The sequence below is a fragment of the Streptomyces sp. NBC_00461 genome (genome assembly GCF_036013935.1).
Classification (GTDB): domain Bacteria; phylum Actinomycetota; class Actinomycetes; order Streptomycetales; family Streptomycetaceae; genus Streptomyces.
Window position 1 is genome coordinate 9,762,387 of the sequence record NZ_CP107902.1, and the last position, 115,343, is coordinate 9,877,729.

Sequence of the window (115,343 nt, forward strand, 5' to 3'; positions counted from 1 at the left end):
CCAGCCGAACCGAGAGGTCGGGGCGATGGCCCGTCTCGTCGGTCAGCGCCTCCACCGTGGCCCGAGTCCGCTCCACGGCCTCCTCCGGCTCACCCCGCAGCACGGCGGCCTCGGTCAGCGCGATACCCGCGACCATGGTGGCCATCCAGTCGAACGGGCCCTCCAGCAGAACCCGGGCCCGCTCCATCGCGCCCAGGTCACCGCGGGCCAGCGCCACATACAGCGCGGGACCCATGGCGTACGCGCCCGCCGAAGGCAGCACGGCCACATCGTCCGCCGCCGTCCGCAGGCACTCGTCCCAGCGGCCCAGCGTGTACAGCACCAGCAGCTGCAGATAGCGCATCTCCAGCGGATACGGCGACGACAGCAGCCCGGCCCGGCGGGCGCGGTCCAGGCCCTCGGCAACCCACGGCAGACAGCCGTCGAGGTCACCGGACTCGAAGCAGCCGACGGCGAGATTGAACAGGGCACGCATCTCCACCGGTGCGTTCCCCGCCTGCCGGGCCAGCTCGCGGGCCTCCTTCAGCCGCTCACGGCCCTCGGCGGTGCGCCGCCCGCCGCCCTCCAGGATGGCCAGCGAGACCAGGAGGTCGGCCTGCGCGTCCGCGACCCGCAGCTGCTCGGCGACGCGCAGGGCCTGGCGGGCGACCCGCAGCGCCGTCTCGTTCTCCCCGATGTGGCGGGCGGCGATCACGTGCGTGGCGGCCGCCCACACCCAGGTCCGGGTCGGCGGCTCGGCAGGGATCAGGTCGAGCGCCTCGCTGCTGTAGCCGAACGCGGCCGTCAGACTGTCGACGCTCATCAGATTGCCGGCCAGGGTGTAGCGGACCCGGGCGGCGAGCTCGGAGTCGGCGTCCTGGCCGATGCTCGCGAGCGCGGCCCTGGTGAGGGACACCGCACGGTGCGAGTCACCGGCGTGCGCGGCCGCCGCCGAGGCGCGCAGGGTGAGCGTCACCCGGTCGACGCCTTCCCCCGAGGGCCGGGCCGCCGGGTCCACCGACTCCCACAGGTCGAGGGCGGTCTCCAGATGCCGCAGCTCCTCGGCGGGCGCGCCCACCCGGCCGGCGTACCCGGCCGCCTCCAGCGAGGCGGCGAGCGCCTCGGCCAGGTCGTGGCTCTCGCGGTAGTGGTGGGCGCGCTCGGCCGCGCTCTCGGCCGGGTGCCCGCGTCCCGCGAGCAGGCGGGCGAACGCGCCGTGCAGCCGCGCCCGTTCCCCCGGCAGCAGGTCCGCGTAGACCGCCTCCCGGGCCAGGGCGTGCCGGAAGGCATACGTGTCCGCGTGCCCGGGGATCAGCAGCTGCCGGCCGATCGCCTCGCGCAGCGCCGCCTCCAGCTCGTCCTCGGGGAGCCCGACCGCCTCGCGCAGCACGTCGTGCTCGACGCGCCGGCCGGCGACGGCGGCCGTGCGCAGTACCTGCTGGGCGGTGTCGGACAGCTGCTCGATGCGAATGAGGAGGACGTCGGCAAGGCCGCTGGGCAGACCCCCCGCCTCCGTGTCCGTGGCCGCCAGCAGTTCCTCCGCGTAGAAGGCGTTGCCCTCGGCGCGCGCGACGATTCCGCGGACCGTGGCCTCCGGCAGCGGACGGTCCTGCAGCGCGCGCACCAGCCGGGTCACCTCCGCGTCGGCCATGGGCCGCAGCTCCAGCCGCTCCACCGCGGGGAGCCGCACCAGCTCGGCCAGGAGGGGGCGCAGCGGATGGCGGCGGTGCAGATCGTCCGCGCGGTAGGAGGCGAACACCGCGAGCCGGTGGGTGGGCGCACCGCCCGCGGGCCGCTGCAGGATGCCGCGGCTGAGCAGGAACCGCAGCAGATCCCGTGAGGACTGGTCGGCCCAGTGCAGATCCTCCAGGACCAGGAGCAGCGGAGCGATCTCCGCCAGATCGGCCAGCAGCCCCGCCACGCCCTCGAACAGCCGCAGCCGCCCGCCCCCACTGTCCCGGTGCGGGGCGGGGCCCCCGTCGTCCCGCGTGGCGTCGGAACCCGCGCCCAGCAGCCGGTCCACCACCGGGTGCCGTGCCAGGACGTCCGCGAACCGCTCGTCTGCGGCCAGCACACCCAGCACCTCGGTGAAGGGCAGATACGGCAGCCCCACGTCACCGAGGTCCACGCAGTGACCGGTGAGGACCGTCATCCCGGCCCGGGCGGCCCGTCCGGCGACCTCGTCCAGCACCCGGGTCTTGCCCACGCCGGCGTCCCCGGCGAGCAGCACGGCCCGGGCCTCGCCGCCGCGGGCGCGCTCCAGCAGCGTGGCGAGCCGGGCGATCTCGTCGTCCCGGCCGATGAGCGGCGTGGTGAACAGCGTCTGCGGCACGGATCCATCCTGGCACGCGGCACTGACAGCGCGGCCGGGGCCAGCGGAGGTCAGGGCCTCAGCGCAGCGTCTCCGTCCAGTTCGCCGGCACTCGTCCCGCCGGCCCCGGTGCGGGCTGGTCCGCGGGATGGCTCTCCGGCGGAGCGAGGCCGGGCCCGGATTCGTAGAGCTCACTGGTGTCGAAGTTCCAGAACCAGCGCTCGCCCGGCTCGTAACTGCGGATCACCGGGTGGCCGGTGGCCCGGTAGTGCGCGGTGGCGTGCTTGGCGGGGGAGTCGTCGCAGCAGCCGATGTGACCGCACTGCGCACAGCGCCGCAGATGGAACCACCAGCCGCCGACCGCGTCGCACTCGACGCAACCGCTGCCGCTCGGCGGGACGCTGGTGTCGATTCCGTTGTCGCTGGTCATGCAGGCTCCTCAGGCGGGTCGTCGTCCGTGGCGGTGAGCGGAAGAAGGACCTGGAAACGGGTGTTCCCGGGCTCGGACTCGACCTGGAGGGTGCCGTGGTGCTTGTTGACGACGATCCGCCAGGAGATGTCCAGGCCGAGCCCGGTGCCCTCGCCCACCGGCTTGGTGGTGAAGAAGGGGTCGAAGATGCGGTCCCGGATGTCCTTGGGCACACCGGGCCCGGTGTCACGGAACTCCACCAGCAGCCGGTCGGGCTCCAGCGCCGTCCGCACCGTCAACGTGCCTTTCTCACCGGTGCTGTTGATCGCCGAGACGGCGTTGTCGATCAGGTTGGTCCACACCTGGTTGAGCTCCGCCGGGTAGGCGGGGATCTTCGGGAGCGTACGGTCGTAGTCCTTGACGACCTCGATCCGCGGGCCGATCTTGGCTCCCAGCATCAGCAGGGTGCTGTCGAGGAGTTCGTGGACGTCGGAGTGCTGGTACGGGGCGCGGTCGAGCTGTGAGTACTGCTTGGCGGCGTCGACCAGATGCGAGATACGGTTGGTCGAGTCGTTGATCTCGTCCATCAACAGCTCGGTCTCGACGGTGTAGTTGAGCCAGCCGATCGCGTTCGGCAGGATCTCCGCGTCCACGGCCGCCGCGATCTGGTCCAGCCAGTCCACGTCGAGACCGGCCTGCACGAAGGTGGGCGCGATCCGCCAGCCCTCCTGGATGTCGTGGTCGTCCAGCCAGTCGGTGACCGTGTCCTCCCGGTCCGACGCCTCCAGGGGGCTCAACGTGGGCGCTTTGGCGACGCGTTCGGCCGTGCGCTCCTGGATGTCGATGAGGTTGGCCATGACTTCGGGGGGATAGGAGCCCTGGGCGATGACCGCGAGCTTGTGCCGCATCTTGCCGACCCGCTCCCGCAGCGTGGAGGTGGCCCGTACGGCCGCCGCGGCCGGGTTGTTGAGCTCGTGCGTGAGCCCGGCGGACAACGAGCCGAGCGCCAGCAGTCGTTCACGCTGGCCGACGGCCCGCTGGGTGCTCTTCGAACCGAAGAACAGCCCCTCCAGGAGATGGACCGCCATCGGGAACCACTCCTGCATGATGGCCGCGAACGTGTCGGCGGGCAGCACGAAGAACCGCGTCGGCTCCGTGACACGCATGGAGTTGTTGTAGACCTGCCTTACCCGGTCCTCCGCGATGTAGGCCTGCATGGCCCCCGCGTACACCCCGCGCTGTGAGGTGCGGGTCACCTCCACGTCGTCGCCGCCGACCCGCCGGGACAGCACGACGGTGCCCTCGATCATCACGTAGAAGCAGGTGGCGGGCTCGCCCTCGGTGTACACGGGCCCCGCCTCGTACCGCTCCACCCTCCCCTCGCTGCACAGCCGCCCCTTCTGCTCAGGGGTCAGTTTCTCGAACAGGAACAGCGATCCGATCTCCTGCGGGCTGCAGGGCGCCGGCTCCCCGCTCACGACTGCTCCAGATACCGGTGGACGAGCATCACGGCCATGGCTCCCTCTCCGACGGCGGACGCGACGCGTTTGGCGGACTCGGCGCGTGCGTCGCCCGCCACGAACACGCCGGGAATGTTGGTCTCCAGGTGGTACGGCGGCCGGTCCAGTTCCCACTCCGCCGGCGGCCGCCCGTCCGGCGTGAGGTCGGGTCCGGCCAGGATGAACCCGTGGTCGTCCCGCAGCACCGTCCCGTCCAGCCAGTGGGTCAGCGGGGCCGCGCCGATGAACACGAACATCCACTGCGCGTCGACGAGTTCGGTCCGCCCGCTGTCCACATCGCGCAGGGTGAGCTGCTCCAGGTGGTCGGAGCCGTGCGCGGACTCGACGACCGTGCGGGCACGCACGGAGATGTTGGGCGTCTCGTTGATCTGCTGGATCAGGTAGTGCGACATCGACGCGGACAGGTCCGCCCCGCGCACCAGCAGCGTGACCGACTTGGCGCCCCGGGCCAGGTACATCGCCGCCTGCCCGGCCGAGTTGGCGCCGCCCACGATGTACACGTCCTGCCCCTGGCAGGAGGCCGCCTCCGTGAGGGCCGAGCCGTAGAACACCCCGCAGCCGGTCAGGTCGTTGCAGCCGGGCGCCTCCAACTGCCGGTACGACACCCCGGTCGCGAGGATCACACTGTGCGCGGCGACCGCCGAGCCGTCCGAGAACCGCACCGTCCGCGCGGCCCCGTTGGCCTCCAGTCCCGTCACCTCCCGTGCGGAGAGGATCTCGGCGCCGAACCTCGCCGCCTGCCGCCGCGCACGGTCGGTGAGCTGGGCGCCCGACACCCCGTCCGGGAAGCCCAGGTAGTTCTCGATCCGCGAGCTCTGGCCCGCCTGCCCGCCGGTCGCCGAGCGCTCCACGAGCACGGTCCGCAACCCCTCCGACGCCCCGTACACCGCGGCACCGAGCCCGGCCGGCCCGCCGCCGATGACGACGAGGTCGTAGAAGTCCGCGGCCGGAGTCGTCGCCAGGCCCACCCGCGAGGCCAGCTCGGGCGCCTCCGGCTCGACCAGGGGCGTCCCGTCCGGGGTGATCACGAGCGGCAGCCGCTGCCCGTCCTGCCCGGCCGCCGCCAGCAGCCGCCTGCCCTCCGGCTCGTCCGCCGAGTACCAGCGGTACGGCACCTGGTTGCGCGCGAGGAACTCCCGTACGTCCGAGGAGCGCGCCGACCAGCGGTGTCCGACGACCTTGGTGCTGGGCACCGGCCGGAAGTCGCTGCAGCGCCAGGCTTCCAGCAGATCGTCCAGGACGGGGTAGAGCTTCTCCTCCGGCGGGTCCCAGGGCTTGAGCAGGTAGTGGTCCAGGTCGACGACGTTTATCGCGTCGATCGCCGCACTGGTGTCGGCGTACGCGGTCAGAAGCACGCGCCGGGCCCCCGGATACACGTCCAGGGCCTGTTCCAGGAACTCGATGCCGTTCATCTGCGGCATGCGGTAGTCGGCGAGGATCACGGCCACGAGATCACCGCGCAGCTTCAGCTCCCGCAGCGCGTCCAGCGCGGACTCGCCGGACTCCGCGCGCACGATCCGGTACGACTCGCCGTAGCGGCGTCGCAGGTCCCGGGCGACCGCACGGGACACTCCCGGGTCGTCGTCCACGGTCATGATCACGGTCCGCGCTGCGTCGGACGCCTGTGCCATACGTCTCCCACCCCGAGTGGTCGGGCCGACGGCACGGCGAGTCCTGTCGCAAGGGCAGCCACCGCGCCGGCTCCCGCCCATCGTATGTTCGATCGTCCCGCTTCGCTCCGGTATACGGCGGGCCGCCGGTCGGTGGCTCGTCCTTGCTCCCCTTGCGAGGTCGCGGGGACGGGGTGGTGAAGACTGGCTGCGATGGACGTGGCCACGACACTGGAGGCAGCCGCATGACGCGCCCGATCACCGCAGGGGTCGACGGAACCGAGGAGAGCATCGCCGCACTGGACTGGGCAGCCAGGGAGGCGGTGCGCCTGGGGCTGGCGCTGAGGGTGGTGCAGGCCTGGAGCTTCCAGCCGTACGAGGGGATCGACGCGGCCGACCCGGACACGCAGGCCGGGTGGGTGCGGGACGGGCTGGACGAGGTGGTCCGCGGCGTCACCGGGCGGCATCCGGACCTCGACGTCACCACCGATGTCGTGACGGGTGAGCCGGTCGGGACACTGCTGGCCGCGGCCGCGGAGGCGGAGCTGCTGGTGCTCGGCTCGCGCGGGCACGGGCCCGTCGTCGGTTTCCTGCTCGGTTCCGTCGGCCAGCAGGTGATCGCCGAGGCGGCACGGCCGGTGGTGCTCGTGCGCGCCGGCGACCAGCCCGCGGCCGAGGCCGGCGGCCGTGAGGTCGTCGTCGGCCAGCAGGGCGAGCCGGATGACAGCGCCGAGACCTTGCGGTTCGCGTTCGAGACGGCGGCCGCCCGGGGCGCCACCGTGCGGGCGGTGCGGGCCTGGACGCTGCCGCCGGTGTTCGCCTACAGCCCCGGTTCGATGCGCCTCCTCGACGAGGCCGGAGGACTGGAGCCCTTCGAGAGGAAGGCACTCGCCGCGGCCCTGCAGCCGTGGCGGGAGCGGTTCCCCGACGTGCCCGTGGTCGAGCACGTGGAGATCGGCAGCGCGGGTCAGGTGCTGCTGTCGATGACCGGGCGGGCCCAGCTGATGGTCGTCGGCCGACGCGCGCGCCGTACGGCGGTGGGCGCGCGCATCGGCTCGGTGGCGCACGGGGTCCTGCACCACGCGACTTGCCCCGTGGCCGTGGTCCCGCACACCTGAGTCACTCGCCGGTCATGGGCAGCAGCGTGTCGCGAGCCGTCGGGAGGATGCTGTTGATGTAGTCCTCGACGGCCGTGTCCAGCCCGATGTCGTGCTGCGCCCGCTCCGACAGGTACCAACGGTGCTCCAGCAGCTCGTGGTAGATCTCCGCCGCGTCCATCGTGCCGCGCAGTTCCAGGGGGACGGCCCTCACGGTGGGCCGGAAGACGTCCCGCACCCATCGGTGGGCCAGCACCTCGGGGCGGGCGGCGAGGGGGTCGCCGGGCGCGTAGTCGTCCTGGGTGGCCATCCAGCTCTCCAGGTCGTTGAGGAGCCGCCGGGCCTGGTTCTCCTCGGTGTCCAGGCCGGTCAGGCGCAGCAGTTGACGCTGGTGGTGGCCGGCGTCGACGACCTTGGGCACGAAGGTGACGGTGTCGCCGTTGGAGGAGTGCTGGATCTGCATCTCGGCCACGTCGAATCCGAGTTCGTTGAGGCGGCGGATCCGGCGCTCTATGTAGTGGTGCTTGCCGGCCGGGTACACGGAGGTGCGGGTCAGCTCCTCCCACAGGCCGCCGTAGCGTGCGCAGATCTCCATGCCGAACTCGACCGGATCCACGGACGGGTGCAGTGCTCCGGACGCCTCCAGGTCGAGGAGTTCGCCGCTGATGTTCACCCGGGCGAGGTCGAGGTCGTACTCGCGCTGTCCGCCGCTGAGCCGGGGGTGCAGGTCGCCTGTCTCGGCGTCCACGAGGTAGGCGGCGTAGGCGCCCGCGTCGCGTCGGAAGAGGGTGTTGGACAGCGAGCAGTCGCCCCAGGCGAATCCGGCGAGGTGCAGGCGCACCAGCAGCACGGCCAGCGCGTCCATGAGACGGTGCATGGTGGCCGGGCGCATGGTCGTCTCGAACATCGAGCGGTACGGCTGCGACCCGCGCAGATGCCGGGTGATCAGCACCGGTTCCAGCGGGGCGCCCTCCTCGTCGGCCCGCCCGGTGACCACGGCCAGCGGATCCACTGCGGGTATGCCGAGCCGGTCCAGGTCGCGCAGCAGCTCGTACTCGCGCAGCGCGGGCCGCTCGGCGAGTTCCTTGACGGCGATGACCTCGTCCCCGGCGCGGGCGTAGCGCACGACGTGGCGGGATATACCGCGCGGCAGGGGGACCAGGTATTCGTCGGGCCACTCCTCCAGCGGGAGCTGCCAGGGCAGGGCCAGCAGGAGCGCGGGATGCTCCGGGTTCGTCGCGCTGATCTGCAGTGCCATGGCTCGCGTTTCCTTGCCTCGCCGGTGATCGTCACCTCACCTTAGAGGGCGCGCTCCTTGGCCTGAAGTGCCGCTTCACCCACTGGACCGCGGTGTGCGGGGCCGTGTCCGGGAAGCAGCAGGTCGCCGTCCAGGGCGGCCAGTACGTCCAGTGAGGCAACGGCACGTTCGCGCTGGTGGTGGAACATGTCGGGCAGCAGCTGCGGCCCCTTGACCCGCGAGGTGGGGTGGGCGCTGGCCAGGGCGTCGCCCGAGATCAGCACCCCGGCGTGCGGAAGGTGGAAGGCGGCGTGCCCGTCGGTGTGGCCGGGCGTGTGCACCGGCACCGGCCGGCCCGGCAGATCCAGCGGGCCCGTCGTCGGGAATACCTCCGGGGCCGCGACCGGCACATGGGCCGTGCCGCCGGAGCGGAGGGCGTGCACCGACCAGGGCAGCACACCGGGCCGCCAGCTGTTCCGCATTACCTGCCCGACGGTCACCTGGTGCAGGAACTCCCGGCGCGCGTGCGGCACTTCGGCCTCGTGGAGGTACACGGGCGTGCCGTAGGTGCTGCGCAGGTACTCGGCTGAGCCCAGGTGGTCGTTGTGCGCGTGCGTGATCAGCACCGCCGCGACCGCCTCCGGTGAACCGCCCACCGTCGCCAGGGACGCGAGCACCTGCTCCCGGTCCCCGAGGTAGCCGGTGTCGATCAGGGTGATCTCGTCACCCTCGGTGAGGATCACCCAGTTGGTGTTGCTGCCGTGCACCAGATGAATGCCGTCGGCGACTTGCCGCACGTCTGCCCGCATGATTGCCCCGTGTGGTGAGGTCCCTGCCCGACCGCACCAGCAAAGCAGACCCGGCCCGCACCGGAACCGGCGGGTCCGCGCCAATCTGCGGGCGGTCCCGACCTGCGGTAGGGCTGCCTCCGGCACCGTCCGCCGGAGGCAGCCCCCTGCGTGCAGCCGAAGCGGCCGCCTCTCCGCCTCACTGCACGCCGTGCGGGCGGAACTGGATGCTGATGCGCGGCCCCGCGGCGCGTGCGGTCTTCGGTACGCAGTGCTCCCAGGTCCGCTGGCAGGAGCCCCCCATCACGATGAGGTCGCCGTGCCCCAGCGGGCGTCGCACACTGTCGCCGCCCCGCGCGGGACGCAACAGCAGATCGCGTGGCGCGCCCACCGAGAGGATGGCGACCATCGTGTCCTCGCGGGCGCCCCGTCCGGTCCGGTCCCCGTGCCAGGCGACACTGTCCCGTCCGTCGCGGTAGTAGCAGAGCCCGGCCGTGGTGAACGGCTCGCCCAGCTCCTCGGTGTAGTGCGCGGACAGCGCGCGGCGGGCCTCGTCCAGCGCCGGGTGCGGGAGCGCGTCGCCCGCTCGGTAGTACGCGAGCAGCCGCGGTACGTCGATGACCTGGTCGTACATCGTGCGTCGTTCGGCGTGCCACGGAACCTCGGCGGCCAGCTGTTCGAACAGGCTGTCCGAGCCGGCGAGCCATCCGGGCAGCACGTCGATCCAGGCGCCGAGGCCGAGCGGGGTCCGGCGGATCCCGTCGAGGGAGCCGAGACGCAGCTGGTCGGTCTGGTCGAAGAGCGAGCCCTGGAGGTGCGTGGTCATGGATCCAGCGTACTCCTTATTCGAAAGTGTGTTCCTATTAATGTCGGAGAGCTTTCGATACATCGATGTATCGGATACATTCCCGTATCGAACGGAGGGCTCATGGTTGCTGGAGAGACGGTGCGGCGGGTCACCCGGCGCCGGGTCCGCACGCGCGCCAATCTCCTCGACGCCGCCTTCGCCGTGTTCGCGGCCAAGGGCTTCGGGCGGGTCTCGATCGAGGAGGTCTGCGAGGCCGCCGGCTACAGCAGGGGCGCCTTCTACTCCAACTTCGACAGCCTGGACGAGCTGTTCTTCGCCCTCTACCGGCAGCGCGCCGACCTGATCGCGGACCAGGTGGCCGGAGCGCTCGCCCAGGACGGGCCGGACCTCGACGTGCCGGCCGCGGTCGACCGCGTCACCGAGGTGCTGCTCCTCGATCTGGACTGGCTCCTGGTGAAGACGGACTTCCTGGTGCACGCCGCCCGCGATCCACAGGTCGCCGAGACGCTGCTGGAGCACCGGGCGCGACTGCGCGGGGCGATCGCGGACCGGCTCGCCCGCGCGGGGGGCTTCGCCGAACCGCCCGCCGTGCTCGGTGACATGGACGGCGCGGCCCACGCCGTGGTCGCCGCGTACGACGGTGTCACCACCCAACTGCTGCTGGACAGGGACGTCGACGGCGCGCGCGCCTGGCTCAAACAACTGCTCACCGCGCTGCTGACCGACGGCAGCGGCAACCTCCGATAGAGCCCGACCAGACCCCGAACGACCCCGGCAAGACCCCGACAAGAAAAGGAATCCTCGACATGGACGCGGACGTCATCGTCGTCGGAGCGGGCCTCGCGGGCCTGGTCGCCGCCCACGAGCTCACCAGCCAGGGCCGGAGGGTCGCGCTGGTCGACCAGGAGAACGCCGCCAACCTCGGCGGGCAGGCGTTCTGGTCCTTCGGCGGCCTGTTCCTCGTCGACTCCCCGGAGCAGCGCCGCCTCGGCATCAAGGACTCCTTCGACCTGGCCTGGAGCGACTGGCAGGGCAGCGCACAGTTCGACCGGATCGACGACGAGGACTCCTGGGCGGTGCGCTGGGCGCGTGCCTACGTCGAGTTCGCGGCGGGGGAGAAGCGTGCCTGGCTGGAGAGCCACGGCATCAAGTTCCTGCCCACCGTCGGCTGGGCCGAGCGCGGCGACCTGCGCGCGGACGGACACGGCAACTCCGTTCCCCGCTTCCATGTCACCTGGGGCACCGGCACGGGTGTCGTGGAGCCGTTCGTCGACCACGCCAAGCAGGCCGCACGCGACGGGCTGCTCACCTTCTACCACCGCCACCAGGTCGACGAGCTGGTCATCGAGGAGGGCGCGGCGCGCGGGGTGCACGGCACGGTCCTCGCCCAGGACAACGCCCCCCGAGGCATCTCCTCCAACCGCGACCGGATCGGCGAGTTCGAACTCACCGCGCAGGCCGTCGTCGTGACCACCGGCGGCATCGGCGCCAACCACGACATCGTCCGCCGCTACTGGCCGGCGCGCCTGGGCACCCCGCCCGCCGAGATGGTCACGGGCGTGCCCGCGTACGTCGACGGCCGCATGCTCGACATCAGCGCCGAGGCGGGCGTACGGCTGGTCAACCGCGACCGCATGTGGCACTACACCGAGGGTGTGCAGAACTGGGACCCGATCTGGCCCGGCCACGGCATCCGCATCCTTCCCGGACCGTCCTCACTGTGGTTCGACGCCCTCGGCCGCCGCCTGCCCGACCCGTGCCTGCCCGGCTACGACACCCTCAGCACCCTCAAGCACCTGCGCACCACCGAGGACATCGCCGGCCACGACCACTCCTGGTTCATCCTCACCCAGAAGATCATCGAGAAGGAGTTCGCGCTGTCGGGCTCCGAGCAGAACCCCGACATCACCGCCAAGGACAAGGGCGCGGTCCTGCGCGACCGTCTGCTCGGCAAGGGCGCCCCGGGCCCGGTCGACGCGTTCCTGCGCAAGGGCGCCGACTTCGTGACCGCGCCCACCCTGGAGCAACTCGTCACGAAGATGAACGAGTTGACGGACAAGCCCCTGCTCGACGCGGCCGAGCTGCGCCGCCAGATCGAGGCCCGCGACCTGCAGATCGCCAACCCGTACAGCAAGGACTCCCAGGTCCAGGGCATCCGCAACGCCCGCCGCTACATCGGCGACCGCCTCGGCCGCGTCGCCACCCCGCACCGCATCCTCGACCCCGCGGCGGGTCCGCTCATCGGCGTCAAACTCCACGTCCTCACCCGCAAGACCCTCGGCGGCATCCAGACCGACCTCGACTCGCGCGCCCTGAACGCCGACGGTGACCCGATCGAGGGGCTCTACGCGGCGGGCGAGGTCGCCGGCTTCGGCGGCGGAGGCGTCCACGGCTACAACGCCCTGGAGGGCACCTTCCTCGGCGGCTGCCTCTTCTCCGGCCGGGCGGCCGGACGGGCGGCGGCGAAGCAGACCGCCTGACCGATTCCGCACGTGCGCGCCGCAGGGGCGGTCGGGGAAGGCGACCCGACCGCCCCTGCGGCGCAGGTGTGTGAACAACCGGTCGCAGCAAGGGGATTGACCGGTGCCGCCGCGCACTGGTTCAGTGGCTCAGCCACTCATCCACCCCTTTCCGTGCGAGGTGACATCCGTGGAGGCACTGCCCCGCGAGACGATCGTGGACGTCCTGGAGACCCGGCTGCGCGAGGACATCCTGGACGGACGCCATCCGGCGGGCAGCTATCTGCCCCCGGAACGCCAACTGGCCGACGGATACGGCGTCACCCGCACCACCCTCAAGCACGCCTTCGGCCGGCTGGTGCAGGCCGGCCTCCTTGAGACCCGGCACGGCGTCGGCACCAAGGTGCGCGACTACGCACGGCTGGGCGGCGCGGACCTGCTGCCGATGCTCGTGCGGCACGACGCGACATGGGTGCGCGAGATCTTCGAAGTACGCCGGTCCGTGGGCGCGTTGATCGCCGAACGGGCCGCGGCGCGGGCCAACCGCAAGCAGTACACCGAACTGCGCCGCCTCCTTGCGGCCGTACGGGAGGCGGACGGAGGGGACGCCGTGCAGCTCGCCGACGTGGAGGTGCACCGCGCCCTCGCCCGGGCGACCGGCAACCGTGTCTACGTCCTGCTCACCAACACCCTCTTCAACGCCTACCTCCCCGTCCGCGCAGCCCTGCGCGGGCCGTTCACCGACCCGGAGGCAGCGCACCGGCGGCTCGCTCCGGTGGTGGAGGCGGTGACCTCGGGCGACGGCCGACGGGCACACTCCGCCGCGGACACCTATCTGCGCGACACCGAGCGGATCATGCTGGAGGGACTCGCGTGAGGGGCACGTCGTTCACGGAGACCATGGTCGGGACGGTCCGGCTCGACGCCGGGGACCCGGTCCGCCGTATCCGACTCGACCTGCGGGCCGAGGCCGACCAGGTCCTGCGGCCGCACCGCACGACCGAGGCCCGGATCGGCGGCCGGGTACGCATCACCGGACTGACCGACGACCCGGACGCCACCGGCGAGTTGGAGATCTCGCCCCTGGCCCGCCGGCGCATCCGCTACCGGCTGACGTTCACCGCCGCCGGCCGCCGGCTCACCCTGGACGGCTGGAAGTCACTCACCCCGCGTCACCCGGTGAAGTCGATGACCGTACTGCCCTTCACGCTGTACGAGGACGGCGCGCGGATCGGAACGGGCAGCCTCCGCTTCCCCCTCACCACAGGCCTGGCGCCCTTCCTCCTCAGCTTCCGCTTCCCCCGCCGGGAGGACCCAGCCCGGTACACCGCACCGCGCTGGGACGGCAGCCCCGGCCGCACCGAGGTCTGGTACACCACCCTCACCGACCCCGCCACGGGCACCGGCATCTGGCTGCACCACGAACTGGTCGCGCCCGCCGACGGATCCGCGCCGCAGGCTCACGGCTGGGCGGCCGCCTTCCCACCCGACGCGGAGGTCCGGCACGTGCGCTTCGGGCCCACCACCTGGGACAACCCCACGAACGGATTCACCGCCGAAGGCGTCGCCGCGATCCCGGGGCGACTGACCGGAAGCGCCGGCGGCTTCCGCTGGGATCTCACCGAACAGCCGCTGGCACAGCCCCTGTTCACCTTTCCCCGCTGGTCCTGGCGGCGCCCCCTGCTCCCCGCCGCCCACATGCTCCCCGCGGCCCGCGCCACGTACGACGGAACGTTCAGCGACGGGAAACGGACGCTGGCCCTGCGCGGCGCCCCCGGTGCCTCCGCCCGCATCCACGGCCACGGCAACGCACAACGGTGGGCCTGGCTGCACGCGGAGCTGGGCGGCTCGGACGTACTCGAGGTGATCGCCGCGGTGTCGACGCGGCCTGTGCTGCGGCGGCTGCCACCGCTCGTCTTCCTGCGCCTGCGGCACCGCGACCGCACCTGGCCGCGCCGGGCGGAGCGCTCCGCGGTGGGCCTGCTCGGCATCGGCCGGTTTCACGCCCGTATCGGACTGCCCGACTGGACGGCCACCGGCCGCACCCTGCTGCGCCGGGTCCGCGTCGAGGTCACCCAGCCCGCCGAGCGCACGCTCGCCCTGGAGTACCGCGACCCGGACGGCGCCCCCGCGGTGTGCCGCAACAGTGAGAGCGCCGACGCGAAGATCCTGCTGGAGCGCTGGTGGGGACACTGGCGCACCGAGGCCTCCTGGACGCTGCGCGGCACCGCGCACGCCGAGGTGGGGGAGCGGTGAGCGCGCAGGGACTGGTCGCCGCCCTGCTCGCCGACACCGGACACCCCTCGGAGGAGGAGTGGCTCGCACGCGTGCCCGGCAGACTCGACGGTTTCCTGTCCGCGCTGCCCGCGCCCGTACGCACCGGCGTGCGTGTCGCCGCCACCGCCGTGGACGCCTACGCCGTCCTGCACAGCGGTCGCCGCCTGGCCGCGCTCACGCCGGACGAGCGGGAGAGCGTGCTCGTCTCGCTCGCCGCGCGCCCCGGACTCGTACCGGCCCTCGACCTTCTCAAGGTGCCCGTGCTGCTCGCCGCGGCCACCGAGCGGACACCGGCCGCGCGGACACCCGCAGTGCCCGACGATCCGCCCCTGGACTGCACCCCGGCCGAGGAGTGGCCCGCGCGTGCCACCGCCGACGCCGTGGTCGTGGGGTCCGGCGCCGGCGGAGCCGTGGCGGCCCGCACCCTCGCGCGCGCCGGGCTCGCCGTCGTGGTGCTGGAGGAGGGCGAGCACCACACCACGGCGTCCTTCGGCCGCCGCGCACCGCTGGAGCGCTTCACCGACCTGTACCGGAACGGCGGAGCGACGGCGGCCCTGGGCGTCCCGCCCCTGCTGCTGCCGGTCGGACGGGCCGTCGGCGGCACCACCGTCGTCAACTCCGGCACCTGCTACCGCACTCCGGACCATGTCCTCGACCGCTGGAGCAGCCGCAACGGCTTCCACCTCGCCGACGGATTCCCCGCACACCTCGACGAGATCGAACGCACCCTGCGCGTCGCCACCCAACCGCTCGACGTGCTCGGCGCCAACGGCCTGCTCGCGCTGGCCGGTGCCGGGCACCTCGGCTGGCGGGCCGGCCCGCTGCGCCGCAACGCACCAGGCTGCAAGGGCTCCTGCCAGTGCGTGGTGGGCTGTCCCACCGGTGCCAAGCAGAGCGTCCAGCTGTCCGTCCTGCCCGACGCGTGCGCTCACGGCGCCCGCATCGTCACCGGCGCACGAGTCCTGCGGATCCTGACCGACCACGACCGCCTGGGCCGGCCACGGGCCGCGGGCATCCGGGCGCGCCGGGCGGACGGCAGCGAGCTGGAGATCCTCAGCCCCCTCGTCGTCACGGCCGCGGGGGCGCTGCAGACCCCGCCGCTGCTGCGCCGCTCAGGCCTTGGCACCCACCCCCGCCTGGGCCGCAACCTCAGCGTCCACCCGGCCACCAGCGTCGCAGGCCGCTTCACCGAACCGGTCACGTCCTGGGAAGGCGTCCTGCAGAGCGTCGGCGTCGAGGAACTGCACGACCGCGGGATCCTGATCGAGGCGACCGCGAGCCCGCCCGGCATGAGCAGCTTCGTCCTGCCCGGCCTCGGACGCTCCCTGCGCCGGGAACTGGAGGGAGGCGACCGGCTCGCGATCCTCGGCGCCATGATCGCCGACCGGCCCGCGGGCCGGGTCCTCGGCCGCGACCGCACGCTCGTCCGCTACAGCCTGGACCCCCGGGACGGCGAGCTGCTGATGACGGCCGTACGGGCCATGGGCCGGATCCTGTTCGCCGCCGGGGCCCACGAGGTCCTCACCGGCGTCCCACGGGCACCACGTGCCCGCACCCTCGCCGAACTCGACGCGCTGCTCGCCGGGATCACCCCACGCGATCTGCACCTGTCGGCCTTCCACCCGGCCGGCACCGTCGCCGCGGGCGGCGACCCGGGGCGGGCGCCGTCCGATGCCCGCGGTCGGCTGCGGGGCGCCGAAGGAGTCCTCGTCGTCGACGCCTCCGTCCTGCCCGGCTGCCCGGAGGTGAACCCCCAACTCAGCATCATGGCAGCCGCGTCGGCCGTCACCGCAAGCTACCTGGAAGGCGAATCCAGCAGTCGGATCGGCACGGCGGTGTGACTCTGCTCGGGGGCCTTGGCGGCGGTCAGCAGCGTCACAGGCCCCTTGGCGGCCAAGTCCCGTACATGGAGCAGGAGTTCGGCCGTCTCGGGAGTGTCCAGCTCGGCCTCGTAACGGTCGGCGAACTCCTCGTAGGATCCCTCGCCCGCGTGATACCAGCGGCGCAACTCGGTCGACGGAGTGAGGGCCTTGGGCCATTCCTCCACGCGCGCCGCCTCCTTGGACAGGCCGCGCGGCCACAGCCGGTCGACCAGGACGCGGACGCCGTCCTCCGGCTCGGGCGGTTCGTATACGCGACGCACGCGAACGCTCATGGCCGGGCCTTTCTGCGATGGAGGATGACATCGAGCGTAGTGCCGGGGCGTCCGGTGACGCTGTGTGACTTGACCCGAATGAGGAGGAACCCGCGCCGGGCGGGCCCATAGCCTGGCGTGATTGATCATCGACGATTCCAGGAGCGCAGATGAGGCAGTCCCGCCGGCAGAGCGTCAGATCCACCACGGTCCTCCGTCGCGAGGCGCTGACCGCAACGGTCCCCGTCGCCCTCGCGGCGCTGCTGGCCGCCGCCGGGCCCGCCTCCGCGGGCACCGGTGGCGCACCCGGCGCCGGAGACCCGTACTTCCCGCTCGCCGGCAACGGCGGCTACCACGTCGACCACTACGGCCTGACCCTCCGTTACGACCCGGCGAGCCGCCACCTCGACGGCACCGCCGTCCTCACCGCCCGCGCCACCCAGCACCTGACCCGCTTCGACCTCGACTTCACGGGCCTGAAGATCACCGGCCTGACCGTCGGCCGGGCGACGGCGCAGTACCGCCGTGACGGCCAGGAACTCGTCGTCACCCCGTCCCGGCCCCTGCATCCGGGCGAGGAGTTCCGCGTCACCGTCACCTACAGCGGCACCCCGAAGCCGGTCACCGACCCCGACGGGTCGCTCGACGGCTGGATACCCACCGACGACGGGGCGTTCGTCGCCGGAGAGCCACAGGGCGCCATGACCTGGTTCCCGGCGAACAACCACCCGAGGGACAAGTCGTCGTACGACATCACGGTCACCGTGCCCGCCGGACGCACGGCGGTCTCCAACGGCGTCCTGGTGGGACAGCGGACCAGGCACGGACACACCACGTTCCACTGGCGCCAGCGCGAACCGATGGCCGCCTACCTCGCCACCGCGACGGTCGGCAGGTTCAAGGTCGAGCAGTACACCACCCGCGACGGCATCCGCGTCTACAACGCCGTCGACCCGCGCGAGGCGTCCCAAGCGGCGCCCGTCCTCAAGAAGCTGCCGTCCGTCCTGGAATGGGAGAGCAAGCTCTTCGGGCCCTACCCGTTCCGCGCCGCGGGATCGATCGTGGACCGCGCGCCGAACGTCGGGTACGCGCTGGAGACCCAGTCCCGTCCGGTCTACGACTCGGCCCCCGACCTGAGCACCCTCGTCCACGAGAACGCCCACCAGTGGTTCGGCGACTCGGTGTCGCTGACCTCGTGGAAGGACATCTGGCTCAACGAGGGCTTCGCGACCTACGCCGAGTGGCTCTACAGCGAGCAGCATGGCGGCGACAGCGCCCAGAAGTCCTTCGACGCGCTCTACGCCCGCCCGGCGAGCGACCGCCTGTGGGCATTCCCGCCCGGCGACCCCGGCAGTGGCGCGAACATCTTCGACACCCCCGTCTACGCCCGCGGGGCGATGACCCTGCACGAACTCCGCAGGGCAGTCGGCGACCGGACGTTCTTCCGCATCCTGCGGACCTGGGCGGCCGTGCACCGCGAAGGACACGGGACGACCGCGCAGTTCGTACGCCTCGCGGAGCGTGAGTCCGGTAAGAACCTTGACCCGCTGTTCACCACCTGGCTGTACGGTCGGGGAAAGCCGAACCACGCCTGAATCCTGACGAGTTCCTCACATGTGTCGGTCACAGTCGATCCGTGATCATGAATAGACCCCGTGTCGCCCTGCTCGCCGCCTCCCTGTTGCTGACGGGATGCGGCGGCGGGGCGATGGCCTCACCCGGCCACCCGTCCGGCGCCGCCAACGCCCAGGCGAGCACACCTGGCATCAGCCCCCTGGCCTCGCCCTCGCCCCAGATGTCCATCGCCGCCGCCCCGCTGCACCTGCCCGGCCTCGGACCGAGGACCCTGGCCCGGATCCCCTCCGCCGCCCGCCAAGCCGTGGTCGTCACCGGTCGCGCCAGGAACTCCGCGCTGTCCACCGTGGTCGTGTACGAGCGCACGACCGCGGGCTGGCAGGCCGGCGCGACCTGGCCCGCACACAACGCGCTGAAGGGCTGGTCCGACCACCACATGGGCGGTGACCTGCGCTCACCCATCGGCGTGTTCGGCCTCACCGACGGCGGCGGGCTGCTCGGCAACCCCGGCACCCGGCTGCCGTACCACCACGCCGGCGGATTCACCTCACCCGGCACGGGATTCAAGGGCGAACCGCTCGCGGGCTCCTTCGACTACGTGATCGCCATCAACTACAACCGCCGGCCGGGCACTTCACCCCTCGACTGGACCCGCCCCCTCGGCGCGAACCGCGGCGGCGGCATCTGGTTCCACGTCGACCACGGCGGCCCCACCCACGGCTGCGTCAGCATCGCCGAGAACCACATGAAGGAACTGCTCCGCGTGCTCGACCCAGGCCTCCACCCCGTCGTCGTCATGGGCGACGCGACGTCCCTCGACCGCTGAACGCCTAGGATCCGCCGCGTGTGCGCACATGTGCTGGTCGCCGAGGACGACGAGATGCAGGCCGAACTCATACGCCGCTCCCTGCTGGCGGAGGGACACACGGCCACGGTGGTCCACGACGGCGCGGCCGCGCTGGACGCGGCCCGCAGGCTGAGACCCGACCTGGTGGTGCTCGACCTCATGCTGCCCGTTGTCGACGGCTTCGGGGTGTGCCGGGTCCTGCGCGGCGGTGACCCGTCCAGCGCCGACATCCCCGTACTGATGCTGACCGCGCGCTCGCAGGAGGACGACGTCCTGCTCGGCCTCGAACTCGGCGCCGACGACTACATGACCAAGCCGTACAGCCCGCGCGAGCTGATGGCCCGCATCCGCACGGTGCTCCGGCGCAGCGGCAGGACCACCGGCGTACGGGAGGACCCCGTCGTCCGGGCGGCCGGACTCACCGTCGATCCGGAGCGGCACGAGGTGCGCTGCGACGGCGCGCCGGTGGAGTGCACACCCGCCGAGTTCCAGATCCTGCTGGCCATGGCGGCGGAGCCCGAACGGGTCTTCTCCCGGCGGCAGTTGCTGCAGTGCACCCGAGGATTCGACCGGGCCTCCACCGAACGGGCCGTCGACGTCCACATCATGAACCTGCGCCGCAAGATCGAGGCCGACCCCCGTCGCCCGGCACGGCTGCTGACGGTGTTCGGGTTCGGCTACAAGCTCAGCGGCAGCCGCCCGTGAAGCGCCGCATCCCGCTGCGCAAGCGGATGCTGGTCAGGCTGCTGATCGCGTCGGTGCTCATCGCGGTGTGCTCCGTGGCGGCGACGGCCTGGCTGGCGGTGGAGACCACCACCCGCGCGCTGCGTGAGGAACAGGGACAGGACCTCGCCGACGACATGCGGATCCTGGCCCGGCTCAGCGGTTACGCCGCAACCCACCCCGACTGGAAGGGCGTCGACGCCACCGTCCGCACCCTGGCCGCGAGCACGGGCCGGCGCATCGCCCTGACCACCGCCGACCGCACCCTCATCGCCGACTCGGCACGGAAGGGAACCTCCCTGCCCCTGGGCGCGGCCGCCACCGTCGATCCCCTGCACACCGACACCTACACCGAGTCCGGCGCGCAGCTCGACGGAATCGACCCCCGTGCCGTCGGTCCTTACCGGCTCACGGCGAAGGAGCGCACCCGGACGGATGCGATCGCCGCCGAACAGCAGAAGTGCTACCACCGCTACGGCGTCGAGACCAGGATCGAGCGAAGCCCCAGCGGCCGGCCCGTGATCCTCACCCCGGACGGGACCTCGGCCTCCGACCATCCGTCCTTGGACTGCGGCTACGGGGACCTCGGAGTGCCGACCACCACCGAGCAGAAGGCCCTGGACGCACTGACCCAGGGTGCCGACACCTGCCTGCAGCAGCACGGACTCCACCTCGACGGGCCGCTCTACCTCATGCTCAACCCCAGCGGGAGGTCGCCCCAGAGCCGGTACGTCATCGCCAAGTTCGCCGAGGCGGACGACGCGAAGGCGCTGAAGACGGCGCAGACCTGCGCGGACGACGCACTCCGCGCTCAACTCGACCCGTATGTCGCCCCCGTGGCCGAGCTGTACCTCGGCGGTGACGACACCACCCCGCCCCGCTTCGACATGTCACCGGCCAACAAGGCCAAGATCGTCGGCGCCGCCGGTCTCGTGCTCGCGGTCACCGTCGCCGTCACGGCCGTCGTCGCCACCCGGCTCGTACGTCCCCTGCGGGCGCTGACCGCCGCTGCTCAACAGCCGCCGGACATGCATGTACGGGTGCCGGTGACCACGCGGGACGAGACCGGCATCCTGGCCGAGGCGTTCAACGACCTCACGGAGCGGCGCGAACGCCTGGAGGCCCAGCGCAAGGCGATGGTCAGCGACATCGCGCACGAACTGCGCAGCCCCCTCACCAACATCCGCGGCTGGCTGGAGGTCACCCGGGACGGCGTCGTCGACCCGGATCCCGCGCTGCTCGCCTCCCTGCACGAGGAGGCACTGGTGCTCCAGCGCATCATCGACGACCTCCAGGACCTCGCGGCGGCCGACGCGGGCACCCTGCGGCTGCACCGCGAACCGGTCCGCGCCGGCGACCTGCTGGACCAGGTCGCCGCCGCCCACCGCGTCGCCGCCGACGCGTCCGGCGTCACCGTGCGCACCGACGCCGACGGCGCCCCGTGGCTGGACGCCGACCCGGTGCGCATGCGGCAGGCGCTGGGGAACCTGGTCTCCAACGCACTGCGGCACACGCCCGCCGACGGCACCGTCACACTGACGGCCCGCCGCTCCGGCGACGAGGTCGTGTTCACCGTCACCGACAACGGCGCAGGCATCGCACCGGAGGACCTGCCGCACGTCTTCGACCGGTTCTGGCGTGCCGAGAAGTCCCGCAGCCGCCGAACCGGCGGCAGCGGACTCGGCCTGCCGATCGTGCGTCACCTGGTCGCCGCGCACGGAGGTACGGCCGTCGCGGCGAGCGAACCGGGCGCCGGCGCCACATTCACCCTGCGACTGCCGGCGGTCCCGGCGCCGCGGGGTTCAGAGGTCTAGGACCGCCCTCGTACTGGGTGTACTCGGGTGTTCGGGCGGTGCGGCGAGTGGGGGCGCCTGCCACGCGCTTGAGGCAGTGGGGGAGCGTGCCCGGTGTCGCGCGGCAGACGCCGCTTGCGCAACAGGCCCTACGCGCCGCCCCGGCGGGCCGCGGCGCGTCGCCGGCGCTGCAGGGCGCGCCGTTCCGTCTCGCCGGTGCCGCCCCACACACCGAGGATCTCCCCGTGGTCCAGCGCCCATTCAAGGCACTGCTCCCGCACCGGGCAGCGTGCGCACACCGCCTTGGCCTGTTCCGTCTGCAGCAACGCGGGGCCCGAGGTGCCGATCGGGAAGAACAGCTCGGGGTCCTCGTAGCGGCACGTGGCCTGGTCTCGCCAGTAGTCCATCAAAAGTCACCTGCGATCGAAGTCGTACGTGCCCTCGCGAATGGCTTACTCGATTCCGGGTCACCTGTCGATGCGCGAGTGAAACAACGTAAGTCGCGAAGATCCCGTGTTCATTCTTCGCGCATGCCCCACGGGGAGCCGTACGCGGTCAGCAGGTCCAGGAACGGGTGGGCCGGGAACGCCTCCGGACCGAGGACGCCCGAGCCCGACCAGGCGCCGGTGGAGAGGAGTTCGAGGGCGACGACCGGATTGACGGCCGTCTGCCACACCACCGCCTGGCTGCCGTACTCCGCCATGGACCACTGGTTGTCGACCACGTGGTACAGGTACACCTCGCGCGGCTTCCCGTCCTTGGTGCCGCGCACCCAGGTGCCCGCGCAGGTCTTGCCGTGCATCCGCTCGCCCAGCGTCGCCGGGTCGGGCAGGCACGCGGCGACCACGTCCCGGGGCGAGACCGCGACCGGCCCCGCGGCGCTCGGCACGGTCACCGGTCCGGTGCGGTCCAGGCCGAGCAGATGCAGCGTCTTCAGCGTCTCGATGAACTCCCGGCCCAGGCCGTACTTGAAGGTGACCCGGCGCGCTTGAACCCAGCGCGGCACGAGCAGCACCTCCTCGTGCTCCACGTTCACGCACTCCACGGGACCGATCCCCTCGGGGAAGTCGAACACCTCGGGCTCGCTGAACGGCTCGGTGGTGAACCAGCCTCGGTCGGCTTCGTAGACGACGGGCGGGTTGAGGCACTCCTCGATGGTGGTCCAGATGCTGAAGGAGGGAGCGAAGTCGTAGCCGTCGACGGTGAGGTTCGCGCCGTCACGGATGCCGATCTCCTCGATCTCGTCGAAGAGTTCGTCGGCCGCGAACCGCGCGAACACGTCCGACAAGCCGGGCTCCACGCCCATGCCGACGAGAGCCAGTGCGCCCGCCTTCTCCCACTCCTCGGCCTGCGCGAACTGGTCGTCGCCGAGCTTCACGCCGCACTCCTCGTAGGGCCGCTCGGCGTGCGGGTGCGACAGCGACATCGCCATGTCGAGATAGGTGGCGCCGGCCCTGCGCGCGGCTCGGAACAGCGGCATCACGAAGCGCGGGTCGGTGGCGTTGAGGAGCACGTCGCAGTCGTGCCGGCCCAGCAACTCCGCCACCGCCTCCTCGTCGCCGGCGTCGACGCGCTCGGCACGGAAGCGGGCCCCCTCGCCGCCGAGGGCGGCGACCGCGGCCTCGGCCCGCGCCGGGTCGTAGTCGGCCACGACCATCGCGTCGAAGAACGACCGCCTGGCGGCGATCCGGGTAACGGCGGTGCCGACCCCGCCGGCGCCCACGAGCAGTACACGCATGACAGATCTCCCTGTCCTTAAGGACCGATGGGTCCTGAAGACCGATGAGTGTCCTGAGGACCGATGACTGTCCTGAGGATCGATGACGAGGGGCCCCTGCCGGAGATACAACGCGGCCGACTCACGTAAGGTCAATGGCGTTGGCATAAGGCGAAAGGTCGTGTCGTGCCCAAACCGGTCGTGCCCGAGGAGAAGCGGCGCAGGCGCCGGCCCACGAAGAGCGGCACCGTGCTGTCCGAGCGGCTGATCGTCGAGACCGCGCTGCGGATGCTGCGCGAACACGGCAGCGCGGGCCTCACCGCCCGCCGCCTCGGTCTGGCCCTGGACGCCGACCCGAGCACCCTCTACCGCTACTTCAGCGGCATGGATGACCTGACCCTCGCCATCGGTGACGCGCTCATCGGCGAGGCGCTCGACGGCTGGCGGCCGACGGGGGAGTGGCGGGCGGACCTGCGCGCCGTCGGCCTGCGTATCCACGCCGCCTACGTCGCCCACCCGCAGGCGGCGGTGCTGACCACGAGCCGGGTCACCGGCCGCACCAACGAACTGGCCGCCGACGAGGCCGTCCTGGACATCCTGCGCACGGCCGGCTTCCCGCTCCCGGACACCGTCCGCATCTACCACGCCTTCATCGACCAGACGCTGGCCTTCGCCGCTCTCGACGCCGCCTCCCTGGCCCTGCCGAGCGACGCCCTGCGGGCCGACGAGACCATGTGGCGCTCGACCTATGCCCACCTGCCCCGCACCACCCACCCGCGCATCGCCGAGGCAGCGCCCCTGCTGGCGGCCCGCATGGTCGACAGCGCGTATCCGACGGCACTGGAGATGCTGCTCGACAACGCGGCGGCACAGCTGGAGTCCCTCGGGGCTCGCGGGACGGACCGGTCGACGGACCGGTCGCCGCGACGATGATCACGCCCGGTGCCCTGCTCGTCGCAGGGCCTGAGATCCACGACCTGAGCATGCGCGTCCCGAACTCCCGGACGGTGCTGGGATAGTGAACCCCCGACCCGAAAGATGTATCGAGCAACCAGGAAGCCCGTGGACACCAGCGAGAGCAGCACCGAACCGCAGACACCGGACCCGGTCGCGGCCGACCCACCCCGGCGCGGCTGGCGCCGCTGGGCCATGGACACCCGCCCCCTGCGCATCCCGGCCTACCGCCGCCTCTGGTCCTCCACGATCGTCACCGCCGTCGGCAGCCAGCTCACCGCGGTCGCCGTACCCAAGCAGATCTACGACATCACCGGGTCCTCGGCGTGGGTCGGTGCCGCGAGCCTCGCCGGCCTGCTCCCGCTGATCGTGTTCGCACTGTGGGGCGGCGCGGTCGCCGACAGCATGGACCGCCGAAAGCTGCTGCTGATCACCAACAGCGGCATCGCCGTCACCTCGCTGCTGTTCTGGCTCCAGGCCTTCGCCGGGCTGGAGTCCGTGGTCGCGCTCATGGTCCTGCTCGCCGTGCAGCAGGCGTTCTGGGGCCTGAACGCCCCCGCGCGCAACGCCTCCATCGCCCGTCTGGTGCCGGAGGGACAGTTGCCCGCCGCCAACGCCCTCGGCTCCACCGTCATGCAGACCGGACAGGTCGTCGGACCGTTGCTCGCCGGCGCCCTCATACCCGTCATCGGCCTGCCCGAGCTGTACCTGATCGACGCCGTCGCACTCTGCGTGACGGTGTGGGCGGTGTACAAGCTGCCCACCTTGCCGCCCCGGGCGGGATCCACGACGCGTCGCGCCGGCGTGCGGGAGATCGCGGAGGGGTTCCGCTACATCTCCATGCACAAGGTGCTGCTGCTGTCCTTCCTCGCCGACATCATCGCGATGGTCTTCGGCATGCCACGCGCCCTGTTCCCGCAACTCGCCGCGCAGACCTTCGGTTCCTACGGCGAAGGGCTCGCGCTGGGCCTGCTCTTCGCGGCGATCCCCATCGGCGCCGTGCTGGGCGGACTGTTCTCCGGCACCTTCTCCCGGGCCCGCAGGCACGGCTGGATGGTGATCGGCGCGGTCGTCGCCTGGGGCGCAGCGATCACCGGCTTCGGACTCAGCGGCAACCTGTGGCTCGCCGCGGCGTTCCTCGCCCTGGCCGGGGTCGCCGACATGGTCTCGATGGTCTTCCGCGGGGCGATCCTGCTGTCCGCCGCCACCGACGAGATGCGCGGCCGTATGCAGGGCGTCTTCACGGTCGTCGTCGCGGGCGGACCGCGTCTGGCCGATGTCCTGCACGGCACCGCGGGCTCGGCCCTCGGTCCGCGCACAGCGGTCGCCGGCGGCGGCCTCCTCGTCGTCGCCGTGATGCTGTCCCTGGCCGCCGCGGTCCCGGCACTGCGCCGCTACCGAATCTGACCCCCATGCCCCCCAGTGCCCGAACTCCGGCCCCGAGGCGGCCCAGTGCCCCGCCAGGGCCCAGAGGGGCCTAGAAGGCGCTGCGCCGGCTGATCGAGTGCTGCTCCATGAGCTTGCCGCGGGTCGTCTCCAGCCGGTGCGCGAGGATCTCGGCGACGTTGCGCACGAGCGCGAGCCCGAGGTGCGTGTCCTCCTCGCACAGGCGCAGCACCGCCGCCGCCTCGAACTCGTAGGCGCGCACAGGGCTGAAGGCCTCCGCGCCGAAGTCCCACTCGTGCGGCGGGAACAGCCAGGACCAGCCGAGCAGATCGCCCGCGCCGAGGCTCGCGACCGTCACCCGCTGCAGCGAGTTGACCCGCTGGTCGAGGGAGACGGCGCCCGAGCGGATGACCCAGAAGCGGTCGGCCCTGCCGCCCGCCTCGAAGATCCGGGTGTCCTCCGGGAAGGAGACCTCCCGCGCGAGCGCCATCAGGCTCTGGCGCTGCGGCGGGGGAAGAGCGGTCAGCAGTTTTATCGCTTTGGTCATGACGCGGGGCTCCTCGCCGAGGATCGGTTCCGGTGCTTTCCCTACGCCCATTTCAGCCGCTGCGGACGCCCCGGGCACCTCGGCGGACGGCAGTTCTCGCACAGCACCCCGAAGACAGGAAAAAGCCCTGGCTGGACGGGGGAGACCAGCCAGGGCCGTAAGCGGTGGCGTCGGAGGACAGTACGGTCGACTCCGTCACCACGTATGAATGAACCGTAAACCATCTACCGGGGTTTTCGCGCCCCCAGAACGGGCCAAGTGACCGGTTTCACTCCGGGGCCCTTCGCCGGCCGCCCCCGCGCGCTCGGTTCGGTGCCCACCCGGCGGCTCCCCACCCGCAGGTCAGGTCCCATCGGCACGCTTGCCCGGGGTCAGGATCTCGTCCAGTACGCACAGGACCGCCTCGTAGGTCAGAGTCCTTACGGCGGCCTCGTGCGCCGCCTCCGGATCGGTCGCCCGCAGGCCTTCACCCCGCGTCCGCCACGCCCGCTCCTCTCGCTGCGCGCAGTCCCGCGCACGCCGGATGCGGCGCAGCAGCTCGTCTGAGTCCACGACATCGGTCATGGCATCCGCCTACCCACGTTTCTCACTCCGATGGCCTGGATCCCGCATCCGGCCGGGAGGTTTGGCAAGGCCCGTCCCGGTGAGCCGATGAGAAGAGACCTGTGGTGCTCGCGCAGCTGGAGTCGGAATCGCTGCGCGAGCGGGAAACTGCTGTGCCCATCAGGCATCGGCCCGGACACGGCGGCCGCAGGTGTCGCCGGGGCCCGCTTTCCTCCCCCGCACACGGAGGCCGGGTTCTTCACCGATCAGGGGAGCCAGGCGATGTGCGAGGAGCACCGGACCGAACCCGCCCTCGAACGACCGGGCGCGCAGCAGACACGGCCCTCACGGTGGTGCAAACCCGCCGAGGCGCGAAGGGCGGTCGAGCGCGCTGTCACCGAACGCTGCCGGCTCACACACACCACCTGTGATCCGGAGGCCCTGTGTGACGCCCTGCTCGTCGCCACGGAGCTGACGACCAACGCCATCCTGCACGGCGGAGGCGTCACCGACTTCAGCGTCGACGTCCTCGGCACGGGCGTACGCGTCTCGGTGTGCGACCGCAGCGACCGGCTGCCCGTGTCGAGGCAGCCCGCCGACCCCCTGCGACGACAGCACCCCGGCGGCCACGGCTGGCCCATCGTCTGCCGCCTGGCCCGGGACGTACGGGTGTCCGAGCTGCCCGCCGGCGGCAAGTGCATCACCGCCGTGGTCGCCCTGGACTGAACGCTTTTTCGCAGGTGCGGTTTGTTCCCACGTGGGCAGGGCATACGGACGTTCGTGCTTCGGACCGGAGGCGCCCCAGCGGGAGTGGTATCGCTACCCCGGGCCCCTTCAGTCGGTCCGGACGGCGATCCTCCCGCGGTATGTCCCTGAAACCCTCGTTCAGGAGCGAATCCGCATGCTCATCGACACGTCGACAAGCCGTCCCGGCACCCAGACCCGGCCGACCGCCCCCAGCGGGCGGCGGCACGACGACGCACCCGACACGGCCGAATACTTCGCCCGTCTCGCCACGCTGGAGGACGGCCCCGAGCGGGACCTGCTCCGCGACGAACTCGTCACCGCGTGGCTGCCCATGGCCCATCGGATCGCCGGCCGGTTCCGCGACCGCGGCGAGTCCGTGGAGGACCTGCGCCAGGTCGCGGCCCTCGGCCTCGTCAAGGCGATCGACCGCTTCGACCCGGAGCGTGGCGCCTTCGAAAGCTACGCGGTGCCCACCATCACCGGTGAGGTCAAGCGGCACTTCCGGGACCGGATGTGGGCCCTGAGGGTGCCCCGCCGGGTGCAGGAACTGCGCAACAAGGTCCGGGTGGCCCGCCGGGAACTCACCCAGACTCCCGGCACCCCGGAACCCACGGTGGCCGACCTCGCCGCGCACACCGGACTCACCGAGGACGAGGTGAGCGCCGGAATCGAAGCCCTCGAAAGCTTCAGCACCCTCTCCCTGGACGCCGAACTCTCGGGCGACGAGGACGGCTACAGCCTCGCCGACACGCTCGGTGCCTCCGACACCTCGTACGACGTCGTGATCGACCGCGAGTCCGCCAAGGAAGGACTGCGCCGGCTGCCCGAACGCGAGCGCGCCATCCTCTACATGCGCTACTTCGAGGACATGACGCAGAGCCGGATCGCGGACCAGCTCGGTATCTCCCAGATGCATGTCTCCCGCCTCATCAGCCGCAGCTGCGCCCGTGTGCGTGCCGAGGCGCTGGGCGGCCGCAAGGGTGCCGACGACCGGCCGTCCGTCGCATGAACCGGTCCGAGCGGACGAGGAGTGAACGAACGATGCTGATCCCCCATCCTGCCGTCCTGAGAAGGCTCGTGGAGGAGTACGAGAACGTGCAGGCCGAGGAGGCGGAGCAGAACGGTGGCCGGATGAGCCCGCGGGCGCAGGACCTGGCGTACACCCTCTGCGTGTCGACCGGCACGCGGGATGTGAGAAGGGCCCTGGACGCGGCACACCGGCTGCTCGCGACCACGACGACACCGCAGGCACCGCCCGAAACCACTGAGATCGGAGTTGGATGACAGCGCCAGGACCAGGGCCAGGACCCGGGGCGACGGGCGACGAGCCGGAGCGCGAAGAGCTGGAACGGCTGCGGGCACAGGTGCGGGACCTCAGGGCCAAGGCCCGCGCCTACCCGCAGATATCGCATGCGCAGGGCATCCTCCAGGAGCGCTACGGGCTGCCCGACGCGGACAGCGCGTTCGCACTCCTGCAGCAGACCTCGCAGCGGCTCAACGTCAAGATGCGGATCCTGTCCGGGGCCGTGGCGACCGTCCCGCGCCCGGACCCGGGGGAACAGCTGTGGTTCCCCCAGCGCGTCCGCCTCCCGGAGCCCGCGCTGCGCTTCGAGGCCGACCGCCCGCCGGAACCCGGCAACCGCGGTGCCGTCCTGGGCGCCGTACTGAGCCAGACGCTGGCGGTCGTCGGCACCGACATGGGAAACGTCCAGGTGGCCGACCGGGCCAGGCGCGGTCTGGTCATCGAGAAGCACACGGGGCTGACCGCGGACTTCGTCGACTTCTTCGCCTACGTCGGGCCGACCGGCACCGCCTGTGCGAAGGCCGCCCGCGACGGCACCCAGGTCACCGTGCGGGACGTGGAGAGCGACCCGGTCTTCGACGAGCCGTCGAGGGCGGCGATCCTCGCGGCCGGCAGCAGGGCCTGTCACAGCGTGCCGCTCACGACCGCGGCGGGTCTGTGCGTGGGCATGGTCTCCGCCCACTCCGAACACACCCTCCAAGGGCTGACCAGGGCCCAGCTGAAGGTCCTGGACGTGGTGGGCGGCGACGGCGGCCGATGGCTCGCATGGCACGACCGCACCGTGGTCCTGGACGCCCTGGAGTATCTGCACGCCCTGGGCCGTCGCATGCGGGGCACGCGGATGCGAAGGGCATGAACACACGACGGTGTGCCCGTCCGGCGTCGGGGCATTCGGATTCGGGGAGGTCCTCATGAACACGAGTGCCATGGCGCGGACAGGCCGGCTGGAGGCCGAGCGGGCAGCGCGCGGTTCGGTGACCGGGGGCGCCGCCCGGGCGGGGCTCGCCGCACGCGGCGCCATCTACCTGCTGGTCGGCGCCCTGGCCCTGCAGATCGCCTTCGGAGACGGCAACCGGCAGGCGGACCGCGGCGGCGCCCTGGCCACCCTCGCCGGGCAGCCGTTCGGCGCCGTACTGCTGTGGGCGCTCGGCCTCGGACTGGCCGGCATGGCGTTGTGGCGGCTGTCGGAGGCCCTGTTCGGCTCGGTCGGACCGGACGGCCGTACACCGCGAAAGCGGCTGCTCGCGGCGGTCCGGTGCGTCTTCTACGTGTTCGTCGCCTACTCCGTGCTGAGGTTCGCGGCCGGCCCCCACGGCGGCGGCGGTGGATCGAGCGACAAGCAGTCCCGCGATGTCACGGCCAGGGTCCTGGACCTGCCCGCCGGGCAGTGGCTGGTGGGCGCGGCCGGAGTCGGCGTGGTCGTGGGCGGCGTGTGGATCGCCGCACGGGCCCTGCGGCGCGACTACCGCGACGAGCTCAGGCTCGGCCGGATGTCCCGATGGTCCCGACGGTTCGTGGACGTCACCGGAGTGGGCGGCGGCGCGGCACGCGGTGTGGTGTTCGCCGCCGCCGGCGCCTTCGCGGTGCGTGCCGCGGTCGACTACCGGCCGGACCGGGCCAAGGGACTCGACGACACCCTGCGCTCGTTCGCCCACACCCCGCTCGGCCCGTCGCTGCTCGTCTGCGTCGCGGCCGGTTTCGTACTGTTCGGTCTGTTCTCTTTCGCCCTGGCTCGCTGGCGCAGGGTCTGACGCGCGGCACACGGGGAACACGGGGGGCATGAACGAATCCGAGTTTCCACCGGAGCACCGACCCGTCGATGTCTACCTCGGTCTTCTGCGTACCCGGATGGACACGGAGGACTACAGCCGGCTCCTCGGCGTGGTCGAACCGATCCTGGAGGCGATCGAGGAGGAACGCCTTCCCGGCATGGACTTCGCGCTGGACGGGGACCATGGGGACGGCCTGTCCCAGGAGGTGCGCGACGAGGCGGCCCTGGTCATCGCCGCCGCGGTCACCGGCAGACTGGACAACGAGGTGGTCGAGATCGACCTCGAAGGAACGGGTCCTGTCAGGGTGATCACCGACGCGGACACCGCCTCCGACCCGGCACGGCTGGGCGAGATCGCCGACTACATCCGCGACCGGCACCGGCAGAACGAGGAACTGCGCGGCATCGCCGAGGTGAGCGGCCTGCCCACCGACTTCTGAAGGACGGTCACCGTTTGGGCGCCGCCACCGGCACCTCCAGCGGCCGGGCCAGGCCCACCACCGCCTCGTCGAGGCGCTGCAGATGCCTGAGCACCCGGTCGGTGATGCGCCCGTATCGCGAGGTGCCGGGCAGCTCGGACTCCAGGAGCGCCGCGATGCTCGCCCCGGTCCCGACCTCGACGGCGGCCCGGTCGTCCGCGACCCGCGCGGCGATCGCCCCGATGTTGCGCAGAATGCGCTGCCCGGCCCGCCGCAGACGGGGATCCGCCGCGATGGAGGGATGCGTGGGCAGCAGCTCGGCCATCGCGGCCAGCGAGCGCGCGTGGTACGCGCAGGTCTCCAGGAGCGCCACGACATAGCGGGCGGTGTTGCGCCGCGCCCGCATCGGGGTGACCGGGTGGGTGAGCGGCTGGGTGGCGGCCCGCAGGTCGGCCAACGCCTGGTCCAGGTCGCGCGCCCTGTCGAGCAGCTCGGCCGGGTCACCGCCGCTGAGCTGCTCGACCGCTGCCTCGGTGACCTCCGCGAGCCGGTCCAGCACGGTGACGAGCAGGTCGTTGGTACGGCGGTCCGTGTGCACCGGCAGGACGAACGCCGCCGCGATGATCCCGCAGGCCGCGCCGAGCGCCGTCTCCTCCACCCGCAGCACCAGCACCGACAGGCTGTAGGTGTGCAGCAGCGTGTACAGCACACCCAGCGCGGCGGTCACGAAGAAGGACATCAGCGTGTACGACAGCGGCGCCGTGTAGAACATCGCGAACACGCACAGCAGCACCAGCCCGAACGCCGTCCAGGTGTGGTGTCCGACGAGCCCCGCGAGCAGCAGACCGGCAACGACGCCCAGAACGGTGCCCAGCAGCCGCCGGTAGCCCTTGACGAGGATCTCGCCGGTCGAGGCGGTGTTGATGAACACGATCCAGCAGGTCAGCACCGCCCAGTACCAGCGCTGGCCGGAGAGGAACTCACCGCCCACGATGGCCAGCGACGACCCCACCGCGACCTGCACGGCGGCACGCGTGGTGGGCCTGTCCAGCCCCCTCGCCGTCTCCTCCGCGGCCTCCTCTCCCGCGTCGATCGCCGCGTCCTCGGCGTCCAGCTCCTCGCGTGAACGGGCCGTCGACGGGGTGTCTTCCGAGTCGTCCTGCGGCCCGCCGAGCGCGATCCGCAGCCCGAGCACCGCGCGGGCGGCCTCGCCGATGCCGCGGAACACGTCCTGCACGGCGGGCGAGGCCTTCGGGAGGTTCTCCTCGTCGCGGTAGCCGAGGAGCCGGTTGCGCAGATGGGCCAGGCCGGTCCCGGTGCCCACGGACACGGGCCGCAGCACCAGCAGGCGCAGCGCCTCCAGGTCGCGGTACAACGTGGCGGTCGCCTCGTCGGGCACCGGCAGATGCCCGCCCGGCGGGACGGGCGCGCCCGGCAGATGCAGGGTCAGCGTGTCCGCCCGCTCGGCACTGCGGGCGGTGAGCAACAGCAGGCCCAGACGTTCGGCGGCGATCTCGGCGTCCGCGATCCGGCGCTGCACGAGCCGCGCCGCCGCCTCGTCGGAGGTTCCCTCCTCCAGCCTGCCCTGGATCATCATGGCCGTGTCGTGCAGACGCGCGGTGCCGTCGCGCACGTCCTGCAGCGCCTTGTCGATGTCGTCCGGCCCGGCGTCCAGCAGGCCGAGCTGCGCGGTCACCAGCTGTGCCAGCCGGGCGCGGAAGGCGTCGCGCAGCCGTTCCAGGATCCCCGCGGGCGTCTCGGGTACGAGCGCGAAGCGCACCACGGCGCTGGACGCGACCGCGATGGCGACCACGCCCCACAGCTTCGGCAGCGCCGACAGGCTCACGCCGACGAACAGGGACATGAAGTAGACCTGGAAGCCGATCAGCCCGAGCGCGGTGCCCCGGTCGCCGAACCGCCGGATGTAGACGGCAAAGAAGATGAGGACGACGAAGAACAGGTCACCGCCCACGACCCGGGAGTGCAGGACCGCGGCCAGCGACACCGAGGCGAGCGCCACCGCGAGGCCCAGCGCCAGCGTGACGGCCTGCGCGGCGCGCTGCTTCTCCCGGATGGCGAAGGTGGAGACCATGGCCGCGATGGCACCCGCCACCAGCAGGCGCACGTCGGCACCCAGCAGGGAGAGCACGGCCAGCGTGAGAGCGATGGCGCCCACCGTCCGCAGGCCCGCGGCCAACCGCAGCAACCCGGGATCGTTGGCCGCGACGAGATCGCGCAGCCGTCCCCGGACCGACCCACCCGCTGCCCTCACGCCGCCGTACTCACTCCCGCTTCACGTCATGATCCGGATCTCAGCATGTCACGGCGCGACCGGACGGCCCGCCCGCTTCACGCGTCCTTACGGTCCGTCCCCTCGACGTGGGCCCGCACCTGTTCCGGTGTCATATAGGCGTCGGTGAACTCGAAGTCCTTCAGCCTGGCGGCCTTGCGGGCCTGGAAGCCGGTGCGGACGAAGTCGTCGCCGGCGAGCGCGTTGAGGACCCAGTTCGTCAGTACGCGCGTCTTGGCGACGTTCGTGCGCAGGGCCGACCAGTGGTAGCCGCGGGCGACGGCCTGCGCGGGCAGGCCGCGCAGTTCGATGCCGAGCGGCTTGGAGACGGCGTCCTTGCCGCCGAGGTCGACGACGAGGCCGAGGTCCTTGTGGACGTACGGGGCCAGTGGCCGGTTGCGCAGGGTCGCGACCACGTTGTCGGCGACGTGCTTGCCCTGCCGCATCGCGTGCTGGGCGGTGGGCGGGCAGACGGCGCTCTCGTCGTCCTTGGCCTTGTCGGGCACGGCCGCGGCGTCGCCGAGCGCGAACACACCGTCCTGGCCAGGCAGGTTCATCTCGGCGTTCACCGCGAGCCGGCCCCGCACGGTCTCCGCGCCGAGCGTCGCGATGAGCGGGCTGGCGACGACACCCGCGGTCCAGATCAGGGTGCGGGTGGGCACCACACGGCCGTCGGTGAAGGTGACCTCCTCGGGTCCCGCCTTCGCGATGGAGACGCCCAACGACACGTCGATGCCGCGCCGTCCCAGGATCTCCTGCGCGCTGCGGCCGAGCTTGTCGCCCAGCTCCGGCATCAGCTTCGGGGCGATGTCGATGAGATGCCACTTGATCGATCCGGGAGCGATGCGGGGGTAGCGCTTGACCGCGTTGTGCGTCAGCTTCTGCAGACAGGCCGCGGTCTCGGTGCCGGCGTACCCGCCGCCGACCACGACGAACTGCAGGCGCGAGGCGCGCTCCGCCGGGTCGTCGCTCGCGTCGGCCAGGTCGAGCTGGGAGATGACGTGGTCGCGGATGTAGGCGGCCTCGGCAAGGGTCTTCATGCCGTACGCGTGCTCGGTGAGCCCCGGGATGTCGAAGGTACGGGTGATGCTGCCGGGGGCCAGCACGATGTAGTCGTAGGGCTCGTTGACGATCTGGTCGGTGATGGTGCGGATGACGCAGACCTTGGCCTTCAGGTCGACGCCGATGGCTCCGCCCGGAATGATCCGGGTGCGGTACTTCTTGCTGCGCCGCAGCGAGACGGCGACCGACTGGGGCGTCAGCACCCCGGAGGCCACCTGGGGCAGCAGGGGCAGGTAGAGCTGGTAGGAGAACGGCGTCACCAGCGTGACGTCCGCTTCGTCGGGCGCGAGTTTCCGCTCCAGCCGGCGGACGCATCCCACACCGGCGAAGCCTGCCCCAACCACCAGGATCCTGGGTCGTGTCACGGTGTTCATCCCTCTCTGCGGCTCCAGGCGGTCTGCAACCGACGCCCTTCGACTGCCCTGGATCTCTGTGCGCACCACATCGATCCCACCGTCACCTCAGCCGTTCCGCCAGCTGGGCGCGGCAGGCAGACGAACGCGTCGATCACAACCATGCCCGTCCGAGTATCGAAACGCACCGGGGACGGGAAAGAATATCGATCGAGCTTCCGGAACCGCGCGGGTGACCCCTTGTCACCCCTGGGCCTGGATGATGCGGGCGAGTGCCTCCTCGGCGCTTTCCGACACCGGCACCGTGATGCTGACGCCCGTGAGGTCGAGAATCCGTTGCACCGCGGGCGTGGGGGAGATGATGTGGACGCTCCCGGGAAGATCGCGGGCCTCCTGGTAGACGCGCACGATGATGCTCATGCCCGAGGAGTCCATGAACGGCACGTTCGAGAGGTCCAGCAGAAAGTGCCGTCGGCCGTGATGCAGCTGGTTGGCCAGATGGTGCTGGAACTCCGTCGCGGTGTCGACGTCCAAGTAGCCCTCGACCGTGATCAGGGCCACGTCCTGGGCGGGCAGGCTGACCTCCACGGACAACGGGTTCTGGGCAACGGACACGTCTACCTCCAACAACGACGACTACGGACGACCACTGACGACAACTGCGGCAGCCATGCGCGATTACCCGTGATCGCGCGCGGCATGCACCGAGCCGTGTGCCGCGTCCTGTGACACGTCGTACCGAATGCGAACGGTCGGACCGGGTAACAGGTGCTGTGGGACAGGTAGCCGGTGTCGCCGCGTGCGGCGGGACCGGTCGACCGAGGCATGGAGGGCTGTTTGTGGTGAAGGAGCGGTGAGCCGGCCCGGCATGACACGGGCCACGGTCCACGTGACGACCGCGGCGGCGGCACGCGCACATGCGCGGTCGGTCGTCCAGGAGCAGTGGGAGTCGGCCATCGGCACGGCATGCGAGGAAGACGTCATCGACCTGCTTCTCGTCGTGTCCGAACTCGTGACCAACGCGATCCGGCACGGCGACGGACTCGCGGGGTTCGACGTCACCCCCACCTCCGACGGAGTCAGGATCTCCGTCCAGGACAACAGCGACGTGGTCCCGGACATGGCGTACGGATCCGGCGCCCTGCCGGTGGTGCACCACGGCAACGGCTACGGCTGGCCGCTGATCCTCCGTCTGGCACGCGAGATCACCATCGAGAAGCGGCGTGGCGGCGGAAAGACGATCGGCCTGCTGGTACCGCTACGGCCCGCGGACCGGCGCCGGCAGGGTGCCGAGCAGCCGGCCTGAGGTGCCGGGATCTCACCAGGGCAGGAAGACGTGAATGCCCTTCCCCTTGTCGTTCCTGGTGACGCTGATCTGGCTGCACAGGGCGTGCAGGAGGTGCCAGCCGACCCCGCCACCGCCTCCGTCGGGGCGGAAGGGGCGCGGTGCCGGCGGGACGGTGCTCGTGTCGGCCATGACCACATGGACGCCGTCGACGGACCTGCGCATCGTCAGCTCGAAGGGTCCTGGCGCGTACTGGATCGCGTTGGCGGCGAGTTCCGTGACGACCAGGAGAATGTCGTCCCAGTGCTCCGGTGTCGCCGGAGGTGTCACCTCCGCGAGATCGCCGAGGAACCGCTCCGCGTCCAGGCGGGCGTCCGTCACGTTGCGCAACTCGCCGGGGAAGCGAGTGACACGCTCAGGGAGCTCCCCGGGAGCGAATGTCATGTCCCAATGCGGCTCGGTCGGCATCTCACCTGTCCAGCCCCCGTGTCTACAGCTCTGTCGTCCTTGCTCTCACAACCATGGACTGTCCACGTTCCCAAGCCGGCGGATGCTACGCATGCCAGAAGCGGCAAGTGGTACGGCTGGGCCGGACACAGAAGGTCACTCGCACTCACCGGAAGACGTTGTCCGTCTCGTCCCAGCCCGCCAGTTCGTCCGGCACGGTCTGCCGCGGAGCGCGCGTACGTGCCTGGTACATCGCGTCGATCTCGAACGCGTAGTGCCGCACGATCGCGTCCCGGCGCAGCTTCATGGACGGCGTGAGCAGCCCGTTGGACATGTCGAACTGCTCCGCGAGGACACGGAAGACCCGGATCGACTCCGAGCGCGAGACCGCGCTGTTGGCGGCGGCCACGGCCCGTCCGATCTCCTCCCGCAGCGCGTTCTCCTCGCGGGCCTCCCGGCTCGGCGCGTCGCTCTGCAGCGCCAGCGAACCACGCCAGTACGCCAGGAACTGCGGGTCAAGGGTGATCAGGGCCCCCACACAGGGCCGGTTGTCGCCCACGACGACCGCCTGATGGATCAGCGGATGCATTCTCAGCCGCTGTTCGAGGGCGGCCGGGGCGACGCTCTTGCCGCCGCTGGTGACGATGATGTCCTTCTTGCGGCCGGTGATCGTCAGATAGCCCTCGGAGTCCAGCCGCCCCAGGTCCCCGGTGGCCAGCCAGCCGCCGTGCAGCGCCGCCCGTGTCGCCTCGTCGTTGTTGACGTAGCCCTGGAACACCGACGGCCCGCGCACCAGGATCTCGCCGTCGTCGGCCACCCTGATGTCCGTGCCCGGCAGGGCCTGCCCCACCGTCCCCGACATCTCCCGGCCCAGCGGCTGTGCGGTGACACCGCCGCCGACCTCCGTGAGTCCGTACCCGTCGTTGACGTAGATGCCGATCCCCTCGAAGAAGAGGGACAGTTCGCGACTGAGGGTCGAGCCGCCGGACGACGCCCGGCACACCCGGCCGCCGAGCGCGGCGCGCAGCTTGCGGTACACCGTGCGCTCGAACAGGGCGTGCTGCAGCCGGAGATCGAAACCAGGACCCGAACCGCCGCCCAGCCGGTGTCGTTCGAGGGCCGCTGCGAAATCCCGCGCCGTGTCCGCCGCCCGTTCGAACAGCGCACCGCGGCCCGCCTCCTGAGCGGCGCGCAGGAAGTTCTTGTAGATCCGCTCGAAGAGGGAGGGGACGGCGCAGATATAGGTGGGACGGAAGGAACGCAGCGCGGCCGACAGCGCTTCCTCGCTCAGGTCCGGTTCGTGGCCCATCACCATCCCGCCGCGGACGCACAGGCTCTGCACCATCAGGCCGTACACGTGAGAGAACGGCAGGAAGGCGAGGACCGACGCCTGTTGCTCGCCGGGCGGCACCACCGTGTGACCCCAGCCCGCGAGCAGCGTGTCGGCGGGGTTCGCCAGATTGCGGTGGCTCAGCGCGCAGCCCAGGGGATGACCGGTCGTGCCGGAGGTGTAGATGATGGCGGCGGTGGAGTCCGGCAGCACGATGCGGCGCAGCGAGTCGACCGTGGCGATCGGGATGAACCTGCCCCGCCCCACCAGATCGTCCAGCGCCCCCGCGTCCAACTGCCAGACGTGGCGCAGCAGCGGCAACGCCCCGCACACGGAGCCGACCGTCATCACCGCCTGCTCGTCCTCCACCAGCACGGCCACGCAGCCGGCGTCCCTCAGGATCCACTCCACCTGGTCGCGCGAGGACGTCGGATAGATCGGGACGACCTCGGCGCCCACCGCCAACAGGGCGTAGGAGAGCACCGTCCACTCGTAGCGGGTGCGCGCCATGATCGCCACGCGGTTGCCCGGTGAAATGCCGGACGCGATCAGTCCCTTCGCCAGATCCACGACCTCGTCGCGCACTTCCACGGCGGTGACCTCCTCCCAGGCGGCGGAGGAGAGGGTGGGGTGGCGCGCGAGCAACGGAAGAGTGGGGTTCAGGGCTGCCGTGTCGAAGATGCTGTCGGCCAGCCCGCCGGTCAGGGCCGAGACGGTGGGGGGAGCGAGGGCGAAGTCGCGCATGCGCTGCTCCTGAGCTGTACGGAGGGTGACCATGCCGACGAGTTCCGTTGTCGACGGTGCTCGAATCTAGCCCAGCTCAGTGCGGATGGTGACCGGAACCTGGGAAGTTGCGGTTCCGTGATGACTACTCCTGTGTATGTCGCACGCACGTCGTGACAACGTCCCGCAGACTGTCGGTCCGTGCGAGCAGGTCGCGCTGAATCCGCGCGCCCGTGCCGCCGTTCAGCAGCCGGGCACAGGTCGCCTCGGCGCGCTCCAGGTCACCGCTGTCGGCGAGCGCGTCGCCGACGTGTTCCACCAGCGCACGCACCACGGTCTCGGCGGGCAGCCGGCGCATGGTCGCGGGGTGCAGCAGCTCCTCGGCGAGACCGGAGCGCGCGGCCTGCCAGGCGGCCATCCGGAGCAGGCTGACGCTGTGGTCCGCCGGCTCGTGGCCCGCCCGCCACTCGCGCGCGGCCGTCTCGACCAGGCCCCGGGTCAGCAGCGCGACGAGGACGGCCGTGTCGGCGTGCAGGCACACGTCCGCGACCCGGACCTCCACCGTGGGGTACGTCTGGGACAGGCGCGCGTCGAAGTAGATCATCCCCTCGTCGAGGATCACCCCGCTCGCGACCATGTCCGCCACGCGGCGGTGATAGCGCTCGGCCGACCCGAAGAGCTCGGTCGGCCCGGCCGAGGGCCAACGCTGCCACACGCGGCTGCGATAGCTGTCGTAGTGGCTGTCCTTGCCCTGCCAGAAAGGGGAGTTGACACTGAGTGCCGCGATCACCGAAAGCCAGGGCCGGACGCGGTCGAGGACCGCGACGCCCTCCTCGTCGGAGTCGACGGCCACATGGACGTGGCAGCCGCACACCAGCTGCTCCTGGGCGGCGAGACCGTACTGCTCCACCATCCACTGGTAGCGGGTGCCCTTCCCCACGGTCGGGCTCACCGGCAGCGGCGAGCTGGCGAGGGCGGCCACCGTGCACCCGATCTCCCCGGCGTGCCGTGCTGCCTCCTTGCGGCAGCGGACGATCTCCGCGCTCAGGTCCGCCATCTCGGCCTGGGGATGCGTGGCGAACTCCAGCATCTGACCGTAGAGCTCCTTCTCGAACACCCCCTCGTCGGTGTCGTCCTGCTCCGCCCGGGCCAGCACCGCGGCGGACAGCGCCTTCGGTTCACCGGTCTCCGGGTCCACGAGGAGGAGTTCCTCCTCCACTCCGACGGTCCGCACCTTCAGGCCGCCTCTCTGCGACATCGCCATGGCTACGACGTCACCGAGTACCCCGCCGATCGTCACCCCAACGGGGTCAGCCACACGGTGGCGAGCGGCGGCAGCGTGAGGGTGATCCTGCCCTCCACCACCTTGAGATCGTCCGGGTTGGTGACGTCGCTTCCGCCGTAGCGCGCGGCGTCGGTGTTGAGGGCCTCCCGCCAGGCGGGGACGGAGTCGGGCGCCCAGAGGTGGTAGTCGTGGCGGACGACGGGGGAGAGGTTGGAGACCGCGAGCAGCGGGGTGCCGTCGGCGGCGAACCTCAGGAACGCGAAGACGTTGTCCTCGGCGGCGTCCCCCATCACCCACTGGAAACCGGACGGCCGGGTGTCCTGCTGCCACAGAGCCGGTGTGCCCCGGTAGACGGAGTTGAGGTCGCGGACCAGGTCCCTGACGCCGCGGTGATCCGGCTCCGCACCGTAGCCGGAAGAGACCAGCCACCAGTCCGGGCCGTGCGCCTGTGACCATTCCGACCCCTGGGCGAACTCCTGGCCCATGAACAGGAGTTGCTTGCCCGGGTGGGCCCACATGAAGCCCAGGTACGCGCGGTGGTTGGCGCGCTGCTGCCACCAGTCGCCCGGCATCTTCGACACCAACGACTGCTTGCCGTGCACCACTTCGTCGTGGGAGATGGGCAGGACGTAGTTCTCGCTGTAGGCGTACACCATCGAGAACGTCATCTCGTTGTGGTGGTACTTGCGGTGCACCGGCTCGTGCTCCATGTAGCCGAGCGAGTCGTGCATCCAGCCCATGTTCCACTTCAGCCCGAAGCCCAGACCACCGCTCTCGGTGGGGCGGGTCACCCCGTCCCACGCCGTCGACTCCTCGGCGATGGTCACCACACCGGGTGCCCGCCGGTACACGGTCGCGTTCATCTCCTGCAGGAACGCCACCGCGTCCAGGTCCTCGCGCCCACCGTGCACGTTGGGCGTCCACTGGCCCGAGTCACGCGAGTAGTCCAAGTACAGCATGGAGGCCACGGCATCCACCCGCAGGCCGTCGATGTGGAACTCCTCGCACCAGTAAACGGCGTTCGCCACAAGGAAGTTGCGCACCTCGACGCGCCCGAAGTCGAACTCGTAGGTCCCCCAGTCCGGGTGCTCGGCCCGCCGCGAGTCGCCCGGTTCGTACAACGGATCCCCGTCGAACCGCGCCAACGCCCAGTCGTCCTTGGGGAAGTGGGCGGGAACCCAGTCCATGATCACGCCGATGCCCGCCTGATGCAGGGCGTCGATCAGGTGCCGGAGGTCGTCGGGGCTGCCGAGCCGTGCGGTCGGCGCGTAGTAGGAGGTGACCTGGTAGCCCCAGGAGGGCCCGAAGGGGTGCTCGGCGACCGGCATCAGCTCGACATGGGTGAAACCGAGGTCCTTCACGTACGCCGGCAGCTGCTCGGCGAGTTGACGATACGTCAGCCCCGGTCGCCAGGACGGCAGATGAATCTCGTACACCGAGAACGGCGCCTCGTGCACCGGGATGTCCCCACGGTGTGCCATCCACTCCGCGTCGCCCCACTCGTAGTGCGGGGCCGTCACCACGGACGCCGTCGCGGGCGGTACCTCGGTGCAGCGGGCCATCGGGTCGGCCTTGAGGAAACGGCCGCCGTAGCGGGAGGTGATCTCGAACTTGTAGCGGGCGCCCTCACCGATGCCGGGCACGAACAGCTCCCACACCCCGGCCGCGCCCAGCGAACGCATCGGCAGCGCCGTCCCGTCCCAGCAGGTGAACTCCCCGGCGACCCGGACCCCTTGGGCGTTCGGCGCCCACACGGTGAACCGGGTGCCCGCCACCGCGTCGTGGGTCATCGGCTCGGCGCCGAGCACCTTCCACAGCTGCTCGTGCCGGCCCTCACGGATGAGATGCAGGTCGAGTTCGCCGAGCGCGGGCAGGAAGCGGTACGGGTCCGCCGTCTCGTGCTCACCGTCCGCGTACCCGACCACCAGCGTGTACTCGGGGATCGTGTCGAGGGGCAGCACGCCGGAGAACAGGCCGTCGCCCTCGGAGGCCAGCCGGTGCCGCTCCCCGCCGACGACGACACCGACCGTGCGGGCGTACGGGCGCAGGGCGCGGAAGGCGATGCCGCCCGCGACCGGGTGGGCGCCCAGCAGCGCGTGCGGATCATGGTGCCGGCCGGTGAGCAGGCGTTCGCGGTCGCCGGGGTCCAGCGCAGGAGCGGCAGCGCTCCTGGCGATGAGCGGGCCGGACGGCTCGGGGAGCGAGGTGTCACGCAGTGCCACGTCTTCAGCCTCCTCTTACGGCGAGACGTTCGATCGCCGCCATGGGTACGGGGAGCCAGCCCGGTCGGTGCCGGGCTTCGTACAGGACCTCGTACACGGCTCGGTCGGTCTCATAGGCACGCAGCAGGCCGTGCTTCTTGCGCGGGTCCCAGCCGGCCCGCTCGGCGTAGCCCGCGCAGTACGCCTCGCGACAGCGTCGGGCCCACTCCGGGCGCCAGGGCCGGCGCTGCCGGGCGGCGTAGTCGAAGGAGCGCAGCATGCCCGCGATGTCGCGCACCGGGGACTGGGCGCTGCGGCGCTCGGCGAGAGGGCGGGACGGCTCGCCCTCGAAGTCGATGACGAACCAGTCCCGGCCGGCCCGCAGCACCTGGCCCAGGTGCAGGTCGCCGTGGATGCGCTGGGCCGGCGGGCCGGGATCGCAGGCGACCAGCGCGCCGAAGGCGGTGCGCAGCCCCGGTACATGGGGACGCAGCGCGGGCACGCAGTGCGCCGCGGAGTCCAGGCGCTCGGCCATCGCCGCCGCCGTCCGCGCGCTCTCGTCGTGGGCCCCGGTGGGGAAGGCCGCGGCCAGCGCGAGATGCACGTCCGCGGTGGCCCGGCCCAGCTCGTGGGCCTGCACGGTGAAGTCGTCGCCGGAGGCGAGCGCCTGCAGGGCCAGCGCCCAGCCGTCGGAGGCGTCGGGCAGGAACGGCTGCAGTACGCCGAGCGTCGCCTCCTGCGGATGTGTCGTACGGAACCAGGCCACGGGCGCCGGTACCCGCCCGCAGCCCTGCTCGGCGAGCGCCCCGGGCACCTCCAGGTCCGGGTTGACGCCGGGCTGGATGCGCCGGAAGACCTTGAGGATGAACGCGTCGCCGTACACCAGCGAGGAGTTGGACTGCTCGGCCTCCAGCACCCGCGGCACGAGCCCGGCGGGCACCTGCACGGACGGGTCGCCCTCGAAGCACAGCGGACCCGCCGTGCCGGGGCGCCGCAGCCGCTCCAGGAGCAACTGCGCCGAACGCGGATCCTGCAGCGCGTCGTACACCATGAGGCCGGCCAGCGGTCCCGTCTCCGCCCTGCCGATCAGCGCCCGGCCGAGCCTCGGCGACAGGTGTTTGCGCACGCCGAGCAGCAGCTGGTAGCAGTCACCGGCCGGCGCGGCACCGCTGGGCGCGGGAACCCCGGTGGGACCGGCGTGCACCAGCAGATGCAGACAGCCCGGGAACAGCTCGGTCACGGACAGCAGACCGAGGTCCGTGACCGGCCGGTCCTTGCCCGCGAACCAGCGCTGCCGCGGCAGCCACTCGCGCAGCAGCCCGGCGAGCGAGGCCATGGGACCGGTGGCGACGCTGCATCTGGGACGGAGCGATGCGGTCTTCTGCATGGTGACGCGTCCTTTCCTCGCCTCACGCTCAGGGTCGTCGGCCGATGCGGGATGCGACTCGGGTGAGCCGGAACCAGTAGAAGCCGTGGCCCGCGAGGGTCAGCAGGTACGGCAGCTCGCCGATGGCCGGGAAACGCACCCCGCCGATGAGCTCCACGGGGTGGCGCCCGTCGTAGGCGCGCAGGTCGAGCTCGGTGGGCTGCGCGAAGCGGGAGAAGTTGTTGACGCACAGCACCAGGTCGTCCCCGTACTCCCGCAGAAAGGCCAGGACCGCCGGGTTGGAGGACGGGAGTTCCGTGAAGGAGCCGAGGCCGAAGGCCGGGTTCTGCTTGCGGATCTCGATCATCCGGCGGGTCCAGTGCAGCAGCGAGGACGGATCGGACATCGAGGCCTCGACGTTGGTGACCTGGTAGCCGTAGACGGGGTCCATGATGGGCGGCAGGGACAGCCGGCCCGGATCACAGGACGAGAAGCCCGCGTTGCGGTCGGGCGTCCACTGCATGGGGGTGCGTACGGCGTCGCGGTCGCCGAGCCAGATGTTGTCGCCCATGCCGATCTCGTCGCCGTAGTAGAGGATCGGCGAGCCGGGCAGGGACAGCAGCAGGGCGGTGAACAGCTCGATCTGGTTCTCGTCGTTGTCCAGGAGCGGGGCGAGCCGCCTGCGGATGCCGATGTTGGCGCGCATACGCGGGTCCTTCGCGTATTCGGCCCACATGTAGTCGCGTTCCTCGTCGGTGACCATTTCGAGGGTCAGCTCGTCGTGGTTGCGCAGGAAGATGCCCCACTGGCAGCCCGAGGGAATCGCCGGGGTCTTGGCGAGGATTTCCGAGACGGGGTAGCGGGATTCCCGCCGTACGGCCATGAAGATGCGCGGCATGACCGGGAAATGGAACGCCATATGGCATTCGTCCCCGCCGGACTGGTAGTCGCCGAAGTAGTCGACGACGTCCTCCGGCCACTGGTTGGCCTCCGCCAGCAGCACCGTGTCCGGATAGTGGGTGTCGATGTCACGACGGACGCGCCTGAGGAACGCGTGGGTGGCGGGCAGGTTCTCGCAGTTGGTGCCCTCGGACGCGTACAGATAGGGCACGGCGTCCAGGCGGAACCCGTCGATGCCCAGGTCCAGCCAGAAGCGCAGGGCGGCCAGGATCTCCTCCTGCACCGCCGGGTTCTCGTAGTTGAGATCGGGCTGGTGGGAGAAGAACCGATGGAAGAAGTACTGGCCCCGGACCGGGTCGAAGGTCCAGTTGGAGGCCTCGGTGTCGACGAAGATGATCCGCGCGTCGGCGTACTGCTTGTCGTCGTCGGCCCACATGTAGTAGTCGCCGTAGGGCCCGTCGGGGTCCTTCCTCGACTCCTGGAACCACGGGTGCTGGTCGCTGGTGTGGTTCATGACGAAGTCGATGATGACGCGCATGCCGCGCTGGTGCGCGGCGTCGACGAACTCCACGAAGTCGGCCAGGTCGCCGAACTCCGGCAGGACGGCCGTGTAGTCCGAGACGTCGTAACCGCCGTCTTTGAGGGGCGACTTGAAGAACGGGGGCAGCCACAAGCAGTCGACGCCCAGCCACTGCAGGTAGTCGAGCTTGGCGGTGATGCCCTTGAGGTCGCCGACGCCGTCGCCGTTGCTGTCCTGGAAGGAGCGGACGAGGACCTCGTAGAAGACCGCACGCTTGAACCACTCCGGGTCCCGGTCCCTGGCGGGGGTGTCCTCGAAGGTGTCCGGGACGGGCTGGTTGACAGACATGTCGCTGTGACTCTCCGATCAGTGGCTACGCGGACGACTGCTGGACGTGGAGCACATGTGCCGGGGCCCGCCCGGGATCCAGGCGCACATAGTTGGTTCTGCCCCAGTGATAGGTCTCACCCGTCAGTTCGTCGTGCGCGGACATGAATGCGTGCCACTCCAGGCCGAGTTGCGGCATGTCCAACGAGACCGTGGCCTCCTGGGTGTGGTGCGGGTCGAGGTTGGCGACGACGAGAACCGTGTCCCCGCCCGTGGTCTTGCTGTACGCGATGACCATGTCGTTGTCGGTGGGGTGGAAGCGGAGGTTCCGCAGCCGCTGGAGAGCCGGATGCCGCCGTCGGACGGTGTTGAGTTTGGTGATGAGGGGGGTGATGGTGCGGCCCTCGCGTTCGGCGGTCTCCCAGTCGCGGGGTTTGAGCTGGTACTTCTCCGAGTCGAGGTATTCCTCGCTGCCCTCGCGCAGGGGGGTGTTCTCGCACAGTTCGTAGCCGGAGTAGATGCCCCAGGTGGGGGAGAGGGTGGCGGCCAGCACGGCGCGCAGTTCGAAGGCGGGCCGGCCGCCGTGCTGGAGGAACTCGTGCAGGATGTCGGGGGTGTTGACGAAGAAGTTGGGCCGCATGTAGGCGGCCGTCTCGCCGGACAGCTCGGTGAGGTAGTCGGTCAGTTCCTGCTTGCCGGTGCGCCAGGTGTAGTAGGTGTAGGACTGCTGGAAGCCGGTCTGGGCCAGGGTGCGCATCATGGCGGGGCGGGTGAACGCCTCGGCGAGGAAGATCACGTCCGGGTCGGTGGCGTTGATCTGGGCGATCACCCGCTGCCAGAAGACGACCGGTTTGGTGTGCGGGTTGTCGACCCGGAAGATCCGCACGCCGAGGTCCATCCACAGCCGCAGGACCCGCAGGGTTTCGGTGATCAGCCCGTCCAGGTCGGCGTCGAAGGCGATCGGGTAGATGTCCTGGTACTTCTTGGGCGGGTTCTCGGCGTAGGCGATGGTGCCGTCGGGGCGGTGGTGGAACCACTCGGGGTGTTTGGCCACCCAGGGGTGGTCGGGGGAGCACTGCAGGGCGAAGTCGAGGGCGATCTCCAGGCCGTGGTCGGCGGCCTGGCGCACGAACCAGGCGAAGTCGTCGAGGGTGCCCAGCTGGGGGTGGACGGCGTCGTGGCCGCCCTCGGGGGAGCCGATGGCCCAGGGCACGCCGACGTCGTCGGGGCCGGCGGAGAGGGTGTTGTTGCGGCCCTTGCGGAAGGTGGTGCCGATGGGGTGGATCGGGGGCAGGTAGAGCACGTCGAAGCCCATGGCGGCGATGGCGGGCAGCCGGCGGGCGGCGGTGCGGAAGGTGCCGTGCGGGACGGCGGGGGTGCCCTCGGAGCGGGGGAAGAACTCGTACCAGGCGCCGTACAGGGCGCGCTCGCGTTCCACCAGCAGCGGCAGGGTCTGCGAGGCGGTGACGAACTCGCGCAGCGGATGCCGGGCCAGCACCGCGTCCACCTCCGGCGTCAACGCCGCCGCCAGCCGGGTGGCGACCGGCAACGAGTCGTCGCGCAGGGTCGCCGCCGCCGCCAGCACCGCCGCACGCCACGGGCCCTCGGGAACCCCGGCGGCCAGCCGCTCATGCAGGTCGCCGCCCTCCTCCAGAACCAGGCCGGTGTCGATGCCCGCCGGGACCTTGATGCGGGCGGTCCGACGCCAGGTGGCCACCGGGTCGCTCCAGGCCTCCACCCGATACGTCCACTCGCCCACGGAGGTGGGCGTGACCTCGGCGCCCCAGCGGTCGGAGCCGGGGGAGAGTTCCCGCATCGGCGTCCACGGGCCGTGCTGGCCCTCCGGATCGGTCAGTACGACGTTGGCGGCGACCGCGTCGTGCCCCTCCCGGAACACGGTCGCGCTGACCTCGAACGTCTCTCCCGCTACCGCCTTGGCCGGGTGCCTTCCGCAGTCCACCGCCGGGCGGACGTCCCGCACCGGGATGCGGCCGATGGCCGGAGTCGAACTCATGGGTCTCACCTCCGTCGTGCTGGAGACCGGGCCGTCTGCCCGGTCGGGGAATACGAGCTGTGCCGCGGAGGGGTTACCTCTCCGCGGCGAAGTGCTGGTGCGCCTTCGGCGGACCGTGCATGTCGGCGGCACCGGTTCGGGGCAGCTCTTCGGACTCCCGGAGGTAGCCGGCCGTTCGGGGCAGCTCTTCGGTCTCCCCGAGGTAGGCGCCGAGGGTGGACCGGAGATAGCGCTCGGCGGCGTCCGCGGCCTCGCGGGCACAGCGTTTGCCCATCAGTACGCACAACGTGTAGCCCGAGTCCTCGAAAGTGGCTCGCACCGCGCGATCGGCGGGGGACGCGAGCATGACGCGTTCCCAGGCCCGATACCGCCGCAGTTGCCGGGCCACCTCGGCTTTGGCCGGTAGCAGCATGACGCCCTTCACTTTCCGGGGGCTCGATCGCACGTCTCCCGACCGTCGGGCGGCGGCCGTGCGTGGGCACGCACGGATCCGTTACGGGCATCGAGGTCTTCACACATGGTGCACGTACAGTGACCCAACGTCTTGTTGGATCCTCAACTATCCGGGGTGTCGGTCACCCCGAGTGCGCTCGTGTTGCACGAATGGCGTAGTGCTCCCACTCTTGAGGTGACTCAGGAGCGATCAACGCTCACGCTTTGCGTACGGGGCTCGTCCCGCAGGGGCGAGGAGAGCGGGAGCTTCGCCGGTGAGGAGCCAACGACGATGAAGACCGCAGTGCCCTGCTACTACCACCTAGATGTGGAAGTCAGTCCGGAACGGGTCGGGCAGGTTCGGCGCATCCTGGCCGCACACCTCCGGCTCTGGGATCTCGAGACACTGGTCGAGCCCGTCTGCAGCGGCGCCGAGCTGCTGCTGAAGGCCATCGACGAGCACGCGACGGACAAGAACACGTCGATCGAGATGTGGTGGAACGGACAGCACCTGATCACCGCCGTGGCGGAGAACGACAGCGAGCTGCGTCCGGACCTGGATCTGCGCGCCTGCCTGCAGCGGATCGCCGCCATGAGCGACGGCTGGGGCTGTTGTGCCACCGACAACGGCAGCAAGGTCATCTGGTTCTCGCAGCGGGCCCGCGCCGGCGAGCGGATGCCCCTGGTGCCCCTGGCCCCCGCGCCGAACCTGCGCGAGGTCCTCAAGGTGCCCCGCGAGGTGCGGGCCACGGTGCTGGCCGGTCAGGTGCGCGCGTCGGACGGCCTCCTGGAGGACGCCCGGTGACCGCGAAGCGCCGCCGCAGGTCAAAGGCAGGGGTGCCCGTCTGGAGCGGGCACCCCTACCCGTTGGGCGCCGCCTTCGACGGCAAGGGCACCAACTTCGCCCTCTTCAGCGAGGTCGCCGAACACGTCGAGCTCGTCCTCGTCGACGACCAGGGCAACGAGCGCTGTGTCCCGGTGACCGAGGTCGACGGCTTCGTCTGGCACTGCCACCTGCCGGACGTCGGACCAGGGCAGCGCTACGGCTACCGGGTGCACGGGCCATGGCACCCGGACCTGGGCCACCGCTGCAATCCCGCGAAGCTGCTCCTCGACCCGTACACCCGGGCGGTGGACGGGCAGGTGGACAACCACGCCTCCCTCTTCGAGCGTTCGCCCAGCGGCCGCTCCCGGTCCGACAGCGCCGGACACACCATGCTCGGCGTGGTCACGGATCCCGCCTTCGACTGGGGTGACGACAGACCGCCGCGGCAGCCGTACGCCGACAGCGTCATCTACGAGGCCCACGTACGGGGCCTGACCCGCACCCACCCCGACGTCCCGCCCGAACTCCGCGGCACCTACGCCGGACTCGCGCATCCCGCGGTCGTCGAGCACCTGAAGAACCTGGGCGTGACGGCGGTCGAGCTGATGCCGGTGCACCAGTACGTGCAGGACGGTGTGCTGCAGGGCCGCGGGCTGTCCAACTACTGGGGCTACAACACGATCGGCTTCTTCGCCCCGCACAACGCCTACGCCGCCCACGGCACCCGCGGCCACCAGGTCACCGAGTTCAAGTCGATGGTGAAGGCGCTGCACGCGGCCGGCCTCGAAGTGATCCTCGACGTCGTCTACAACCACACCGCCGAGGGCAACGAGAAGGGCCCCACGCTCTCCTTCCGCGGCATCGACAACGCCTCGTACTACCGCCTGGTGGACGGCGACTGGCGGCATTACTACGACACCACCGGCACCGGCAACAGCCTGCTGATGCGGCACCCCTACGTACTGCAGCTGATCATGGACTCGCTGCGGTACTGGGTCACCGAGATGCACGTCGACGGCTTCCGCTTCGACCTCGCGGCCACGCTGGCCCGCCAGTTCCACGAGGTGGACCGGCTGTCGGCGTTCTTCGACCTGATCCAGCAGGACCCGGTGATCAGCAGGGTCAAGCTGATCGCGGAGCCGTGGGACGTGGGGGAGGGCGGCTACCAGGTGGGCAACTTCCCGCCGCTGTGGTCGGAGTGGAACGGCAAGTACCGGGACACCGTGCGGGACTTCTGGCGCACCGAGCCGCACACGCTGGGCGAGTTCGCCTCCCGGCTGACCGGCTCCTCCGACCTCTACCAGCACAGCCGGCGCCGCCCCCGCGCCAGCGTCAACTTCGTGACCGCGCACGACGGATTCACCCTGCGCGACCTGGTCTCGTACAACGACAAGCACAACGAGGCCAACGGAGAGGGCAACCGGGACGGCGAGAGCGACAACCGGTCCTGGAACTGCGGAGTCGAGGGCGAGACCGACGACCCGGGCGTACGGGAACTGCGCGGCCGCCAGCAGCGCAACTTCCTGGCCACCCTGCTGCTCTCGCAGGGCATCCCGATGCTGAGCCACGGCGACGAACTGGGCCGCACCCAGGGCGGCAACAACAACGCCTACTGCCAGGACAACGAAGTCTCCTGGATCGACTGGGAGCTGACCGGGGAACAGCGGGGACTCGGCGAGTTCGTCCGCCACGTCATCGGACTGCGTGCCGCCCACCCCGTCCTGCGCCGCCGCCGGTTCTTCCGCGGCGACACCCCGACGCACCCAGGCCAGCCGCTGCCCGACCTGGTGTGGCTGGCGCCGGACGCCCGGGAGATGACGGAGGAGGACTGGCAGCGCCCCGACGCGCACTCCGTCGGCGTCTTCCTCAATGGCGACGCCATAGCGGAACCCGACGCGTGCGGCCGTCCCGTGGTGGACGACTCGTTCTTGCTCCTGCTCAACAGCTACTGGGAGCCGGTCGAGTTCCGGCTGCCGGACGTCACGTACGGCGAACGCTGGACGACGCTCCTCGACACCGCCGTCCTGGGGGACGCCCCCGACGAGACGGAGCACAAGGCGGGCACCGTCATGAGCGTCGAGGCGCGCAGCCTGGTCCTGCTCACCCGCCCCGCCCGTACCGCGGGCTGAGCGTCAGCGTTCGCGGCGCGACGTCACGGTGAACTGTGCGCCGTCGGCGTCGCGCAGCACCGCCTCGTCGTTGCCCTTCGACAGGACGCTGCCGCCGTGCAGCTCGGCGGCCCGTACACAGGCCGCCACGTCCTCGACCGCGAAATGGACCTGCCAGTGCGGCCGAATGGTGGGATCGGGGGCCGCACCCAGGGCGCCGGACTCGATGCGCGCCACGATGTCGCCCTGGCTGCGCAGCACGACCTCGCCGCCCTCGTAGTGGACCTCGACGCGGCCGGGCCGCTCGGACGCCCAGTCGAGGACCTCGCCGTAGAAGATCGCGGCGTCGAAGGCGTCGCGCGTGTGCAGCCTGATGAAGGTCGGGGCCGAGTGCCGCCACTTCTCCCAGTCGCCGACGAGCGCTCCCTCCCAGATCCCGAACGTCGCCCCGTCACGGTCGGCCAGCAGCGCCGCCCGCCCGGGCGGGAACGAGATCGGCCCGACGGCGGCCGTACCGCCCCGCTCCTGCGCGCGCGCCACGGCCTCGTCCGCACTGGGCACGGCGAAGTACACCGTCCAGGCCACCGCCATCTGCCACATGTCGGCGACGGCGGCGAGCCCGGCCACGGGCGTCCCGTTCACCAGTGCCATACGGAAGCGGTCACCCAGCTTGGCGGGGCGCCACTCCCAGCCCAGTACGGCCCGGTAGAAGTCCTCGGTGGCGTCGCGGTCACGGCTGGTCAGACTCACCCAGCAGGGTGCCCCGGACACGGAGTCCGAGGACACGACCTTCGTCGTACCACGCGGGCCTGAGGTGTCGTTGTTCATGGCAGTCGTGTCCTGGTCTCGTCCACCGGCGGCCACCGGTTTCGTACCAGTGTCCAACCGGAACCGCTCCGGCCGCCTGTCGAGTACCCCCGGAGTGGGGCCGAAACGGCTGCCCGGCCGTCCGTCACCCGGTGGCAGGGGGCCGGGCGGGTGCCACTATGGACGAGTGGCACAGGCACCGGAACCCGCCGACGAGACAGCCCGCATCTTCGAACTGCAGGAAGAGGTCGATCAGCTGAAGGAAGCGGTCGCCTCGCACGCCGTCGTGGACCAGGCCATCGGGATGATGGTCGCCCTGGGCCGGGTGACGCCGGACGAGGGGTGGGCCGTGCTGAAGGAGGTGTCCCAGCACACGAACATCAAGCTCCGGAATGTCGCGGAACTCATTCTCATCTGGGGCCGCAACGGCGAGATGCCCCCGGAGATCGGCGCCGAACTGGAAGACGCCCTGGACCGCTACGGCCCCACGCAGATCCCCGGGGCCCCACCCGAGCGGTGAGGCGACGGGCCGCGCGGGGTCGGACGCCCGCGGCTCAGCCGGCCCCCGCGAGGAGTTCCTCGCGCAGCTGCGCGAAACAGCTGCTGAGCAGGCGGGACACATGCATCTGCGAGATGCCGAGCTGCTCTGCGATGCGGTTTTGCGTCATGCCCCGGAAGAACCTGAGATAGAGGATGGTGCGCTCACGCTCCGGCAGAGCCAGGAGACAGGGCCCGACGGCCACGCGGTCGACGACGACGTCATAGGCCGGATCGGTGCTGCCGAGCGCGTCCGACAGTGCGAATCCGTCGGTGCCGGGCATCTCGGCGTCCAGCGACAGCGCGGTGAAGCACTCCAGGGCCTCCATCCCCGCACGCACCTCGGCCTCGCTCAGCTGCGCGTGCCGGGCGATCTCGCTGACGGTGGGTCCACGCCCGGGGATCGTCTGGGACAGCTCCTTCACGGACTGCCGGACCCTGTTGCGCAGGTCCTGGACCCGGCGCGGCACGTGCAGCGTCCACATGTGGTCGCGGAAGTGCCGCTTGATCTCGCCGGTGATGGTCGGCACCGCGTACGCCTCGAAGGCGTGGCCGCGGTCGGGGTCGTAGTGGTCGACGGCCTTGACCAGTCCGAGTGCCGCGACCTGATAGAGGTCCTCCAGGGCCTCCCCGCGTCCCCTGAAGCGGACGGCGATCCGCTCGGACATGGGCAGCCAGGCCCGGACCAGGTCGTCCCGCAGCCGCCGGCGCTGCGGACCGTCCGGCAGCCGGGCGAGTCGTTCGAAGGCTTCGGCGGTGTCGGGGGCGTCGTCGTGCGGGTGTGGTTTCGCTCTGCCGCCGGTGACACGCATCGTGCGCACCTCCCTGGGACGGTGCCGAGAGGACGGACAGACACCATGGGAGATACGGACCCGGAACGGCGAAGGACGTCCGGAGCCTGATCGGCTCCCACGGACGTGCCTCCAGTCCGAAGCACGTAGTGCAGATGCCCAGAGCAGGAACTTCTAAAACAAAACGGACGAAGAGTGCGAACCCGGTATGTGCTTGACCGTCTGCTTGACCGTCCCTTGGGATCATTACCTCTGCTACAGAGGTAATCTGCTGACGTGGAACCGGAAACCTTCCCGGACGAGCTGATCGACGCCCTCATCGGCGTCCAGCGGCTTCTCCGGCGCCGTCTGCGCCCCCAGATCGCCCCGCAGCTGCGCGGCGCCGAGGTCGAACTGCTGCGCCTGGTCGTGACCCGGCCCGGCGTCGGCATCTCCGACGCCGCCAAGGAGCTGCACCTGGCCGGCAACTCGGTGTCGACGCTGGTCAACCAGTTGTCCCGGCAGGGCTATCTGGTCCGCGAGACCGACCCCGCCGACCGGCGCGCCGCCCGGCTGATGCCGACTCCCGCGGCCGAGGCCCGCCTCAGCGAGTGGCGCAAACGGCGCGCCGAACTCGTACGAGGCGGGCTGTCCCGTCTCCACGAGACGGACCGGGAGGCACTGCGCGCGGCCGTTCCGGCCCTGCGCGAGCTGGCCGACACCCTGCACGAGGAGGCCGAGGAGTCATGACGCAGGACGCTGACACCGGTCGGGCCGAGGCCGTCACCTGCACCGGACTCGCCTACACCTTCGGTGAGACCAACGCGGTCGACGGACTCGAACTGTCCGTGCGGGAGGGCGAGGTCTTCGGACTGCTCGGCCCGAACGGCGCCGGGAAGACGACCGCGATCCGGTGCATCACCACGCTGCTGCCGGTCCCCGCCGGAATGGTCCGTGTCTTCGGCCATGACGCGGCCGGGGACCGGATGGCCGTACGCCGCCTGCTCGGCTACGTGCCGCAGCAACTGTCCGCCGACGCGGGCCTCACCGGCCGCGAGAACGTGGCACTTTTCGCCCGCGTCTTCGACGTCCCCCGCGGCGAACGCGCCGACCGCGTCGGCCAGGCCCTGAACGCCGTGGACCTCACCGACGCCGCCGACCGGCTGGCCGGCACCTACTCCGGTGGCATGGTCCGCCGGCTGGAACTCGCGCAGGCACTCGTCAGCGCACCCCGCCTGCTGATCCTCGACGAGCCGACCATCGGCCTCGACCCGATCGCCCGCACCGGGGTGTGGGAGCACATCAACGCCGTACGCACCGCCACCGGCATGACCGTGCTGGTGACCACCCACTACATGGACGAGGCCGACCAGTACTGCGACCGGGTCGCCCTGATGCACCGAGGCCGCATCCGGGCCCTCGGCACCCCGGACGAGCTCAGGGAGGGGCTCGGCGAGCGCCGGCGCGCCGCCGGCGCCGGGGCCACGGACCCGCTGCCCACACTGGAGGACGTCTTCCGCGACGTCGCGGGCAGTGGCCTCGACGACCAGGCAGGAGATTTCCGCGATGTCCGAAGCACCCGCCGCACCGCGAACCGCGTCGGCTGACCCCACGCGCACAGACGGCATCGACCTTCTTCTGCGGCCGCCCCAGCCCCGCGCGGGCTGGCGGGTGCTGCCCGCCCGGGTGGGGGCGATGTGCGCCGTCGAACTGCAGAAGCTGCGCCACGACCGCACCGAGCTGTACACCCGCGCGGTGCAGCCCGCCCTGTGGCTGCTGATCTTCGGACAGACCTTCACCCGGATCAAGGCGATACCCACCGGCGGCATCCCCTACGTCGACTACCTGGCGCCCGGCATCATCGCCCAGTCCGCGATGTTCATCGCCATCTTCTACGGCATCCAGATCATCTGGGAGCGGGACGCGGGCATCCTCAACAAGCTGCTGGTCACGCCGACTCCGCGCTCGGCGCTGATCACCAGCAAGGCGTTCGCGGCCGGGGTGAAGTCCCTGATCCAGGCCGTCGTCGTCGTTCTCATCGCCGCGCTGCTCGGAGTGGCGCTCACCTGGAACCCGCTGAAGCTGCTCGGTGTCGCCGGGATCGTGATCCTCGGATCCGCCTTCTTCTCCTGCCTGTCGATGTCCATCGCCGGCATCGTCCTCAGCCGCGACCGCCTCATGGGCATCGGACAGGCCATCACGATGCCGCTGTTCTTCGGCTCCAACGCCCTCTACCCCGTCTCGATCATGCCGGGCTGGCTCCAGGCCATCAGCAAGATCAACCCCCTGAGCTACCAAGTGGACGCCCTGCGCGGCCTTCTCCTCGGCACGCACGCGCACATGGCCCTCGATTTCGGGGTGCTGCTCGTGGCCGCCGCGCTCGGCATCACCGCCGCGTCCTCGCTCCTCGGCCGGCTGGCCCGCTGATCATGTTCCGGAACGTGATGTGCGGCACGCGCGTGTGCCCGTCCGTCCCGCCCGTCCGTCAGTTCTTCCTGCGCAGCGCTTGATCACTGATCAAGGGGGTGAATTCGCTGGCCACAGCGCATTCTGCTCATTTGACAGTGCACTGAGCGCACAGATAGGAAGCAGCTCTCTGAGGTCGAAGAGGTGGACTGTGTACGAGCCGAACGTGGTCGGGGACTGGCAGGAGTACGACGAGCATGCCGGCCTGCGTGTCCGCGTCCACCGTCTGGAAGCCGCCGAGCCGCCGCGCGGACGGGACGACGCGGCCGAGGGACTCACGTACTTCTGTGTCCGGGTGACCGTCGAGAACCGTGGCAGCGGGCACTCCACCATCCATCTCGAGGACGGCCAGATCGACGTACGGATCGGCCCCGACGGTGAGGCCGCGTTCATCGACTGGCGCAACTCGCAGTTCATCGAGGGCTTCGACGTCTATCCGCTGCGCCGGGCCACCGCCGTGCTGTTCGCGGCGGGCCCCGAGGCCGGCCTCGGCCAGGTCGACGTGCAGATCCAGCTGCGGGTCGACGAGGAGTGGGCCGACCGCCGCCTGTGGGCCGGCGGTATCGGAATGCACGAGGACGCCGTCGGCGCCCACACGGGTGCGGCACGGGACAGCCTGGCCCACCAGGTGAGCAACTTCCTCAGGGACCAGGCGGAAGAGGGCACGGCCTGAGCCGCGCCCGCCCGGTCCGCTGCCCGCTCAGTGCGGGATGCCGTCGATGAGCTCGCGGGCGCCCTGACGCAGCAGGGCCACGGCGACCGATGTGCCCAGGGTCGCCGGGTCGAGCCGGCCGGCCCACTCGTGGGCGTTGAGCCGGGTCTTGCCGTCCGGGGTGAACACGCAGGCCCGCAGCGACAGTTCGCCGCCGTGGTCCATGCGCGCGTACCCCGCGATCGGGCTGTTGCAGTGCCCCTGCAGGACGTGCAGCAGCATGCGCTCGGCGGTGGCCTCCCGGTGGGTGTCCGGATCACCGAGTCCGCTGACCACGTCGATGACTTCGGTGTCGCCCTCCCGGCACTGCAGGGCGAGGATGCCCGCGCCGATGGACGGCATCATCGCCTCGGGGGAGAGGATCTCGCTGATCACGTCCTCGCGGCCGATGCGTTCCAGGCCCGACACCGCGAGCAGCAGCGCGTCCGCCTCGCCGGCCGCCAGTTTCGCGAGCCGCCGGTTGGCGTTCCCGCGGAACGGCACGCACTCCAGGTGCGGGTGGGTGGCGGCGAGTTGGGCGACCCGGCGCACCGAGAAGGTACCGATCCGGGTCCCGTCCGGGAGCTCGTCCAGGGTGAGGCCGCCCGGATGGACCAGGGCGTCACGGATGTCGTCCCGCTTCAGGAACGCGGCGAACGTCGTGCCTGCCGGCAGCGGCCGGTCGGCCGGCACGTCCTTGAGGCAGTGCACCGCGAGATCGGCCTCGCCCGCGAGCAGCGCGGCGTCCACCTCCTTGGTGAACGCCCCCTTGCCCTCCACCATGGACAGGGCGCCCATCCACTTGTCACCGGTCGTCTTCACCGGCACGACCTCGGTGCGCACACCGGGATGCAGGACCGCCAACTCGGCGCGGACACGCTCCACTTGGGCGAGCGCCATGGGCGAGTCGCGGGAGACGATACGGATCAGTTCGGGGACGGACATGCGGACACGATAGACCCCTGAACCAGGGCGCCCGTGCGGTACCGCTCGATCGCGACCCGAATCACGCCACAGGAATGCGCGGACGCGCCCCGTACGGACTGCCGGGCTCCGGCGTGTACAGCGACCAGGCCCGGCACACGCACCCCACGCGTCTACCGCGACTCCGCGACCGCGCGTACCGGCTTGTCCTCGGGCCAGGTCAGCACGGCGAGGGCGCCCACGGTGAGCATCCCGCCGGCCAGGAAGGTGCCGCGCGCGCCGGTGAGCGGCAGCAGGGCTCCGCCGAGGAGGGCGCCGGCGGCCACACCCGCGTTGAAGGCTGCCGAGTTGGCCGCGAGTGCCGACTCGGTGCGGCCCGGCGCCACCCGTAGGACCTGGCTCTGCGTCGCCATGAAGACCGGCGCCACCGAGGCGCCGAGCAGCATGAGCAGGGCGACCGCCGCCACCTGACTGCTCGCTGCCGCGTAGAGGCCGAGCAGGGCCGCCGCCTGGGTGGCCACCGGCACGGTGAGCGTGGCGCGCGGGAAGCGGTCGAGGAGCGGTCCGGCGAGCGCGACACCGGCCAGTGCGGCCGCCCCGAACGCGAACAGCACGCCGCTCATCGCGTCCTCGCCGAACCCGCCGACGTCCTCCAACAGCACGACGACGTACGTGAATCCCGCGAACACCCCCGTCACCGACAGGGCGGTGGTGGCCACGACGACGAAGAACCGGCGCCGGTCCGGGGCGACGCCGTACGCGGCATGGCCCTCCTGGGGGTGGGAGGTCGGGAGCAGGGCGGCTACGACGACGAGGGAGGCCAGCGCAAGCGCGCCGAGCACCGCGAACGGCGCGTGCCAGCCGCCGCGACCACCCAGCCAGGTCCCCGCCGGAACGCCGAGGACCGTGGCCAGCGAACCGCCGACCGACAGCAACCCCATGACGCGGCCCCGCCGTCCGGGAGGGAACAGTCCGACCGCGACCGGCCCCATCAGCACCCAGAACGACGCCTGCGCGAGCGCGGTGCCCACCCGCGCCGCCAGCACCAGCGCGTACGAGATGCTCCCCAGCGCCGACACCCAGCTGGCAGCCGCCAGCAGTCCCAGCAGCCCGGCGAGCAGGTACCGGCGGGGCACGGAGCGGGTGAGACGGGCGGCCGGCAGCGACACCACGGCCACTGTCAGCCCGTACCCGGTGACCAGCGCGCCGACGGCCGTGGGCGACACCCGCAGGTCGGCCGCCATGAGCGACAGCAGTCCCGTGGGGAGGTTCTCGGCGGTGTTGAAGGTGAAGGCCGCCAGCATCAGGGCCGCGACGACGGCGCTCCTGCGCCATGCGGCCGGACGTACGCTGCCCATCCAGGTGCCCTTCTGGGTGTCGGGAAAGAGTCGGGGCAAGCGTGCTGATCCCGCGGCACGGGCTTCTACTGTTTCGTTCCAGACCGAATCGCATCCGACCGGCATCGCCCACGGAGGCCGTCTTGCCGCTGACCCTGCATCTGGGCTCCGCCGACCTGACGCGCTGCCGGTTCGCGATCTCGCCCCTGTGCCAGACCCACGAGGCCCTGCGCATGCTGCGCCGCCCGTCCCGGCATGGCTACCACCGCGCCTGGCTGCGCCGGACGGGCCGTACCCTGGCCGGCCTGGATCTCACGCTCCTGTGGCTGTTCGTCCCGCGCCCCGGCGGCTACACCCCGGACTTCCTCGGCCCGCCGCCCGACCAGCCGTACCCCTCCATCGACGACGAACTGGCCAGGATGCGTGCCACCGACCCCGCGCTCGCCCGCGTCGAGATGGCCCGCTCGCTCGCCTGCACGCCCGGCCTCACCGTGTCACCGCCGGGGCGCGCCGCCCTCGACGACCCGGCCGGCACCGTACGCCGCCTCGCCGATCTCACCGAACTGGCCTGGCACGCCCTGATCGCCCCGGACTGGCCGCGCCACCGCGCCGTGCTGGAAGCCGACATCGCGCACCGCTCCCGGAAGGCCGCCGACGGCGGCCTCGACGCGCTGCTCACCGGCCTGCACCCCGCCGTCGACTGGGCCGGCCACAGCCTCACCCTGCGCATGTACGAGGACCAGGCGGTCGCCCAACGGCCCGACGGGCGGGGCATCCTGCTCATGCCCAGCGTGTTCGTGTGGCCGGATGTGGTCAGCGCCTACGCGCGCCCCTGGCAACCGACGGTCCTCTACCCGGCCATGGGGATGGGCCGCCTGCACACCGTCCCGGCACCGCGGCCGCCCGAGGCCCTCGCGCGGCTGCTGGGCCACCACCGCGCCGCGCTGCTCACCGGCCTGACGATGCCCGCCTCCACCTCGGAACTCGCGGTCCGGCACAGCCTGGCCCCGTCCACTGTCTCGTCCCATCTGACGGCCTTGCGCGCGGCAGGGCTGCTCGATGCGCGGCGCCAGGGTTACTACGTGCTGTACCGGCGCACGGCGTTGGGAGACGCGCTGGTGGCGGGCGGATAGGGGCGCCTCCCGAGGGCGGGCGGAATCTCAGACGGGCCTCAGGCGGGCCCGTGGGTCGAGTCCTGCCGGACGGACGGGTCGATTCCCAGGGCCGCCGGACCGAAGCCGAAGGGCTCGCTCGGATTCCGTGGGAAGCCCGCGGCGCGGCTGGACGACACGCACACGCGCATGGCGTTCGCGCGAGACGTCGGCGAGCGGTCAGAGGCCGGCGAGCAAGGAGTCGAGCGGGGCGGGTACGCGGTCGGGGTCGAGGGCCTCGACGAGGACGCGGCCGTAGCGGATCTTGCGCCCCTTCTTGGTACCGAGGAAGCGCCGCAGCTGTTGCTGTGCGGTGCGGCCCTGCTGTGCGGGCTGTCGCAGGAAGGTCTGCAGGGCGCGCAGGTCGCCTTCCGCCCGGACGAGTTCCTCCACCCGGGCCACGCCCAGGGCGCGGATGAGTTCGTCCTCCAGATCTGCCGCGCAGACGAAGAAGCCGTCCTGTGCCGCGCCGACCCGCTCCAGGGCGCGGGCGTAGTAGGGACGCTCGCGTTCGTCGCACAGTCCCGTGAGACGAAGGCCGAGACCGGGTGGCCCGAGGAGATCGGCGAACCGGCCGACGCTCATCGCACCGCCCATCGGCAGGACGCAGACTCCTTCGGCCGCCAGGTCCCGGCCCCGACGCGTGGCCAGTGCGCCGACCGCGGCGGCATCGCTCGGCCCTTCGAGCAGGACCGCCGCCCGGAGGGGCAGTCGTGCGGACAGCTCGCGCGCGAGGTCGCCGTTGCCACCGGCAGCCCAGACGGTGACCGCTTCCCGGAACGACCCCATGTCAGCCATACGACGAGTCTCGGCTCGCCACCGGCCTCGGCGCCAGGGGATTTCGGCCGGTGCCCCGGTCGTCGGTGAGCAGTTCAGCGCGGGTGGTCGGCCCGGACGCTGCCGTGGCCACGGCGGGACTCGCCCGTCCAGGAACGACTCGCCGGATTCGGCAGCGGGACGCCTGCGCTCGTGAGCCGCGGTGAATGAGGGAGTGAGTGGGGGAGTGGAGGGGGAAAAGGACGGGGGACTCGGGCGGTGTTCAGGGGGAGCGAGATGCGGAGTGAGGAAGCAGCATGACGGACATCGACGCCTTCACGAGCCGGCTGAACCCCGACATGTGCGTGGTCACGGCCGAGACGACCGCGGAGCGGTCGGGGTGCCTGGTCGGCTTCGCCTCGCAGTGCTCCATCCGGCCGGTGCGTTTCGTGGTGTGGCTCTCCAAGGCCAACCACACCTACCCCGTGGCCTGTGCCGCGGACTGTCTGGCCGTTCACCTGCTGACCCGTGACCAGCACGAGCTGGCGGCGCTGTTCGGCGGGCGGACGGGCGACTCGGTCGACAAGTTCGCAGGGGTGCCGTGGAAGCGGGGGTACGGCGGGTCGGCGGTCCTGGAGGACGCCGCGGCCTGGTTCGTCGGCACCGTGGACCGCCGCGTCGACGGAGGCGATCACGTCGGGTTCGTCCTGGAGCCCGTGGAGTGGGGCGGCCGTGCCGAGGGCCCCTTGCTGCGGCTCGACGACGTCCTCGACATCAGCCCCGGCCACCCGGCATGACATCGGCCGCGACACTCGCCATGACATCGGCCGCGCTTCTGCGCGATCGCGCCGTCTGACGGAATCTCACGTTCCGCGACCACCCCTGAGTGGCCTGTTTCATGGTCACTACAATATGAGCTCAAGACAACCATTCGGTCGGCCCGTTGGACGCGTGCCGGCCGGGGTCGCCGATGCCAGGGTCCGCTCCCCGGGCTGCGGTGATCTTCCTGCCCAGGAGGACCATTCCGCATGTTCCGACGTATTGGCACCACGGTCGTCCGACATCCCGTCTGGACGATCGTGGCATGGCTGATCGCGGCGGTGGCGATCGTCGCCACCGCACCGAGTCTGCCCTCGAACAGTGACGAGAGCAGTTTCCTGCCCAAGAGTTACGAATCGATCAAAGCGGCGGATCTCCAGCAGAGGGCGTTCCCCAGCGCCTTCACGCCGTCCGCGATCGCGCTGTACCAGCGCAGTGACGGCGGCAAGCTGACCGCCGAGGACAAGCAGGACGTCGCCCGGATCACCACCGAGCTGGGCAAGAAGCACATCGACCAGGTGCAGAAGGTCGTCCCCGGCCAGCCGTCCAAGGACGGCAGGTATGACCTGACCCTGGTCCAGATGGACAGCAAGAACGCCGGCCAACCCAAGCAGGCGGATGCCGCCAAGGTGCTGCGCGACGACGCCAAGGAGCTGGCCAAGGGCACGAACCTGGACGTCAAACTGGGTGGCTCCGCCGCGCAGGCGCTCGACCAGCAGGATTCCTCCAAGCGTGGCGAGGCCCTGATCGGCATCGGCACGTTCGTGATCATCCTGGTCACCCTGCTGATCATCTTCAGGGCGCCGATCCTGGCCCTGCTGCCCCTGATCACCATCGGCCTGGTGTCCGCGATCGCCAACGGGCTGATCGCGTACGCCACCAAGCTGTTCGACCTGCAGGCCAACAGCTCGATCTCGTCGATCCTGATCGTCGTGCTGTTCGGCGTGGGCACGGACTACTTCCTGTTCCTGATGTTCCGCTACCGAGAACGTCTGCGCGCCGGGGACGAACCCAAGTTGGCCATGGTGAACGCGGTCGGGCGCGTCGGTGAGGCCATCGCCTCGGCCGCCGGCGCGGTCATCATCGCCTTCCTCGCGCTCTCGCTGTCCACGCTGGGATTCCTCAAGCAGATGGGCCCGGCGCTGGCCATCGCGGTCACCGTCACGCTCATCGCGGGCCTGACTCTGATCCCGGCCGTCGTGTCGCTGATCGGGCCGAAGGTCTTCTGGCCCTCCAAGTCCTGGCAACGGGAGCCCGAGAACGCCCGGTTCGCCGCTCTCGGCCGTGGCGTGCAGCGCCGCCCGGCGCTGACCGCCGTGCTTTCCGGCCTCGTGCTGGTGGCGCTGTCGCTCGGCACCCTCGGCTACAAGGCCACGTTCGACCTGGCGTCCGGGTCCATGCCCAAGACCAAGGAGTCGATGGTCGTCCAGGACGAGATGCAGAAGGCGTACTCGGCGGGCGCGGCCGCGCCCACCGACGTCTATCTCTCCAGCACCGACGGCAAGCCGCTCGACAAGAGCGCCTTCACCGCGTACGCCCAGAAACTCGGGGCCGTGGACGGTGTCGCGAGCGCCCGTATGAGCCAGGTGAACAAGGACGGCACCACCGCCGACTTCACCGTCACCCTCAAGTACGAGGCGTCTACGGACAAGGCGATCGACGCGGTGGGCAGGGTGCGCGACGTCGCGCATTCCGACGCGCCTGACGGCACCGAAGCCCTCGTTGGCGGTATGTCCTCGATCTACAAGGACATCGACACCGCGGTCAACCACGACTACCGGACCGTGTTCCCCGTCGCCGCCTTGCTGATCATGCTGATTCTGGGGCTGCTGCTGCGCAGTGTGGTCGCGCCCTGGTATCTGATCGCCTCGGTGGGTCTCGGCTTCGGTGCGACTCTCGGCGCCACCGTGTGGATCTTCCAGGAAGGACAGGGACACTCGGGGCTGATGTTCATGCTCCCCGTGATCATGTATCTGTTCGTGGTCGCCATCGGCACCGACTACAACATCCTCATGATCGCCCGGCTCCGCGAGGAGGCACGCGAGGGCCGAGATCCGCGCGAGGCGGCCGGGATGGCGCTCAAGTACGCGGGTCCCACCGTGGCCGCGGCCGGTTTCATCCTGGCGGCGACCTTCGCCACGATGATGCTGGCGGGCAACGCGCTGCTCACGGAGATGGGTTTCGCGGTCTCCTTCGGCATCGCCGTCGCCGCCTTCGTGATGGCGATGTTCTTCACGCCCAGCCTGACCGCCCTGATCGGCCATGCGGCGTGGTGGCCGGGCCACGGCGACCGCGCGCAGGGACCGAGCGCCGAAGCGGGTCCCGGTTCCGTCGATGCCGGGACGCACTCGGGCGGAGGCCGGGGCGCGGCAGTACAGGACCCGGCGGGACGCCGGAACTAGTGGCAACGAATGCCATGTGACGGCATGTGACGACAGGTGTCTGCCGGGCCCGGACGGCCCGGCAGACAGCGTCGGCGCCCATCGAGCCGTCGGAGTCCACCATGCATGATGCCTGCTGTGCGACCGCAAGGCCTGCTGGTCCCCCACGTCCAGCGCCGAGGCGTCCTCGGGCGGTCAGGCGGGCGGGAGCGCATGAGCGACCGGCTCCGCGGGGCCTGACTTCGCTGTGACCGGACGCGGTCGGGGCTGCGAGCGGACCGGGCGGCGGAGTGTGAGTGGCGGCCACCGGCCGCTCGCGATGCGGTCGATGTGCGCGTCGATGAGTGCGTCGGTGAGCGCACGTGCCGCGGAGTCGTCCGGGTCCGGCCTCGACCGCAAGCCGGCGTGTTCGTCGATCGAGCGGCGTGCGACGCGGCCCGGCCGGCCGCTGGAGGAGGGCTCCCTGACGGCAAGGGGGCCTTCGGAAACGCAACCTGCCCCGTCGCCCGGCCCAGGCGAGTCAGCCCCGCAGAGCGGTGGAGGGGTCCGGCCCCGTCCCTTCGTCAGTCCCCGCGCCCGTTCCCGTGATCGGGGGCACCGGTGTCTCGACGGTGAGGGCCGACGAACTGCCCCTGGATGTCGGTGAACAGTACGCCGATGAGCGCGCCCCACCAGGCGGCTGCCATGCCGCGCCAACGCCCCCGCGAGGATGGATCGATGAATCCTCGATCACTCGTCTTCGGTCGGGGTGTCCTCCGGTTCGGCGTCGGGACCCTGGGCCCGCACCCGCTGGACATGTTCGAGGGAGTCCCGCAGCTCGGTGAGCCAGTCGTCGGTGTGGCGCTGGACCAGGCGGACGCACCAGGCGAGGGCGTCGCTGCGGCTGCGGGCGACACCACCGGCGATCAGGGTGTCGAGGACCTGTCGCTCGGGCTGGCGCAGCCGGGTCATCACGGGCGCGGCGACATGGGTGAACAGGGCGCGCTCGCCGCCGCACTCCACACCCCAGGAGACCTTCCGGCGGAACTGGTGTTCGGCCTCGCGGGCCACCTCGACGCGTGCCTCACGCGTGCGATCCCGGAACTCCTGGATCCGGCCCTGTACCGCCGACTCCCGCTCGGCGTCCGAGGCGCCCTCGGCGAGCCGGGGTTCGGGGATGCGGCCGATCACGGTGATCTCCTCGCGGTCGACCGTGAGCTCGGCCAACTCCTCGAAGAGGTCCTCGGGGACGCGGCCGGCGAACCAGCCGCGCAGCTTCTCCTGCTGCTCCGTCGTAATCATGTAATGACGATTACGCGACTCGTTCATGAACGCAAGGGGTCGCGGGGGAGTCAGCCGACAGCTCAACCGGAATGTTTCAGGCCTATTAACGAAGCGCTGTAAACCGGCCACTTGGCTGCTTCGGGCGATCAAGAACCGCTCAGTTCCGGGGTTTGAACGATCGAATTCCGTGACTTCGCGCCACTGTTTCAACACGCAAGGTTACTGAAACGCGTGGGGTCGACGTGTGTTTCCGCCGTGGACTCGGCAGACTCGCGCTCGCCGGTCCGGCACCAACCCTTGAACGGTCCGGTACACCCTCGAATCCAGCGGAAGGATGCACACAATGCGGAACACCGCGCGCTGGGCAGCAACCCTCGCCCTCACCGCCACCGCCGTCTGCGGCCCCCTCACCGGAGCCGCCCTCGCCACCCCGGACGCCGCCCCCGCCTCGCTCTACGCCCCCTCGGCCCTGGTGCTCACGATCGGCCACGGCGACAGCGCCGCTGTCGCGACTCCGATGCGCGCCGTCACCCTGACCTGCGCGCCGAAGGCCTCCGGCACCCACCCGGCAGCCGCCCAGGCGTGCGCCGAACTGCGCGGCACCACCGGTGACTTCGACGCCCTGACGGCGAGAACCGACGTGCTGTGTACCAAGCAGTACGACCCCCTCGTGGTCACCATCGACGGGGTCTGGCAGGGCAAGCGCGTCTCCTACGAGCGGACCTTCGGCAACGAGTGCGTGAAGAACTCCTACGGGACCAGCGTCTTCGCGTTCTAGGACCGGGATCGCGGAGCCCTCGCGCGCACAGGAAGTGGCCCGCAAGGTGGGGAGTGCGAGTCCCTGTCGCGAGGTACCCGGCGATCTCGCACCGGGAGTCGGTCGGGCGGAGTGGGGCCGCCCGCCGACTCCTGGGATCACCTCCGCCCCTCCCCGGGAACCCCGGGGAGGGGCGGAAAGCGTCCCCGCAGTCCCGCGCCGCCCAGCGGCGGTGGAGGCCGGGCCGCGTCGGAGACGATGCGCGGCCGACCGCCGCGCTCCCTGGCCCGCGCCCCGGCCGGGCACGGCGCGCAGGCCCGAACACTGCCTTTTACGTGTACGGGCATGAGCGGAGCGCGGTATGCGCCGTGCGTTCGGTGAGATCCCGGCTGTGACCGCTCAGTCGCCCTCGGACTTCTCCTGGGCCTGGGCGTCGGGGGTGATCGCGTCCGCGGCCTCGCCCCTGCGGCGCTGCTCGTCGGCGGCCTCACGGGTGCGGGTCTCGGCGCCCTCGATCTCGCGCAGAATTTCTTCCCCGGCCGTTTCGGGGTGCTTCTTGTCGTCGGACACGGCGTCCACCTCCGTTCAGGCCGTCGGTTCAGCTCCCCACAGCCGCTACGCGCAGGGGGACCGGGTCCGGGGGAGCGGGTGCCTCGTCGAGGCGGTTGACCTCGGCCCACCAGGACGCTCCGTCCTCGATGTGGCGCAGCAGGACACCCTCACGGATCGCCCATGGGCAGATGGTGACGGTCGTGAGCCCGGTCAGTTTCATGGCGGTGTGCGCGACCAGCGCGCCCGCCAGGCTCTGCTGGGCGCGCGGCGCGGAGATGCCGGGCAGCCGACTGCGTTCGACGGCGGACACGACCGACAGCCGGTCGATCGCCAGCCGCAGGTCCGAACGCTGCAACTGCCGGTCCACGAACGGGCCGCGGCGCCCGGGTGCCGCCCCGCACAACCGCCCCAGCTGCTGGAACGTGCGGGAGGTGACCACCGCCGTACGCGGCCCCTCCCAGCGGATCCGCGACGCGACGTCCCGCAACTGGTGCCGGACCTTGCGCCGCAGCGCCCGCACCTGCTCCGGCAGGGGCGGGTCCTCACCCTGGAAGAACTCATGGGTCAGCCGTCCCGCACCGAGTGGCAGCGAGGCCACGAAGTCCGGCACCCGGCCCCGCCCGAAGGCCACTTCGAAGGAGCCGCCGCCGATGTCCATCAGTGCGAGGGGCCCCGACCGCCAGCCCATCCAGCGTCGCGCCCCGAGGAACGTCAGTTCGGCCTCGACCTCGCCCGGGAGCGTGCACAGGCCCACTCCGGTCCGTGACCGGACGGCGCGCAGCACCTGTTGGCGGTTGGGGGCACTGCGCACCACCGCGGTCGCGAAGGCCAGCGGACCGGCCGCACCCCAGCGGGCCGCCGTCCGGCTCGCCTCGGCGACGGCCCCGACGAGCTGCTCGACGGCCTCCTCGGGGATGTCGCTCCCAGGCGTCACCTGCTCCGACAGCCGCAGGCGCCACTTGGCGGTGTGCACGGGTAATGGCACCCCGTCCGCCGCGTCCGCCACCACCAGGCGGACGGTGTTCGACCCCACATCCAGCACACTGATTCGCATGGGCCGGACGTACCCAGTTTTCGACCACCCGAACGTTCGTCAGTCGTCGCGCCAGGGCGTCAGCCGCGGCCGCCACCCCGGTACCCCCTGCCGGTAGCGCACATAGCCGGCGCCGAACCGGCGGGTCAGCGCCGGTTCCTCGTACCCCTTCGCGAACGCCCACATGGCCACGCCGGCACAGGCTCCGTACGCGAACAGGACCGGCCGGGCGAGCAGCAGGCCCTGGCCGGTGATCGCCGCGATCACGGCGACGTACATCGGATTGCGCAGGTAGCGGTACAGCCCGCCCACGACCAGATGCTCGGGGGGTGCGACCGGCGCCGGGGTGCCCAGGCCCTCGACCACGAAGCGCACATAGGCGGACAGCAGGACGACCGCGCCCGCGATCAGCGGGACCAGGCCGGCCGCGCGAAGGGCAGGCCACCAGTCGCCGGACCGCCATCCGGTCAGCCACCAGGGCAGCAGCACGACCACGGTGCCGGGCGCGACGAACAGGAAGACCGTGCTGCCGAGGGCCGCCACCTCTTTGCGCATACGACCACCATGGCAGCGCGGAGGGGCCGCCGTCTCCCTGCGGACGGCGGCCCCTCGGACCTGTGCGGCTCGGACCGGAACGGTCACATGTGGACGACCGGTGCGGCGTCCGCGTCCTGCTCGGGCACACCGCGCCGGAAGAGCAGGAAGGCGATCACGGCGCCGGCGGCGAACAGGCCCGCCGACCACCAGAAGGCGGTGGTGTAGCTCTCGATCGTCGCCCGGGCCTGCACCAGCTTGCTCGTCGCGTCCTTGCCGGCCAGGTAGTCGGTCGCGGCGCTCGCCGCCAGGGTGTTCAGCAGCGCTGTGCCGATCGAACCGCCGACCTGCTGCATCGCGTTGACCGTGGCGGAGGCGACGCCCGCGTCCTCGGCGGCCACCCCGCCCGTGGCCAGCTGCATCGCCGGCGGCATCACGAGGCCGAGGCCGAGACCGGTCACGATCAGCTGCGGCAGCACCGCGCTGACGTAGCCGGAGCCGACGCCGATCCCGGTCAGCCAGGCCATGCCGACCGCGGAGATCGCGAAGCCCAGCGGGACGACCACCTTCGGCCCGATCCGCGGCACCAGGAGCGTGGTGCCGAGCTGTGCCGCCACCATCAGCGCACCGACCATCGGCAGGAACGCCACGCCGGTCTTCGTCGGGCTGAAGCCCAGGTTCAGCTGCAGGTAGTAGGTGAGGAAGAGGAAGACGCCGAACATGCCGCCGCCGGAGATCAGCACGGCCAGGAACGAGGCCGCGCGGTTGCGGTCCAGCAGGATGCGCAGCGGCAGCAGGGGGTGGGCGGTACGGGTCTGCCACCAGGCGAAGGCGGCCAGCAGCACACCACCGGCGATCAGGAAGCCCCAGGTCAGGGCCGAACCCCAGTCGTGCGTCTCGGCGTTGGAGAAGCCGTAGACGAGGGAGAACAGACCGGCGGCGACGAGCACCGTGCCGGGTACGTCCAGCTTCGAGTTCTCGGCGTCGCGGTGGTTGGTCAGCAGCAGCCAGCCGCCCGCGAAGGCGACGACGGCGATCGCCACGTTCACATACAGCGTCCAGCGCCAGTCGAACGCGTCGGTCAGCACACCGCCGAGCAGCAGGCCCACCGCACCACCGGCGCCGGCGATGGCGCCGTAGACGCTGAACGCCCTGGCGCGCTCACGGGCGTCGGTGAAGGTGGTGTTGAGGAGGGAGAGCGCGGCCGGTGCCAGCAGCGCGCCGAAGGCACCCTGCAGGGCACGAGCGGTGACCAGCATGCCGAAGCCGTTCGCTGCACCGCCGAGCGCGGAGACCGCGGCGAAGCCGACCACACCGACCAGGAAGGCCGTCTTGCGGCCGAACAGGTCGGCTATACGGCCGCCGAGCAGAAGCAGGGAGGCGAACGCCAGCGCGTACGCGGTGACGATCCACTGCCGGTTGCCGTCGGAGAATCCGAGGTCGGCCTGGGCCGAGGGCAGGGCGATGTTCACGATGGTGGCGTCCAGCACCACCATCAGCTGCGCGAGGGCGACGACCGCGAGGATCCACCAGCGCTTGGCCGAGGCCGCGGGCTGCGCCTCGACGGCACCCGGGCGGGCGTCGTCGGTCAGAGTCTTCTGGGACATGGGAGAACCACTCCAGGGAAGTCGTTCGGGTTCGTTGGAACACGTGGGAACAACGCGGGGTGAAGGAAACCTAAACGAAACGGTTTCGTACACCTAGAGGCTAGACCACCGCGCGCGAAACGGCAACGTTTCGCTGGGCTGTGATCGCCGTTGCGTCTTGTATTCCTTGACAGGAATATAACTGCCGAGGCATATTGGGCTCATGTCCGACGCCGCGCTCTGGACCGCGCTCGCCGATCCCCACCGGCGGGCCATCGTCGCCCTGCTCCTGGAGCGGCCGCGGCCCGTGGGCGAGATCGTGGAGGCATGCGGCCTGAGTCAGCCGAGCACCTCCAAGCACCTCAAGGTGCTGCGGGAGGCGGGCCTGGTGCGGGTACGGCAGGACGCTCAGCGTCGCGTCTACGCCCTCGACCCGGCCCCGATCGCCGAGCTCGACACATGGCTGGCGCCGTACCGGGCGCTGTGGAACCGCAGCCTGGACCTGCTGGGCCGACGCCTCGACGAGACGGCGACGGACGATCCCGAGGAAACCACCCCGAAGGACTGATCCACCATGGCCGCTGAACCCACCGGCACGTACCTCACCCTGGACGACGGCCGTCCGGCCGTCCGCTTCAGCCGTATCTACGACCATCCGATCGAGCGCGTCTGGCAGTTCGTCACCGACGCGGAGGAACTCGCCCACTGGTTCCCGTCCCGAGCGGAGATCGATCCGCGCCCCGGCGGCACGATCACCTTCAGTGGCGACCCGCACATGCCCGAGTCCACGGGCCGGGTCCTCGCCCTCGACGAGCCGCGCCACCTGTCCTTCGAGTGGGGCGGCGACGAACTGCGCTTCGACCTTGAGGCTCTGGACGACAAGCGCACCCGCTTCACTCTCACCAACGTCCTGCAGGCCGCCGACACGGCCGCCCGCAACGGCGCCGGCTGGGAGGTGTGCCTGGCCGCCCTGGACGCGAAGGCGCGCGGTGAGCACGTCGGGGGGCCGCACGCCGGGGCGGGCGCCCCCTGGAAGGAGTTCTACGAGGAGTACGTCAGGACGGGTATGCCCTCCGGCGCCCCCGTCCCCGGCATGGACTGACGGCTCACGCCATCTGCCGGCGCACCAGCTCGTGCAGCCGCCCGCTCGTGTCCGCCAGCAGCTGCGCGGGCGGGCCCTGCTGGGCGACCTTGCCGTCCTCCATGACGATCACGCGGTCCGCGTCCAGGACCGTGGACAGGCGGTGCGCGATGACGACGCGGGTGGCGTTGAGGGCCTTCGTGGACTCGATCACCATGCGCTGTGTCTCGTTGTCGAGGGCGCTGGTCGCCTCGTCGAAGAAGAGGATGCGGGGCCGGCGGATCAACGCCTGCGCGATCATGAGGCGTTGGCGCTGGCCACCGGAGACGGCACCGCTGCCCGACACGATCGTGTGCAGGCCCATCGGCATCCGCTTGATGTCCTCGGCGAGTCCCGCCATCTCGGCCGCCGCCATCGCCTCCTCCGGCGTGTACGGCTCGGTGCCGCAGATGACGTCCAGGATGGAGCCGGTGAAGGGCTGCGCGTGCTGCAGGACCACGCCGCACTGGCGGCGGACGGCCGACTGGTCGAGCGCGCCCAGGTCCTGGCCGTCGTACAGCACACTGCCCGAGACCGGTCTGTCGAAGCCGATCAAGAGCCTCAGCAGCGTCGACTTGCCGCAGCCGCTGGGGCCGACGATCGCCACGAACTCGCCCGGACGTATCGCGAACGACACGTCGTCCAGGACGAGCGGGCCGTCGTCCGAGTACCGGAACGACAGCCGCCGCGCCTCGATCGCGCCGGACAGCGGGCCCGGCCGGGTGCTCGCCGTGCGTACCTCAGGCGTCGCCTCCAGCACCGGTTTGATCTCCTCGAACAGCGGCAGCGCGGCCACCGCCGACACGAACGCGCCGGTCAGCTGGGTCACCGAGGTCAGCAGCATCGTCACCGAGGTGTTGAACGTGAGGAACGCGGCCGCCGACATCACCCCGCGCGCCGGGCCCGCCAGCAGCATGAACATCAGCAGGGTGCACAACGGCAGATACACCGCGCCCATCACCGTGGTGAGGTTCTTGATGCGGCCGACCTTCTGCTGCAGTTCACGGCTGCGGGCGAACTCCGAGGCCCAGGCCGCGTAGGCGTAGTTCTCGGCCGCCGCCACCCGCAGCTTCGGCAGCCCGCGCAGGGTCTGGAACGCCTGGTTGTTGAGCTTGTTGTTGAGCACCACCAGCTTGCGCTGCCAGCGCACCTGCCACAGGCCCAGGCCCAGGAAGGCACCCGCGATGACGACGAGCATGCCGATCGCCGCCAGCGCCATCATGGGGCTGTACCAGAACAGCAGCCCCAGGTTCATCGCGCCGACGGTCACCGACTGGGCGACCACGGGCCCGACTCCCGCCATCAGACGGCGGATCGAGCTGATGCCCATCGCCGCGCTGGCCAGCTCGCCGGTCGAGCGCTCGGTGAAGAACTTCGTCGGGAGTCTCAGCAGCCGGTCCCAGACGGCCGGTTGGAGCGTGGCCTCGATACGGCCCTCCATGCGGAGGATGGTGAGGTTCTCCAGCAGCATGAAGGCCGCCGCCACGACGCTGGTGAGCATCACGGCCAGACAGACCTGGACGATCAGCCCCGTCTGTGCCCTCGGAACGAACTCGCCCAGCACCTTGCCGGTCGCGATGGGCACCAGCGCACCGATCGCCACCGTCACCAGACCGCTGATCAGCAGGCTCGCCAGGTCGCCGCCGGTGCCGCGCATGCTGAACCGCAGCAGCCGCAGCGGGCTGAGGGTCCGTTCGGGCAGCGGACGGTAGAACATCACCGCACGCGCCTCGAACTCCTCCGCGTTGGCCTTCTCGATCGGTGTCTCGCGGCCCGTCGACGGATGCACGGCCACATAACCGCCGCGCCGCCACAGCAGGGCCACCGGCGCACCCGACAGGGCCCGGTGGCCCACCAGCGGACCGACGTTGTCCCGCCACCAGCGGCCGTCCAGACGCACGGCCCGGGTGCGGACACGGGAGGCGATGGCCACGAGCTCCACCGGGTCGAGCCGTTCGCTCTCCGTCCCGCTCTGCGCGGGCTCGGCAAGCTGGATCCCGGCCGCCTCGGCGACCAGCTTGCACGCCGCGTACGAGGCGTCGGCGTCGGCGGCCGTGGCGCGCTTGCCCGAGGACTTGCCGATCGAGGCGAGCAGCGTCTGATCGGCCTGGGCGCGGACCGCCTCACCCGCCTTGATGCCGGCGGCCGTCCGTGTCTCGTGCGAGCGCTCCAGCTGCTCGATCCACCGGTCCAGGGTGGTCAGCAGCCGGTACTGCTGGTCGACCATGCTCTGCCAGACCGCCGGGTCCATCAGCAAGTCGGCGGCCGCCTCGGCGCCGTAGAGCGAGCCGTACTGCACGCTGCCCGGCGGCACCTGCATCCAGAAGACGTCGTCGTCGGTGACCTCGGCGGCCCGCTCGGTCGCCATCGGCGCCTGGAAGAGGACGGACAGGCTGCGGCCGACACCGAGGGCGAGGGCGTACTCCAGCGGGCTCGTCGTCGGCGGTACGTACTGGGGGTTGCCGTACTCGTCGTAGGACCAGGTCTGGGTGTCGGCCGTCTGGTACAGCTCGCGCAGCCCGATGCGGTGCACCACGCAGTCGCGCAACGGGCGGGCGACCAGGGTGTGCTGCGGTCCCGGGACCGGGCCGAGGATCAGCGAGCCCGCCTCCAGGCGGCCGAGGTGGTGCCAGTGACCCTGCTGTCCGGCGTCCACCGCGAACAGGTCCAGGCTGCCGGCCGCGACCAGCCACAGCACCTGCGGGCCTTCGAGGTCGAGCCGGTTCAGGCCCGAGCAGTCGACCAGTGTGCCCATGGAGCCGAGGGCGCCGAGAACGAGGTCGCCCTCGTGTGCGGTCGTCATCTCATCGCTCCCTGACCAGCGCCGCGTACGCGCCACCGCGCGTCACCAGCTCCTCGTGCCGTCCGCGTTCCACGATCGTGCCGTGCTGGAGCACCACGATCTCGTCGCTGTCGCGCACGGTGCTGAGCCGGTGCGCGATCACCACGCAGGCGCAGCCGCGCCGGCGCAGGTTGTCCATCACGACCTGTTCCGTCTCCGCGTCCAGGGCGCTCGTCACCTCGTCGAGCACCAGGATGCTGGGCCTGCGCACCAACGCCCTCGCGATCTCCAGGCGTTGACGCTGCCCGCCGGAGAAGTTGCGGCCGTCCTGCTCGACCTTGCTGTGGATGCCGCCGGGGCGGCGCGTCACGACGTCGTGGAGCGCCGCGTCCCGCAGCGCGTCCACGACGGCGTCGTCGGGAATCGAGGGATCCCACAGGGCGACGTTGTCGCGGACCGAGCCCTCGAACAGGAAGACCTCCTGGTCCACGAAGGAGACGGACGCCGCGAGCGCGCCGCGCGGGATGTCGTCCAGGCGCCGGCCGTCGATGCGGATCACGCCTTCCCAGGGGGTGTACAGGCCCGATATCAGGCGGGAGACCGTGGACTTGCCGCTGCCGGATCCGCCCACGAGGGCGACCTGTTGGCCGGGGCCGACGGTCAGGTCGAAGCCGGTGAGCAGCGGCTTGTCGAGCGGGTTGTAGCCGAAGGTGATGTTCTGCAGTTCGACGTGACCGTGCAGGCGGCGCGTGGAGTCGCCGGCGCCGGGGCGGCCGTAGAGCGGGTCGGCCTGGAAGTTCTCGACGTCCTTCAGACGGGCCACGTCGGCGGCGAAGTCCTGGATGCGGCCCGCCACGCCGTTGAGCCGGGTGATCGGTGCGGTGAAGCGCGTGACCAGGGCCTGGAAGGCGACCAGCAGACCCACCGAGATGCCGCCCTCCACCGCGCGCATGCCACCGATCCACAGGATCAGCGCGCTGTTCAGCGCGGCCAGCGTCGGCGCGACCACACCCAGCCAGGCGCTCGGCACACCGAGCCGCTGCTGCTCCTCCAGCGTGGTGGCATGCTGCCCCGCCCACTTCCGGAAGTAACCGTCCTCACCGCCGGTCGCCTTCATCGTCTCGATCAACTGCAGCCCGGTGTAAGCGGTGTTGGTGAGCCGCGCGCTGTCCGCGCGCAGCTTCGCCGTCCGGGTCGCGCGCAGGCGGATGACGACGCGCATCGCGACGATGTTCAGCAGGGCCACGCCGATGCCGAGGAACGTGAGCTGCGGGTCGTAGGTGTAGAGGAGGACCGCGTAGAGAACGACGACCACCGCGTCGACGCCCGCCGCCGCCAGGTCGCGGGCCAGGGTCTCGGCCACGGCGTCGTTGGACTGCAGTCGCTGTACCAGGTCGGCCGGGCTGCGCTGGGAGAAGAACGTGACGGGCAGCCGCAGCAGATGCCGCAGGAACCGGGCGCTGGAGAGGGTGGAGGAGATGATGCGGCCGCGCAGCAGATTCGCCTGCTGCAGCCAGGTCAGCACGATCGTGAGCAGCACGGACGCGCCCATCGACGCGAACAGCACGCCGAGCAGCGAGGTCTGCCCGCCGATCAGGAACTCGTCGATGTAGGTCCGGCTGAGCGCCGGCACGGCCGCGCCGACCGCGACCAGCAGCAGGCTCGCCAGGACCGCGGCGGGCATCGTGCCCGCGGTGCCGCGCAGCCGGGCCGGCATCGCGCCGAGCACACCGGGCCTGCGGCCGCCCTTGGTGAAGCCCTCGCCCGGCTCCATCACCAGCACCACACCGGTGAAACTGCCGTCGAAGTCCTCCATGGGCACGAAACGACGGCCCTTGCCGGGGTCGTTGATGTAGACCCCGCGGCGGCCGAAGCGGCGCCCCATGCCGTCGTAGACGACGTAGTGGTTGAACTCCCAGAACAGGACGGCCGGCGTCTTCACCTCGGCGAGGGCGGCCGTGTCCATCTGCATGCCCTTGGCGGTGAGGCCGTAGCTGCGGGCCGCCTTCAGCAGGTTGCTGGCGCGCGAGCCGTCGCGGGAGACACCGCACGCGATGCGCAGCTCCTCCAGCGGGACGTGCTTGCCGTAGTGGCCGAGGACCATCGCGAGGGAGGCGGCGCCGCACTCCACCGCCTCCATCTGGAGCACCGTGGGAGTGCGGACGGTCCTCGCCCTGCCCACGGGAACGGGACGCTTGGGCGGAGCGGCGCGCCGCCTGCTCCGCGTCTCCTGTGCGGTGCTCACGGCAGCAGCCAATCGACGGGACGCTGATCGGCCAGCCGGATGGAACCCGAGGCCAGGGTCATGGAGGTGAGGTCGAACGGCGGCCCGTCCTTGGACGACCACCGGTAACCGCTCTTCGTCGCTGACGACTTGTCCAGGCGGACTAGTACGGCGACCGGGCGGCCCGACTTGGTGAACTGCTCGCCCAGCTGGCTGTCCCCGAGGAACGAGGCGATCTGCTGGGCCGACTGGGCCGAGCGGTCCACCGACTTCACATGGCCGCGCAGCACGCCGTACGTCTGCGTCGGCACCGACGAGACGGTCAGGTCCACGGCGGCGTTCGCGGGAATGGAGGCCGCGTTCTCGGCGGGGACGTAGACCGTGGCGTAGAGGGGATCGTCGGCCTTGGCGACCTTCTCCACCGCGGCGACGTTCGCGCCGGTCTGGATGATCTGGCCGATGGTGGCGGCGAGTCCCGTGATCCGGCCCGCCGCGACCGTGCGGACGACGGTGGCGCCCTGGCTCGTACGGACCTTGAGCACCGGGGAGTCGGCCGGCAGCCGCTCGCCCTGCCTGGCCAGCACGGCGGTCACCTGGCCCGCGACCGGGCTCTGCAGGATGTAACTGCCCTCACCGTGCGTGAGGATGGCGGGCGCGCCGACCGTGGAGGTCACCGAACCGGTCACCGCCCACACCGAGGCGGCCGCCATCGCGACCACCGTCACGGACAGCACGAGCCAGCCCTGGGGGCGGGCGAAACGCACCGGAAGGTCGAGCTCCTCCGGCGACTGGAGCTTGGCGAGGGCTTGCTGGCGGAACTGCACGGAACTTCCCTCACCTGAAAACGAGAGAGGACCGGCTCGCACGAGCCGGCTGGTTTGTGGCAACCGAAGGCCCCGGAGCCGTATGACGGCTCCGGGACGCGACGATCACAAAAGGTGCGATCAGAGACCGGCGACCAGGCCCGTGACCGGGGCGGTGTTCAGGCCGGTGACACCCTCGATGGTGCCGACGGCCGTGTCGACCAGACCGGAAACGGGAGCAATGCCGTCCAGCGCACCGGTGGCGGTGTTGACCGCGTTCACCGAAAGACCGCCGGAGACGTTGTCGAGCTCGGCGTCAGAGATCTCGACGGTCTCAACACGGGGGGTGGAGTTCATGATGGAACTTCCCTTCGTATGGGTATTTCACAAGGGGGGAGCGGCCCCCCTCTGGGGACAGAGCGACGGCCGCGAACCGCGAGCGCCGGGCGCCCGTTTCCAGGAACCCTTCGCGGCCCCCGCGGTGCGATGGATCAAAGCACGCGGCGGGCCCGCGCTTCCAATCAACCAGGCGTCTCACCAGGCAACTTGGATCTCAGGGGCACCGAACGGTGCAGGTGTGCGCACGGCACGGCGGCGAGTTCTTCACATGCGCCACCGCATTGGTCCGTCCATGGCCTTGCCGCGGTGTCGACGAATCCGACACTCCCGTCCCAATGACGTAGCGGGCGCCCTCGTGGTGTGCAGATCCTTCGCCCGCGGTGACTTGGTTGCGTATTGGATGTGCAGATTCACTGAAGCCGGGATTCCGATCGATGTTCTGAACAGACCGTTGCCGATCGACTGCGGACCGTGTCAGCCCCGTAATGCCTGGGCCGTGTCAGCCCAGAAGCGCGTAGACCGTGCTCGCGCGCGCCGCGAGTTCCCCCGATTCCGCGTCGGTCATCGTGATGTCCGCGAACGCCATACGGCGGCCCAGCTTGGTGAGCACCGCCTCGATCAGGACATCCGAACCCGTCACCGCGCGCTGGAACGACGTGGACTGCTGAACCGTCGTCATGAGGCCGTACGCCCCGCGTGCCGCCGACACCGCGATCACGGTGGCCGTGTCGGCGGCGGCCATCAGCGCCTGCCCCGACAGCCCCCCGCCCTCCCGCGACAGGCGGTGCGACCAGGGGAGTCGCAGCGTGGCCCGGTTGTCGGCCAACGACTCGACCGTCAGGCCCAGTTCGAGGACCCAGGGGGCGAAGTTGGCGGAAAGGATCTTGTCGGCTTCGGTGGTGGTCATCGTCATATGAGCGATTGTTCCCCGCGCCGATTCGTCAGGCACGGGTCATGGCCGATTCGGCATCGGGCAAAGCGAGTTGGCAAACGGAATTGAACGCACCGCGGGGCCCGTGCGTACCAACAGCCATCCAGGCGCCCGAACAGAACAGCTGCCGGACGGCGGCACAGACTCCGGTCCCCCCAGGAGGTCGAGAAGCTTGAGTCACAAGCGAATTCCGAAGCGCAAGGCCGCGATCGCGGCAGGCAGCGTCGTGGCGCTCGGCGCAGCCGCAATCCTGCTGCCGAACGCCAACGCGTCGCAGGACGGCTCGTCGGCCGACGCCGCCCCCAAGACCCTGAAGGCGACCGACGCATCGGATCTCGCCTCGCAGCTTCAGGACATGCTCGGTCAGGCCTTCGCCGGGTCGTACTACGACTCCGACAAGCAGCAGCTGGTCGTCAACGTCATATCCGGCGACAAAAACGTTGTCGTCCAGGCGAAGAAGGCGGGCGCGAAGGTCCGCGAGGTCGGCAACAGCCTCGCCGCGCTGAAGGCGGGCGCACAGACCCTGAAGGCGAAGGCGACCATCCCGGGCACGGCCTGGGCGGTCGACCCGAAGACCAACAAGCTCGCGGTCACCGCCGACAGCAGCGTGACCGGCGCCAAGTGGGACAGACTGACGTCGACGGTCAAGAGCCTCGGCTCCGAGATGGCGACCGTGAAGAAGTCCTCCGGCACCTTCAAGACGCTCGTGTCGGGCGGCGACGCCATCTTCGCGCAGGCGGAGGGCGGCACCGTGCGCTGCTCCCTCGGCTTCAACGTGACCGCCAGCGACGGCAGTCCGGCCTTCCTGACCGCAGGCCACTGCGGTGTGGCCGCCAAGCAGTGGTCCGACTCCGAGACCGGGCAGCCCATCGCCACCGTCGACCAGGCCACCTTCCCGGGCAACGGCGACTTCTCGCTGGTGAAGTACGACGACGCGAACACCCAGGCGGCGAGCGAGGTCAACACCGGCGAGGGCCAGGCCGTCCAGATCACCCAGGCCGCGGAGGCCACCGTCGGCGAGCAGGTCTTCCGCATGGGCAGCACGACCGGCCTGCACGACGGCACGGTCACCGGTCTCGACGCCACGGTCAACTTCCAGAGCGAGACCGACCCGGGTGGTGTCGACACGGTCACCGGTCTCATCCAGACGGACGTCTGCGCCGAGGCCGGCGACAGCGGTGGCTCCCTGTTCACGCAGGACGGCGGCGCGGTCGGTCTGACCTCCGGCGGCAGCGGTGACTGCACCAACGGTGGCGAGACCTTCTTCCAGCCGGTCACCGCCGCCCTCCAGGCCACGGGTGCGACGCTCGGCGGCGCGGGTGCGGGCGCCGGCGACCAGGCCGGCACCGCCGATCCGTCCGCCTCCGCGGGCGACCAGGCGGGCGGCGGCGACGCCGTCGGTGGCGGCGACCAGGCCGGCACGGCGGACCCGTCCGCGACGGCCGGCGACCAGAACGGAGCCGGTGACCAGGCAGGGGCCGGTGACCAGTCCGGCGTCGGCGACCAGTCCGGCGCCGGTGCGGGTGACCAGTCCGGTGCAGGTGCAGGTGCCGGTGACCAGTCCGGTGCTGGTGCGGGCGACCAGAGCGGTGCCGGCGTGGGCGACGGTTCGTCCCAGACCGAGACCCACTGATCGACCCGATCCGACCCGCCCCAACGCGACCCGACCCGACTCGCGGTTCCGGTCGACGGTGACGGTGGACGGTCCGGCCCTCCGGCGGGAGGGCCGGACCGCGTCGTGTCCGGGCCTGTTCCTCAGGCCTGCGTACGGGCCCTGAGCAGCAGCAACGCCACGTCGTCGAGGCGTTCCCTGGCTGCCGCGCTGTGCTGTACGAGATAGTCGGCGAGCTCGTCCAGGGGCAGCTCCCCGGCTTCGGCGAGCCGCTGGCCGAGTCCGGCGAGCGCGTCCTCGATGTCGATGCCGGGTGACTCGATCAGCCCGTCCGTGTAGAGGGCGAGCACGGAACCGGGCGCGAGGTCGACCTGCGTCGTCGGATAGACGGCCGAGGCGTCGATGCCGAGGAGCGGGCCACCGGCGAGATCGAGCACCCGCACCCGGCCGTCGGGACGGCGCAGCAGCGGCGGCGGATGACCCGCCCGGGCCATCACGGCCCGCCCGCGCGCGGGATCGAGACGCAGGTACAGGCAGCTGGCGAACAGCTCGGCGCCGAGGTCGATGAGCAGCCGGTTCGTGCTGCGCATGACCTCCTCGGGCGCCTGTCCGACGGTCGTGTAGGCACGAACGGCGGTGCGGATCTGCCCCATCAGCCCGGCCGCGGTCACGTTGTGCCCCTGCACGTCCCCGATCACCGCCGCGGCCACGCCCTGTGTGGGGACCAGGTCGTAGAAGTCGCCGCCGATCTCCATGCCGTCGGTGGCGGGCAGATAGCGGGAGGCCGCGTCGATGCCGGGCAGCGTCGGCAGCGAGTGCGGCAGCAGAGCGGCCTGCAGCCCGTGGGCCAGCTGGTGCTTGGCGTCGTAGAGCAGAGCCCGCTCCAGCGCCTGCGCGATCAGACCGCCCAGGCTGGTCAGCACCGCCCGCTCGTCCGCGGGGAACGGGTGCGGTTCGGCGTAGGCGAGCACACACGTGCCCACCGGGCGGCCTGAGGCGATCAACGGCAGATAGGCCCAGGCCTCGAAGCCGTCCGGCGTGGCGAGCCTCGACCGGTACACACGCTCCAGCTGCTCCCGAGAGTCGAAGAACGCCGGAACCCCGGTGTTCAGGGCGTTCGTGCCCGGTGTCGGCTCCGACAGCGGAAGCCCGTCGAACCGCTCCACGACGCTCGCGTCCGGATACCCGTGGTGCCCCAGCACATGCAGCCGCCCCGCCCGCGAGCCGAGCACCACGAGAGCCTGGCTGCCCGCGGCCGGCGCGACCTCGTTCGCCACCAGCTGCACCACGTCCTGCACCCCCACCGCCTCGGTCAGCGCACCGGCCAGGGTCAGCACCTGCGAAATGGTGACCAGCCGGGCCGGGGCGTCGCCGGGCTGCGGACCGGCCCGGTTCATCTCCGCCACCGCCCGCGCCCGCGTGACCCGGACACTGAGCCCGGTCGTGCTGGGATACATCCGGAACGACAGCCAGTTCCCGGGCGGCCGCACCGCCACGAACGACGTGGTGTGCTGGCTGAGCAGCGCGGCCCGGTAGCGGTCCTCGTACACCGGGTCGTTGAGCCAGGGCACCGACGCCCACAGCTGGGTGCCCAGCAGTTTGCTGACCGGGAGCCCGATCAGCTCGGCCGCCGCCGCGTTGGCGAAACAGACCCGCCCGTGCAGATCGAGCGAGCACAGCCCGTACGGCAGCCGTGCCACCATCCGCGCCGCCTCCACCGTGCCGAGCGTGCCGGCCGCGCCACCCACCGGCGGAACGCCGAGCAGATCGGGTTCGTGCAGCAGCGGAAGACTGTCCTCGAGGGCGCGCTCCAGCCGGATGGCGAGCCGGTCGCAGGCCGCGGTCAGATGATCCCGCTCCCGCTCGGACAGCTCGGGCGGATGTGCGCCTGGCCAGGTCACGAAGACCGCGCCGTACGCCGTCGACTCCGTCGCCACCGGCAGGGCGGCAAGCGCGAAGGGGTACGGCAGCACGACGGCGATGCGCGGATAGCGGCGCGCCATCTCCTCCTCGCCGCCCACCCACACCAGCCGCCGCGTGCGCACCGCCTCGGCGACCGGGATCGGCGCGCTGAGCCCCACCCGCTCCCACGGCGCGGCGAAGGCCCGGGGCAGCCCCGCCATCACGGCCATCTCCAGGACCGGTTCGCGGGGCGCCAGCAGATACACCGCGCCGGAGTGCGCGTGGACGTCGTCCATCATCGACGCCAGAGCAAGGGACAGCAGCGGACGGCCCACACGCGTCCGCGCGGCCGCCGGAGCCTGTGCGGACGTCTGCGCGTCGGACACGCCGACCACCTCCTCGCACGGCCGGGTGACGGGTTCCAGGGACTAAATCTGCCCCTTGGCGGCCCGTCGCGCACGGCGAGCGGTGAGGCGACGTCACACCCGGTACGCAGAACGGGCGCAGCACAGTACCCGGCACGGTGAGAACCACCGCGTACCCCTTCGGCCGCGGACCATGCCCCCTCAGCCGATGCGCAGGGTGGTGCACGGGTTGCCGGGCGTGCGCCCCCACGCACCGCATTGGCCGGATCTTCGCGCCCCAGCGCGGTCGCGGACGCGAAGAATGGGCACGCGTTCACCACCAATCAGACCGGCGGACGGAAAGCTGAGGGGCGGGCAGTGATCCGGGTACTTCTGGTGCACGACGAGTGTCTGGTGCGATCGGTGCTGGCGCAGTGGCTGCGCGGTGAACCCGATCTCCGAGTGGAGGACGCGCCTTGGCGCAGCGCGCCGGGCCGGGCGCGGTCCCTGTGGCCCGATGTGTGCGCCGTGGACCTGGAGTGCGCGGACGCGTACGGCATCGCACCGCTCGGCGACCTGTGCTCCCGGGGCCCGGACGCGGCCCCACCGAGACTTCTCGTGCTCGCCAGTGCGAACAGACCCGGCCTGCTGAAACGTGCCATCGAGGCGGGCGCGCTCGGCTACGTCGACAAGGAGGGGTCGCCGGATCATCTGGTGCGCGGAATCCGGCGGGTCGCCCAGGGGGAACGTTTCGTCGACGACTCCCTGGGCTTCGGTTTCCTCAAGGCCGCCGAGATGCCGCTGACCCGGCGGGAGCTGAGCGTGTTATCCCTCGCCGCCGAGGGGGCCTCCGTCGCGGAGATCGCCGGGAGCCTCCATCTGTCCCACGGGACGGTGCGCAACTACATGGCGGCCATCACCCGAAAGACCGGGGCCCGCAACCGCATCGACGCGATCCGCATCTCCCAGGGGGAGGGCTGGCTGTGACGGCACGGGCGTCCAGCCGCCGACCAGCTCCCGGTACAGCGGCGAGGTCTCCAGCAACTCCCGGTGGGTTCCGCACGCCGTGCCCCGTCCGTCCATGACCAGCACCCGATCCGCGCGCCGGGCGGAGCTGATGCGGTGCGCCACGACGACGAGGGTGCCGCCCGGTCGCCGCGCGAAGGCCCGCTCGGCGCGTTCCTCCGCCTGCGGATCCAGATGACAGGTCGCCTCGTCGAGCAGGGCGAGCGGGGCGTGCGACAGATAGGCCCGGGTCAGCGCGATCAGCTGACGTTCGCCCGCTGAGAGCGCCGCCGGGTCGACTCGGGCGCCGGGTCCGCCGAGCGCGTCGAGCAGCGGGCCGAGCCCCACCGCGTCGGCCGCCGCGCGCAGCTCCGTCTCCGACACGGGGTCCTGCCGCAGATGGGTGAGGTTGTCCGCGACGGTGCCGGTGAAGACGTACGCCTCCTGGGGGATGAGCACCCGCTGCCGGGCCGCAGCGGCGGACGGCACCGCCTCCCCGCCCACCCGGATCGTGCCCCGACGCGGTTCCAGCAGCCCCGCGACGAGAGCGGCGAGCGTGGACTTGCCGATGCCGCTGGGGCCGACGACGGCCAGGTGGGAGCCGGGGGGAAGGGTGAGGCCGAGGTTGTCGATGACGGGGACGGCAGTGGGGCTGTAGGCGAAGGTCAGGGAGGTGAGGGAGAGGGCGGGGGTGCGGGCGATGCCGGGGGTGTGCGGGGTGGGGTGGTGGCGCTGAGCGGGAGGTCCCTGCTTGTCGCCGCCGGGTGCCGGGGGCGACGTCAGTCGACGTAGGACCACGGTCAGACGTGAGCCGCTCGTGCCCAGGCCGTGAACCAGGTTGCGGAGGGCCGGGAGGAGGGACTGGGTGAGGTAGGCGAGGGCGCCGACCACGGCGCCCGTGGTGACACCGCGGGCCAGCAGCCAGGGTGCGGCGGCGAGCAGCAGCACGATCGGGAACTGGCCGCCGATCGCGAGCGACGCCACGCGCAGCACGCCCCAGCGGGCAAGGGAACGGGCGGCCCGCAGTTCGGCGTCGATGTGTTCCCCCGCGTCGGCGGCGACGCGTTCCTCGGCGCCCGCGGCCGTGATGTCCCGCAGCCCCGGGCAGACGTCACCCAAGCGCCCGGCCAGCGCCTCGTCCGCGACGAGGAACGCCTCCTGCCTGCGGGCCAACGGCCGTAGCGACGCCGCGAACAGGGCCACCCCGGCCAGGAGCGGCGGCCCGACCACCAGCACGAGCGGCGGGGCGAGCGATAACAGCCCGACCAGCGCCCCCACCGCGGTGAACACGAACGACCGCGACACCATCACGAGCCCCGCGAAGGTGTCGCGCGCGATCTCCACCTGCTGGGTGAGCGCCGACAGCACCCCGTCGTCGGCCTCCCGGACACCCCGCTCGACCACGCCCTCCACGAGGCGGTCCCGGAGGGGTTCGGCCAACGCGGCGACGCCGGCGTAGACCCGCCCGGTCCCCACCGCACCCACCACGACAGCGAGCCCGGCCACCGCGAGCCAGGCGAGCCCGACATCGGCGCGTCCCGCCAGGAACCCCGCGTCGAGGGCCCGCGCCGGGGCGTACCCGGTGACAAAGGTCTGCCCGGTCTCCAGCACGGACCAGCCCCCGAGTCGTACGACGACGCCCCGGCGCGCCCACAGGAACCGGGCACCCCGCACCCGGATCCCCCCGCTCACGTCGGCCCCCCGTCCCCGAACGCCGCCCGGTACCCGGCGATCCGCAACAGCTCCGCATGCGTCCCCACCGCCCGCACCCTCCCCCCGTCCAGCCACGCCACCGCGTCCGCCCGGGCCGCCGTGGCCGCTCGATGGGCGATGAGGAGTCGGGTGCCGCCCGCGCCGTGGGCCATCAGGGAGTCCGTGATCTGTGCTTCCGTCACCGTGTCGAGGCTGGAGAGGGCGTCGTCGAGAATGAGCAGGCGGCTGTCCTGGGCGAACGCCCTCGCCAGGCCAAGGCGTTGGGACTCGCCGCCGGAGCGCGGGGCGTCGGCGCAGCGGGTGGCGTAGCCGTGGGGAAGGCGGCGGATGAAGTCGTTCGCCCGTGCCGTGCGGGCCGCCTCGCGGATGCGTGCGGGGGAGGGATGCCGCACGCCGAGGCGCAGCGCGTCCTCGATGGTGGTGCCGAGGAGCGCGGGGCGTTCGAAGGCGTAACTCACCGACCGGCGAAGGTCGTTGTGGGTCAGATGGGGGAGGGGGACGCCGTCCAGCAGGACCTCTCCGGCGTCCGGGTCGGCCAGCCGGCCGGCGATCGCGGCGAGAAGCGACTTGCCCGTGCCGGAACGGCCGACCACGGCGAGTGTCGTGCCGCCCGGGACGACGAGGTCGAGGCCGTCGAGGACGGTGCGCTCGCCGCGGCGGGCCGTCACGCCCCGCAGCTCCAGTCGGCCCGGACCGGGCGGCAGCCGGCGTGTACCGTGCGCGATGGCCGGCTGAGCGAGGACCTCGTCGAGGCGCCCGGCGGCCGCCCTGCCCCGGGCCAGGCTCGCGAACTGGCCGACCAGCACGCCGACGCCCGTCGCCAGGACCGCGTACCGCGAGGCCGCGAGGACGTCGCCGACCGACAGCCGATGCCGGGTGAGGAGAACTCCGGCCACGGCGACGACCCCCAGCTGCAGCAGTGGCGCCACGGCGCCCGCCAGGGCCGCGGCCCGTCCCTGGACCCGCCACATGAGGTGTCCCGCACGCGACAGCTCCGGCAGCGGCCGCAGAATCCGCGCCGCCTCCTTGTCCGCCGTGCCCGCCGCCTCGATGGTGCGGCGGCCGGCGACCGCCTCCGCGAGCGCGCCCGCGATCCGCCCCTGGAGCCGCTGGTAGTCCGCCACGCACCGGGTCGTGTCGCGGGCGAAGGCGCGCAGCAGGAGGGTCAGGACCGGTGCTCCGGCCAGGAACACGGCCGCCAGCCACGGGTCGATCAGGCCGAGCGCCACGATGCCCCCCACAGGACCGGCGAGCGCGGCGAGCAGTGCGGCGCGGGCGGCCGGAGTGGTCCCCGCCTGAGCCGCGTTGCCGACGAGACGGGCGACGAGTTCGCCCGGGCCGAAGCGGGCGGCTGCGCGCGGCCCCACGGCCAGCACATGCCCTGTCAGGCGGCGCCGCAGCCACGCGGCCGTCCGGGCGTCGACGGTGCCGCCGAGCACGGTCTCGCAGGCGTCCAGCAGCGCCGGCAGCAGGACGATTCCCGCGCAGTACACCACCCAGCGGGTCGCCGGGGCGTGTGCCAGGAGGAGGTCGAGGGTGCGGCCGAGAGCGGCCGGCAGGAGGAGACCGGCACCGGTGGACGCCGTGCTCATGAGACAGAGGGCCACGCAGCGGGAAGTGCTGTGCCGGGTGGCCGAGTCGAGCAGGGCGGAGCGGCGTACGGGCTCTGCATGAGTCGTCACGGCTGCGGCCTCGCATCCGGATCGGTGGGACCGCGCCCAGGACCCCGGGCGGCCCCTCCCTCGCGGGAGCGGACCGCCCGGAGCCGTGAACGCACGATGCTCGTCAGAGACAGAGCAGAATGCTCGCCGCGCTGATGCAGGAGAGCAGGCTGACGGTGCTTGCGCCACCGCCGCCGCCGGTGTGTTCGTCGGACTCCATCGTCTGCAGGTCGAGCAGTGCCATCTCGTGTCCTTTCATCGATGTCCACCCGTGGGGACGGGGTTGCGTCACGACTCCGTCAGGTTGCGGAGCCGCGTCATGAGGGCCGCCTCAGCGGCGGCAGGAAGGGCAGATGAGCGGTGGGCGGATGAGCGGTGGACCCGGCGTCCAGAGCCGCGCTCAGCGCGAGCAGGCACCCGGCCGTGCCGGTGCCCAGATCCATGGACAGCCGCATCATCTGGTGCCCGGGGAAGGCCAGTTGGCCCTGGAAGTCCATCGCGAACCAGCCCAGCGCGTCGATCTGTTCGGCCAGCCGGTCCGTGGCGCCCGTACGGGCGAGGTGCAGGATCATCCCGGAGCGGCCCTGGAAGAGGCCGGGCTGCGCGTAGAAGCGACAGGTGGCGGCGGTGAGAACCCCCTGGCGCACCAGCTCGAACTCCCCGGTCCCGGGGCCGACATGGGTCAGGTAGTCGTCGAGGACCATCCCCACTCCGGCGCTGCCGTCGCCGAGATACGGCAGCGTCCGCCACCCCTCGTCGACCTCCAGCGCCCCGCCCTCGCGCACCACACAGCACTCGAGGTCCCGGCGCAGTGCCGCACCGGCCGCCGCCGGCAGCTCCGGGTCGCCGGTCCACTCGTACTGCCGCAACAGGAACAGCGCGGGGCCGCTCGCTCCCCGCAGCAGCCCGGCCCGCCGCCGGGGCATGTCCGGCCGCGGCTCGGCGAGCCGTCGTACGAGGATCCGTGCGGCCTCCGCGGCACGCTCGCGCAGCTCCGACTCGCCCGTGGTGCGGGCCAGTTGACCGAGGACCAGTCCCAGGCCGGCCAGACCGCCGTGCAGGTCGGAGGAGAGGTTCTGCCACTTCTCGGCGAGGATGCCCTCGACCAGGTCCAGGGCCCGCTGCCGGTGGCCGAGCCGGTCCAGGACATGGGCGACGCCCGCGAGGCCGTCGTACAGACCGAGCGGTGTGCCGGCCGGCGCCGGGTCCGTGTGGTCGAGCAGCCAGCGCTCGCCCTCCTCGTACCGCGCGGCACCGGTCTCGGCCAGTGCGTACAGCACTCCGGCCGCGCCGTGGGCGAGCCCGAGCCCGCCGCCGTCGGAGAACTGGGCGATGTCACCGGGGAAGAGCCGGTCGTCGCGCTCCGGAGTGGCCGAGGCGAGGATCGCCTTGACCATCGAGTCGCGGCTGTGCGGCCGGTCCCCGGGCCGAACGAACACCGGGGCGCCCACGCCGGCGCCCCGCGTGATCTCCGCGACCGCCTCGTCCAGGAACTCCTTCGGCACGTCCGGGAACTGGTCCGCGATCACCTCGGCCAGGTGCGCCGCCTTGCCCCGGTCGACCACGAACAGGGTGGTGACGGGCAGGAACAGGGCCAGCCGTAAGCAGGCCAGCGCGTAGCGGTCGACGTCGAGGCCCGTCCGGTCGGGCGGGGCGAAGAAGCCTGGGTGGGCGACGACCTGACGGCCGTTCTCCGCCACCGGCGCCGCCGCCTCGAAGTCGAGCAGGAACACCGACTCCTCGTCCGGCGCGACCATGATGTTGAAGACGTGCAGATCGTTGAAGACGATCCCGCGCGCGTGCACCGCCTCCACCGCGCGCTCCACCGCCCCGTGGATGCGCACCGCCCACTTCGCGTAGGCGGCCACGGCCTGCGGGTCGGGGTCAGGCGTGAGCAGCGGATGCCGCTCGGCGAAGAAGGAGTTGAGCGGGCGTCCCTCCAGGAAGTCCATGACCAGGAACCGGTGGTCGCCCAGTGTGAACCAGTCCCGCACCCCCGGCACCACACCGGTCCCCGCCACCCGTTCCAGCGCCAGCTTCTCGCGCTCCAGCCGGGCGACCGCGTCCGCGCCGTCCGAGGCAAGACCCGCGTGCGGCCGCCCTTCCTTCAGGACGATCCGGCTCCCGTCCCGGGTGTCGGTGCCCGCGTACACCCCGCCGCCGTTGGAGAAGTGCAGCGCCTTCTCGATGCGGTACGGCAGTTCGCCCACCGTCGTGGTGTTGCGGGCCGCGAGATGCGGTTCGAGGAACGCGGGCAGTGTCACCCAGTCCGGCACCTGGAAGGACGGCGCCCGCCGGTCCGGCACCAGCGTGCCCGAGCCGTCCCGCACCGCCGGCACGAGCGAGCCCCGCTCGTCGACGACGAAGGTGCGCGCGAAAGCGCCGTAGCGCACATAGAGCGGACCGTCGTACCAGCGCAGATCGGTGAGGATGTACGGCCCCTCGAAACCCTCCAGCAGCCGGCCCAGCTCGCGCAGCACCTGGTGGAGCTGCTCCTCGTCGGCCGGGTACACGGTGACGAACTTGCCGCTCGTGTCGCGGGCCGCGTACTTGGTGTTGCGCAGGTGCAGCAGATGCGGGCCCGGCACGAACTTGAACGGGATCCGGCGCGGCACGCAGTAGTCCCACACGATCGCCGCGATGCGCTCCGCGTCGGCCCGCGTGGCGGAGGCGTGGATCTTCCAGCCCTGCGCCGGGCCGGGCAGCGGGCTTCCGCCCGTGTCGAGCGGCGTGAGCGTCAGCCAGTCGCCGATCCTCGCCGACCGCCAGCCCTCGGGCACCTCACGACGCGCGGTGTCGAACAACGGCGCGTCGTGCCGTCCCGGCGCTGAGAGCCGGTCCGGCGTCTCGTAGAAGTGTCTGTCCGCCAGCGCGTACACCTCGTACCGCTTGTCCATGCGTTCCCCTCCGTGGCCCGGCATCGACACTTCCAGTCGACCCGCGGTCGCGGACAGTCACGTCTGTCACGAGATCACCGTGCGGTACGCATGCGTAAAGACATGTTCGGCGAATTTCGAGTGGACCCGCACGATGAGTTCCACGGAATGCTCACAGGGGCTGCGCGCGCGTCCTTTACGCGCTGTAATTGCGGACGTGGTCAGTGAGGGCGCTGAGGGACGCAGAACGAGAACTCTGCGTGCCGAAGGTGCCCTGAAAGCGCTCACGTCCGGTCCGGCCTCGCCCGAACGGGTGCGTCGCGTCCTGGAGCAGGCACTCGTCTACGCAGGTGCGGCCTTCGCCGCCGTGTACACGCCGGGCGAGGACGGCGAACTGCTGTGCCTGGTCGAGTCGGCGGGCGTGCCGAGGACGCTGCTCGGCCTGCGCGACAGCTATCCACGGTCCGGGACCTCCCCGGTGGCCGACAGCCATCGCTCCGGGAGCCCGGTGTGGCTCGGCCCGGAGGAACTCGCCGAGTCCGGCGAGGCGCGGCGGACGCCGTGCCGGGACTTCTTCCTGGCCGTGCTGCCCGCGCGCGGCGACGACGGCGGTGGCTCGCTGCTGGCCGTCAGCCAGCGGCCCGACGGGTTCGACACAGAGGACCGCAAGTGCCTCGAACTGATCGCCGATGCCGTGGGCTGCCCCACCCCGGCCCCGGCCGTCGAGGGCGCCGAGCTGCCGTCCAACGCGTTCAGCCTCGCCATGGACAGCGGCCGGGTCGAGGTCGGCGACGACATCCTGGAGCTGTTCGCCCTCACCCGCGCCGACTTCGACGGCAAGGTCGAGACCCTGCTGGGCCTCACCGTGCCGGAGGACCTGCCCTCGCTGATGTCCGTGGTCGAGGCCGACCACATGTCCATAGGCGACCGTGAGCTGGAGTTCCGGGTCCTGCAGCCCTCGGGCCCGCCGAAGTGGCTCAGGCTGCGCGGACGGCTGCAGGCCGGCGGCGAGGGACAGCCCGCCAGGCTCGTGGGCACGGTCGGTGACGCCTCCAAACTGCGCTCCGACGTCACCGACGTGGCCCGCGTCCAGCGTCTCGCCGCCATGCTCGCCACCGCGGGCACCGTCCGCGACGTCAGCCAGGCCGTCGTCGCCGCCCTGCGCAAACCGCTGGAGGCCGACCGGATCGCGCTCGCCGAGCTGGAGGGCGACCGGCTCGTCGTCACGGTCCTCGACCCGCCCGAACCGGAGTCCTGGCCCGAGCTGTGGCGCATGGAGTGGCGCAGCGAATGGCCCGACGCCCCGGTGCGCGCCATGCCCACCCTCGCCGCCGCCCTGCGCGAGGGCCGCGCCCGCATCTGGCCCGCCGGCACGCCCCTTGAGCCCGCTCTCGCGGACGTCGGCCCCGGCGGACTCGCCGTCCTGCCGCTGCCCGCCGGCAACCGCATGGCCGGCGCCTGTCTGATCGGCTGGGACACCCCGCACGACTTCGGCCCCGACGAACGCGCCCTGCTCACCGCCTCCGCCGGTCTCGCGGGCCAGGCCCTGATGCGCGCCCACGCCTTCGACGCCGAACACGAACTCGTCGGCATGCTCCAGCGCCAGCTGCTGCCCCGCCGACTGCCCAAGCTGCCCGGCGCGGTCGCCGTCGCCCGCTATCTGCCCACCACGGCCGGCCTGGAGGTGGGCGGCGACTGGTACGACGTGATCCCGCTGCCCGACAACCACGTCGCCCTCGTCATCGGCGACGTCCAGGGCCACAACGCGAGCGCCGCCACCCTGATGGGCCAGATGCGCACCGCGCTGCGCGCCTACGCCGTGGAGGGACACCCGCCGGACGTGGTCGTCTCCCACGCCAACCGGCTCCTCATGGACCTGGAGACCGACCTCTTCGCCACCTGCTGCTATGTCGACGTCGACATGGAGGAGGGCTCCGCCTGGTACGTCCGCGCCGGACATCTGCCGCCGGTGCTGCGCCACCCGGACGGCAGCACGGAGATGCCGGACGTGGAGGGCGGACCGCCGCTCGGCGTGGTCAGACAGGCCGACTTCCCGCTGAGCGTGCTCCGGCTGCAGCCCGGCACGGTGGTCGCGCTGACCACGGACGGCCTCGTCGAGTCCGCCGACGCCGACATCGACGTCGGCCTCGACCGCCTCGCCCACGAACTGTCCCTGTCCGACCCCGCCGACCTCGGCCTCGTCGCCGACGCCCTGCTCGGCAACGCCCGGCGCAGCGACGACGTCGCACTGCTCCTGCTGCGCTACGACGGCATGACGCTGCGCCCGCAACGCGAGAGCTGGACCGTGTGGCGTGTGCCCGAGGCCGTCGGACACACCCGCCGTTTCACCCGGCGCACCCTGCGCGCCTGGGGCGTGACCCCGGACGACATGGACTCCGTGCTTCTCGTGGTCTCCGAGCTGGTCACCAACGCCCTCGTGCACACCGACGGCCAGGTCCGCCTCGACCTCACCCTTCTGGAGAACAAGCTGCGTGTCTCGGTCGCCGACTCCTCGGCCCGCACCCCCGTGAAGCCGACCAGCATCGGCTGGGAGGCCACCGGTGGCCGCGGCATCCTCCTCGTCGAGGCCATGTCGGAGACATGGGGGACCGTGCCGGTCAGCGGCGGCAAGCAGGTGTGGGCCGAGCTCGCGGTCGGGCCGTGACGTCGGCGGTGACCGTCCTGGTGACGGACCCCTGAGCCCCGAACGGGACACTCCACGCGGCAGGTTCACGCACCCGTCGGCCCCGTACGCGGCCGTTTGGCCGGGCAGCTTCCGGGGACCCGTTCCGCGGGCACTGCCGAAGAAGGAAGATGAGCCGCCGTGACGTCGCACACCAGTGAGAAGCTCGTGATCCGTCGACCGGAGACCGGCTGGTCGAAGGCCAGGCGTCTGCGCGGCAAGGGCGTCGTGCGCACCTGCGTTCCGGCCGTTCTCGACCAGGAGGTCACCCGGACGGACCAGCAGGGTCCGGAGGGGAACATCGTGCGGGGCGAGGACTGACCAGGCCCCTGACCGCGAGCACGTGCTGCGTCGCCCGACCGGCGGCGCAGCACCGTCGTAACGAACCAGCCACACTGGTCGCAGCCCGTCTTCGGGGTCCGCGACTAAGGTGAAGCAGATGAAGGCTCTCGTGCTGTCCGGTGGTGCCGGTACACGACTGAGGCCGATCACGCACACATCGGCCAAGCAGCTCGTGCCCGTGGCCAACAAGGCCGTGCTCTTCTACGGACTGGAATCCATCGCCGCCGCCGGCATCACGGAGGTCGGTGTCATCGTCGGAGACACCGCATCCGAGATCCAGGAAGCGGTCGGCGACGGATCCAAGTTCGGTCTGGAGATCACCTATATCCCCCAGGAGCGGCCCCTCGGGCTGGCCCACGCGGTGCTGATCGCGCGGGACTGGCTCGGCGACGACGACTTCGTGATGTATCTGGGCGACAACTTCATCGTCGGCGGCATCAGCACCCTCGTGGACGAGTTCCGCGGCAACCGCCCCGACGCCCAGATCCTGCTCACCGAAGTGGCCGACCCCCGTTCCTTCGGCGTGGCCGAACTCGACTCCCTGGGCCAGGTCGTCGGCCTGGAGGAGAAACCCGAACACCCCAAGAGCAACTTCGCCCTGGTGGGGGTCTACCTCTTCACGCCCCTCATCCACGAGGCCGTGCGCGCCATCCGGCCGTCCTGGCGTGGCGAACTGGAGATCACCCACGCCATCCAGCACCTGATCGACCGCCGCGCCGACGTGCGCTGCACCGTCATCAAGGGCTACTGGAAGGACACCGGGAACGTCGTCGACATGCTCGAAGTCAACCGGACCGTCCTGGAAGGCCTGGACCGCCGCATCGACGGCGAGGTGGACGAGGGCTCCGAGACCATCGGGCGGGTGGTCGTGGAGGAGGGCGCCCGGGTCGTCAACTCCCGCATCGTCGGACCCGTCGTGATCGGCGCCGGCACCGTCGTCCAGGAGTCCTACGTCGGCCCCTTCACCTCCGTCGCCGAGAACTGCCGGATCATCGACAGCGAACTGGAGTTCTCCATCGTGCTGCGCGACTCGTCGATCCTCGGAGTGGGCCGCATCGAGAACTCCCTGATCGGCCGCCATGTCGAGGTCACTCCGGCGCCCAGTGTGCCCAGCGCACACCGTCTGGTCCTCGGAGACCACAGCAAGGTGCAGATCCACACATGAACCTCCTCGTCACCGGCGCCGCCGGCTTCATCGGCTCGTGTTACGTCCGCACCCTGCTCGCCGCCGACGGGCCCGAAGCGCCGCGGATCACCGTGCTGGACAAGCTGACCTACGCCGGCAACCTCGACAACCTCGATCTCGCCCATCCCCGGCTGGAGTTCGTCCAGGGCGACATCCGCGACGCCGAACTGGTCGACAAGCTCATGACCGACGCCGACCAGGTGGTGCACTTCGCCGCCGAGTCCCACGTCGACCGCTCGATCACCGGCGCGACCGACTTCGTCCTGACCAACGTGGTGGGCACCCAGACCCTCCTCGACGCGGCCCTGCGCCACCGCGTGGAACCCTTCGTGCACGTCTCCACCGACGAGGTCTACGGCTCCATCGAGTCCGGTTCCTGGCCGGAGGACCATCCGCTGAGCCCCAACTCCCCCTACTCCGCCTCCAAGGCCTCCTCCGACCTGCTCGCCCTCGCCTACCACCGCACCCACGGCCTGGACGTCCGCGTCACCCGCTGCTCCAACAACTACGGCCCGCACCAGTTCCCCGAGAAGGTCATCCCGCTGTTCGTCACCAACCTCCTGGACGGCAGGACGGTCCCGCTCTACGGCGAGGGACTCAACGTCCGCGACTGGCTGCACGTGGAGGACCACTGCCAGGGTGTGGAGCTGGTGCGCACCCAGGGCCGGCCGGGGGAGGTGTACAACATCGGCGGCGGCACGGAGCTGAGCAACAGGGAACTCACCGGCCTGCTGCTGGACGCCTGCGGGGCCGGCTGGGACCGCGTGGAGTACGTGGAGGACCGCAAGGGCCACGACCTGCGCTACTCCGTCGACTGGAGCAAGGCCCGCGACGAACTCGGCTACCGACCCCGCCACGACTTCGCCTCCGGTCTCGCCGCGACGGTCGTCTGGTACCGGGACAACCGCGCCTGGTGGGAGCCCCTGAAACGGCGGTCGGGATGAGGTGGCTGGTCACGGGCGCGGGCGGCATGCTCGGCCGGGACACGGTCGACGAGCTGACCCGGCGCGGCGAGGACGTCACAGGGCTAGATCACGCCGCCCTGGACATCACCCAACAGCAGGCGGTCGAGGGGGCGTTGGCCGACCACCGCCCTGATCTCGTCGTGAACTGCGCCGCGTACACGGCCGTCGACGACGCCGAGACCGACGAGGAGCGGGCCCTGCGGATCAACGGCGACGGGCCCCGCCACCTCGCCCGCGCCTGCGCCGCGCACGACGCACGCCTCATCCACGTCTCCACCGACTACGTCTTCGCAGGCGACGCCACGACTCCGTACCCGGAAGACCACCCCACCGCCCCGCGCACCGCCTACGGCCGCACCAAACTCGCCGGCGAGCGAGCCGTGGCCCAGGAACTCCCCACATATGGCGCAATCGTGCGAACCGCTTGGCTCTACGGCGTCCACGGGCGTAGTTTCGTCCGCACGATGATCGACCTGGAGTCCCGTCGCGACACCCTCGGTGTCGTCGACGACCAACGTGGGCAGCCCACGTGGAGCGCGGATGTAGCCGCACGCCTCGCCGACCTGGGCCCGCACCTGGGCCGCGGCGCGAGCGGTGTCTTCCATGCCACCAGCTCCGGCGAGGCCAGCTGGTACGAGCTGGCCCGCGAGGTCTTCCGGGGCCTCGGCGCCGACCCTGACCGGGTGCGGCCCGTCGGCAGCGAGGCCTTCCCACGGCCCGCTCCCCGCCCGGCGTACAGCGCCCTCGCCCACGGGCGCTGGCAGGAACTCGGCCTGTCGCCGCCGCGCGACTGGCGCGCCGTCCTGCACGAAGCACTTCCCCTGATCCGCAAGGAGTCCCTGCGTGAAACGCCATGAGTTCCTTCGGGAACTGCACAAGTCCAGCGCCAACCGCAACTACCTGGAGATCGGGGTCAACGACGGCCGCAGTCTCCAGCTGTCGCGCGTCCCCAGCGTCGCGATCGACCCCGCGTTCAAGGTGGTCACGGAGATCCGCTGCGACGTCCACCTGGTGAAGGCCACCAGCGACGACTTCTTCGCCCGCGACAACCCCCTCGCGCACCTGCGCGGCGGCCGGCACCCCGTGCGCAACCTGCGCCGGGGCCGCAAGCCCTTCGGGTACTGGCAGCGCACCACGCTCGACCTGGCGTTCATCGACGGCATGCACCTGTTCGAGTACGCGCTGCGGGACTTCATCAACGTCGAGAAGCACTCCGACTGGTCCAGCGTGATCGTCCTCGACGACATGCTGCCGCGCAGCATCGACGAGGCGGCCCGCGACCGGCACACCACCGCCTGGACCGGCGACGTCTACAAGATCATCGAGATCCTGGGCCGCTACCGCCCCGACCTGGTGACCGTTCTCGTCGACACCCAGCCCACCGGCCAGCTGATCGTCTTCGGTGCCGACCCCAAGAACACGGTGCTGAAGGACAAGTACGACGAGATCATCGCCGAGTTCGAGGTGCCCGACCCGCAGAAGGTGCCCGAGGCCGTCCTGGAGCGGGTCAAGGCGGTCAAGCCGGAGACTCTCGTGGGAGCCGACTTCTGGGGCCCGCTGGTCCGCGCCCGCAACCGCGGCCTGAGCCGCTCCCGCGGCTGGAAGGCACTGCAGTCGGCCCTGGAGCCGCTCGCCGTCAGTCGCTGACCCCGCCGCGCAGCTTCTCGTAGTAGGCGGTGCAGGCCTCGTACGACGGAAGCAGCCCCGTCCGCTGAGCCTCGGCCGGCGACGGGGCCGCAGCGTCCTTCGGCGACAGCAGCGGGGGGCCCTCCGGCCGGACGATGCCCAGGTCCGGGTCCAGGGGGTGCACACCGTGCTCGCGCTCGGGCGCGTACCCGGTCGAGCACGGGTACACGACCGTGGCGTCGTCGGTCGGCGCCATGAAGGCGTGCCCGGGCCCCTCCGCGAGGAACAGCGCGTGCCGGCTGTCGTCGTCCAGGCGCGCCGCCTCCCACTGCGCGAAGGTGGGCGAGCCCACACGCAGATCGACCACCACGTCCAGGATCGCGCCGCGCACGCGGGTGACCTACTTGGCCTGCGCGAGGGAGATCTGTCACGCCTTTCGAGTGCCGGCCGACCGGGACGCCGTACGTCGGCCGAGGACCGCGGCGAGTGCCCGCCGCGCCCTGCGGGCCACCCGTCGCAGAGCCGAGGGCCTGCGAGTCCGTACCACCTTGACCGAGGTGGTGTCCGCACGCAGGGCGAGCGGCAGCGGGAGGAAGCGTGGCTCGTCGGCCTCCGGAGCCGCGCACAGGGCGGTCCGCCAGGTCGCGCCCCTGAGGTCGGAGACGGTCAGAGCGGCCTCCAGCACGGCCCCGTCACCGGCGGGGGAGAGTGTGCCCCGCGCGTCGATCGACCTGTTTGCCGAAGTGAGCCGCAGCAGCACCGCGGTGTCGGCCGGTACGTGCAGCGGCACCGGCGTACGCAGTCGGCCGCCCGCGGTGTCGACGGCCGCGGGGTCGAGGCGGTCGAGGCCCAGGCGCTTGCTCGCCCGGTCGACGTCCAGGGAGAGATTGCCGTGCTGGTCTGTCCAGTACGGCAGGACCACCCGCCCGCCCACGACGCCGCCTGACGAGGCGGCACGGGCCTTGCGCGGGCCGGGGCCGATGCGGGCCTCCTTGCTCCAACCGCCCAGCCTGACACGGGCGTACGTGTCCCACAGCCCGGCGCGCAGCGGTGTGCCGTCCACCGCGCCCGCCGGGTCGACCGCGGCCGTCGCCCGCAGCACCAGCCGTACGCGCCCGCTGTCCTCGACCGGCACGATTTCCCGGGTGACCTCGACCGGCTGGAAGTACTGGGCGGCGCTGGCGCGTTCGCGCACCAGCAGGTCCAGGGTGCCCTGAGAGAACCGGGCCACGGTGTCGGCACCCACCCAGGCGATCGCGTCCGCGATGTTCTTCGGCGGACCGTCCAGCGGGGTCCGGACCCCGCCGCCGGGGAAAGTCAGCGGCGAGCCGCCCGTGGTGAACTCGGCGGTGAAGTCGAGGCGCAGCGCCCCGTCCCGCCACTCGACGGTGCCGGGGCAGGCCGACAGGCTGAGCCCGACCTCCCACTCGGCGAAGGCCACGACGTCGTCGTACCGTTCGGCGGCGATCAGCGCGGCCACGACCTGCTGCGTCGGCAGCAGCCCGGCGGCGACACCGGGGCCGAAGCGCTCGGCGACGACGTGGTGGATCTCCTCGAACTGCTTGCGCCGGTAGTCGTCCGGCTTGCTGAGGAGGCGCCGGCCGCGCATCCGCTCCACCATCTCGACGCGCAGCCATCGGCGGTAGAGGCTGTCGCGCACCGCGCCCGGCTCGGTGTACTGCTCGACGACGTCCAGCGCCTCCCGCAGGTTCTTGAAGTACCCGACGGGGTCGAAGCGTTGGAAGCCCGCGTTGGACGAGTCGTCCCGGCGGACGTGGTAGTAGCAGACGTAGTCGCCGATCACGGAGACGTTGGCCGCGCGCAGATACGCCTCCGTCACGAAGACGTGGTCCTCAAGACGCCGCCTGCCTTCGGGGAAGCGCAGGCCGATCTCGTCGAGGAAGGCCCGGCGGAACATCTTGTGCGGGGTGAGGCTGTCGATGAGCGGGGCGTCCGCCACGCTCGCGCGCGGCCGGTTGCGGCGGAACAGCTCCACCGGGACCGCGCGGCCCTGGCCGGCCATCTTGCCTACGACGACGTCCGCGCCGTTGGCCACGCCGTACTCGTACATCCGCTCCAGGGCCTCGACGCCGAGGTGGTCGTCGTTGTCGACGAACATGACGTACTCGCCCCGGGAGGCGGCGATGCCGACGTTGCGGGGCTTGCCCGACCAGCCGGAGTTCTCCTGGTGGAAGACCCGGACCCGGGGCTCTTCTGTGGCGAGCGCGTCGAGCAGGGCCGGGGTCCGGTCGGTGGAACCGTCGTCGACGAAGATCACTTCGTATGCGTCGGGTGGCAGGGACTGCTTGAGCAACGAGCTGATGCAGTCCTCGATGTAGGGCCCCGGGTTGTAGACGGGGACGATGACGCTGACCTTGACCGGCATCGGGCTCCGAGCCCCCTCGGGTCGCTCGCCGTATGGGTGGGTGCGGGTGGCCAGATGCTATCTCCGACGGGAGCTTCGTCCCACTCCGGGCGCCCTTTTGGGGTCCCCGCGACCGGATCAGCCGTGCGTCTTGGTCAGCAGCTCCAGGATCTCGGCCGTGGTGCCCGGCTCGCCCAGACGAGGGAAGATCCGCTCGATGCTGTTGTCGTGGGCCTCGGAGCTCATGTCGCTCATGGCGTCGGTGGCGAGGGTGACGTGGTAGCCGTGCTCGTGGGCGGCGCGGGCGGTGGACTCCACGCCGATGCTGGTGGCGATGCCCGTCAGCACGATCTGCGTGACACCGCGACGGCGCAGCCGGACGTCGAGGCCGGTGCCGTGGAAGGCGCCCCAGTTGCGCTTGGTGACCGTGATGTCGCCGGGGTGACCGGCCAGTTCGGGAACGATGACGTCCCAGCCCTCGGGCAGGGTGCCACCCCGGCCGGCGGCCTGGGTGCGGCCGGGGACGGCGTCGCTCCCGTCCGCGGCGAACGAGACCCTGACCAGCACCACGGGCAGGCCACGGGCACGGAAGGCGTCGGCGAGTTCGGCCGTACGGGTGACGACCTCGGCGCCGGTGTACGGCTGGGTGGGCGCGCCGACTATGCCGGCCTGGAGGTCGATCACGACGAGGGCGGTGCGCGGGTCGAGTGCGGTGACGGTCAAGGGTCAGGCCTTTCGGGAGCGTGCGAGTCAGCTCGGTTTCGGTGAGTGGTCGAGGAGGGCGGTCGCAAGGAGCGGCGCGGATCCGGCAGGCATGCGCGGGGCCGGATCGTGCCGACCTGCCGTGTCGGTGCGGTGGGCGAAGAACGTCGCGGCGGCGGCGGACGCGGTCGGCGTGTCGAGGAAGAGGGACATGAAGGTGCGCAGCCGTCCGGCGGGCGAGGCGATACGGGCCGGCTCGGCCGCCGCCTCCACGGCGAGGAGTTCCTGGCCGGGCGACGGGCGACGCCGGAGAGCTTCGGTGTCACTGCTGCGTGAGCCGTTCCAGCAGGGCAAGGCCGTCGAGAACCGTGCGGCGTTCGTCCTCCGTGTACCGGTCCTGCAGGGCCCGGGCCAGCCACTCCTCGCGTGCCTGGCGGTCGCCCTCGACCCGTCGGCGGCCCGCGTCGGTCAGGGTGACGAGCTGGCGGCGGCCGTCGTCCGGGTCGGGGCTGCGCCGGATCATTCCCTGCCGGTCCAGGGCGGCGAGCGTGGTCGCCATCGACTGCGGCCGCACGCCCTCGGCCGTGGCCAGCGCACTGGCCGTGGCAGCCCCGTGCTTGGCGACCAGGGTGAGCGCGGAGACCTGCGGCGGCGTGAGCTCGTCGTCCTCCGCGACCTCCCTGATACGGCGCCGCAGTCTGCTGAACACGACCCGCAGGTCGCGCGCCGCACGCGCGGCGGAATCGCTGATGCCCCCGGGAGGGTCGGTGATCGGTCCGTCCATACCCTCACCGTAGAATCGTAAGCTGAAACTGTCCAGTTCAGCCTGAACAGTTTTCTCTGTAGATCCTCAGCTTTCTCTGCAGCGCACCGGGCGGTCCGCTCACCCCTGGCACCGATGCGCTCTCTACGCTGCCCCTGTGCGCCTTCTCCTGACGACCGACACCCACCTCCCCAAGCGCGCCAAGGAGCTGCCCGCCCCGCTCCTTGCCGAACTCCCGCGCGCCGACGTCGTGTTCCACGCCGGGGACTGGGTCGACACCGACACCCTCGACCTGCTGGAGGCCCGCTGTCGCCGACTCGTCGGTGTGTACGGCAACAACGACGGGCCCGAGCTGCGTGCGCGACTGCCCGAGGTGGCGTATGCGGACCTCGGTGGACTGCGCTTCGGGGTCGTGCACGAGACGGGCCCGGCACCGGGCCGGGAGACGCGCTGCGCCGCCCGGTTCCCGGACCTGGACGTGCTGGTCTTCGGCCACAGCCACATCCCGTGGGACACGACCGCCCCGGGGGGCCTGCGACTGCTCAACCCCGGTTCCCCGACCGACCGCCGCCGTCAGCCCCACTGCACGTACATGACCGCCACCGTGGCCGACGGCCTGCTCACGGACGTACAGCTGCACCGCCTGCCACCGCGGCGGCCACCGGTTTCGGGGTAGGGGGTCGGGGCACCCGGCAGCGGCGCCGCACGGCAGCACCTGGCACAGGGCGGCATTGTCAGTCCCCACTGGTACCAAGGAACCATGACTGGAACACCGGCAACGCTTCTGCGTCGCGCGGTGAGTCCCGCACGGCACGCGGGCTCGCCGCGCACCGTCCTGCTCGTCATGTGCGCCGGGTACTTCCTGGTGCTGCTCGACGTCACCATCGTCAATGTCGCGCTGCCCGCCATCGGTTCGGGCCTGGGCACCGACGTCGGCGGCCTCCAGTGGGTGGTGGACGGATACGCGCTGGCGCTCGCCGCCCTCATGCTGACCAGCGGGACGGCCGGAGACCTGCACGGACACCGGCGGGTGGTGCTGGCCGGACTCGTCGTCTTCGGCGTGGGCTCGCTGGCCTGCGGAGTCGCCCCGGACGTGCCCGTCCTGGTCGCCGCCAGGGTGCTCCAGGGCATGGGCGCGGCCCTGCTGCTGCCGGGCACCCTGGCCATCATCAGCCGCGCCTTCCCCGACAGAGCGGCACGCGCGCGGGCGATCGGCCTCTGGGCCGGCATCGGAAGCCTGGCCCTGCCCGCCGGCCCGCTGCTCGGCGGCGCACTCGTCGACGGCCTCGGCTGGCGGGCCATCTTCCTGCTGAACGTGCCGATCGTGCTGGTGGCCCTGGTGTGGGCCGCGGCGATTGTGCCGGAGAGCCGAGAGGCGCAGTCCCGGCGTCTGGACCTGCCCGGAGTGCTGCTCGGCAGCCTGCTGTTGCTGGCGACGACGTACGCCTTCATCGAGGGCGGACGCTCGGGCGCCGCCACACCGCAGGTGCTGACGGCCGTGATCCTCGCCGTCCTCGCCGTGCCGGCACTGGCCGTGGCGGAACTGCGTCGCGGGGACGACGCGATGCTGCCCGTCACACTGCTACGGCGACCGGCCTTCGACGCGGCCAACGTGGTGGCCGGGATCATGAACATGGGCACGCTCGGCACACTGTTCGTGCTGATGCTGTTCCTGCAGTCGGTCCAGGACCGCTCCGCGCTGCTCGCGGGCGCGGCGGTGATCCCGCTGTTCGCCCCGCTCGTGGTCATCGCGCCGTTCGGCGGGCGCATCACCAGCCGGATCGGGTCCCGCCTTCCGGCCGCCGCGGGTCTGCTCGTCGCCACGGCGGGGCTCGCGCTGTTGGTCCTGGCCGCGCCGCACTCCCCGTATCCGATCCTGCTGCCCGCGTTCCTGTTGTGGGGCACCGGCATGGGACTGCTGACCCCGGCGGTCGTAGCCGCAGCCATCGCGGCCGTCCCCGCCGAACGCTCAGGGCTGGCTTCCGCGATGAACAACACCGCACGTCAGACCGGCGGTGCGATAGGTATCGCGGTGGCGGGAGCGATCGCCGGACAGCCCACCGACGTGAAAAGTTTCGTACGGGGCTTCCACGCCGTCGCCCTCGGAGCCGCGGGCCTGTACGCGGCGGGCGCGGTGCTCGCACTGCTCCTGTTGCCGGGCGCCCTGCGTCCGGGTGACGGGAAGCGAAGGGAACGGCCGACGTCAGCGTGAAAGGCGCGGAAGGGACCGATCCGCGACATGCGTGACTCCATCGGATCCGGGCCGCTGCATGCAGCTGCGAGCGGCCCGGTCGCTGCGAGTGTGCGGTGTCACGGACCTCCTTCCCGCAGAGGTGCTGTCTTGCGGGGGCGTGCAATGCCTCCATTGCGCGGCGGCTACCCCTTCCGGGGCGCCCTCACACACGGAATTCCGGTCGACTCCGGGCCGACGGCCACGCTGAGAGGACGGGGTGCTGACACACGGCACTCCTGTACGCCGTCCTGTACGCCGTCTGCTCTCCGCCCGGTTCCCGCAATGGGCTCAGCTTCCCGTCAGTTCGGTGCCGCAGTCCGGCATGGACGACGTCACGAACCGGCACCCCGGGGCACGGCAGCCCTGAACCACCTGGAGGCGGCCCTCGCGGACCACCGGCGGTACGGCCCCTGAGGGAGATCAACCCCGCCGCGACCGCCGTACGCCCCTGAACACGACGGCCGCGAGGACGACCGCCGCGGCCACCACTCCCGCCCGTTTGGCCACCGGCACCCCGGCCGTGCGGAACAGGTCGAGGGGCTCGGCCGGCTCCGGCGGTTCCTCCACCGTCGCGACGGGCTCGACGATCCGCTCCGACAGGCAGTCGGCGAACTGGCCGACCAGCCGGTCGCCCACCTCCGCCATCACACCGCGCCCGAACTGCGCCGGCCGCCCGGTCACCGTGAGGTCGGTGCGTACCGACACGGCCGTGCCGTCGTCGTGCCCGGTCAGGGTGCCGGTCACCGTGGCGCGTGCGGTGCCCTGGCCGCGGGTCTCCCGGCCGCTGGCGATCAGCACCATCCGGTGCGCCGTCTCGTCCTGTTCCTCGAAGACGGCGGTGCCCTTGTAGGTCACGGTGATCGGACCCACCTTGACCTTCACCGAGCCGGTGACGGTCTTTCCGTCGTACTCCTCCACGGTCGCCCCGGGCATGCACGGGGCGATCCGCTCGATGTCGAGGAGCGTCCGCCAGGCGTCGTCGACCGGAACCGGCACGGTGAACTCGTGATGCAGCTCCATCACGTCCTCCTGGGATGCGAGGGACTCACAGGGATTCAAGGGGAAAGCCGGGCGGCGGATGGATCGCTCCGCCGGTCGCGGTCAGCGGGGTGCCGGTGCCGCCCCAGCGCAGGGCGACGATCTCGGCGGCGACGGACACAGCGACCTCCTCGGGCGTACGGGCGCCCAGGTCGAGGCCGACCGGTGAGCGCAGCCGGGCCAGTTCGGGCTCGGTGAGACCGGCCTCCAGCAGGCGCTTCATACGGTCGTCGTGCGTACGGCGGCTGCCCATCGCCCCGATGTACGCGGCCGGCCGCCGCAGCGCCTCCTCCAGCAACGGAACGTCGAACTTGGGGTCGTGGGTGAGGACGCAGATCACCGTGCGCTCGTCGGTATCGGTGCCCCGGAGGTAGCGGTGCGGCCAGTCGACGATCACCTCCACGGCTTCGGGGAAGCGCTTGGGCGTGGCGAACACCGGGCGGGCGTCGCACACGGTGACCCGGTAGCCGAGGAAGCTGCCGATGCGGGCCACGGCGGCCGCGTAGTCGATCGCGCCGAAGACCAGCATGCGCGGGGGCGGGGCGAAGGAGTGCAGGAACACGCTGACCGTGTCCTCGCGCCGCTCGCCGTGGGGGCCGTAGTGACGCAACCCCGTGGCGCCCAGGGCGAGTTCGCCGCGCGCGTCGGCGGTGACGGCCACGTCCAGGCCGGTCGCGCCCAGCGTGCCGGACACCTCGTCCGGCCAGACGGCGAGAGTGGCCCCGGTCTTCGCCGGCCCGTCCGTCACCGTCGCCACGGTCACCGGGCGGCCCGCGGCGACGGACTCCGCGACCGCCGCGAAGGCCGGGTCGGACTCCCTGGTGACCGGCCGGATCAGCAGGGTGATCTCGCCGCCGCAGGTCAGTCCGACCGCGAAGGCGTCCTCGTCGCTGTATCCGAAGGTCTCCAGCCGGGCCTCGCCGCTCTCCACGACCTCCTCGGCAAGTTCGAAGACGGCTCCCTCGACACAGCCGCCGGAGACACTCCCCACGACCTCCTGGCCCGGGCCCACCGCCATGGCCGCGCCGGGATCGCGTGGTGCGCTGCGGCTCACGGAGACGACGGTCGCGAGGCCGAACGGGGCCCGAGCCGCATACCACTCGGTCAGCGTCGGGAGAATGTCACGCACGATCCGCTCCTTCCATGCAGGCCGCGTCGGCCCCTCGCACCACCGCCGCCAGACGCTCCAGCGCGGCCAGGCTGTGCCCCTCGACGAAAGCGTCCACGCTCGGCAGTGCCGCCGCCATCCCGGCGGCCAGGGGCGCGTAGCCGGGGCGTGCCTTGCGCGGATTGGCCCAGACAACCCGGTGCGCCAGCCGGTGCAGGCGGCGCATCTGGGCTCCGAGCAGCGCCGGATCGCCACGCTCCCACCCGTCGGACAGCAGCACCACCACAGCTCCGCGCGCCATGCCCCGCTGCCCCCATCGGTTCAGGAACTCGCGCAGCAGCTCCCCGAGCCGGGTGCCGCCGCGCCAGTCGGGCACGGCCGCGGCGAGTGCGGTCATCGCGAGGTCCGGGTCACGGTGCGAGAGTTCGCGGGTCACCCGGGTCAGCCGGGTGCCGATCGTGAACACCTCCGTACGGCCTCCGTGCGCGGCCGCGTGCGCGAACCGCAGCAGCGCGTCGGCGTACGGCGCCATCGAACCGCTGACGTCCACCAGCAGGACGACCCGACGCCGCCGGTCGGACCGGGTGTGCCGCCGCAGCCGCGCCGGTTCACCGCCGCGCCGCAGCAACTCCCGTACGGTGCGGTGCGGATCGACGTCCCCGCGCCGCGCCGGCCGACGCCGCGCGCTGCGCCGTACCTCGCCGCGCAGCGCGAACGCGGCCAGCAGGCGGCGCAGTTGCTCGCGCTCGGCGGAATCCAGCCCGGCGACGTCGCGATGGCGCAGGACTTCGGCGGAACTGGCGAGCGCGGCCGCGGGCGGCCCCGCGTCTCGCTGCTCGTCCGGGGCGCGTCCGCCGGGCACAGGACCTTCCCGTACGACCAGCCGCAGCCGCGGCGGGGGCGCCGCGGCCGGCACCCGCCTGCCGGCTGATCCACCTCCGAAATAGGCGGCGAACACCCTCTCGTACCGCTCCAGGTCGTCCCGCCCGCCGCACAGCGTCAACCGCCCCGCCCAGTGCACGTCCGCCCGCACCCCGGGCTCCAACTCGTCCACCGCCCGCAGAAAGGCATGCACCCGCTCAGCACTCGCATCGCCCCCGGCCGCCCGCAGCGCCCGGGCGAAACCGAGGAGAACGGCATCGGCACGGGCGCCGGCGGGCTGGGCGGCCGGGCCTGGGGGACTGTCGGCCGCCGAGCCCACGGAGTCGTTGCCGCTGCCCAGTTCCGCCGCACCGCCGGCCCAGCTGCGCGGTTCAGCCCCATGGCCCTCGCCCTCGCCATTGCCTTCGCCATCGCCAAGGGCGTGCGCGTATGCCGGCCGTTCCGGTGGAGTGCGCCTGCCGGTCTGCTCGCGTCTCTGACCGGGAGTGTCGCCGGGCGGATGGTGCGCCGCTGCCGCGCCGAAGCGCCCGTCCTCCCACCCCGCACCGCCGCCCATGTCGCCTGTGCCGTTCACGCCGCCCATACCGCTCAAGCCCCCCGAGTCGCCAGTACCGCCGACAGGTCGAGGCCCCGGGCCCGTTCCGTGTCCTCGCGGTACTTCAGGACCGAGCCCAGGGTCGCGACCGCGAGTTCCGCGTCGACCTCGTCGGCGCCCAGTGCGTCCAGGGCCTCGGTCCAGTCGATCGTCTCGGCGACACCCGGCGGTTTGAGCAGGTCCTGGGACCGCAGGGCCTGCACGAGCGCGGTCACCTGTTCCGCCAGGCGTGCCGACACACCGGGCAACCGCCGCCGTACGATGGCCAGTTCGCGGGCGAAGCCGGGATGGTCGAACCAGTGGTACAGGCAGCGACGCTTCAGCGCGTCGTGCACCTCGCGGGTGCGGTTGGAGGTCAGGACCACCACCGGCGGCACCTCGGCACGCAGGGTGCCCAGCTCCGGGATCGTGACCGAGAACTCCGACAACAGCTCCAGCAGGAAGGCCTCGAACTCGTCGTCGGCGCGGTCGATCTCGTCGACCAGCAGCACCGACGGCTGCGTCTCCAAGGCCTTGAGCAGCGGCCGGGCGACCAGGAAGCGCCGGTCGTACAGTTCGCCCTCAAGGCGGTCCGCGTCCTTGACTCCGGCCGCCTCCGCGGCCCGCAGGTGCAGCAGCTGACGGGGGAAGTCCCAGTCGTACAGCGCCTGCGAGGCGTCGATGCCCTCGTGGCACTGCAACCGGATCAGCGGCGCGTCGAGCGCCACGGCGAGGGCGGACGCCAGCGCGGTCTTGCCGACACCCGCGTCGCCCTCGCAGAAGATCGGCCGGTGCAGCCGCAGAGCCAGGAAGCAGGCGGTCGCCAGCCCGTCGTCGACGAGGTATCCCGTCTCCTCCAGGCGGGCCCGTACCTGCTCCGGGCCGTCGAGGTCCGCGGCCGGGCCCGGCCCGTCCGCGATCGGGTCGCGCGTGTGCGTGATCGGTCCTCACCCCATTCCGGCGGCGACCAGGACCGCCCGCCTGGTCAGCACCCGCGCCAGGTGTTCGCGGTACTCGGGGGAGGCCGAGGTGTCCTGCGACGGCCGCGTCCCCTCCGCCGCGGACTCGGCGGCCCGCGCCACGGCCTCCGCGTCCCCGGCGCCGGACAGGGCCTCCTCGGTCACCGAGGCGCGCAGCGGGGTCGAGCCCATGTTGCTCAGGCCGATCCGTGCCTCGGCGATGTGCCCGTCGTCGCGCCGCACCAGTGTGGCCACGCCGACGATCGCCCAGGACTGCGCCACCTGATGGAACTTCTCGTAGTGGAAGCCCCAGCCGTCCGTCTTCGGCACCCGGACCTCCGTCAGTAGTTCGTCGGGCGCCAGCGAGGACTGGAGATAGTCGACGAAGAAGTCGCGGGCCGGGATCGTGCGCCGTCCGCCCGGTCCCTGCGCCACCAGTTCACCGCCCAGCGCCAGCACCACCGCGGGCAGGTCCCCGGCCGGATCGGCGTGCGCGAGGGAGCCGCCCAGGGTGCCCCGATGCCGTATGGCGGGGTCCGCGACCGTGGCCGTCGCCGACGCCAGCAGGCCCGCGTGCCGACGGACCAGCGGATCGTGGATGACGTCGTGGTGCGTCGTCATCGCGCCGATGACGAGCGTGTCGCCGTCCTCGCGCACCCCGCGCAGCGCGGGGATGCGGCCGACGTCCACGACCAGCTCGGGAAAGGCGAGCCGCATCCTCAGCAGCGGCAGCAGGCTCTGCCCGCCGGCCAGCACCTTCGCGTCCTCGCCGGCGTCGGCGAGCGCGCGTACCGCTTCGTCGACCGTGGCCGGCCGGGTGTAGTCGAATGCCGGAGGAATCATCGCCGGGCCTCCCTCACCGCTCGCCAGACCCGCTCGGGTGTACAGGGCATGCGTATGTCGTGCACGCCCAGGGGCCGCAGTGCGTCCATGACCGCGTTGACCACGGCGGGCGTGGACGCGATCGTGCCCGCCTCCCCGACTCCCTTGACGCCCAGGGGATTCGAGGTGGCCGGTGTCTCCGTCCGGTCCGTCACGAAGTCGGGCAGGTCGGGCGCCGCCGGTACGAGGTAGTCGGCCATCGTGCCGGTGACCAGGTTGCCGTCGTCGTCGTACACGGCCTCCTCGTAGAGCGCCTGCGCGATGCCCTGCGCGATGCCGCCGTGCACCTGTCCCTCGACGATCGTCGGGTTCACGACCCTGCCGACGTCGTCGACGCTGACGTAGGAGCGGATCCGCGTCTGCCCGGTCTCCGTGTCCACTTCGACCGCGCACAGGTGGGTGCCGTGCGGATAGGAGAAGTTGTCCGGGTCGGTCAGGTGCTCGGCGTTGATGGTGGGTTCCATGCCGTCGGGCAGATCGTGCGAGGAGAACGTCTCGAAGGCCACCTCCTGAATGGTCTTGCGGGCGTCCGGAGACCCCTTGACGGAGAACACGCCGTCGGTGAACTCCAGGTCGTTCTCGCTCGCTTCGAGCAGATGGGCGGCCACCTTCCGCGCCTTCTCGACCACCTTCCGCGCGGCATGGTGGACGGCGGTTCCACCCACGACGAGCGACCGCGACCCGTAGGTGTCCATGCCCTGCGGGGCCGCCTTGGTGTCGCCGTGCACCACTTCGACGTCCTCGAACGGCACCCCCAGCACGTCGGCGGCGATCTGGCTCCAGCAGGTCACATGCCCCTGCCCGTGCGGGCTGGTGCCGGTGACCACCTCGACCTTGCCGGTCGGCAGCACCCGGATGCTCGCGGCCTCCCAACCGCCGGCCGCGTACCTGAGGTCCCGCAGCACCCGGCTCGGGGCGAGCCCGCACATCTCGGTGTACGTCGACACGCCGATGCCGAGCCGTACGGTGTCCCCCCGGTGATTGCGGTCCGCCTGCTCGGCCCGCAGCTTGTCGTAGTCGAACAGCGCCAGAGCCTTCTCGGTCGCGGCCTCGTAGTTGCCGCTGTCGTAGGTCAGCCCCGCGATGGTCGTGTACGGGAACTCCTCGTGTCCGATCCAGTTCCGGCGCCTCAACTCCACCGGATCCAGGCCGAGTTCGACGGCCAGCTCGTCCATGACCCGCTCGATGGCGAACGTCGCCTCCGGGCGCCCGGCGCCCCGGTAGGCGTCGGTGGGCGTCCGGGTCGTGAAGACACCGGTGCACGTGAAGTCGTAGGAGCCCATCTTGTAGATCGCCGGATACATGAAGGCGCCCAGGATCGGGATGCCCGGGGTGACGAGCATCAGGTACGCGCCCATGTCGGCCAGCAGGTCGACCTTGAGGCCGAGCAGCGTGCCGTCACGGTTCGCGGCGATCTCGACGTCCTGGATCATCCCGCGGCCGTGGTGCGTGGCCAGATAGCCCTCGGAGCGGGACTCGGTCCACTTCACGGGCCTGCCCAGCCTGCGGGCGACCGCGAGGGCGATGGCCTCCTCGCCGTACACCTGGAGCTTGGAGCCGAAGCCGCCGCCGACATCGGGGGCGATCACCCGCAGTTTGTGCTCCGGGATGCCGGTGACCACCGCCATCATGACGCGCACGATGTGCGGAATCTGGGTGGCCGAGTACAGCGTGTACTCGCCGGACGCGGCGAGCGGGGTGACGACGACGGCGCGCGGTTCCATCGCGTTGGGGATGAGCCGCTGCTGGTGGTAGCGGCGCTTCAGCGTGACCTCGGCGCGCTGCCGTACGGAGTCGAAGTCCTCGCCCGTCTTCAGCGGCCAGACGTAGCAGCGGTTGGTGCCCTTGCCGGAGTGGACCAGCGGGGCGTCCTGACCGAGCGCGGCCTCCAGGTCCAGGACCGGGGGCAGCGGCTCGTAGTCGACCTCGATCGCCTCCAGGGCGTCCGCGGCCGCGTACCGGTCGCGGGCCACCACCACGGCCACCGGGTCGCCCGCGTACCGCACCTCGTCGACGGCGACCGCCGGGTGGTCCGGCAGCACGATGTCCTCGGTCACCGGCCAGGCGCACGGCAGCGAGCCCAGGACCTCCGCGAAGTCGCCGCCGCTGAACGCGGCGATGACGCCGGGACGATCGAGGGCCGGTGACACGTCGATCCGCTCGATGCGGGCGTGAGCCATCGGGCTGCGCAGGATCGCCATGTGCAGCAGTCCGTTGACGCTGATGTTGTCGGTCCAGTTGGTCTGCCCGGTGATCAGGCGGGCGTCCTCCTTGCGGGGCCGGGCACGCCCGACCTCGGGTTCCACGGCCTGGTCGGTCATGCCGGGACCTCCTCTTCGGAGGCGGCCTGTACGGCCCGCACGATGTTCTGGTAGCCGGTGCAGCGGCAGAGATTGCCCTCCAGGGCGTGGCGGATCTCCTCCGAGGTGGGGTGCGGGTGCTCGCGCAGCAGATCGCGCGCGGCCATCAGCATCCCGGGCGTGCAGTAGCCGCACTGCAGGGCGTGCTTCTCGTGGAAGGCGCGCTGCAGAGCGGTCAGCTCCCCGTCATGGGCCAGCCCCTGCACGGTGGTCACCTCGCTTCCGTCGGCCTGGACGGCGAGCACGGAGCAGCTCTTGACGCTCGCGCCGTCCAGTTCGACCGTGCAGGCCCCGCAGTTCGAGGTGTCGCAGCCGATCGGGGTGCCGGTCAGACCGAGGCGGTCGCGGAGGTAGTGGACCAGGAGGAGACGGGGTTCCACGTCGTCCTCGTACGTCGTGCCGTCCACCTTCACCGAGATGTGGGTCATGTGCCCTCCCAGGATCACGGGACGTGATGTACGTCACTCTAGGACTGCTTCTGGAAGGGTGCGAGAGCAGCGGAGTCATTGGTTGAGCGTTAATCCGTTGGCGTCTTGAGCACCGGCCTGCTGGACTTTCCGTGTCCTGTCACCGCACCGTCCGGGAGCAGCAATGCGCGCACCGTTCATGTCCCGCCTGAAAGGAAACGCCCCCTCTTCGAAGGACATGACGCTTCGTGCATGTGCTCAACCTCGGCATCCTCGCGCACGTCGACGCAGGTAAGACCAGCCTGACCGAGCGGCTGCTGCACTCGGTCGGCGTGATCGACGAGATCGGCCGTGTCGACGACGGGAACACCCGGACCGACACCCTCGCGCTGGAGCGGCAGCGCGGCATCACCATCAAGTCCGCCGTCGTCTCGTTCCCGATCGACGACGTGACGGTCAACCTCATCGACACCCCCGGCCACCCGGACTTCATCGCGGAGGTGGAGCGGGTGCTCGGCGTGCTCGACGGCGCCGTGCTGGTCGTCTCGGCCGTCGAGGGTGTCCAGGCGCAGACGCGGGTCCTCATGCGGACCCTGCAGCGGCTGCGCATCCCGACCCTCCTCTTCGTCAACAAGATCGACCGCCGCGGCGCCCGCCCCGACGGTGTCCTGCGCGCGATCTCCGAGCGGCTCACCCCGGCGGTCGTGCCGATGGGGACCACCGCGGGGCCGGGTACGCCCGACGCCCGCTTCACGCCGGGCCTCGCGCCGACGGCCCCCGACGTCCTGGCGGACCATGACGACGACCTGCTGGCCGCCTACGTGGAGGGCGGCGCCATTTCGCACGCCACCGTGCGTACGGCCCTGACCGCCCTGACTCGCCGGGCCCGGGTCCACCCCGTCTACTTCGGCTCGGCCATCACGGGCGCGGGCGTGGACGCGCTGGTGACCGGCATCAAGGAACTCCTGCCACCGGCCGCCGGCGACCCCGGCGGACCGGTCTCGGGCACCGTCTTCAAGGTCGACCGCGGTCCGGCGGGGGAGAAGGTGGCGTACGCCCGGATGTTCTCCGGCACCCTGCGCACCCGCGACCGGGTCCCCTTCGGCGAGGCCGGCCAGGAGGGCAGGGTCACCGCGATCGGCGTCTTCGACCACGGCGGCGACGTCCGGGCCGACGCGGTCCCCGCCGGCCGGATCGCCAGGCTCTGGGGCCTGACCGGCATCAGGATCGGCGACGCGATCGGCGAACCCCGTGAGGCGTACGAGCGCTTCTTCGCCCCGCCGACGCTGGAGACGGTGGTCGTCCCGGGCCCGGGCGTGGACCGCGGGAAGCTGCATCTCGCGCTGACCCGGCTCGCCGAACAGGACCCGCTCATCGACCTGCGCCACGACGAGGTGCGCCAGGAGACCGCCGTGTCCCTGTACGGCGAGGTGCAGAAGGAGGTCGTCCAGGCGACGCTCGCCGAGGAGTTCGGGCTCGACGTCACCTTCCGGGAGACCACGACGATCTGTATCGAGCGCCCGTCCGGTTCGGGGGCGGCCGTCGAGTTCAACAAGAAGGACCCGAACCCGTTCCTCGCCACCGTCGGCCTGCGCGTCGACCCCGCGCCGACCGGCTCGGGCGTGGACTTCCGACTGGAGGTGGAACTCGGCTCGATGCCGTACGCCTTCTTCAAGGCCGTCGAGGACACCGTTCGCGAAACCCTTGGCCAGGGTCTGCACGGCTGGCAGGTCACCGACTGCGTCGTCACCATGACCCACTCCGGCTACTCGCCCCGGCAGAGCCACGCCCACCAGGGCTTCGACAAGAGCATGTCGAGCACCGGCGCCGACTTCCGCGGGGTGACGCCCCTGGTCCTGGCCGAGGCGCTGCGGCGGGCGGGCGTGCGGGTGTACGAGCCGATGCACCGCTTCCGGATCGAGGCCCCGGCCGACACCCTCGGCGCCCTGCTCCCGGTGCTGGCCGCGCTGCGGGCCGTACCGCAGACGACCAGGACGCGTGGTGCCGACTGCCTCCTGGAGGGTGCGGTCCCGGCGGGCCGGGTGCACGAGCTGGAGCAGCGGCTGCCCGGACTCACGGGCGGCGAAGGCGAGTTGGAGACGGCCTTCGACCACCACGCACCGATCGCCTACGGAACGGTTCCCGAACGTCCCCGCACCGACCACAACCCCCTCAATCGCAAGGAGTACCTGTTGAACGTGACGCGTCGAGTGGGGAGTTGAGGCGGCAGGGACAGAACATGCCCCGGAAACCTGAAACTTACTCAAGAGTCAGAAGTATTGACGTTGTCCGGAAATCACCGGACTGTAGTGGACATGCCGAATATCCGGGCACGTCTGCTCGTGGTTCTGGTTGTCCTCTTCGGATCCCTGACGGTGGCGGGCGTGCCGTCCGCCACCGCCGCGACCCTTCCCGACTCCCTCTGGTTCGACGAAACGCCGCTCACCGTGCGCAGCGGCCACTTCGTCGACGGCAACGGCCGCGAGGTCGTGCTGCGCGGGTACAACGTCTCCGGCGAGACCAAGCTGGAGGAGAACAGCGGCCTGCCGTTCGCCTCGGTGGCCGACGCGAAGAAGTCCGCGACCGCGCTGCGCGCCCTCGGTGGCGGCAACTCGGTCCGCTTCCTGCTGTCCTGGGCCCACGCCGAACCCACCCGCGGCGCGGTCGACACGACCTACCTCGCCGCCGCCACCGCCCAGATGCGGGCCTTCCTCGACGCCGGTATCCGCGTCTACCCCGACTTCCACCAGGATCTCTACTCCCGCTACCTCTTCAACTCCGGCAGCTGGTACACGGGCGACGGCGCCCCCACATGGGCGGTGAACCTGGGGGGTTACCCGCAGGAGTCCTGTGGGATCTGCCTCTTCTGGGGCCAGAACATCACCCAGAACCAGGCCGTGACCAAGGCGCAGCACGACTTCTGGCACAACGCCTACGGCCTTCAGGACTCCTTCCTCGACACCGCGCAGAAGACCATGGCGTACGTCGAACAGCACCTCAGCGACGCGGAGTTCGCCGGCGTGGTGGGCTTCGACCCGTACAACGAGCCCCATGCGGGCAGCTACGACTCGGGCCAGACCAGCCGCACCTGGGAACAGAACGTGCTGTGGCCCTTCTACGTGAAGTTCCGGGCCCGGATGGACGCGGCGGGCTGGCAGGACAAGCCGGCCCTCGTCGAACCCAATCTCTTCTGGAACGCCAACATCGACTCCCAGAAGCAGCAGGGCGGTCTCCTGGACGCGGGCACGCTCGGTCCGCGATATGTCTTCAACACGCACTTCTACGACCAGAAGGCCATCTCCGGCATCTTCATGTGGGGCAAGGCGGCCGACGGCCAGTACGCGACCGACTTCGGGACGATCCGCGACCGCGCCTCGGCCGCGGGAACGGCCGCCGTGGTCAGCGAGTTCGGCCACCCGCTGTCGGGAACGGTCTCGGACAAGGCGCCGACCGTGCTCAAGGCCATGTACCAGGCCCTCGACTCCCGTGTGCCGGGCGCGAGCTGGTGGTCGAATCCGGCCGGCTCGGGCCCGGTGCTGTCCGGTTCGCAGTGGCAGTGGGACATCTACAGCGGGCGTCACCACGAGCTCATGAACGACAACCCCGACAAGGTCCGCACATCCGGTGACGCCTGGAACGACGAGGACCTCTCGGCCGTGGGCCTCGACGACTCCGGCGCGGCGACGCTGCGCCAGGACGGCCGGCTCCTCGACCGCGTGTACCCGGGCGCCACCGCCGGTTCGACGCTCGCCTTCACCTATGAGGACCGCTCACGCGACGGCTCGACGACCCTGACCTGGAACCCGGTTCCGAGCTCGCTGCCGAACGTGGCGACGCTGGTGGGCTCGGGTCAGTACGGGCTGCTCGTATGGCGCTCGGGCAGCGGCTCGGCACCCACCGAACTGCACCTCCCGGCGTCCTTCCCGACCTCGTCGACCACGGTGGTCTCCGACCTGGGCACCGCGTACGGCCCGCCGGCGTACACGACGTCGACCCCGATCGCCGCGGCTCCCGAACCGGGCGGCACCGGCAGCCGCCGACTCCTGCTCACCGACACGGACTCGGGCGCCCTGCACTACGCACTGGTGACCAACGGCGCCACCTCACCCTCGGCGGGCCTGCTGACCGCGGCCAGGTCCGAACTGGCGGCGTGGGCCGGCGCGCACTTCTGACGAGGTGCCCCGGGCGGGCGGGCCGGGGCACCTCCCCGCCATGTCCGCCCGGGGATCTTCTCCGACCCCCTCGCCCGGGGCACGGTCGCGCCGGTGGTCCGGCTCCGCGGCGACGTGGGCCGGCTCCGCGGGCGAGGTGGACCGGCCTGGTTCTAGTGCCGCCCACCTCGCGTCTCGCGGGAGTCAGCTGCCGGAGGTGCCCGACCAGTTCGCCTCCACATGGCCCAGCCGCACCCGCTGCGGATGGTCACCGACGGAGACGGACGTGACCTTCCGCCCGGTCGCGAAGTCGATCGCCGTGACCTGGTCGGCGCCGCTCTCGGAGATGATGCAGTCCTTGCCGTCGCCGCTGACCGTGGCCCAGTAGGGCTTCGAGGCGGACACCAGCGGACCCTCGTCGAGGGTGGCGCGGTCGACGACCGTCGCGTAGTCGTCCATCGTGCCCGCGACGCACAGCTTCGTGCCGTCCGGGTTCATCGAAATGCCGTGGTGGCGCGAGTCGTTGACCCAGGTGGTGCGGTCCTCGCTGGTCGCCGGGTTCTTCGGCAGCGTCTTCACCCGGGTGATCTTGTCGGTGGCGACGTCGTACTCCAGGAACCCGTTGAAGAAGGACACCTGGAAGTACAGCTTGGACTCGTCCGGCGAGAACACGGCCGGCCGCACCGCGTCCGAGAAGTCCTTCAGGCCGATCGCGTCGAGCCGGTCCCGCATGTCGATGACCTTGACCTGCTTGTACGTCGTCGCGTCCACGACGGTGATGTGCCGGTCGCCCTTGGTCCAGTCCCAACCCGGGGCGTCGAGGGACGTGTTGACGTCCCCGATGGCCATGTTCCAGATGTACTTGCCGTCCTTGGTGAAGATGTTCTCGTGCGGCTTGTCGCCCGTCGCGAACGAGCCCAGCTGCTTGCCGGTGTTGATGTCCAGCACGTGCACGGTGTTCGCGGTCGAGGCGGACACCGCCACCCGGGTGCCGTCGGGGGAGACCGCCATGTGGTCGGACCGGTAACCGGACACGGGGAAACGCCAGTTGATGCTGCCGGTGGCGAGGTCGATGGAGACGACGTCGGCGAAGCTCGGCCGGGAGACCACCACCGACCTGCCGTCGGGGGTGGAGTACATGTCGTCGACGAACTGGTCGTGGCCCTCGCCGACGCCGTTGCGGATCGCCATGAAGTAGATCCACTTGATCGGATCGGCGTTGATCGCCGCCATCCGCTGGTCCTTGTCGGGGATGACGTTGATGCGGCCGACCTTCGCGAAGTCGCCGGTGGACCTGATGACGTCCGCGGTGCCGTCCCAGTTGTTGCCGACGAACATCACCTCGCGCAGGGCGGCTGCGGAGGAGGAGTCGGTGGCGGCGGAGACGGCGGTCGCGGGCGCGGCGACGGTCAGGACGAGGGCGGCGGCTACGGAGCAAAGGTGCCTGGTTCTGAAGGCAGGCATGAGTGCTCTCTCCTCTGAGTGGCTGGAGTATGACGGGGGCATGCCAAACGGAATGGACACAGCCGAATCTGAAAACGGACGCCTTCAGATTCCTACTTACTGGAAAGTAAGGAAGATGCGCCCTTCTCCACAAGACCGCGGGCACGACAAAATTGCCGGAAGGGGCGGACGAGGGAGGTTCAGTGGCGGGCAGGCTCAGGGCGCCGACCGGACGGTACGGCGGCAAGACCGCCGTGGAACGGCAGGCCGAACGGCACAGGAGGTTCCTGGACGCCGCTCTCGAACTGTTCGGCGGCGAACCCGGCTACCGGGCCACCACGGTCTCGGCGCTGAGCGAGGCCGCAGGCCTGTCCACCCGGCAGTTCTACGAGGAGTTCCGCACCCTTGAGGACGTGCTGGCCGCTCTGCATCTCCAGGTCAACGACTGGGCCGAGGAAGCCGTCGTGACCGCGCTCGCCGACGTACAGGGCCTGCCGCTCGCCGAGCGTGCCACCGGCATCTTTCGCTCCTACGCCGCCAACGTCACCGGCGACCCGCGCCGGATACGGATCACC

The 115,343-nt window shown here is 71.3% G+C and carries 99 protein-coding genes and 2 pseudogenes (2 of these 101 cut by a window edge); 45 read left to right on the plus strand and 56 right to left on the minus strand.

What is annotated here, in order from left to right; all coding sequences use genetic code 11:
* The 4 genes in view from OG870_RS45130 to OG870_RS45145 are tightly spaced (at most 58 nt apart) and all read right to left on the minus strand, a layout consistent with a single transcriptional unit that may run on beyond the window.
* Positions 1–2,311 carry the 5' portion of a helix-turn-helix transcriptional regulator gene (locus OG870_RS45130; protein ID WP_327692168.1) on the minus strand. 677 nt of this gene lie to the left of the window's left edge, so the window shows 2,311 of its 2,988 coding nt (coding positions 1–2,311); the start codon lies at positions 2,309–2,311; the stop codon falls past the left edge of the window.
* A gap of 58 nt (positions 2,312–2,369) precedes the next feature.
* Positions 2,370–2,720: a UBP-type zinc finger domain-containing protein gene (locus OG870_RS45135; protein WP_266531701.1), complete on the minus strand. Its 351-nt coding sequence runs from the start codon at positions 2,718–2,720 to the stop codon at positions 2,370–2,372.
* On the minus strand, positions 2,717–4,177 hold the full coding sequence (locus OG870_RS45140) for an ATP-binding protein (protein WP_266841999.1): 1,461 nt from the start codon (positions 4,175–4,177) through the stop codon (positions 2,717–2,719). Before OG870_RS45140 ends, OG870_RS45135 begins: the two co-directional genes overlap by 4 nt.
* Complete coding sequence (locus tag OG870_RS45145) at positions 4,174–5,850, minus strand: FAD-dependent oxidoreductase (RefSeq protein WP_266587769.1); 1,677 nt, start codon at positions 5,848–5,850, stop codon at positions 4,174–4,176. Before OG870_RS45145 ends, OG870_RS45140 begins: the two co-directional genes overlap by 4 nt.
* A 224-nt stretch (positions 5,851–6,074) precedes the next feature.
* Here OG870_RS45145 and OG870_RS45150 point away from each other — a divergent pair, with 224 nt between their 5' ends.
* Positions 6,075–6,947, plus strand: a complete 873-nt coding sequence (locus OG870_RS45150; protein ID WP_327692169.1) for a universal stress protein — start codon at positions 6,075–6,077, stop codon at positions 6,945–6,947.
* Position 6,948: 1 nt separating this feature from the next.
* On the opposite strand, the gene OG870_RS45155 is transcribed toward OG870_RS45150, so the two are convergent.
* From OG870_RS45155 to OG870_RS45165, 3 genes are all read right to left on the minus strand, one after another.
* The gene (locus OG870_RS45155; protein WP_266531710.1) at positions 6,949–8,184 is read right to left on the minus strand and encodes a DUF4032 domain-containing protein; all 1,236 of its coding nucleotides are present in this window, start codon (positions 8,182–8,184) and stop codon (positions 6,949–6,951) included.
* A gap of 41 nt (positions 8,185–8,225) precedes the next feature.
* Positions 8,226–8,972 carry an MBL fold metallo-hydrolase gene (locus tag OG870_RS45160; RefSeq protein ID WP_266842002.1) on the minus strand — a complete coding sequence of 249 codons (747 nt, stop codon included), beginning with the start codon at positions 8,970–8,972 and terminating at the stop codon, positions 8,226–8,228.
* A gap of 178 nt (positions 8,973–9,150) precedes the next feature.
* The gene (locus OG870_RS45165; protein ID WP_266531717.1) at positions 9,151–9,777 is read right to left on the minus strand and encodes an alpha-ketoglutarate-dependent dioxygenase AlkB; all 627 of its coding nucleotides are present in this window, start codon (positions 9,775–9,777) and stop codon (positions 9,151–9,153) included.
* Positions 9,778–9,879: 102 nt separating this feature from the next.
* Between OG870_RS45165 and OG870_RS45170 the strand changes: the two genes are divergently transcribed.
* The 5 genes from OG870_RS45170 (at position 9,880) to OG870_RS45190 (ending at position 16,336) form a co-directional block, all read left to right on the plus strand.
* Positions 9,880–10,506 carry a TetR/AcrR family transcriptional regulator gene (locus tag OG870_RS45170; RefSeq protein WP_327692170.1) on the plus strand — a complete coding sequence of 209 codons (627 nt, stop codon included), beginning with the start codon at positions 9,880–9,882 and terminating at the stop codon, positions 10,504–10,506.
* 59 nt (positions 10,507–10,565) lie between these two features.
* Positions 10,566–12,239 carry an FAD-binding dehydrogenase gene (locus OG870_RS45175; protein ID WP_266531721.1) on the plus strand — a complete coding sequence of 558 codons (1,674 nt, stop codon included), beginning with the start codon at positions 10,566–10,568 and terminating at the stop codon, positions 12,237–12,239.
* A gap of 169 nt (positions 12,240–12,408) precedes the next feature.
* Positions 12,409–13,095 carry a FadR/GntR family transcriptional regulator gene (locus OG870_RS45180; RefSeq protein WP_327692171.1) on the plus strand — a complete coding sequence of 229 codons (687 nt, stop codon included), beginning with the start codon at positions 12,409–12,411 and terminating at the stop codon, positions 13,093–13,095.
* On the plus strand, positions 13,092–14,474 hold the full coding sequence (locus OG870_RS45185; protein WP_266587775.1) for a hypothetical protein: 1,383 nt from the start codon (positions 13,092–13,094) through the stop codon (positions 14,472–14,474). The genes OG870_RS45180 and OG870_RS45185 overlap by 4 nt, the downstream gene beginning before the upstream one ends.
* On the plus strand, positions 14,471–16,336 hold the full coding sequence (locus tag OG870_RS45190) for a GMC family oxidoreductase (protein ID WP_327692172.1): 1,866 nt from the start codon (positions 14,471–14,473) through the stop codon (positions 16,334–16,336). The genes OG870_RS45185 and OG870_RS45190 overlap by 4 nt, the downstream gene beginning before the upstream one ends.
* On the opposite strand, the gene OG870_RS45195 is transcribed toward OG870_RS45190, so the two are convergent.
* Complete coding sequence (locus OG870_RS45195) at positions 16,291–16,650, minus strand: DUF488 domain-containing protein (protein WP_266842009.1); 360 nt, start codon at positions 16,648–16,650, stop codon at positions 16,291–16,293. The genes OG870_RS45190 and OG870_RS45195 overlap by 46 nt on opposite strands.
* A 149-nt stretch (positions 16,651–16,799) precedes the next feature.
* Between OG870_RS45195 and OG870_RS45200 the strand changes: the two genes are divergently transcribed.
* The 4 genes from OG870_RS45200 to OG870_RS45215 are packed head-to-tail and all read left to right on the plus strand — an operon-like array spanning position 16,800 to position 21,588.
* Positions 16,800–18,224, plus strand: coding sequence for a M1 family metallopeptidase (locus OG870_RS45200; protein WP_327692173.1), 1,425 nt, complete (start codon positions 16,800–16,802; stop codon positions 18,222–18,224).
* Positions 18,225–18,265: 41 nt separating this feature from the next.
* Positions 18,266–19,030, plus strand: a complete 765-nt coding sequence (locus tag OG870_RS45205; protein WP_406349836.1) for a L,D-transpeptidase family protein — start codon at positions 18,266–18,268, stop codon at positions 19,028–19,030.
* An 18-nt stretch (positions 19,031–19,048) separates the two neighbouring features.
* Positions 19,049–19,756 (plus strand): response regulator transcription factor, encoded by a 708-nt coding sequence (locus OG870_RS45210; RefSeq protein ID WP_266842013.1) that lies wholly within the window; start codon positions 19,049–19,051, stop codon positions 19,754–19,756.
* Positions 19,753–21,588, plus strand: coding sequence for a sensor histidine kinase (locus tag OG870_RS45215; protein WP_327692174.1), 1,836 nt, complete (start codon positions 19,753–19,755; stop codon positions 21,586–21,588). The genes OG870_RS45210 and OG870_RS45215 overlap by 4 nt, the downstream gene beginning before the upstream one ends.
* A 128-nt stretch (positions 21,589–21,716) precedes the next feature.
* Here the strand turns inward: OG870_RS45215 and OG870_RS45220 are convergent, their stop codons facing one another.
* Positions 21,717–21,974, minus strand: coding sequence for a WhiB family transcriptional regulator (locus OG870_RS45220; RefSeq protein ID WP_266531737.1), 258 nt, complete (start codon positions 21,972–21,974; stop codon positions 21,717–21,719).
* Positions 21,975–22,084: 110 nt separating this feature from the next.
* Complete coding sequence (locus tag OG870_RS45225) at positions 22,085–23,305, minus strand: saccharopine dehydrogenase family protein (RefSeq protein WP_327692175.1); 1,221 nt, start codon at positions 23,303–23,305, stop codon at positions 22,085–22,087.
* 165 nt (positions 23,306–23,470) lie between these two features.
* On the opposite strand from OG870_RS45225, the gene OG870_RS45230 reads away from it, so the two are divergent.
* Positions 23,471–24,217 carry a TetR/AcrR family transcriptional regulator gene (locus OG870_RS45230; protein ID WP_266531741.1) on the plus strand — a complete coding sequence of 249 codons (747 nt, stop codon included), beginning with the start codon at positions 23,471–23,473 and terminating at the stop codon, positions 24,215–24,217.
* A gap of 129 nt (positions 24,218–24,346) precedes the next feature.
* Positions 24,347–25,645, plus strand: coding sequence for an MFS transporter (locus OG870_RS45235; RefSeq protein ID WP_266842019.1), 1,299 nt, complete (start codon positions 24,347–24,349; stop codon positions 25,643–25,645).
* Between the two features lie 70 nt (positions 25,646–25,715).
* On the opposite strand, the gene OG870_RS45240 is transcribed toward OG870_RS45235, so the two are convergent.
* On the minus strand, positions 25,716–26,171 hold the full coding sequence (locus OG870_RS45240; protein ID WP_266842021.1) for a cyclic nucleotide-binding domain-containing protein: 456 nt from the start codon (positions 26,169–26,171) through the stop codon (positions 25,716–25,718).
* Positions 26,172–26,513: 342 nt separating this feature from the next.
* Positions 26,514–26,735: a hypothetical protein gene (locus OG870_RS45245; protein ID WP_266531746.1), complete on the minus strand. Its 222-nt coding sequence runs from the start codon at positions 26,733–26,735 to the stop codon at positions 26,514–26,516.
* 261 nt (positions 26,736–26,996) lie between these two features.
* Here OG870_RS45245 and OG870_RS45250 point away from each other — a divergent pair, with 261 nt between their 5' ends.
* The 6 genes from OG870_RS45250 to OG870_RS45275 all read left to right on the plus strand — a co-directional run bounded on the left by OG870_RS45250 (position 26,997) and on the right by OG870_RS45275 (position 30,975).
* Positions 26,997–27,440, plus strand: a complete 444-nt coding sequence (locus OG870_RS45250) for an ATP-binding protein (RefSeq protein WP_266531748.1) — start codon at positions 26,997–26,999, stop codon at positions 27,438–27,440.
* A gap of 175 nt (positions 27,441–27,615) precedes the next feature.
* Positions 27,616–28,470: a SigB/SigF/SigG family RNA polymerase sigma factor gene (locus tag OG870_RS45255; protein WP_266531750.1), complete on the plus strand. Its 855-nt coding sequence runs from the start codon at positions 27,616–27,618 to the stop codon at positions 28,468–28,470.
* A gap of 32 nt (positions 28,471–28,502) precedes the next feature.
* Positions 28,503–28,745 (plus strand): DUF5133 domain-containing protein, encoded by a 243-nt coding sequence (locus tag OG870_RS45260; RefSeq protein ID WP_266531752.1) that lies wholly within the window; start codon positions 28,503–28,505, stop codon positions 28,743–28,745.
* Entirely contained in the window at positions 28,742–29,620 is an 879-nt protein-coding gene (locus tag OG870_RS45265; protein WP_266531754.1) for an ANTAR domain-containing protein, read from the plus strand. The genes OG870_RS45260 and OG870_RS45265 overlap by 4 nt, the downstream gene beginning before the upstream one ends.
* A gap of 55 nt (positions 29,621–29,675) precedes the next feature.
* Positions 29,676–30,515 carry a DUF1206 domain-containing protein gene (locus OG870_RS45270; RefSeq protein ID WP_266842027.1) on the plus strand — a complete coding sequence of 280 codons (840 nt, stop codon included), beginning with the start codon at positions 29,676–29,678 and terminating at the stop codon, positions 30,513–30,515.
* A gap of 28 nt (positions 30,516–30,543) precedes the next feature.
* Positions 30,544–30,975, plus strand: a complete 432-nt coding sequence (locus OG870_RS45275; RefSeq protein ID WP_266531759.1) for a hypothetical protein — start codon at positions 30,544–30,546, stop codon at positions 30,973–30,975.
* 7 nt (positions 30,976–30,982) lie between these two features.
* Here OG870_RS45275 and OG870_RS45280 read toward each other — a convergent pair whose 3' ends face one another.
* The 3 genes from OG870_RS45280 to OG870_RS45290 all read right to left on the minus strand — a co-directional run bounded on the left by OG870_RS45280 (position 30,983) and on the right by OG870_RS45290 (position 35,274).
* Positions 30,983–33,226 carry an FUSC family protein gene (locus OG870_RS45280; protein WP_327692176.1) on the minus strand — a complete coding sequence of 748 codons (2,244 nt, stop codon included), beginning with the start codon at positions 33,224–33,226 and terminating at the stop codon, positions 30,983–30,985.
* Positions 33,227–33,303: 77 nt separating this feature from the next.
* A complete protein-coding gene (locus tag OG870_RS45285; RefSeq protein WP_266531763.1) occupies positions 33,304–34,680 on the minus strand; it encodes an NAD(P)/FAD-dependent oxidoreductase in 1,377 nt (458 codons plus the stop codon).
* Positions 34,681–34,902: 222 nt separating this feature from the next.
* Entirely contained in the window at positions 34,903–35,274 is a 372-nt protein-coding gene (locus tag OG870_RS45290) for an STAS domain-containing protein (RefSeq protein WP_266531765.1), read from the minus strand.
* Positions 35,275–35,512: 238 nt separating this feature from the next.
* Between OG870_RS45290 and OG870_RS45295 the strand changes: the two genes are divergently transcribed.
* Positions 35,513–35,965 (plus strand): ATP-binding protein, encoded by a 453-nt coding sequence (locus OG870_RS45295; protein WP_327692177.1) that lies wholly within the window; start codon positions 35,513–35,515, stop codon positions 35,963–35,965.
* A 12-nt stretch (positions 35,966–35,977) separates the two neighbouring features.
* On the opposite strand, the gene OG870_RS45300 is transcribed toward OG870_RS45295, so the two are convergent.
* The 8 genes from OG870_RS45300 to OG870_RS45335 form a co-directional block, all read right to left on the minus strand.
* Positions 35,978–36,412 (minus strand): ATP-binding protein, encoded by a 435-nt coding sequence (locus tag OG870_RS45300; RefSeq protein WP_405623156.1) that lies wholly within the window; start codon positions 36,410–36,412, stop codon positions 35,978–35,980.
* A gap of 145 nt (positions 36,413–36,557) precedes the next feature.
* Positions 36,558–38,465 carry an AMP-dependent synthetase/ligase gene (locus OG870_RS45305; protein WP_266531770.1) on the minus strand — a complete coding sequence of 636 codons (1,908 nt, stop codon included), beginning with the start codon at positions 38,463–38,465 and terminating at the stop codon, positions 36,558–36,560.
* Between the two features lie 124 nt (positions 38,466–38,589).
* Positions 38,590–39,678: a glutamate--cysteine ligase 2 gene (locus tag OG870_RS45310; protein ID WP_327692374.1), complete on the minus strand. Its 1,089-nt coding sequence runs from the start codon at positions 39,676–39,678 to the stop codon at positions 38,590–38,592.
* Positions 39,679–39,740: 62 nt separating this feature from the next.
* On the minus strand, positions 39,741–41,951 hold the full coding sequence (gene glgB, locus OG870_RS45315) for a 1,4-alpha-glucan branching protein GlgB (protein ID WP_327692179.1): 2,211 nt from the start codon (positions 41,949–41,951) through the stop codon (positions 39,741–39,743).
* A 4-nt stretch (positions 41,952–41,955) separates the two neighbouring features.
* Positions 41,956–43,317 carry a maltokinase N-terminal cap-like domain-containing protein gene (locus tag OG870_RS45320; protein WP_266587811.1) on the minus strand — a complete coding sequence of 454 codons (1,362 nt, stop codon included), beginning with the start codon at positions 43,315–43,317 and terminating at the stop codon, positions 41,956–41,958.
* Between the two features lie 28 nt (positions 43,318–43,345).
* On the minus strand, positions 43,346–45,064 hold the full coding sequence (treS, locus tag OG870_RS45325) for a maltose alpha-D-glucosyltransferase (protein WP_266842037.1): 1,719 nt from the start codon (positions 45,062–45,064) through the stop codon (positions 43,346–43,348).
* A 25-nt stretch (positions 45,065–45,089) separates the two neighbouring features.
* Positions 45,090–47,057, minus strand: coding sequence for an alpha-1,4-glucan--maltose-1-phosphate maltosyltransferase (locus tag OG870_RS45330; protein WP_266587815.1), 1,968 nt, complete (start codon positions 47,055–47,057; stop codon positions 45,090–45,092).
* A gap of 73 nt (positions 47,058–47,130) precedes the next feature.
* The gene (locus tag OG870_RS45335; protein WP_266527716.1) at positions 47,131–47,469 is read right to left on the minus strand and encodes a DUF5133 domain-containing protein; all 339 of its coding nucleotides are present in this window, start codon (positions 47,467–47,469) and stop codon (positions 47,131–47,133) included.
* A 312-nt stretch (positions 47,470–47,781) separates the two neighbouring features.
* On the opposite strand from OG870_RS45335, the gene OG870_RS45340 reads away from it, so the two are divergent.
* Entirely contained in the window at positions 47,782–48,294 is a 513-nt protein-coding gene (locus OG870_RS45340; RefSeq protein ID WP_266527719.1) for a pep a2, read from the plus strand.
* On the plus strand, positions 48,291–50,444 hold the full coding sequence (gene glgX / locus OG870_RS45345; protein ID WP_327692181.1) for a glycogen debranching protein GlgX: 2,154 nt from the start codon (positions 48,291–48,293) through the stop codon (positions 50,442–50,444). The genes OG870_RS45340 and glgX overlap by 4 nt, the downstream gene beginning before the upstream one ends.
* Positions 50,445–50,447: 3 nt before the next feature.
* On the opposite strand, the gene OG870_RS45350 is transcribed toward glgX, so the two are convergent.
* A complete protein-coding gene (locus OG870_RS45350) occupies positions 50,448–51,251 on the minus strand; it encodes a VOC family protein (RefSeq protein WP_266527725.1) in 804 nt (267 codons plus the stop codon).
* A 166-nt stretch (positions 51,252–51,417) separates the two neighbouring features.
* On the opposite strand from OG870_RS45350, the gene OG870_RS45355 reads away from it, so the two are divergent.
* Positions 51,418–51,750 (plus strand): ANTAR domain-containing protein, encoded by a 333-nt coding sequence (locus OG870_RS45355; RefSeq protein WP_266527728.1) that lies wholly within the window; start codon positions 51,418–51,420, stop codon positions 51,748–51,750.
* 34 nt (positions 51,751–51,784) lie between these two features.
* Here OG870_RS45355 and OG870_RS45360 read toward each other — a convergent pair whose 3' ends face one another.
* Positions 51,785–52,579 (minus strand): SigB/SigF/SigG family RNA polymerase sigma factor, encoded by a 795-nt coding sequence (locus OG870_RS45360; RefSeq protein WP_266527731.1) that lies wholly within the window; start codon positions 52,577–52,579, stop codon positions 51,785–51,787.
* Positions 52,580–52,834: 255 nt separating this feature from the next.
* Between OG870_RS45360 and OG870_RS45365 the strand changes: the two genes are divergently transcribed.
* The 4 genes from OG870_RS45365 to OG870_RS45380 all read left to right on the plus strand — a co-directional run bounded on the left by OG870_RS45365 (position 52,835) and on the right by OG870_RS45380 (position 55,676).
* A complete protein-coding gene (locus OG870_RS45365) occupies positions 52,835–53,287 on the plus strand; it encodes a MarR family winged helix-turn-helix transcriptional regulator (protein WP_266527734.1) in 453 nt (150 codons plus the stop codon).
* Positions 53,284–54,144 (plus strand): ABC transporter ATP-binding protein, encoded by an 861-nt coding sequence (locus OG870_RS45370; RefSeq protein ID WP_327692182.1) that lies wholly within the window; start codon positions 53,284–53,286, stop codon positions 54,142–54,144. Before OG870_RS45365 ends, OG870_RS45370 begins: the two co-directional genes overlap by 4 nt.
* Positions 54,104–54,964 carry an ABC transporter permease gene (locus OG870_RS45375; RefSeq protein WP_327692183.1) on the plus strand — a complete coding sequence of 287 codons (861 nt, stop codon included), beginning with the start codon at positions 54,104–54,106 and terminating at the stop codon, positions 54,962–54,964. The genes OG870_RS45370 and OG870_RS45375 overlap by 41 nt, the downstream gene beginning before the upstream one ends.
* Before the next feature lie 190 nt (positions 54,965–55,154).
* Positions 55,155–55,676, plus strand: coding sequence for a hypothetical protein (locus OG870_RS45380; RefSeq protein ID WP_266527743.1), 522 nt, complete (start codon positions 55,155–55,157; stop codon positions 55,674–55,676).
* A gap of 27 nt (positions 55,677–55,703) precedes the next feature.
* Here OG870_RS45380 and hemC read toward each other — a convergent pair whose 3' ends face one another.
* Positions 55,704–56,639: a hydroxymethylbilane synthase gene (gene hemC / locus OG870_RS45385; protein WP_266587823.1), complete on the minus strand. Its 936-nt coding sequence runs from the start codon at positions 56,637–56,639 to the stop codon at positions 55,704–55,706.
* A gap of 152 nt (positions 56,640–56,791) precedes the next feature.
* Positions 56,792–57,976: an MFS transporter gene (locus OG870_RS45390; RefSeq protein ID WP_327692184.1), complete on the minus strand. Its 1,185-nt coding sequence runs from the start codon at positions 57,974–57,976 to the stop codon at positions 56,792–56,794.
* Positions 57,977–58,098: 122 nt separating this feature from the next.
* Here OG870_RS45390 and OG870_RS45395 point away from each other — a divergent pair, with 122 nt between their 5' ends.
* Positions 58,099–59,088: an ArsR/SmtB family transcription factor gene (locus tag OG870_RS45395; RefSeq protein WP_327692185.1), complete on the plus strand. Its 990-nt coding sequence runs from the start codon at positions 58,099–58,101 to the stop codon at positions 59,086–59,088.
* A gap of 198 nt (positions 59,089–59,286) precedes the next feature.
* Here OG870_RS45395 and OG870_RS45400 read toward each other — a convergent pair whose 3' ends face one another.
* Positions 59,287–59,904 carry a TOPRIM nucleotidyl transferase/hydrolase domain-containing protein gene (locus tag OG870_RS45400; protein ID WP_266527751.1) on the minus strand — a complete coding sequence of 206 codons (618 nt, stop codon included), beginning with the start codon at positions 59,902–59,904 and terminating at the stop codon, positions 59,287–59,289.
* A 275-nt stretch (positions 59,905–60,179) separates the two neighbouring features.
* On the opposite strand from OG870_RS45400, the gene OG870_RS45405 reads away from it, so the two are divergent.
* Together OG870_RS45405 and OG870_RS45410 are read left to right on the plus strand one after the other, a co-directional pair.
* On the plus strand, positions 60,180–60,659 hold the full coding sequence (locus tag OG870_RS45405; RefSeq protein ID WP_266842048.1) for a flavin reductase family protein: 480 nt from the start codon (positions 60,180–60,182) through the stop codon (positions 60,657–60,659).
* 231 nt (positions 60,660–60,890) lie between these two features.
* Positions 60,891–63,083 (plus strand): MMPL family transporter, encoded by a 2,193-nt coding sequence (locus OG870_RS45410; RefSeq protein WP_327692186.1) that lies wholly within the window; start codon positions 60,891–60,893, stop codon positions 63,081–63,083.
* Positions 63,084–63,791: 708 nt separating this feature from the next.
* On the opposite strand, the gene OG870_RS45415 is transcribed toward OG870_RS45410, so the two are convergent.
* The gene (locus OG870_RS45415) at positions 63,792–64,343 is read right to left on the minus strand and encodes a hypothetical protein (RefSeq protein WP_327692187.1); all 552 of its coding nucleotides are present in this window, start codon (positions 64,341–64,343) and stop codon (positions 63,792–63,794) included.
* Between the two features lie 325 nt (positions 64,344–64,668).
* On the opposite strand from OG870_RS45415, the gene OG870_RS45420 reads away from it, so the two are divergent.
* Positions 64,669–65,103 carry a protease inhibitor gene (locus OG870_RS45420; protein WP_266527762.1) on the plus strand — a complete coding sequence of 145 codons (435 nt, stop codon included), beginning with the start codon at positions 64,669–64,671 and terminating at the stop codon, positions 65,101–65,103.
* Between the two features lie 378 nt (positions 65,104–65,481).
* Here the strand turns inward: OG870_RS45420 and OG870_RS45425 are convergent, their stop codons facing one another.
* From OG870_RS45425 to OG870_RS45440, 4 genes are all read right to left on the minus strand, one after another.
* Complete coding sequence (locus OG870_RS45425; protein ID WP_327692188.1) at positions 65,482–65,652, minus strand: hypothetical protein; 171 nt, start codon at positions 65,650–65,652, stop codon at positions 65,482–65,484.
* A 28-nt stretch (positions 65,653–65,680) separates the two neighbouring features.
* A complete protein-coding gene (locus OG870_RS45430; RefSeq protein ID WP_266587837.1) occupies positions 65,681–66,688 on the minus strand; it encodes a Ppx/GppA phosphatase family protein in 1,008 nt (335 codons plus the stop codon).
* A 39-nt stretch (positions 66,689–66,727) separates the two neighbouring features.
* Positions 66,728–67,222: a methyltransferase family protein gene (locus OG870_RS45435; RefSeq protein ID WP_327692189.1), complete on the minus strand. Its 495-nt coding sequence runs from the start codon at positions 67,220–67,222 to the stop codon at positions 66,728–66,730.
* 83 nt (positions 67,223–67,305) lie between these two features.
* The gene (locus OG870_RS45440; RefSeq protein WP_266842057.1) at positions 67,306–68,808 is read right to left on the minus strand and encodes an MFS transporter; all 1,503 of its coding nucleotides are present in this window, start codon (positions 68,806–68,808) and stop codon (positions 67,306–67,308) included.
* 202 nt (positions 68,809–69,010) lie between these two features.
* On the opposite strand from OG870_RS45440, the gene OG870_RS45445 reads away from it, so the two are divergent.
* Together OG870_RS45445 and OG870_RS45450 are read left to right on the plus strand one after the other, a co-directional pair.
* Positions 69,011–69,355, plus strand: a complete 345-nt coding sequence (locus OG870_RS45445) for an ArsR/SmtB family transcription factor (protein ID WP_266587842.1) — start codon at positions 69,011–69,013, stop codon at positions 69,353–69,355.
* A gap of 6 nt (positions 69,356–69,361) precedes the next feature.
* The gene (locus OG870_RS45450; protein ID WP_266842059.1) at positions 69,362–69,889 is read left to right on the plus strand and encodes an SRPBCC family protein; all 528 of its coding nucleotides are present in this window, start codon (positions 69,362–69,364) and stop codon (positions 69,887–69,889) included.
* 4 nt (positions 69,890–69,893) lie between these two features.
* Here OG870_RS45450 and OG870_RS45455 read toward each other — a convergent pair whose 3' ends face one another.
* The 5 genes from OG870_RS45455 to OG870_RS45475 all read right to left on the minus strand — a co-directional run bounded on the left by OG870_RS45455 (position 69,894) and on the right by OG870_RS45475 (position 76,968).
* Complete coding sequence (locus OG870_RS45455; protein WP_266527781.1) at positions 69,894–72,710, minus strand: NHLP bacteriocin export ABC transporter permease/ATPase subunit; 2,817 nt, start codon at positions 72,708–72,710, stop codon at positions 69,894–69,896.
* Position 72,711: 1 nt separating this feature from the next.
* The gene (locus tag OG870_RS45460) at positions 72,712–74,934 is read right to left on the minus strand and encodes an NHLP family bacteriocin export ABC transporter peptidase/permease/ATPase subunit (RefSeq protein WP_266842061.1); all 2,223 of its coding nucleotides are present in this window, start codon (positions 74,932–74,934) and stop codon (positions 72,712–72,714) included.
* On the minus strand, positions 74,931–75,737 hold the full coding sequence (locus tag OG870_RS45465) for an HlyD family efflux transporter periplasmic adaptor subunit (protein WP_266587847.1): 807 nt from the start codon (positions 75,735–75,737) through the stop codon (positions 74,931–74,933). Before OG870_RS45465 ends, OG870_RS45460 begins: the two co-directional genes overlap by 4 nt.
* 120 nt (positions 75,738–75,857) lie before the next feature.
* Positions 75,858–76,073, minus strand: coding sequence for a type A2 lantipeptide (locus OG870_RS45470; RefSeq protein ID WP_266527789.1), 216 nt, complete (start codon positions 76,071–76,073; stop codon positions 75,858–75,860).
* Positions 76,074–76,554: 481 nt separating this feature from the next.
* Entirely contained in the window at positions 76,555–76,968 is a 414-nt protein-coding gene (locus tag OG870_RS45475; RefSeq protein ID WP_327692190.1) for a PaaI family thioesterase, read from the minus strand.
* A gap of 190 nt (positions 76,969–77,158) precedes the next feature.
* On the opposite strand from OG870_RS45475, the gene OG870_RS45480 reads away from it, so the two are divergent.
* Entirely contained in the window at positions 77,159–78,619 is a 1,461-nt protein-coding gene (locus OG870_RS45480) for a S1 family peptidase (RefSeq protein WP_327692191.1), read from the plus strand.
* Positions 78,620–78,741: 122 nt separating this feature from the next.
* On the opposite strand, the gene OG870_RS45485 is transcribed toward OG870_RS45480, so the two are convergent.
* Positions 78,742–80,895 (minus strand): SpoIIE family protein phosphatase, encoded by a 2,154-nt coding sequence (locus OG870_RS45485; RefSeq protein ID WP_327692192.1) that lies wholly within the window; start codon positions 80,893–80,895, stop codon positions 78,742–78,744.
* Between the two features lie 372 nt (positions 80,896–81,267).
* Between OG870_RS45485 and OG870_RS45490 the strand changes: the two are divergent.
* Positions 81,268–81,747, plus strand: a pseudogene (locus OG870_RS45490) (LuxR C-terminal-related transcriptional regulator); the annotation flags it as partial.
* Here OG870_RS45490 and OG870_RS45495 read toward each other — a convergent pair.
* The 4 genes from OG870_RS45495 to lanKC all read right to left on the minus strand — a co-directional run bounded on the left by OG870_RS45495 (position 81,670) and on the right by lanKC (position 88,120).
* Positions 81,670–83,541, minus strand: coding sequence for an ABC transporter ATP-binding protein (locus OG870_RS45495; protein WP_327692193.1), 1,872 nt, complete (start codon positions 83,539–83,541; stop codon positions 81,670–81,672). The pseudogene OG870_RS45490 and the gene OG870_RS45495 overlap by 78 nt on opposite strands.
* A complete protein-coding gene (locus tag OG870_RS45500) occupies positions 83,538–85,154 on the minus strand; it encodes an ABC transporter ATP-binding protein (protein ID WP_327692375.1) in 1,617 nt (538 codons plus the stop codon). The genes OG870_RS45495 and OG870_RS45500 overlap by 4 nt, the downstream gene beginning before the upstream one ends.
* Before the next feature lie 193 nt (positions 85,155–85,347).
* Positions 85,348–85,467, minus strand: a complete 120-nt coding sequence (locus OG870_RS45505; RefSeq protein ID WP_266527803.1) for a SapB/AmfS family lanthipeptide — start codon at positions 85,465–85,467, stop codon at positions 85,348–85,350.
* A 73-nt stretch (positions 85,468–85,540) separates the two neighbouring features.
* Positions 85,541–88,120, minus strand: coding sequence for a class III lanthionine synthetase LanKC (lanKC, locus tag OG870_RS45510; RefSeq protein WP_266587859.1), 2,580 nt, complete (start codon positions 88,118–88,120; stop codon positions 85,541–85,543).
* Positions 88,121–88,316: 196 nt separating this feature from the next.
* Here lanKC and OG870_RS45515 point away from each other — a divergent pair, with 196 nt between their 5' ends.
* The 6 genes from OG870_RS45515 (at position 88,317) to OG870_RS45540 (ending at position 94,922) form a co-directional block, all read left to right on the plus strand.
* Positions 88,317–90,764 carry a SpoIIE family protein phosphatase gene (locus OG870_RS45515; RefSeq protein WP_266842072.1) on the plus strand — a complete coding sequence of 816 codons (2,448 nt, stop codon included), beginning with the start codon at positions 88,317–88,319 and terminating at the stop codon, positions 90,762–90,764.
* Between the two features lie 159 nt (positions 90,765–90,923).
* Positions 90,924–91,103, plus strand: a complete 180-nt coding sequence (locus OG870_RS45520; RefSeq protein ID WP_327692194.1) for a hypothetical protein — start codon at positions 90,924–90,926, stop codon at positions 91,101–91,103.
* A gap of 118 nt (positions 91,104–91,221) precedes the next feature.
* On the plus strand, positions 91,222–92,289 hold the full coding sequence (locus OG870_RS45525; protein WP_266527815.1) for a glucose-1-phosphate thymidylyltransferase: 1,068 nt from the start codon (positions 91,222–91,224) through the stop codon (positions 92,287–92,289).
* Complete coding sequence (gene rfbB, locus OG870_RS45530; RefSeq protein ID WP_327692195.1) at positions 92,286–93,254, plus strand: dTDP-glucose 4,6-dehydratase; 969 nt, start codon at positions 92,286–92,288, stop codon at positions 93,252–93,254. Before OG870_RS45525 ends, rfbB begins: the two co-directional genes overlap by 4 nt.
* Positions 93,251–94,132, plus strand: a complete 882-nt coding sequence (gene rfbD / locus OG870_RS45535) for a dTDP-4-dehydrorhamnose reductase (protein ID WP_266527821.1) — start codon at positions 93,251–93,253, stop codon at positions 94,130–94,132. Before rfbB ends, rfbD begins: the two co-directional genes overlap by 4 nt.
* Positions 94,119–94,922: a class I SAM-dependent methyltransferase gene (locus OG870_RS45540; RefSeq protein WP_266527824.1), complete on the plus strand. Its 804-nt coding sequence runs from the start codon at positions 94,119–94,121 to the stop codon at positions 94,920–94,922. The genes rfbD and OG870_RS45540 overlap by 14 nt, the downstream gene beginning before the upstream one ends.
* Here OG870_RS45540 and OG870_RS45545 read toward each other — a convergent pair.
* From OG870_RS45545 to OG870_RS45565, 5 genes and pseudogenes are all read right to left on the minus strand, one after another.
* Positions 94,912–95,301, minus strand: a pseudogene (locus tag OG870_RS45545) (dTDP-4-dehydrorhamnose 3,5-epimerase family protein); the annotation flags it as partial. The gene OG870_RS45540 and the pseudogene OG870_RS45545 sit on opposite strands and share 11 nt — an antisense overlap.
* Positions 95,302–95,328: 27 nt before the next feature.
* Positions 95,329–97,287, minus strand: coding sequence for a glycosyltransferase family 2 protein (locus OG870_RS45550; RefSeq protein WP_327692196.1), 1,959 nt, complete (start codon positions 97,285–97,287; stop codon positions 95,329–95,331).
* A gap of 117 nt (positions 97,288–97,404) precedes the next feature.
* Positions 97,405–97,989, minus strand: coding sequence for a hydrolase (locus OG870_RS45555; protein ID WP_266527830.1), 585 nt, complete (start codon positions 97,987–97,989; stop codon positions 97,405–97,407).
* Positions 97,990–98,016: 27 nt separating this feature from the next.
* Positions 98,017–98,241 carry a hypothetical protein gene (locus tag OG870_RS45560; protein ID WP_266842078.1) on the minus strand — a complete coding sequence of 75 codons (225 nt, stop codon included), beginning with the start codon at positions 98,239–98,241 and terminating at the stop codon, positions 98,017–98,019.
* A 49-nt stretch (positions 98,242–98,290) separates the two neighbouring features.
* Positions 98,291–98,752, minus strand: coding sequence for a MarR family winged helix-turn-helix transcriptional regulator (locus OG870_RS45565; protein WP_266527836.1), 462 nt, complete (start codon positions 98,750–98,752; stop codon positions 98,291–98,293).
* 136 nt (positions 98,753–98,888) lie between these two features.
* Between OG870_RS45565 and OG870_RS45570 the strand changes: the two genes are divergently transcribed.
* Together OG870_RS45570 and OG870_RS45575 are read left to right on the plus strand one after the other, a co-directional pair.
* Positions 98,889–99,407, plus strand: a complete 519-nt coding sequence (locus OG870_RS45570; RefSeq protein ID WP_266527839.1) for a metallophosphoesterase family protein — start codon at positions 98,889–98,891, stop codon at positions 99,405–99,407.
* Between the two features lie 84 nt (positions 99,408–99,491).
* The gene (locus OG870_RS45575) at positions 99,492–100,943 is read left to right on the plus strand and encodes an MFS transporter (RefSeq protein ID WP_327692197.1); all 1,452 of its coding nucleotides are present in this window, start codon (positions 99,492–99,494) and stop codon (positions 100,941–100,943) included.
* 441 nt (positions 100,944–101,384) lie between these two features.
* On the opposite strand, the gene OG870_RS45580 is transcribed toward OG870_RS45575, so the two are convergent.
* From OG870_RS45580 to OG870_RS45610, 7 genes are all read right to left on the minus strand, one after another.
* Complete coding sequence (locus tag OG870_RS45580) at positions 101,385–101,984, minus strand: SRPBCC family protein (protein ID WP_266527843.1); 600 nt, start codon at positions 101,982–101,984, stop codon at positions 101,385–101,387.
* A gap of 25 nt (positions 101,985–102,009) precedes the next feature.
* Positions 102,010–103,131 (minus strand): XdhC/CoxI family protein, encoded by a 1,122-nt coding sequence (locus tag OG870_RS45585; protein ID WP_327692198.1) that lies wholly within the window; start codon positions 103,129–103,131, stop codon positions 102,010–102,012.
* Entirely contained in the window at positions 103,124–104,221 is a 1,098-nt protein-coding gene (locus OG870_RS45590) for a vWA domain-containing protein (RefSeq protein ID WP_323180332.1), read from the minus strand. Before OG870_RS45590 ends, OG870_RS45585 begins: the two co-directional genes overlap by 8 nt.
* A 359-nt stretch (positions 104,222–104,580) precedes the next feature.
* The gene (locus OG870_RS45595; RefSeq protein ID WP_443063475.1) at positions 104,581–105,507 is read right to left on the minus strand and encodes an AAA family ATPase; all 927 of its coding nucleotides are present in this window, start codon (positions 105,505–105,507) and stop codon (positions 104,581–104,583) included.
* A 6-nt stretch (positions 105,508–105,513) separates the two neighbouring features.
* On the minus strand, positions 105,514–106,368 hold the full coding sequence (locus OG870_RS45600; protein WP_266587879.1) for an FAD binding domain-containing protein: 855 nt from the start codon (positions 106,366–106,368) through the stop codon (positions 105,514–105,516).
* Complete coding sequence (locus tag OG870_RS45605; RefSeq protein ID WP_266842087.1) at positions 106,365–108,728, minus strand: xanthine dehydrogenase family protein molybdopterin-binding subunit; 2,364 nt, start codon at positions 108,726–108,728, stop codon at positions 106,365–106,367. The genes OG870_RS45600 and OG870_RS45605 overlap by 4 nt, the downstream gene beginning before the upstream one ends.
* Positions 108,725–109,195 (minus strand): (2Fe-2S)-binding protein, encoded by a 471-nt coding sequence (locus OG870_RS45610; RefSeq protein WP_266527858.1) that lies wholly within the window; start codon positions 109,193–109,195, stop codon positions 108,725–108,727. Before OG870_RS45610 ends, OG870_RS45605 begins: the two co-directional genes overlap by 4 nt.
* A 227-nt stretch (positions 109,196–109,422) precedes the next feature.
* Here OG870_RS45610 and OG870_RS45615 point away from each other — a divergent pair, with 227 nt between their 5' ends.
* A complete protein-coding gene (locus OG870_RS45615) occupies positions 109,423–111,396 on the plus strand; it encodes a translation factor GTPase family protein (protein ID WP_327692199.1) in 1,974 nt (657 codons plus the stop codon).
* Positions 111,397–111,489: 93 nt separating this feature from the next.
* Positions 111,490–113,346, plus strand: a complete 1,857-nt coding sequence (locus tag OG870_RS45620) for a cellulase family glycosylhydrolase (protein ID WP_266842091.1) — start codon at positions 111,490–111,492, stop codon at positions 113,344–113,346.
* A gap of 183 nt (positions 113,347–113,529) precedes the next feature.
* Here the strand turns inward: OG870_RS45620 and OG870_RS45625 are convergent, their stop codons facing one another.
* Positions 113,530–114,789: a YncE family protein gene (locus OG870_RS45625; protein WP_266527866.1), complete on the minus strand. Its 1,260-nt coding sequence runs from the start codon at positions 114,787–114,789 to the stop codon at positions 113,530–113,532.
* Positions 114,790–114,971: 182 nt separating this feature from the next.
* Between OG870_RS45625 and OG870_RS45630 the strand changes: the two genes are divergently transcribed.
* Positions 114,972–115,343: the 5' portion of a TetR/AcrR family transcriptional regulator gene (locus OG870_RS45630; protein WP_266527869.1), read on the plus strand. Its footprint extends 291 nt past the window's final position; only the first 372 of its 663 coding nucleotides appear in the window; it begins with the start codon at positions 114,972–114,974; the stop codon falls past the right edge of the window.

Coding starts and splice junctions, on each gene's coding strand:
- OG870_RS45160 (WP_266842002.1), bottom strand. CDS start 8,972: ATGCGGGCAGACGTGCGGCAAGTCGCCGACGGCATTCATCTGGTGCAC.
- OG870_RS45455 (WP_266527781.1), bottom strand. CDS start 72,710: ATGACGACCGCACACGAGGGCGACCTCGTTCTCGGCGCCCTCGGCTCC.
- OG870_RS45605 (WP_266842087.1), bottom strand. CDS start 108,728: ATGACCGACCAGGCCGTGGAACCCGAGGTCGGGCGTGCCCGGCCCCGC.
- lanKC (WP_266587859.1), bottom strand. CDS start 88,120: ATGGACAAGCGGTACGAGGTGTACGCGCTGGCGGACAGACACTTCTAC.
- OG870_RS45260 (WP_266531752.1), top strand. CDS start 28,503: ATGCTGATCCCCCATCCTGCCGTCCTGAGAAGGCTCGTGGAGGAGTAC.
- OG870_RS45400 (WP_266527751.1), bottom strand. CDS start 59,904: ATGGCTGACATGGGGTCGTTCCGGGAAGCGGTCACCGTCTGGGCTGCC.
- OG870_RS45470 (WP_266527789.1), bottom strand. CDS start 76,073: ATGAACTCCACCCCCCGTGTTGAGACCGTCGAGATCTCTGACGCCGAG.
- OG870_RS45610 (WP_266527858.1), bottom strand. CDS start 109,195: ATGACCCACATCTCGGTGAAGGTGGACGGCACGACGTACGAGGACGAC.
- OG870_RS45580 (WP_266527843.1), bottom strand. CDS start 101,984: ATGGAGCTGCATCACGAGTTCACCGTGCCGGTTCCGGTCGACGACGCC.
- OG870_RS45220 (WP_266531737.1), bottom strand. CDS start 21,974: ATGGACTACTGGCGAGACCAGGCCACGTGCCGCTACGAGGACCCCGAG.
- OG870_RS45320 (WP_266587811.1), bottom strand. CDS start 43,317: ATGCAGAAGACCGCATCGCTCCGTCCCAGATGCAGCGTCGCCACCGGT.
- OG870_RS45500 (WP_327692375.1), bottom strand. CDS start 85,154: ATGAGCACGGCGTCCACCGGTGCCGGTCTCCTCCTGCCGGCCGCTCTC.
- OG870_RS45255 (WP_266531750.1), top strand. CDS start 27,616: ATGCTCATCGACACGTCGACAAGCCGTCCCGGCACCCAGACCCGGCCG.
- OG870_RS45415 (WP_327692187.1), bottom strand. CDS start 64,343: ATGATTACGACGGAGCAGCAGGAGAAGCTGCGCGGCTGGTTCGCCGGC.
- OG870_RS45450 (WP_266842059.1), top strand. CDS start 69,362: ATGGCCGCTGAACCCACCGGCACGTACCTCACCCTGGACGACGGCCGT.
- OG870_RS45265 (WP_266531754.1), top strand. CDS start 28,742: ATGACAGCGCCAGGACCAGGGCCAGGACCCGGGGCGACGGGCGACGAG.
- OG870_RS45340 (WP_266527719.1), top strand. CDS start 47,782: ATGAAGACCGCAGTGCCCTGCTACTACCACCTAGATGTGGAAGTCAGT.
- OG870_RS45625 (WP_266527866.1), bottom strand. CDS start 114,789: ATGCCTGCCTTCAGAACCAGGCACCTTTGCTCCGTAGCCGCCGCCCTC.
- OG870_RS45335 (WP_266527716.1), bottom strand. CDS start 47,469: ATGCTGCTACCGGCCAAAGCCGAGGTGGCCCGGCAACTGCGGCGGTAT.
- OG870_RS45305 (WP_266531770.1), bottom strand. CDS start 38,465: ATGCGCGACTTCGCCCTCGCTCCCCCCACCGTCTCGGCCCTGACCGGC.
- hemC (WP_266587823.1), bottom strand. CDS start 56,639: ATGTCCGTCCCCGAACTGATCCGTATCGTCTCCCGCGACTCGCCCATG.
- OG870_RS45195 (WP_266842009.1), bottom strand. CDS start 16,650: ATGAGCGTTCGCGTGCGTCGCGTATACGAACCGCCCGAGCCGGAGGAC.
- OG870_RS45275 (WP_266531759.1), top strand. CDS start 30,544: ATGAACGAATCCGAGTTTCCACCGGAGCACCGACCCGTCGATGTCTAC.
- OG870_RS45445 (WP_266587842.1), top strand. CDS start 69,011: ATGTCCGACGCCGCGCTCTGGACCGCGCTCGCCGATCCCCACCGGCGG.
- OG870_RS45200 (WP_327692173.1), top strand. CDS start 16,800: ATGAGGCAGTCCCGCCGGCAGAGCGTCAGATCCACCACGGTCCTCCGT.
- rfbD (WP_266527821.1), top strand. CDS start 93,251: ATGAGGTGGCTGGTCACGGGCGCGGGCGGCATGCTCGGCCGGGACACG.
- OG870_RS45390 (WP_327692184.1), bottom strand. CDS start 57,976: ATGGGCAGCGTACGTCCGGCCGCATGGCGCAGGAGCGCCGTCGTCGCG.
- OG870_RS45575 (WP_327692197.1), top strand. CDS start 99,492: ATGACTGGAACACCGGCAACGCTTCTGCGTCGCGCGGTGAGTCCCGCA.
- OG870_RS45505 (WP_266527803.1), bottom strand. CDS start 85,467: ATGGCACTGCTCGACCTGCAGACGATGGAGTCCGACGAACACACCGGC.
- OG870_RS45375 (WP_327692183.1), top strand. CDS start 54,104: ATGTCCGAAGCACCCGCCGCACCGCGAACCGCGTCGGCTGACCCCACG.
- OG870_RS45135 (WP_266531701.1), bottom strand. CDS start 2,720: ATGACCAGCGACAACGGAATCGACACCAGCGTCCCGCCGAGCGGCAGC.
- OG870_RS45475 (WP_327692190.1), bottom strand. CDS start 76,968: ATGACGATGACCACCACCGAAGCCGACAAGATCCTTTCCGCCAACTTC.
- OG870_RS45405 (WP_266842048.1), top strand. CDS start 60,180: ATGACGGACATCGACGCCTTCACGAGCCGGCTGAACCCCGACATGTGC.
- OG870_RS45525 (WP_266527815.1), top strand. CDS start 91,222: ATGAAGGCTCTCGTGCTGTCCGGTGGTGCCGGTACACGACTGAGGCCG.
- rfbB (WP_327692195.1), top strand. CDS start 92,286: ATGAACCTCCTCGTCACCGGCGCCGCCGGCTTCATCGGCTCGTGTTAC.
- OG870_RS45285 (WP_266531763.1), bottom strand. CDS start 34,680: ATGAACACCGTGACACGACCCAGGATCCTGGTGGTTGGGGCAGGCTTC.
- OG870_RS45440 (WP_266842057.1), bottom strand. CDS start 68,808: ATGTCCCAGAAGACTCTGACCGACGACGCCCGCCCGGGTGCCGTCGAG.
- OG870_RS45600 (WP_266587879.1), bottom strand. CDS start 106,368: ATGATTCCTCCGGCATTCGACTACACCCGGCCGGCCACGGTCGACGAA.
- OG870_RS45410 (WP_327692186.1), top strand. CDS start 60,891: ATGTTCCGACGTATTGGCACCACGGTCGTCCGACATCCCGTCTGGACG.
- OG870_RS45330 (WP_266587815.1), bottom strand. CDS start 47,057: ATGAGTTCGACTCCGGCCATCGGCCGCATCCCGGTGCGGGACGTCCGC.
- OG870_RS45150 (WP_327692169.1), top strand. CDS start 6,075: ATGACGCGCCCGATCACCGCAGGGGTCGACGGAACCGAGGAGAGCATC.
- OG870_RS45145 (WP_266587769.1), bottom strand. CDS start 5,850: ATGGCACAGGCGTCCGACGCAGCGCGGACCGTGATCATGACCGTGGAC.
- OG870_RS45430 (WP_266587837.1), bottom strand. CDS start 66,688: ATGCGAATCAGTGTGCTGGATGTGGGGTCGAACACCGTCCGCCTGGTG.
- treS (WP_266842037.1), bottom strand. CDS start 45,064: ATGTCTGTCAACCAGCCCGTCCCGGACACCTTCGAGGACACCCCCGCC.
- OG870_RS45270 (WP_266842027.1), top strand. CDS start 29,676: ATGAACACGAGTGCCATGGCGCGGACAGGCCGGCTGGAGGCCGAGCGG.
- OG870_RS45175 (WP_266531721.1), top strand. CDS start 10,566: ATGGACGCGGACGTCATCGTCGTCGGAGCGGGCCTCGCGGGCCTGGTC.
- OG870_RS45435 (WP_327692189.1), bottom strand. CDS start 67,222: ATGCGCAAAGAGGTGGCGGCCCTCGGCAGCACGGTCTTCCTGTTCGTC.
- OG870_RS45370 (WP_327692182.1), top strand. CDS start 53,284: ATGACGCAGGACGCTGACACCGGTCGGGCCGAGGCCGTCACCTGCACC.
- OG870_RS45155 (WP_266531710.1), bottom strand. CDS start 8,184: ATGGCACTGCAGATCAGCGCGACGAACCCGGAGCATCCCGCGCTCCTG.
- OG870_RS45565 (WP_266527836.1), bottom strand. CDS start 98,752: ATGGACGGACCGATCACCGACCCTCCCGGGGGCATCAGCGATTCCGCC.
- OG870_RS45170 (WP_327692170.1), top strand. CDS start 9,880: ATGGTTGCTGGAGAGACGGTGCGGCGGGTCACCCGGCGCCGGGTCCGC.
- OG870_RS45300 (WP_405623156.1), bottom strand. CDS start 36,412: ATGCCGACCGAGCCGCATTGGGACATGACATTCGCTCCCGGGGAGCTC.
- OG870_RS45550 (WP_327692196.1), bottom strand. CDS start 97,287: ATGCCGGTCAAGGTCAGCGTCATCGTCCCCGTCTACAACCCGGGGCCC.
- OG870_RS45240 (WP_266842021.1), bottom strand. CDS start 26,171: ATGACCAAAGCGATAAAACTGCTGACCGCTCTTCCCCCGCCGCAGCGC.
- OG870_RS45165 (WP_266531717.1), bottom strand. CDS start 9,777: ATGACCACGCACCTCCAGGGCTCGCTCTTCGACCAGACCGACCAGCTG.
- OG870_RS45350 (WP_266527725.1), bottom strand. CDS start 51,251: ATGAACAACGACACCTCAGGCCCGCGTGGTACGACGAAGGTCGTGTCC.
- OG870_RS45360 (WP_266527731.1), bottom strand. CDS start 52,579: ATGCGTGTCACCGGCGGCAGAGCGAAACCACACCCGCACGACGACGCC.
- OG870_RS45250 (WP_266531748.1), top strand. CDS start 26,997: ATGTGCGAGGAGCACCGGACCGAACCCGCCCTCGAACGACCGGGCGCG.
- OG870_RS45620 (WP_266842091.1), top strand. CDS start 111,490: ATGCCGAATATCCGGGCACGTCTGCTCGTGGTTCTGGTTGTCCTCTTC.
- OG870_RS45225 (WP_327692175.1), bottom strand. CDS start 23,305: ATGCGTGTACTGCTCGTGGGCGCCGGCGGGGTCGGCACCGCCGTTACC.
- OG870_RS45420 (WP_266527762.1), top strand. CDS start 64,669: ATGCGGAACACCGCGCGCTGGGCAGCAACCCTCGCCCTCACCGCCACC.
- OG870_RS45245 (WP_266531746.1), bottom strand. CDS start 26,735: ATGACCGATGTCGTGGACTCAGACGAGCTGCTGCGCCGCATCCGGCGT.